The sequence below is a fragment of the Streptomyces sp. DG2A-72 genome, assembly GCF_030499575.1.
Lineage (GTDB): Bacteria > Actinomycetota > Actinomycetes > Streptomycetales > Streptomycetaceae > Streptomyces.
Window position 1 is genome coordinate 4,294,405 of record NZ_JASTLC010000001.1, and the last position, 112,022, is coordinate 4,406,426.

General features: G+C 70.0%; 103 protein-coding genes, 1 tRNA gene and 7 pseudogenes (2 of these 111 only partly in view). 59 read left to right on the top strand and 52 right to left on the bottom strand.

The features are described from left to right. Positions 1-123 carry the 5' portion of a TetR/AcrR family transcriptional regulator gene (locus QQY66_RS20185; RefSeq protein ID WP_301981741.1) on the bottom strand. It extends 525 nt beyond the left edge of the window, so the window shows 123 of its 648 coding nt (coding positions 1-123); the start codon lies at positions 121-123; its stop codon lies beyond the left edge, outside the window. A gap of 255 nt (positions 124-378) precedes the next feature. Between QQY66_RS20185 and QQY66_RS20190 the strand changes: the two genes are divergently transcribed. From QQY66_RS20190 to QQY66_RS20240, 11 genes and pseudogenes are all read left to right on the top strand, one after another. After that, positions 379-1,683, top strand: coding sequence for a M6 family metalloprotease domain-containing protein (locus tag QQY66_RS20190; protein ID WP_301981742.1), 1,305 nt, complete (start codon positions 379-381; stop codon positions 1,681-1,683). Positions 1,684-1,811: 128 nt separating this feature from the next. Beyond that, positions 1,812-3,497 (top strand): IclR family transcriptional regulator C-terminal domain-containing protein, encoded by a 1,686-nt coding sequence (locus tag QQY66_RS20195; protein WP_301981743.1) that lies wholly within the window; start codon positions 1,812-1,814, stop codon positions 3,495-3,497. A gap of 241 nt (positions 3,498-3,738) precedes the next feature. Next, positions 3,739-3,980 (top strand): annotated as a pseudogene (locus QQY66_RS20200) (sugar ABC transporter substrate-binding protein); the annotation flags it as partial. 196 nt (positions 3,981-4,176) lie between these two features. Further along, entirely contained in the window at positions 4,177-5,148 is a 972-nt protein-coding gene (locus QQY66_RS20205; RefSeq protein ID WP_301981744.1) for an ABC transporter ATP-binding protein, read from the top strand. Further along, positions 5,145-5,996 carry an ABC transporter permease gene (locus QQY66_RS20210; protein ID WP_301981745.1) on the top strand — a complete coding sequence of 284 codons (852 nt, stop codon included), beginning with the start codon at positions 5,145-5,147 and terminating at the stop codon, positions 5,994-5,996. The genes QQY66_RS20205 and QQY66_RS20210 overlap by 4 nt, the downstream gene beginning before the upstream one ends. A gap of 393 nt (positions 5,997-6,389) precedes the next feature. Beyond that, a tRNA-Arg gene (locus QQY66_RS20215) sits at positions 6,390-6,462 on the top strand. Between the two features lie 51 nt (positions 6,463-6,513). Further along, a pseudogene (locus QQY66_RS20220) lies at positions 6,514-6,654 on the top strand (esterase); the annotation flags it as partial. Positions 6,655-6,742: 88 nt separating this feature from the next. Further along, complete coding sequence (locus QQY66_RS20225) at positions 6,743-6,874, top strand: hypothetical protein (RefSeq protein ID WP_301981746.1); 132 nt, start codon at positions 6,743-6,745, stop codon at positions 6,872-6,874. A gap of 47 nt (positions 6,875-6,921) precedes the next feature. Beyond that, entirely contained in the window at positions 6,922-7,380 is a 459-nt protein-coding gene (locus QQY66_RS20230) for a hypothetical protein (RefSeq protein ID WP_301981747.1), read from the top strand. A gap of 31 nt (positions 7,381-7,411) precedes the next feature. After that, complete coding sequence (gene cseB / locus QQY66_RS20235; RefSeq protein WP_301981748.1) at positions 7,412-8,095, top strand: two-component system response regulator CseB; 684 nt, start codon at positions 7,412-7,414, stop codon at positions 8,093-8,095. Positions 8,096-8,109: 14 nt separating this feature from the next. After that, positions 8,110-9,312 (top strand): HAMP domain-containing sensor histidine kinase, encoded by a 1,203-nt coding sequence (locus QQY66_RS20240; protein ID WP_301981749.1) that lies wholly within the window; start codon positions 8,110-8,112, stop codon positions 9,310-9,312. Here the strand turns inward: QQY66_RS20240 and QQY66_RS20245 are convergent. From QQY66_RS20245 to QQY66_RS20260, 4 genes are all read right to left on the bottom strand, one after another. Next, positions 9,284-9,571, bottom strand: a complete 288-nt coding sequence (locus QQY66_RS20245; protein WP_301981750.1) for a barstar family protein — start codon at positions 9,569-9,571, stop codon at positions 9,284-9,286. The genes QQY66_RS20240 and QQY66_RS20245 overlap by 29 nt on opposite strands. A gap of 9 nt (positions 9,572-9,580) precedes the next feature. Then, positions 9,581-10,261, bottom strand: a complete 681-nt coding sequence (locus tag QQY66_RS20250; RefSeq protein ID WP_301981751.1) for a ribonuclease domain-containing protein — start codon at positions 10,259-10,261, stop codon at positions 9,581-9,583. Positions 10,262-10,467: 206 nt separating this feature from the next. Continuing rightward, positions 10,468-11,643 carry a fructose-specific PTS transporter subunit EIIC gene (locus QQY66_RS20255; protein ID WP_301981752.1) on the bottom strand — a complete coding sequence of 392 codons (1,176 nt, stop codon included), beginning with the start codon at positions 11,641-11,643 and terminating at the stop codon, positions 10,468-10,470. Between the two features lie 127 nt (positions 11,644-11,770). Next, positions 11,771-13,027, bottom strand: a complete 1,257-nt coding sequence (locus QQY66_RS20260; protein ID WP_301981753.1) for a hypothetical protein — start codon at positions 13,025-13,027, stop codon at positions 11,771-11,773. Positions 13,028-13,369: 342 nt separating this feature from the next. Here QQY66_RS20260 and QQY66_RS20265 point away from each other — a divergent pair, with 342 nt between their 5' ends. Next, the gene (locus tag QQY66_RS20265; protein WP_301987771.1) at positions 13,370-13,525 is read left to right on the top strand and encodes a hypothetical protein; all 156 of its coding nucleotides are present in this window, start codon (positions 13,370-13,372) and stop codon (positions 13,523-13,525) included. 65 nt (positions 13,526-13,590) lie between these two features. Then, positions 13,591-13,893 carry a deoxyxylulose-5-phosphate synthase gene (locus QQY66_RS20270; protein ID WP_301987428.1) on the top strand — a complete coding sequence of 101 codons (303 nt, stop codon included), beginning with the start codon at positions 13,591-13,593 and terminating at the stop codon, positions 13,891-13,893. A gap of 491 nt (positions 13,894-14,384) precedes the next feature. Here QQY66_RS20270 and QQY66_RS20275 read toward each other — a convergent pair whose 3' ends face one another. Next, positions 14,385-14,663 carry a hypothetical protein gene (locus QQY66_RS20275; RefSeq protein WP_301981754.1) on the bottom strand — a complete coding sequence of 93 codons (279 nt, stop codon included), beginning with the start codon at positions 14,661-14,663 and terminating at the stop codon, positions 14,385-14,387. Positions 14,664-14,869: 206 nt separating this feature from the next. On the opposite strand from QQY66_RS20275, the gene QQY66_RS20280 reads away from it, so the two are divergent. Further along, positions 14,870-15,301: an SRPBCC family protein gene (locus QQY66_RS20280; protein WP_301981755.1), complete on the top strand. Its 432-nt coding sequence runs from the start codon at positions 14,870-14,872 to the stop codon at positions 15,299-15,301. Positions 15,302-15,344: 43 nt separating this feature from the next. Next, entirely contained in the window at positions 15,345-16,097 is a 753-nt protein-coding gene (locus QQY66_RS20285) for a PP2C family serine/threonine-protein phosphatase (RefSeq protein ID WP_301981756.1), read from the top strand. A 195-nt stretch (positions 16,098-16,292) separates the two neighbouring features. Here QQY66_RS20285 and QQY66_RS20290 read toward each other — a convergent pair whose 3' ends face one another. Then, on the bottom strand, positions 16,293-17,933 hold the full coding sequence (locus tag QQY66_RS20290; protein WP_301981757.1) for a cellulase family glycosylhydrolase: 1,641 nt from the start codon (positions 17,931-17,933) through the stop codon (positions 16,293-16,295). A gap of 206 nt (positions 17,934-18,139) precedes the next feature. On the opposite strand from QQY66_RS20290, the gene QQY66_RS20295 reads away from it, so the two are divergent. Then, positions 18,140-18,907: an SAM-dependent methyltransferase gene (locus QQY66_RS20295; RefSeq protein ID WP_301981758.1), complete on the top strand. Its 768-nt coding sequence runs from the start codon at positions 18,140-18,142 to the stop codon at positions 18,905-18,907. Between the two features lie 1,113 nt (positions 18,908-20,020). Here QQY66_RS20295 and QQY66_RS20300 read toward each other — a convergent pair. Then, entirely contained in the window at positions 20,021-20,407 is a 387-nt protein-coding gene (locus QQY66_RS20300) for a DUF6415 family natural product biosynthesis protein (RefSeq protein WP_301981759.1), read from the bottom strand. Positions 20,408-20,611: 204 nt separating this feature from the next. On the opposite strand from QQY66_RS20300, the gene QQY66_RS20305 reads away from it, so the two are divergent. Then, complete coding sequence (locus QQY66_RS20305) at positions 20,612-21,829, top strand: transcriptional regulator (protein WP_301981760.1); 1,218 nt, start codon at positions 20,612-20,614, stop codon at positions 21,827-21,829. Next, positions 21,826-22,374: a GNAT family N-acetyltransferase gene (locus QQY66_RS20310; protein WP_301981761.1), complete on the top strand. Its 549-nt coding sequence runs from the start codon at positions 21,826-21,828 to the stop codon at positions 22,372-22,374. Before QQY66_RS20305 ends, QQY66_RS20310 begins: the two co-directional genes overlap by 4 nt. A gap of 132 nt (positions 22,375-22,506) precedes the next feature. On the opposite strand, the gene QQY66_RS20315 is transcribed toward QQY66_RS20310, so the two are convergent. Then, positions 22,507-23,217 (bottom strand): isochorismatase family cysteine hydrolase, encoded by a 711-nt coding sequence (locus QQY66_RS20315; protein ID WP_301981762.1) that lies wholly within the window; start codon positions 23,215-23,217, stop codon positions 22,507-22,509. Positions 23,218-23,222: 5 nt separating this feature from the next. After that, complete coding sequence (locus QQY66_RS20320) at positions 23,223-23,837, bottom strand: CGNR zinc finger domain-containing protein (RefSeq protein ID WP_301981763.1); 615 nt, start codon at positions 23,835-23,837, stop codon at positions 23,223-23,225. 89 nt (positions 23,838-23,926) lie between these two features. Here QQY66_RS20320 and QQY66_RS20325 point away from each other — a divergent pair, with 89 nt between their 5' ends. Beyond that, complete coding sequence (locus QQY66_RS20325) at positions 23,927-24,772, top strand: alpha/beta fold hydrolase (protein ID WP_367666985.1); 846 nt, start codon at positions 23,927-23,929, stop codon at positions 24,770-24,772. A gap of 126 nt (positions 24,773-24,898) precedes the next feature. Here QQY66_RS20325 and QQY66_RS20330 read toward each other — a convergent pair whose 3' ends face one another. The 3 genes and pseudogenes from QQY66_RS20330 to QQY66_RS20340 form a co-directional block, all read right to left on the bottom strand. After that, positions 24,899-25,129: a DUF4158 domain-containing protein gene (locus QQY66_RS20330; protein WP_301987430.1), complete on the bottom strand. Its 231-nt coding sequence runs from the start codon at positions 25,127-25,129 to the stop codon at positions 24,899-24,901. 2 nt (positions 25,130-25,131) lie between these two features. Beyond that, complete coding sequence (locus QQY66_RS20335; RefSeq protein ID WP_301981764.1) at positions 25,132-25,524, bottom strand: NUDIX domain-containing protein; 393 nt, start codon at positions 25,522-25,524, stop codon at positions 25,132-25,134. Then, positions 25,524-25,829: pseudogene (locus QQY66_RS20340) on the bottom strand (dihydropteroate synthase); the annotation flags it as partial. The gene QQY66_RS20335 and the pseudogene QQY66_RS20340, both read right to left, overlap by 1 nt. 266 nt (positions 25,830-26,095) lie before the next feature. On the opposite strand from QQY66_RS20340, the gene QQY66_RS20345 reads away from it, so the two are divergent. Beyond that, positions 26,096-26,224: a hypothetical protein gene (locus tag QQY66_RS20345; protein WP_367666986.1), complete on the top strand. Its 129-nt coding sequence runs from the start codon at positions 26,096-26,098 to the stop codon at positions 26,222-26,224. On the opposite strand, the gene QQY66_RS20350 is transcribed toward QQY66_RS20345, so the two are convergent. Then, on the bottom strand, positions 26,197-27,402 hold the full coding sequence (locus tag QQY66_RS20350; protein WP_301981765.1) for an MFS transporter: 1,206 nt from the start codon (positions 27,400-27,402) through the stop codon (positions 26,197-26,199). The genes QQY66_RS20345 and QQY66_RS20350 overlap by 28 nt on opposite strands. Before the next feature lie 71 nt (positions 27,403-27,473). Here QQY66_RS20350 and QQY66_RS20355 point away from each other — a divergent pair, with 71 nt between their 5' ends. The 3 genes and pseudogenes from QQY66_RS20355 to QQY66_RS20365 form a co-directional block, all read left to right on the top strand. Continuing rightward, positions 27,474-28,451 carry a winged helix-turn-helix domain-containing protein gene (locus tag QQY66_RS20355; protein WP_301981766.1) on the top strand — a complete coding sequence of 326 codons (978 nt, stop codon included), beginning with the start codon at positions 27,474-27,476 and terminating at the stop codon, positions 28,449-28,451. 9 nt (positions 28,452-28,460) lie between these two features. Continuing rightward, the gene (locus QQY66_RS20360) at positions 28,461-28,967 is read left to right on the top strand and encodes a glutathione peroxidase (protein WP_301981767.1); all 507 of its coding nucleotides are present in this window, start codon (positions 28,461-28,463) and stop codon (positions 28,965-28,967) included. Positions 28,968-29,138: 171 nt separating this feature from the next. Beyond that, a pseudogene (locus QQY66_RS20365) lies at positions 29,139-29,728 on the top strand (MerR family transcriptional regulator); the annotation flags it as partial. A 282-nt stretch (positions 29,729-30,010) separates the two neighbouring features. Here the strand turns inward: QQY66_RS20365 and QQY66_RS20370 are convergent. The 3 genes from QQY66_RS20370 to QQY66_RS20380 form a co-directional block, all read right to left on the bottom strand. Next, positions 30,011-30,871, bottom strand: a complete 861-nt coding sequence (locus QQY66_RS20370) for a hypothetical protein (protein ID WP_301981768.1) — start codon at positions 30,869-30,871, stop codon at positions 30,011-30,013. Positions 30,872-30,985: 114 nt separating this feature from the next. Further along, entirely contained in the window at positions 30,986-32,830 is a 1,845-nt protein-coding gene (locus QQY66_RS20375) for an MFS transporter (protein ID WP_301981769.1), read from the bottom strand. 207 nt (positions 32,831-33,037) lie between these two features. Beyond that, on the bottom strand, positions 33,038-35,965 hold the full coding sequence (locus QQY66_RS20380) for a D-alanyl-D-alanine carboxypeptidase (RefSeq protein ID WP_301987431.1): 2,928 nt from the start codon (positions 35,963-35,965) through the stop codon (positions 33,038-33,040). Positions 35,966-36,190: 225 nt separating this feature from the next. Here QQY66_RS20380 and QQY66_RS20385 point away from each other — a divergent pair, with 225 nt between their 5' ends. The 3 genes from QQY66_RS20385 to QQY66_RS20395 all read left to right on the top strand — a co-directional run bounded on the left by QQY66_RS20385 (position 36,191) and on the right by QQY66_RS20395 (position 38,660). Beyond that, on the top strand, positions 36,191-36,946 hold the full coding sequence (locus tag QQY66_RS20385; RefSeq protein ID WP_301981770.1) for a GPP34 family phosphoprotein: 756 nt from the start codon (positions 36,191-36,193) through the stop codon (positions 36,944-36,946). Positions 36,947-37,286: 340 nt separating this feature from the next. Next, on the top strand, positions 37,287-38,144 hold the full coding sequence (locus QQY66_RS20390) for a helix-turn-helix transcriptional regulator (RefSeq protein WP_301981771.1): 858 nt from the start codon (positions 37,287-37,289) through the stop codon (positions 38,142-38,144). 306 nt (positions 38,145-38,450) lie between these two features. Continuing rightward, on the top strand, positions 38,451-38,660 hold the full coding sequence (locus QQY66_RS20395) for a DUF397 domain-containing protein (protein WP_155056542.1): 210 nt from the start codon (positions 38,451-38,453) through the stop codon (positions 38,658-38,660). Positions 38,661-38,767: 107 nt separating this feature from the next. On the opposite strand, the gene QQY66_RS20400 is transcribed toward QQY66_RS20395, so the two are convergent. Beyond that, complete coding sequence (locus tag QQY66_RS20400; RefSeq protein ID WP_301981772.1) at positions 38,768-39,607, bottom strand: hypothetical protein; 840 nt, start codon at positions 39,605-39,607, stop codon at positions 38,768-38,770. Between the two features lie 75 nt (positions 39,608-39,682). Between QQY66_RS20400 and QQY66_RS20405 the strand changes: the two genes are divergently transcribed. Together QQY66_RS20405 and QQY66_RS20410 are read left to right on the top strand one after the other, a co-directional pair. Beyond that, a complete protein-coding gene (locus QQY66_RS20405; RefSeq protein WP_301981773.1) occupies positions 39,683-40,468 on the top strand; it encodes an SDR family oxidoreductase in 786 nt (261 codons plus the stop codon). 148 nt (positions 40,469-40,616) lie between these two features. Continuing rightward, the gene (locus tag QQY66_RS20410; protein ID WP_301981774.1) at positions 40,617-42,191 is read left to right on the top strand and encodes a sodium:solute symporter family protein; all 1,575 of its coding nucleotides are present in this window, start codon (positions 40,617-40,619) and stop codon (positions 42,189-42,191) included. Between the two features lie 21 nt (positions 42,192-42,212). On the opposite strand, the pseudogene QQY66_RS20415 reads toward QQY66_RS20410, so the two are convergent. From QQY66_RS20415 to QQY66_RS20435, 5 genes and pseudogenes are all read right to left on the bottom strand, one after another. Further along, a pseudogene (locus QQY66_RS20415) lies at positions 42,213-43,327 on the bottom strand (ADP-ribosylglycohydrolase family protein). 121 nt (positions 43,328-43,448) lie between these two features. Next, positions 43,449-43,811 carry a DUF6247 family protein gene (locus QQY66_RS20420; protein WP_301981775.1) on the bottom strand — a complete coding sequence of 121 codons (363 nt, stop codon included), beginning with the start codon at positions 43,809-43,811 and terminating at the stop codon, positions 43,449-43,451. After that, on the bottom strand, positions 43,808-44,464 hold the full coding sequence (locus tag QQY66_RS20425) for a bifunctional 2-polyprenyl-6-hydroxyphenol methylase/3-demethylubiquinol 3-O-methyltransferase UbiG (RefSeq protein WP_301981776.1): 657 nt from the start codon (positions 44,462-44,464) through the stop codon (positions 43,808-43,810). The genes QQY66_RS20420 and QQY66_RS20425 overlap by 4 nt, the downstream gene beginning before the upstream one ends. Before the next feature lie 76 nt (positions 44,465-44,540). Further along, positions 44,541-45,026 carry a hypothetical protein gene (locus QQY66_RS20430; RefSeq protein WP_301981777.1) on the bottom strand — a complete coding sequence of 162 codons (486 nt, stop codon included), beginning with the start codon at positions 45,024-45,026 and terminating at the stop codon, positions 44,541-44,543. Positions 45,027-45,040: 14 nt separating this feature from the next. Further along, positions 45,041-45,352: a DUF6415 family natural product biosynthesis protein gene (locus QQY66_RS20435; protein ID WP_301981778.1), complete on the bottom strand. Its 312-nt coding sequence runs from the start codon at positions 45,350-45,352 to the stop codon at positions 45,041-45,043. Between the two features lie 174 nt (positions 45,353-45,526). Here QQY66_RS20435 and QQY66_RS20440 point away from each other — a divergent pair, with 174 nt between their 5' ends. Continuing rightward, positions 45,527-46,279, top strand: coding sequence for a DUF6879 family protein (locus QQY66_RS20440; RefSeq protein ID WP_301981779.1), 753 nt, complete (start codon positions 45,527-45,529; stop codon positions 46,277-46,279). A 12-nt stretch (positions 46,280-46,291) separates the two neighbouring features. Further along, complete coding sequence (locus QQY66_RS20445; protein WP_301981780.1) at positions 46,292-47,143, top strand: helix-turn-helix transcriptional regulator; 852 nt, start codon at positions 46,292-46,294, stop codon at positions 47,141-47,143. Between the two features lie 13 nt (positions 47,144-47,156). Here the strand turns inward: QQY66_RS20445 and QQY66_RS20450 are convergent, their stop codons facing one another. Both QQY66_RS20450 and QQY66_RS20455 read right to left on the bottom strand, forming a co-directional pair. Next, on the bottom strand, positions 47,157-48,005 hold the full coding sequence (locus QQY66_RS20450) for a helix-turn-helix domain-containing protein (RefSeq protein WP_301981781.1): 849 nt from the start codon (positions 48,003-48,005) through the stop codon (positions 47,157-47,159). 242 nt (positions 48,006-48,247) lie between these two features. After that, a complete protein-coding gene (locus QQY66_RS20455) occupies positions 48,248-48,682 on the bottom strand; it encodes an ATP-binding protein (RefSeq protein WP_301981782.1) in 435 nt (144 codons plus the stop codon). 113 nt (positions 48,683-48,795) lie between these two features. Here QQY66_RS20455 and QQY66_RS20460 point away from each other — a divergent pair, with 113 nt between their 5' ends. Both QQY66_RS20460 and QQY66_RS20465 read left to right on the top strand, forming a co-directional pair. Next, positions 48,796-49,605 carry a helix-turn-helix transcriptional regulator gene (locus QQY66_RS20460; protein WP_301981783.1) on the top strand — a complete coding sequence of 270 codons (810 nt, stop codon included), beginning with the start codon at positions 48,796-48,798 and terminating at the stop codon, positions 49,603-49,605. Continuing rightward, the gene (locus tag QQY66_RS20465) at positions 49,602-49,781 is read left to right on the top strand and encodes a DUF397 domain-containing protein (protein ID WP_301981784.1); all 180 of its coding nucleotides are present in this window, start codon (positions 49,602-49,604) and stop codon (positions 49,779-49,781) included. Before QQY66_RS20460 ends, QQY66_RS20465 begins: the two co-directional genes overlap by 4 nt. A gap of 3 nt (positions 49,782-49,784) precedes the next feature. Here QQY66_RS20465 and QQY66_RS20470 read toward each other — a convergent pair whose 3' ends face one another. Then, positions 49,785-52,505: an ATP-binding protein gene (locus tag QQY66_RS20470; RefSeq protein ID WP_301981785.1), complete on the bottom strand. Its 2,721-nt coding sequence runs from the start codon at positions 52,503-52,505 to the stop codon at positions 49,785-49,787. A 108-nt stretch (positions 52,506-52,613) separates the two neighbouring features. On the opposite strand from QQY66_RS20470, the gene QQY66_RS20475 reads away from it, so the two are divergent. The 4 genes from QQY66_RS20475 to QQY66_RS20490 all read left to right on the top strand — a co-directional run bounded on the left by QQY66_RS20475 (position 52,614) and on the right by QQY66_RS20490 (position 54,288). Further along, positions 52,614-53,075, top strand: a complete 462-nt coding sequence (locus QQY66_RS20475; protein WP_301981786.1) for a prevent-host-death family protein — start codon at positions 52,614-52,616, stop codon at positions 53,073-53,075. Next, positions 53,072-53,425, top strand: coding sequence for a hypothetical protein (locus tag QQY66_RS20480; protein ID WP_301981787.1), 354 nt, complete (start codon positions 53,072-53,074; stop codon positions 53,423-53,425). The genes QQY66_RS20475 and QQY66_RS20480 overlap by 4 nt, the downstream gene beginning before the upstream one ends. A gap of 93 nt (positions 53,426-53,518) precedes the next feature. Further along, the gene (locus tag QQY66_RS20485; RefSeq protein ID WP_301981788.1) at positions 53,519-54,028 is read left to right on the top strand and encodes a DUF2165 domain-containing protein; all 510 of its coding nucleotides are present in this window, start codon (positions 53,519-53,521) and stop codon (positions 54,026-54,028) included. After that, entirely contained in the window at positions 54,025-54,288 is a 264-nt protein-coding gene (locus tag QQY66_RS20490; RefSeq protein ID WP_301981789.1) for a hypothetical protein, read from the top strand. The genes QQY66_RS20485 and QQY66_RS20490 overlap by 4 nt, the downstream gene beginning before the upstream one ends. Here QQY66_RS20490 and QQY66_RS20495 read toward each other — a convergent pair. The 3 genes from QQY66_RS20495 to QQY66_RS20505 form a co-directional block, all read right to left on the bottom strand. Next, positions 54,285-54,836: a hypothetical protein gene (locus QQY66_RS20495; RefSeq protein ID WP_301981790.1), complete on the bottom strand. Its 552-nt coding sequence runs from the start codon at positions 54,834-54,836 to the stop codon at positions 54,285-54,287. The genes QQY66_RS20490 and QQY66_RS20495 overlap by 4 nt on opposite strands. Before the next feature lie 63 nt (positions 54,837-54,899). Next, positions 54,900-57,485, bottom strand: coding sequence for a bifunctional FO biosynthesis protein CofGH (locus tag QQY66_RS20500; protein ID WP_301981791.1), 2,586 nt, complete (start codon positions 57,483-57,485; stop codon positions 54,900-54,902). Positions 57,486-57,640: 155 nt separating this feature from the next. Further along, entirely contained in the window at positions 57,641-58,486 is an 846-nt protein-coding gene (locus QQY66_RS20505) for an LLM class F420-dependent oxidoreductase (RefSeq protein WP_301981792.1), read from the bottom strand. 133 nt (positions 58,487-58,619) lie between these two features. Between QQY66_RS20505 and QQY66_RS20510 the strand changes: the two genes are divergently transcribed. From QQY66_RS20510 to QQY66_RS20520, 3 genes and pseudogenes are all read left to right on the top strand, one after another. Beyond that, positions 58,620-60,131, top strand: a complete 1,512-nt coding sequence (locus QQY66_RS20510; protein ID WP_301981793.1) for a CehA/McbA family metallohydrolase — start codon at positions 58,620-58,622, stop codon at positions 60,129-60,131. 90 nt (positions 60,132-60,221) lie between these two features. Next, positions 60,222-60,344: pseudogene (locus tag QQY66_RS20515) on the top strand (YbhB/YbcL family Raf kinase inhibitor-like protein); the annotation flags it as partial. 100 nt (positions 60,345-60,444) lie between these two features. Then, positions 60,445-61,881 (top strand): CapA family protein, encoded by a 1,437-nt coding sequence (locus QQY66_RS20520; RefSeq protein ID WP_301981794.1) that lies wholly within the window; start codon positions 60,445-60,447, stop codon positions 61,879-61,881. On the opposite strand, the gene QQY66_RS20525 is transcribed toward QQY66_RS20520, so the two are convergent. The 5 genes and pseudogenes from QQY66_RS20525 to QQY66_RS20545 form a co-directional block, all read right to left on the bottom strand. After that, entirely contained in the window at positions 61,864-62,733 is an 870-nt protein-coding gene (locus QQY66_RS20525) for an NAD(P)H-binding protein (RefSeq protein ID WP_301981795.1), read from the bottom strand. The two genes, QQY66_RS20520 and QQY66_RS20525, sit on opposite strands and share 18 nt — an antisense overlap. 109 nt (positions 62,734-62,842) lie before the next feature. After that, positions 62,843-62,929: pseudogene (locus QQY66_RS20530) on the bottom strand (transposase); the annotation flags it as partial. 48 nt (positions 62,930-62,977) lie between these two features. Continuing rightward, the gene (locus tag QQY66_RS20535; RefSeq protein WP_301981796.1) at positions 62,978-63,829 is read right to left on the bottom strand and encodes an MBL fold metallo-hydrolase; all 852 of its coding nucleotides are present in this window, start codon (positions 63,827-63,829) and stop codon (positions 62,978-62,980) included. Positions 63,830-63,911: 82 nt separating this feature from the next. After that, positions 63,912-64,784, bottom strand: a complete 873-nt coding sequence (locus QQY66_RS20540; protein WP_301981797.1) for a hypothetical protein — start codon at positions 64,782-64,784, stop codon at positions 63,912-63,914. 258 nt (positions 64,785-65,042) lie between these two features. Next, positions 65,043-65,342 (bottom strand): hypothetical protein, encoded by a 300-nt coding sequence (locus tag QQY66_RS20545; RefSeq protein WP_301981798.1) that lies wholly within the window; start codon positions 65,340-65,342, stop codon positions 65,043-65,045. Here QQY66_RS20545 and QQY66_RS20550 point away from each other — a divergent pair. Both QQY66_RS20550 and QQY66_RS20555 read left to right on the top strand, forming a co-directional pair. Beyond that, positions 65,341-65,526, top strand: coding sequence for a hypothetical protein (locus QQY66_RS20550; protein WP_301987772.1), 186 nt, complete (start codon positions 65,341-65,343; stop codon positions 65,524-65,526). The genes QQY66_RS20545 and QQY66_RS20550 overlap by 2 nt on opposite strands. A gap of 133 nt (positions 65,527-65,659) precedes the next feature. After that, positions 65,660-66,052, top strand: a complete 393-nt coding sequence (locus QQY66_RS20555; RefSeq protein WP_301981799.1) for a nitroreductase/quinone reductase family protein — start codon at positions 65,660-65,662, stop codon at positions 66,050-66,052. Here QQY66_RS20555 and QQY66_RS20560 read toward each other — a convergent pair. The 5 genes from QQY66_RS20560 to QQY66_RS20580 all read right to left on the bottom strand — a co-directional run bounded on the left by QQY66_RS20560 (position 66,024) and on the right by QQY66_RS20580 (position 71,872). Continuing rightward, complete coding sequence (locus QQY66_RS20560) at positions 66,024-66,542, bottom strand: hypothetical protein (RefSeq protein ID WP_301981800.1); 519 nt, start codon at positions 66,540-66,542, stop codon at positions 66,024-66,026. The genes QQY66_RS20555 and QQY66_RS20560 overlap by 29 nt on opposite strands. Positions 66,543-66,605: 63 nt before the next feature. Further along, positions 66,606-68,057 (bottom strand): aldehyde dehydrogenase family protein, encoded by a 1,452-nt coding sequence (locus tag QQY66_RS20565; protein ID WP_301981801.1) that lies wholly within the window; start codon positions 68,055-68,057, stop codon positions 66,606-66,608. After that, positions 68,054-69,784 carry an amidohydrolase family protein gene (locus QQY66_RS20570; RefSeq protein WP_301981802.1) on the bottom strand — a complete coding sequence of 577 codons (1,731 nt, stop codon included), beginning with the start codon at positions 69,782-69,784 and terminating at the stop codon, positions 68,054-68,056. The genes QQY66_RS20565 and QQY66_RS20570 overlap by 4 nt, the downstream gene beginning before the upstream one ends. A gap of 94 nt (positions 69,785-69,878) precedes the next feature. Beyond that, entirely contained in the window at positions 69,879-70,997 is a 1,119-nt protein-coding gene (locus tag QQY66_RS20575; RefSeq protein ID WP_367666987.1) for an LLM class flavin-dependent oxidoreductase, read from the bottom strand. 104 nt (positions 70,998-71,101) lie between these two features. Continuing rightward, positions 71,102-71,872, bottom strand: a complete 771-nt coding sequence (locus tag QQY66_RS20580) for an SDR family NAD(P)-dependent oxidoreductase (protein ID WP_301981804.1) — start codon at positions 71,870-71,872, stop codon at positions 71,102-71,104. Positions 71,873-72,042: 170 nt separating this feature from the next. Here QQY66_RS20580 and QQY66_RS20585 point away from each other — a divergent pair, with 170 nt between their 5' ends. Together QQY66_RS20585 and QQY66_RS20590 are read left to right on the top strand one after the other, a co-directional pair. Continuing rightward, positions 72,043-72,792, top strand: a complete 750-nt coding sequence (locus QQY66_RS20585) for a hypothetical protein (RefSeq protein ID WP_301981805.1) — start codon at positions 72,043-72,045, stop codon at positions 72,790-72,792. Positions 72,793-72,830: 38 nt separating this feature from the next. Then, positions 72,831-73,535, top strand: a complete 705-nt coding sequence (locus tag QQY66_RS20590; RefSeq protein ID WP_301981806.1) for a hypothetical protein — start codon at positions 72,831-72,833, stop codon at positions 73,533-73,535. 43 nt (positions 73,536-73,578) lie between these two features. Here the strand turns inward: QQY66_RS20590 and QQY66_RS20595 are convergent, their stop codons facing one another. Next, positions 73,579-74,223 (bottom strand): LuxR C-terminal-related transcriptional regulator, encoded by a 645-nt coding sequence (locus tag QQY66_RS20595; RefSeq protein WP_301981807.1) that lies wholly within the window; start codon positions 74,221-74,223, stop codon positions 73,579-73,581. Between the two features lie 111 nt (positions 74,224-74,334). Continuing rightward, positions 74,335-75,249 (bottom strand): TIGR03619 family F420-dependent LLM class oxidoreductase, encoded by a 915-nt coding sequence (locus QQY66_RS20600; RefSeq protein ID WP_301981808.1) that lies wholly within the window; start codon positions 75,247-75,249, stop codon positions 74,335-74,337. A 234-nt stretch (positions 75,250-75,483) separates the two neighbouring features. Here QQY66_RS20600 and QQY66_RS20605 point away from each other — a divergent pair, with 234 nt between their 5' ends. Beyond that, on the top strand, positions 75,484-80,553 hold the full coding sequence (locus QQY66_RS20605; protein ID WP_301981809.1) for a hypothetical protein: 5,070 nt from the start codon (positions 75,484-75,486) through the stop codon (positions 80,551-80,553). Positions 80,554-80,559: 6 nt separating this feature from the next. Here the strand turns inward: QQY66_RS20605 and QQY66_RS20610 are convergent, their stop codons facing one another. Then, complete coding sequence (locus QQY66_RS20610) at positions 80,560-81,792, bottom strand: amidohydrolase family protein (protein WP_301981811.1); 1,233 nt, start codon at positions 81,790-81,792, stop codon at positions 80,560-80,562. A 206-nt stretch (positions 81,793-81,998) separates the two neighbouring features. On the opposite strand from QQY66_RS20610, the gene QQY66_RS20615 reads away from it, so the two are divergent. The 3 genes from QQY66_RS20615 (at position 81,999) to QQY66_RS20625 (ending at position 86,461) form a co-directional block, all read left to right on the top strand. Then, positions 81,999-84,950, top strand: a complete 2,952-nt coding sequence (locus QQY66_RS20615; protein ID WP_301981812.1) for a BTAD domain-containing putative transcriptional regulator — start codon at positions 81,999-82,001, stop codon at positions 84,948-84,950. 194 nt (positions 84,951-85,144) lie between these two features. After that, positions 85,145-85,351 carry a hypothetical protein gene (locus QQY66_RS20620; RefSeq protein ID WP_301981813.1) on the top strand — a complete coding sequence of 69 codons (207 nt, stop codon included), beginning with the start codon at positions 85,145-85,147 and terminating at the stop codon, positions 85,349-85,351. 177 nt (positions 85,352-85,528) lie between these two features. Continuing rightward, positions 85,529-86,461, top strand: coding sequence for a hypothetical protein (locus tag QQY66_RS20625; protein WP_301981814.1), 933 nt, complete (start codon positions 85,529-85,531; stop codon positions 86,459-86,461). Positions 86,462-87,644: 1,183 nt separating this feature from the next. On the opposite strand, the gene QQY66_RS20630 is transcribed toward QQY66_RS20625, so the two are convergent. After that, a complete protein-coding gene (locus QQY66_RS20630; protein WP_301981815.1) occupies positions 87,645-87,983 on the bottom strand; it encodes an XRE family transcriptional regulator in 339 nt (112 codons plus the stop codon). Next, positions 87,980-88,357 carry a type II toxin-antitoxin system RelE/ParE family toxin gene (locus tag QQY66_RS20635; protein ID WP_301981816.1) on the bottom strand — a complete coding sequence of 126 codons (378 nt, stop codon included), beginning with the start codon at positions 88,355-88,357 and terminating at the stop codon, positions 87,980-87,982. Before QQY66_RS20635 ends, QQY66_RS20630 begins: the two co-directional genes overlap by 4 nt. Positions 88,358-88,549: 192 nt before the next feature. On the opposite strand from QQY66_RS20635, the gene QQY66_RS20640 reads away from it, so the two are divergent. Then, a complete protein-coding gene (locus tag QQY66_RS20640) occupies positions 88,550-89,926 on the top strand; it encodes an O-antigen ligase (protein ID WP_301981817.1) in 1,377 nt (458 codons plus the stop codon). A gap of 43 nt (positions 89,927-89,969) precedes the next feature. On the opposite strand, the gene QQY66_RS20645 is transcribed toward QQY66_RS20640, so the two are convergent. Beyond that, entirely contained in the window at positions 89,970-91,532 is a 1,563-nt protein-coding gene (locus tag QQY66_RS20645) for a FadD3 family acyl-CoA ligase (protein ID WP_301981818.1), read from the bottom strand. Between the two features lie 108 nt (positions 91,533-91,640). On the opposite strand from QQY66_RS20645, the gene QQY66_RS20650 reads away from it, so the two are divergent. The 3 genes from QQY66_RS20650 to QQY66_RS20660 are packed head-to-tail and all read left to right on the top strand — an operon-like array spanning position 91,641 to position 93,988. Next, positions 91,641-92,789, top strand: a complete 1,149-nt coding sequence (locus QQY66_RS20650) for a lipid-transfer protein (protein WP_301981820.1) — start codon at positions 91,641-91,643, stop codon at positions 92,787-92,789. Positions 92,790-92,801: 12 nt separating this feature from the next. Next, positions 92,802-93,218, top strand: coding sequence for a Zn-ribbon domain-containing OB-fold protein (locus QQY66_RS20655; protein ID WP_301981821.1), 417 nt, complete (start codon positions 92,802-92,804; stop codon positions 93,216-93,218). Further along, positions 93,215-93,988 (top strand): enoyl-CoA hydratase/isomerase family protein, encoded by a 774-nt coding sequence (locus QQY66_RS20660; protein WP_301981822.1) that lies wholly within the window; start codon positions 93,215-93,217, stop codon positions 93,986-93,988. The genes QQY66_RS20655 and QQY66_RS20660 overlap by 4 nt, the downstream gene beginning before the upstream one ends. A gap of 188 nt (positions 93,989-94,176) precedes the next feature. On the opposite strand, the gene QQY66_RS20665 is transcribed toward QQY66_RS20660, so the two are convergent. After that, entirely contained in the window at positions 94,177-96,537 is a 2,361-nt protein-coding gene (locus tag QQY66_RS20665; RefSeq protein WP_301981823.1) for a serine/threonine-protein kinase, read from the bottom strand. A 245-nt stretch (positions 96,538-96,782) separates the two neighbouring features. Then, positions 96,783-97,526: a VOC family protein gene (locus QQY66_RS20670; RefSeq protein WP_301981824.1), complete on the bottom strand. Its 744-nt coding sequence runs from the start codon at positions 97,524-97,526 to the stop codon at positions 96,783-96,785. Between the two features lie 134 nt (positions 97,527-97,660). On the opposite strand from QQY66_RS20670, the gene QQY66_RS20675 reads away from it, so the two are divergent. Beyond that, the gene (locus QQY66_RS20675; RefSeq protein ID WP_301987432.1) at positions 97,661-98,296 is read left to right on the top strand and encodes a TetR family transcriptional regulator; all 636 of its coding nucleotides are present in this window, start codon (positions 97,661-97,663) and stop codon (positions 98,294-98,296) included. Between the two features lie 194 nt (positions 98,297-98,490). Here QQY66_RS20675 and QQY66_RS20680 read toward each other — a convergent pair whose 3' ends face one another. Then, positions 98,491-98,943 carry an Lrp/AsnC family transcriptional regulator gene (locus tag QQY66_RS20680; protein ID WP_301981825.1) on the bottom strand — a complete coding sequence of 151 codons (453 nt, stop codon included), beginning with the start codon at positions 98,941-98,943 and terminating at the stop codon, positions 98,491-98,493. 82 nt (positions 98,944-99,025) lie between these two features. On the opposite strand from QQY66_RS20680, the gene QQY66_RS20685 reads away from it, so the two are divergent. Beyond that, entirely contained in the window at positions 99,026-99,646 is a 621-nt protein-coding gene (locus QQY66_RS20685; RefSeq protein ID WP_301981827.1) for a LysE family translocator, read from the top strand. A gap of 33 nt (positions 99,647-99,679) precedes the next feature. On the opposite strand, the gene QQY66_RS20690 is transcribed toward QQY66_RS20685, so the two are convergent. After that, on the bottom strand, positions 99,680-100,162 hold the full coding sequence (locus QQY66_RS20690) for a nitroreductase family deazaflavin-dependent oxidoreductase (RefSeq protein ID WP_301981828.1): 483 nt from the start codon (positions 100,160-100,162) through the stop codon (positions 99,680-99,682). After that, complete coding sequence (locus QQY66_RS20695) at positions 100,162-101,502, bottom strand: acyl-CoA dehydrogenase family protein (RefSeq protein ID WP_301981829.1); 1,341 nt, start codon at positions 101,500-101,502, stop codon at positions 100,162-100,164. The genes QQY66_RS20690 and QQY66_RS20695 overlap by 1 nt, the downstream gene beginning before the upstream one ends. 76 nt (positions 101,503-101,578) lie before the next feature. On the opposite strand from QQY66_RS20695, the gene QQY66_RS20700 reads away from it, so the two are divergent. Beyond that, complete coding sequence (locus QQY66_RS20700) at positions 101,579-102,751, top strand: acetyl-CoA acetyltransferase (protein WP_301981830.1); 1,173 nt, start codon at positions 101,579-101,581, stop codon at positions 102,749-102,751. On the opposite strand, the gene QQY66_RS20705 is transcribed toward QQY66_RS20700, so the two are convergent. Beyond that, a complete protein-coding gene (locus QQY66_RS20705; RefSeq protein WP_301981831.1) occupies positions 102,748-103,956 on the bottom strand; it encodes an esterase-like activity of phytase family protein in 1,209 nt (402 codons plus the stop codon). The genes QQY66_RS20700 and QQY66_RS20705 overlap by 4 nt on opposite strands. 162 nt (positions 103,957-104,118) lie before the next feature. Between QQY66_RS20705 and QQY66_RS20710 the strand changes: the two genes are divergently transcribed. Together QQY66_RS20710 and QQY66_RS20715 are read left to right on the top strand one after the other, a co-directional pair. Then, positions 104,119-104,544, top strand: a complete 426-nt coding sequence (locus tag QQY66_RS20710) for a pyridoxamine 5'-phosphate oxidase family protein (protein ID WP_301987433.1) — start codon at positions 104,119-104,121, stop codon at positions 104,542-104,544. Positions 104,545-104,643: 99 nt separating this feature from the next. After that, complete coding sequence (locus tag QQY66_RS20715; protein WP_301981832.1) at positions 104,644-105,309, top strand: pyridoxal 5'-phosphate synthase; 666 nt, start codon at positions 104,644-104,646, stop codon at positions 105,307-105,309. Positions 105,310-105,321: 12 nt separating this feature from the next. Here the strand turns inward: QQY66_RS20715 and QQY66_RS20720 are convergent, their stop codons facing one another. Continuing rightward, positions 105,322-105,717, bottom strand: a complete 396-nt coding sequence (locus QQY66_RS20720; RefSeq protein ID WP_301981834.1) for a Zn-ribbon domain-containing OB-fold protein — start codon at positions 105,715-105,717, stop codon at positions 105,322-105,324. A 338-nt stretch (positions 105,718-106,055) separates the two neighbouring features. On the opposite strand from QQY66_RS20720, the gene QQY66_RS20725 reads away from it, so the two are divergent. The 3 genes from QQY66_RS20725 to QQY66_RS20735 all read left to right on the top strand — a co-directional run. Next, entirely contained in the window at positions 106,056-107,291 is a 1,236-nt protein-coding gene (locus QQY66_RS20725) for an NAD(P)/FAD-dependent oxidoreductase (RefSeq protein WP_301981836.1), read from the top strand. A 239-nt stretch (positions 107,292-107,530) separates the two neighbouring features. Next, complete coding sequence (locus QQY66_RS20730) at positions 107,531-109,603, top strand: recombinase family protein (protein ID WP_301981838.1); 2,073 nt, start codon at positions 107,531-107,533, stop codon at positions 109,601-109,603. A gap of 197 nt (positions 109,604-109,800) precedes the next feature. After that, a protein-coding gene (locus QQY66_RS20735; RefSeq protein ID WP_301981839.1) for an acetate--CoA ligase family protein crosses the window boundary here: on the top strand, positions 109,801-112,022 show its 5' portion. Its footprint extends 4 nt past the window's final position; the window shows 2,222 of its 2,226 coding nt (coding positions 1-2,222); the start codon lies at positions 109,801-109,803; the stop codon falls past the right edge of the window.

Sequence of the window (112,022 nt, forward strand, 5' to 3'; positions counted from 1 at the left end):
CGGCACCTCGGCGCCGAACTCGGTGAACATCTCGCGGGCGGCGGTGACGATCCGCTCCCGGTTGCGCAGGGCGTCGGCGCGCGGCCGGGTCACCTTCTTCTGCACGGGGGTCGCGGTCTGCACGGCGTACTCCTCGACTGGCTCTGGTGCGATCCGGGGAAGCTCTCCCCGTTTCGCGCGGACACAGGTCTAAACGGGGAACCAGTCCCCGTTTGTTTCCCGTATTCGAAGAGATTTCCTGTGACCTGAGTCACACCTCTACTGGCGGGAAACGCACGTTCGGCCCCTCCAGCGCGCGCCCGCCCCACCCCCCGCCCCAGGGTGATCGAAAGGGCGCAGCCCATGACCTGCGGCTGCCCGGAGCGAAGGGGGCCGTGCATGCCGCAGCCGACCGCCACCCGTCGGATACGCCCGCGCCGCCTGGCCGCCCTCGCGTCCGTGACCGCCCTGACCTTCGCGGTCAGCAACTCGGCCGGTACGGGGCACCTGGCGGCGACCTCCACGACGGCCGGCGCCGGCTCGATCGCCCTGGCCCGCTCCGCCGCCCACGGCCCCTGCATGATCACCGGCGGCCCCCAGGTCCAGATGTCGGAGGGCGTCCCCACCCCCCGCGGCTACTCCCGCTCCACCGGCACCGTCCGCGCCCTCACCCTCATGATCGACTTCTCCGACGCCCCCGGCCAGGGCACCGCCCTCGACCGCTACGCCGAGTTCTTCCCGCAGACCCAGGAATGGTTCCGGACCAGTTCCTACGGCCGCCTGCACTACCGCCCCGAGACGCCCGTACGCCAGTGGCTGCGCATGCCGAAGCCGTTCCGGGCGTACGGCATAGAACGCGGCGCCCCCTTCGCCCCCGGCTACCGCGACCTGGTCCAGGACCTCGTCGCCGCCGCCGATCCCAAGATCGACTTCACGTCGTACGACTTCCTGAACGTGCTGATCACCCCGAACGCCGGCCCCTCCGCCCTGGACACCGTCCTGTCCGTGACCTTCGCCGGCAACACCGAGGCACCGGTCGCGGACGGCAGGCCGGTGGCCAACGCGTCCTTCGTCTACTCCCGCCAGGACGACGGCTCCGGCACCTACGGCAAGACCGGCTACCGCGTCCTGCCCCACGAGAACGGCCATGTCTTCGGCCTGCCCGACCTCTACACCCAGGAAGGCGGGGCCGCCGTCGGCCACTGGGACATCATGAGCGAGGACTGGGGCGCCAACAACGACTTCCTCGGCTGGCACAAATGGAAACTGGGCTGGCTGGACGCCACCCAGGTCAGCTGCGCGGCCGACACCGGCACCAGCGACCACGCGCTCACCCCCTTGTCCCGCGCGGGCGGCCCCAAGCTGGTCTTCGTCCCGGTCGACGCCCGCACCGGCTACGCGGTCGAGCTGCGCACCCGCGGCGGCAACGACGAGGCGGTCTGCCGCCCCGGCGTCCTGATCTACAAAGTCGACGCGACAGTGGACACCGGCCGGGGACCGGTGACGGTGTACGACTCACGCCGGGACAGCGGCGGCTGCACCCGCAGCCCGAACGTCCACGCGGAACTGTCCGACGCGCCCTTCACGCAGGGCGAGGACTTCCGGGACCCCCGGCACGGCATCCGGATCGCGGTGACGGAAGCGGATCCCGGCGGGGAGCACCGGGTGCGGGTGACACGGGGCCCGCGGCCGACGCGGAAGTGAAGGAAGCGCGCGCAGCGCTCGAGGAAAGGAAGCGCGCGCAAGGCTTGGGGAAAGGAAACGCGCGCGGGGCTGGAAGAAACGGGCGCGGATTACCGTAGGCCTGCCGCGACCGCCGTACCGGAGAACCGATGCCCGCGAACACCACGACCGCCGCCCTCGGGGCGACCGGCCAGCCCGCCGCCGTACCGGCCGAGGCGGTCACCCCGCTGATGCGCGGGATCGCCGTGCTGCGGCACCTGACCGAGGCGGGCGGCACGCTGAGCCCGAGCGGCCTGGAACGGGCCACCGGACTCGCCCGCTCCACCATCGACCGGATCACCTCGACGCTCGCGCGCATGGGGTACGTCCGCCTCGACGGCCGGGACGCGGTCCTCACCCCCCGCCTGATGGAACTGGGCAACGCCTACCTGTCCGCCCTGCGCCTGCCGGCGCTGCTGGCCGCCCGCGCCGACCAACTCGCCGACGAACTCGACGAGTCGGTGTCACTCGCGGTGGGCGACCGCGACGGCATCCGCTTCATCCACCAGGCCACCCGCCGCCGCGCGATGTCCCTCAGCTTCCGCATCGGCGACCTCCTCCCGGCCGAACGCACCGCGCCAGGACCGCTGTTCGCCGCCGAGTGGAGCGACGACGACTGGGCGCGCTGGCGCGCACGCCGGGCGGCGGACCCGCAGGACCGGGCCTTTCCCGCCGTACCGCCACGCGAACACACCCGCCCCGACGAGGAGTTCGAGCACCGGGCGGCACAGGCGGCGGCGGACGGCTGGGCGCTGGACGACCAGCTGATCGAGCCGGGCCTGGTCGCGGTGGCCGTACCCGTACGCGATCCCCGAACCGGCCAAGTCGCCTGTGTGGCAAGCGTGGTGAGCCACACCAGCCGCCACACCGCCGCCGGCCTGCGCGACACGCTTCTGCCCCGGCTACGGGCGGCGGTGACGGACATGGAACGCGAGCTGCGCGAGTCCCCGCCGCCGGAGCCGGCTCCGCCGCCGTCGGGCCTTGCGACCTGGACGGGGGCGTCGAAGCAGGAGCTGGGGAGGGAGTTCGTGGAATCCCTGGCCCGCGGCCTGACCGTCCTGACGGCCTTCGGCGAGGGCCGCGCGGAACTGACCCTGACGGAGGTCGCGAAGGCGACGGGCCTGGCCCGGGCGACGGCCCGCCGGGCGCTGATCACATACGAGCATCTGGGGCTGGTACGGCCGGGTCCGCACCGCACGTTCACACTCACCTCGAGGGTCCTCTCCCTGGGCTTCCCGCCGCTCTCCCGCACGACCCTCTCCCAGATCGCGACCCCGCACCTCGCCGACCTCTCCACCCGGGTCCACGAGTCGGCGTCACTGGCCGTCCTGTCGCCGTCGGGCGAGGAGATCCAGTACACGGCCAGGGTGGCCACGATCCGGGTGATGAGCGTCAACATCACGGTGGGGACGCGGCTGCCGGCGTACGCGACCTCGATGGGGCGGGTGATGCTCGCCGGCGTACCTGAAGCGGCGCGCGCACCGGGCGAGTTGAAGGCGCTGACCCCGCGCACGGTCACGGACCCCTCGGTGCTCTCCGCGATCCTGGAGGATGTCCGAGCGCAGGGCTACGCCCTGGTCGACGAGGAGCTGGAGGAGGGCCTCCGCTCCATCGCGGTGCCGGTTCGTGACCGCACGGGCCGGGTGGTGGCCGCGGTGAACGTCGCGATGCACGCGGCCCGGCACACGGCCGACGAATGCGTCCACGACATCCTGCCCGAGCTGAGGGCGACGGCGGCGGGCATCGAGTCGGACCTGCATGTGGCGGGGAGGTTCACGCGGGTGTCGGTGGCGTGAGAGACGCGCACGCCACTCGCTCCCCTTCCGGCCTTGCAGAGACGTCCTGACATATCCATTGACAGCCCTCGGAGGCGGCCTCGTAGTACGTGGCACTTGGGACTAGAGCGCGCCAATAAAGCGCTCTAGCACCCCGGGCCGCACTGCGAGGTTCATGGGACCTGCGCAGACACCAGGACATGCGCAGACACCGACGAGCCGCCACACTCGGGCGGCAAGAAGTCCGAGGAGGAGGGCGCGGCAGGTGGTCACCCTCGGCGCCCGATCGCCCTCACCGCCGTGCAGACCGTGTCCGACGCGGGCACCGAGGCCAAGGTCGCGGAATTCGCCGTCGACCAACAGCCCTACCTTCAGGGCCACCTCTCCGTCGACGCCCTCTGGCTCTACCGGACCAACGGCAACTTCAGCGGCGGCGGCACCGCACCCGTCCTCAACGGACCGGCCTTCATCACCAAGGACAACGTCGACGAGGTCGCCGACTTCGGGCGAAGGGGACGCGCTGTATCGGCACGTAGGTACACGTTAGGTAATGTGTTCGCCCGGGTAGGGCCCGGACAGTCGCTGCGAGGCGGCCACGACCGGCCGCAGACGATCGCGGCATGACCACCGCGGACATCGGCGCGGCCTCCGGCCCCTGATCCCAGAGGACGACCACGAGAAGACTGACGGGGGAACACCTATGACGACCGCTCACGCCCTGTCCGGGGCTGGGAGCAGTCCACCGCCGGAGAGCGACACGGTCATCGACGTACGCGATCTGCGGATGCGCTACCGCAGCCAGGACGTACTGAAGGGGGTCGGCTTCACGGCCCGTCGAGGGGAAGTCGTCGTACTGCTCGGCCCGAACGGCGCGGGCAAGACGACCACGATCGAGATCCTGGAAGGCTTCCGGATGCGCTCGGCCGGTGACGTGACCGTCCTCGGCACCGATCCGGCTCGCGGGGACGAGCGGTGGCGTGCACGCCTGGGCATCGTGTTGCAGTCCTGGCGCGACCACGGCAAGTGGCGGGTGCGGGAGCTGCTGGCACAGCTGGGTTCGTACTACGCGCCGTACTCCACCGCCCTCGTACGGCGGCCGTGGGACATCGACGACCTCATCGCCGCCGTGGGGCTCACCGAACAGGCGGACAAACGGGTCGGGACCCTGTCGGGCGGGCAACGCAGACGTTTCGACGTGGCCATCGGCATTGTGGGCCGACCGGAGCTGCTGTTCCTGGACGAGCCGACGGCCGGCCTGGACCCGGAGGCCAGGAACGAGTTCCACGGCCTGGTGCGCGGGCTCGCGGACGACAACACCACCGTTCTGCTGACCACGCACGATCTTGCCGAGGCGGAGAGGCTCGCCGACCGGATCCTCATTCTGGCCGGTGGCCGCATCGTGGCCGACGGCCCCGCCGAGGAGCTGTCCCGGCAGGCATCGGCCGAGGCCACCGTGCGCTGGACCCGGGACGGGAAGCCCTACGAGCAGGCGACAGCCGAGCCGACCCCCTTCGTCCGCCGGCTGTTCGAGGAGCACGGCGAGGCGATCGGCGGGCTGGAGGTGCGCCGGGCGAGCCTGGAGGACACCTACCTGACGATGGTGCGCGAGTCGGAGGCGGGAAGCATCTCCGGCGAGCGCGCGGCACGGGCTTTCGGGGAGGGATCGCGATGAGTCCGGTGTGGTACGCAGCGAGAGCGGGAGTGCGGCGTGGCTGCACGGAACTTCGGCAGACCTTCACCACCGGCCAGGACGTGTTCGGATACGTCCTCTGGACGGTCCTGCTCATCGTGCCGCTCTTCCTGGTCAGGGGCGATCCGCTGAAGGGTGCCGGCATCTCGGCCGGCGCGTTCATGCTGCCGAGCATGGTGGGGATGACACTCGCCTTCACCGGCATGATGACCACCGCGCAGCTACTGGCCACCGAGCGCGAGGACGGCACCCTGCTGCGGGCCAAATCCGTTCCTCACGGCATGGTCGGCCACCTTGTCGGCAAGATCATCATGGTGTCGGGTACGGCCCTCGCCTCCATGGCGCTCGCCCTCGCCGCCGGTGTGTTCCTCGTCGAAGACGTTGCCCGGCAGGGCGGCGGGGCGTGGTTGACGCTGGTGTGGGTGGTACCGCTGGGCCTCCTGGCAACCCTGCCCATCGGCGCCGTCATCGGCTCCCTCGTCGGCAGCCCCCGCACCATCGGCTTGCTGATGCTTCCGGTCATGGGCCTCATCGTGATCTCCGGCATCTACTTCCCCCTCTCAAAGCTGCCCGAGTGGCTCCAGACCGTCGGCCAGATCTTCCCCGTCTACTGGCTGGGCCTCGGCCTCCGCTCGGCACTCCTTCCGGCCGACGCGGTCGCCGCCGAGCTCGGCGAATCCTGGCGGCACCTGGAGACAGCTGGGGTACTGGGTGCCTGGGCAGTCGCCGGGCTGCTCCTCGCACCGCCCGTACTACGGAGGATGGCCCGCCGCGAGTCCGGATCCGCGATGGCGGAACGGCATCGGAAGGCCATGCAGCGGGTCGGCTAGGGCCTGTCCGGCGGATCAGGTCGGAGGAAAAGCGGCGGTGCCTGATCAGCGCAGGTGAGCGGGGCCTGGTGCGTGCAGATGCAAGGCCCCGCCTCTCCGGCAAGATCCGCCGGACAGGCCCCAGTGGCGTGCCGGGGGCGTTGTCCGGGGCCGGGTGGAGGCGCGCCGGATTCGGGGCGGTCGGCGGGTGTGGGTGTGCGGGTGCGGGTGCGGGTGCGGGTGCGGGTGCCTCAGGGTGGCGGGCGCCGGCGGTAGCGCCGGCGTGGGCATCCGGCACCGGGCCTCGGCCGGCCCAGCCCTGCACGGGGCGCCTTCTGGCCTGCGGAAACGAGAACCTGTCCACCGCCGATCCCTAATCCGCTAGGCTAGTCGCCGGATCTCGCGGAGATCCTCGCCTTCGTAGCTCAGGGGATAGAGCACGGCTCTCCTAAAGCCGGTGTCGCAGGTTCGAATCCTGCCGGGGGCACAACGCGTTACCGCTCTGGCCTGGGGTTTCTTCCTCGGGCTCGTTAGGACACCCGGGCCGGGCGGTTCCCTCGGCTTCGCCGACCCGTAGACCGGTGTCACGTTCGGCTATGTCACCAACGGCTTCCGCAAGACCGTGACGGCGGATCCGCGGGCGCAGGCGCTGGTCAGGGCGGTGCAGGTCGACCTTTAGCCGCCTCTGGCGGCTCACACGTGGATCGGGTGGGACGTCCGGCCGGACGCCGCGTCGATCTCCGTGCCATCCCACAGTGGTGTGCATCATGACGATCGCCTCCGGAACACCTGCTCAGAGTGCTCCGGCAAAGCCGCCGATGCACGATTCCGGCGCATGGTTGCATAAACCCGCTGTTATAGACATCACTGATGGATTTAACCGGTCGTTCATGAAATGACCTGCACTATTTGAGGCGAAACGACCGACAGCACGGGGGAGACGTGCATGGCTCTTCGACGATCGGCGCTGTGCGCGTCGCTCGCGGGTCTGCTGGCCTGCCTCACCGGGTGCGGCGTGCCCGGTGACGGGGCCCGGGTGGAGGGGCCGGCCCCGACCCGCGTCCCGTGGACCGGGCCGGTGTACGTCCTGGACTGGGGGTCCAAGCCCCACGAGCGGCCGGACCTGATGAACCTGACCGACTACACGACGCTGGACTGGATGCGGTGGCGCGACTGGGGTTCGCCCCGGACCACCGCGACCGGCTACGTGATGGACTTCTCCTGCGGCTCCGGCTGCCCCGACGAGGAACCGCGGAGCTACCAGGTCGAGATCGTCCTCAGCGGGCTGGTGAAGCGGCAGTACGCGGCGTACTACAGCCACGCGAGCGTCACCCCCGTCCACCGGCCGGCACCCGACTGGGCGGAGGACGTCAGCGGCGTCCCCCTGCGCGTGCCGAAGCCGTGACGCGCTTGCCCGACCCACAGTGAGAGGGAGCATGCACGACATCCTGCTCGTCGAGGACGACGAGATGATCCGCGAGGCCACCCGGCTCACGCTGGAAGGACACGGCTATCGCGTCCGTACGGCGGCCGACGGTGTGCGCGGGCTCGCCCTGTTCCGGGAGCGGCGGCCCGACGTGGCGGTGCTCGACATCATGCTGCCGGGGCTGAACGGGGTGAGCCTGGCCGGGCGTATCCGCGAGGAGTCCGGCGTGCCGGTGCTGCTGATCTCGGCGCGCAACGACCCGGTGGACGTGGTGATGGGCCTGGAGGCGGGCGCCGACGACTATGTGACCAAGCCGTTCGACGGGCCGGTACTGGTCGCCCGGATCCGCTCGCTGCTGCGGCGGGCGGCACCCGTCGCAGCGCCGTCGCGGCCGGAGGAACCGCCGGTCGAGCTCCTGCGCTTCGGCGACCTGCGCTTCTGCCCGGTCTCCCTGGCCGTGCGCAGGAACGACAAACTCCTGTCGCTGACCACGACCGAGCTGAAGCTGCTCAAGGAGTTCACGACCTCGCCCGGCACGGTGTTCACCCGGGACCTCCTCCTGGAGCGGGTCTGGGACTACGCCTGGTCCGGCGACACCCGGGTGGTGGACGTCCATGTGCAGCGGCTGCGCGCCAAGATCGGCCGGGAGCGGATCGAGACGGTGCGCGGCTTCGGCTACAAGCTGCGCGTGTGAGGCGGACCGGATCCGTGAACGTCGGTACGAAGGTCGCCCTCGCCGTGGCCGCCGCGGCCATGACGGTGGCGGCGGCGGTCGGCGTCCTGGTCCACCACCTCACCTCCGAGAGACAACTGGACACGGCACGCTCGGAGTTGGACCGGCAACTGGTGACCGCCGCATACGACTACGCGGCCGCCCGCACCTCGCCGGCCCGGATCAACCCGCCGGGTCTGCCGGAACCGGTCGGCGAGGCCGTGCGGGGCGGGGTCCGGGTGACCTACCTCCAGGACGGCGCGCGTCCGGTGCTGTGGGCGGCGACCCGGGTCTCGGACCGTGAGGTGCTCACGGTGTCGCGGTCCTACGCGCCGGAGGCCCGTGCGCTGGCCTCGCTGGACCGGACCCTGGGCGCGGTGGGCGCGATCGCCACCGTCCTGGTCTCCCTGGCGGGCCTGTTCCTCGGGGTGCGGATGGGGCGCCGGGCGACCGCCGCGGCCCGCACCGCCGAACGCGTCGCGAACGGTGATCTCGACGCCCGGGTGCACCCCGGCGGCCGGGACGAGATCGCGCGCCTGTCCGCCGCCGTCGACACCATGGCGGACGCGCTCGGCGCCCGGCTGGAGGCGGAACGCCGGGTGACCGCGGACATCGCGCACGAGCTGCGCACCCCGGTCGCGGGCATGTCGACGGCGGTCGGCCTGCTGCCGCCGGGCCCCGCCACGGACCTGATCGTGCGGTCCGTGCGGAACCTGCGCGGGCTGGTCGAGGACGTCCTCGAAGTGGCCCGCATGGACGCCCAGGTGGCGACCGTGGAGACGGAGGAGCGGCAGGTGAGCGCGATGGTCCGGCGGGCGGTGGCCGGACTGGAGCGGGTGGAGGTGCGGGTGCCGGCCGACGCGACGGTGACGACGGACCCGCGCCGCGTCGAGCGGATCCTCTCCAACCTCGCCTCCAACGCGCTGCGGCACGGCGCCCCGCCGGTCGAGATCGAGGTGGACGGCCCGGTCGTCCGCGTACGCGACCACGGTCCCGGCTTCCCGCCCGACCTCTTCGCGGTCCTGCACACCTCCGGCCCCCAGCGCTTCCGTACGAGCGCGCCGGGGGCCGGGACCGGTCTGGGCCTGACGATCGCGGTCGGCCAGGTGCGCCTCCTGGGCGCCGTCCTGACCTTCCGCAACCATCCCGAGGGCGGGGCGGAAGCCGTGCTCAGGCTGCCGGACCGGCCTTCAGGCTGAGGCGTCCCTCCTTCCCGACGGCGTCGACGATCGCCAGGAAGGTCGAGAGCTGCCGCGGATCCTCGTCCGCGAGGAGTTGGTCGGCGTCGTGGACGACGACCGTGACGGGGCCGGACTCGACCACGCTGAACAGGCACTCCTCGAAGGCGTCCCAGTTGTGGCCGAAGTAGTCCGGGAAGCCGAGCGCTTCGGACCACACGGCGAACAGGTCGATGAGGGTGCGGCAACGGCCGCCACGGACCTCGGGGCCCTCGTTCATGACGTTCTCCTACCAGCGGCCGAGGTAGTGGAAGGAGCCGTAGTGGTCGAACGTCGCGTACACATGGCCGTTGCGGGTGTTGCGGACGATGCGCTCCCGGCCCCGAATGCCGGTTTGGGCGTGGTTCCAGGCGTGGACGTCGTACTCGCGGTAGATATCCTGCGAGCCGTCCGCGTTGTTGGGCGTGACGTGGTGGCGCTCCTCCAGGCCCTGGATAACGTGGCGACCGTCCCGGAACAGGCCGCCGTAGTAGATGTAGTGGTGTTCCCGCACCCGGCTGGTGCCGGTGTCGAAGTGGTACCAGGCGCGGGCGCCCTGGGTGATGTTGCCGGGCCACCCCTGTCCGGGGTATCCGCGCTCGCCCGGCGCCACGAGGTGGAACCGGTCGCCCTGGATGTTGCTGACGCCCTCGCGGCTCCAGAATTCGGCCGCGCTGGCCGCTCCCCGCCATTGCTGGTTGGAGATGCCGGCCGGCTGATCTCCGCGCGGCGGCAGGGGAGCCGGGGCCGGCGCCGGGGCGGGGCAGGTCTGGGCCGGAGCGCTGAAGCAGCTGGGGCCCTCGGCGGCGTGCGCGGTGGCCGACACGCCGACCCCGCCGATGGTGATGCTGAGCAGCATGGCCGGGACGGCGGCCTTGCGCGCACGGTCGCGAAGGCGGGACGACAGGCTCCGCCTGGAGGATGAGGACATGGTGGTTCCCTGGTCTCTTCTCGGATGTCCGCCGGGGGCGGGGCGCCCCGGCGACCCCAAGAAGACCCTTCGGACGTCTCGGTGGTCCGGCGGCCGGATCACACATGGCCGCCGGAAAAGACGTACGGCTGTTACACGGACGCGGTACGCCGACACGAAAGGGCGGCCCCGCCGAAGCGGGGCCGCCCTTTCGTGGTCGTACGGACTCAGCCGGCGACGGACACCTTCCGGCGGATCCTGACCGCGGGGCTCGCGGCGCGTGCGGCGGGCTGCCCGCCGAGGCTCTTGAGGGCGACGGCCGTCGCGGCGGTGACGACGGCGCCCGCGGCGACGGCGAGGACGAGGAGCAGCGGCTCGCCCGTCTCGCCGAGGGCGAGGAAACCGCCGTAAGGGACGGTGGTCGTCGTACCGAAGGTCATGGTCAGGGCGCCGGTGACGGCTCCGCCGGCCATGCCCGCCGGGATCACCCGCAGCGGGTCGGCCAGCGCGAAGGGGACGGCGCCCTCGGGGATGAAGGCGGCGCCGAACAGCCAGGCGACCTTGCCGTAGGCCCGTTCGGGCCCGGTGAAGACCCTGCCGCGGACGAGGGTGGCAAGGCTCATGCCGAGCGTGGGCACCATGCCGGCCGCGACCACGGCGGCCATCATGGTCATGTCGGTCGGGTTGAACTTCGAGGGGTCGGGCCCGCTGATGCCCACGGTGCCGAAGGCGATGGCCGTCTTGCCGATCGCGCCGCCGAGGTCGCAGCAGACCATCGCGCCGAGAAGCACGCCGACCAGAACGAGGTGGTGGAACTCCAGCCACACCAGTTTCCCGTGCAGCCAGCCGCTCAGGGCGGTCAGCCGCCCCGCGACGAACGCGATGATCACCGCGGCGGTGACCAGGGAGGCCAGCAGAGGGACCAGCGCGGTCGAGGCGATGTCACGCAGCGCCGAGGGGACGGGAATCCGTTGCAACGCCAGGGTGGCCGCGCCCGCGACCAGGCCGGCCAGCAGACCGGCGAGGATGCCGCCCTGGGCGCCCATGGCGGCCATGCCGCCCAGGATGCCGGGAATGAGCGCCGGTCTGCCGGCCATGCCGTAGGCGAGGTGGCCGGCCACGGCCACGGGCAGGAAGCTCAGGCCGCTGGCGCCCAGCCTGAGCAGCAGCGCGGCCCAGGTGTGGGGCTGGGTCCAGTCGGCGGCAGCCAGGATCTGGTCAGCCGTGTCGGTGAGGTCCGGGCCCGAGATGACGAGGGCGAGGACGCTCATCGTCGCCGCGATCGCGGTGAAGGGGGCGAACCAGGGGACGCCGGCGGCCAGCCAGCGGCCGGTCCTGAAGCCGAAGGGCGGCGTCGGTACGGTGTCCTGTTTCGGACGGACGGGCTTGCGGGGGTGGGACATGGTGGCTCCAGACAGGGAGGGGGATGCGCCTCCGGGGCGCGGGGGATGCCGGGCGGATGCCGGCCGCTTCGGGAGGCGGCCGGCATCCCGGTGCCCGGGAGGCGTACTCCGGGCCGGTGCCGGACGGTCACCTGGTGACGACTTCGACTCCCAGGTCCTGCCTGATGGCCTCGATGTTCACGCCGACCATGTACTCCGTCGAGCAGTGGCAGGGACCACCGGCCAGCCACGTCACGCCTGAGTGCCCGCCGACGATCCAGGCCCCGGACTCGGTGTCGTCCGTCGTGTAGATGGGGGCACCGGAGTCACCGCCCTTCGTGACCTTCCCGTTGTCGTAGCGCGGCCAGTTCGTGCCACCTCGGTCGTAGAGGAAGCCCTTGCCGTCCCTGATGCAGTCGGAGCCTCCCGAGTAGCAGATGCTGTACCTGGTGTTGGAGATCGGGTGGCCGCAGTGGTTGAACGACACGGAACCGCTCACGCAGACCCGCCTCCCGTGTTCGGGCGCCTCGGTGCCGTGCACGAACATCGACGACCTGCTGGAGGCCGTGCCGCCGGTGAACATGAAGCCGTCGTAGGGATGGGCCGTGTTGCCGGACAGCAGCTCGGTGTCGATGTTGCGGTCGCGCCGCGTGACCTGTCCGACCCAGTTGCCGAAGCTGTCGTTCTCCCTGCGGCTGTAGACGTGCGTCAGATTGCTGAAGCAGTGCCCCGCGGTCGTCATGTAGAGGTGGCCGGTGGCCCGCTGCCTGACGGCGAACCCGGCCGTGCACTTGAAGGCCTGGGTGCCCAGGGTCCCGATCAGCGCGGCTCCGCCCCAGAACGGCTGGGCATCGGCGAACCGGCCGGTCTGGGGTTCGAGGCGGGCCTGCTGTACGTCGACGGCGCCCGGGTAGGCGCTGCGCAGCGACTTCGTGACGGAGGCCGGGGCGTCGGTCAGCACCGTCACCTTGTCGGTCTTGGCGTCGTACGAGGTGGCCACGCCGTACTTGTCGGCGTCGCTGCTCCACGCGCGGGACGTCACCGTCTTCTGGATCTTGTCCAGGGCACCCTTGCTGAACTGGCTGGTCCGGACGGTCGTCACCGTGTCCGACGGCAGCAGTGACTGGACCTTGGTCTTCTCTGCGGCCGAGGTGCCGGCGGCCAGCCTCAGTACCGTGCCGGAGTCCGCGACGCCGAGCGCGGAATGGGTGTCGGCGATCTTGTTCAGTTGCTTCCACTGGTTCTGGCTGGGCTCCACCGATGTCTCGGCGGAGGTGGCCGAGCCCGCGGACACGGCCGCCGGGCCGGTGGCCGCCGCCAGGGCGACGGCCGGCGCGCCCACCGCCAGCACACCTGTGACCGTCGCCGTGAGCGCCAGCCTGATCAGGCTGTTTCTCGTACGCACTGCTCCTCGTTTCACTCAAGGGGAGTCGGAACGTGCGTCAAGAAACCAAGGCTGTGTAACAGTGGCCGGGCCGTCGGATCACAGCGTCCGATCGGAAACGATGGCCCTATGTTCTCGACCCAGCGACGAAGACCACAGGGACGGAGACGTGTTCTCCGGCGTCCTCAAGGTAGTGGCCCCGTTCCCGGTGGAGATCGACCTCGGGCAGGTCTGACCAGGCGCCGCTCGGCAGCCAACAGCGCGTGAGCGATGCGTGAGCGGACGGTCCGACACAGGGCGGCATGAGCCGGATCAACCGCGCGGCAGCGCCGGGCACCACGGGCAGAGGTGGGGGGCTGTGCGATGCCCGCGAAGGATGAGCCGGCCCGGTGTCGGTACGAGAAGCTGGTCGACCGCTTGGAGGGCCTGAAGGACGTCCGTCGTGCTGCACGCGAGGCGGGCCGTCGTCTCGGCTGGCAACCGATGACCCACGTCGTCGACGCCAGACTCTTCGTGTAGATGCAAGTACGGTCGACCTTCGCCGCCCCACCTTTGCTGAAGAGCCTGCGCAGCATGCCGGAAATCTGTCGAGCCCGACCCTGCAGCGGCTCTACCCCGGCTACTACGACCACGACCGGGTCTGTCCACGCTGCGCCGAACCACTGATCCACGTCGGCTCCGCCTTCGCGGCACCCAAGAGGCGGGACACCGCCGCCTGGCGCACTCTCTCCGTGCTGCTGCACGCCGGTGTGCGCTTCCACAAGAGCTGTTGCGGCGGCCCCGGCTACCGCCCACGCACCCTCAGCGAGGTGCGCGAGCGGATGGCCTACGCCCGGGCCACCGGAGAACCATTCGCTCAGGCATTGGTCCGCCGCGACCTGCCCTAGCAGCCCGAGCAGGGGGCGTTCCGCCGCGCCGCCGAGCGACCCCTGCTGTCATACACAGCACGCATAAGGCGCACATCACGCTGCGCGATCCTCCAGGACGGCCACGGCCTGGGCAGCCTTGCGGGCCTTCTTCCTCCGCCTTCTCCAGCTTGGCCTTCGCCTTGGCCAGTTGCTTGGAGCGGCGCTTGTGCATCTTCTTCGAGACCTTGTGGCCCAGCATCGTCTGTACGACGTTGACGTCCGCGCCGCTGGCAATGGCGAGCGATGCCGCCGTATGGCGCAGCGTGCGCCTCAACGATGTGCGCCCGGCAGGCATCCCGGCACGGAACCGAGTGCCGTACTGCACCGGCTCCACAGCGACCTCCTGCGGTACACCGCCGCTCAGTAGCCACGGCGCCCATCAGGCGCGGCACGGATCAGGGGCCCGATCCGGGATGTGGATCAGGCCCCTGGGGTTCCGCGTGCCCCCTACTCCACTGAAGAGGCGCGACCTAGAAGGCGCTGTTGTCGCAGCCCATGGTCGAGCCCACGTGGGTGTGCTGACCGCCCGAGTTGCCCTCGCCGTTGAGCGCGTTGCCCAGCACGCCGTTGAGGATGCCGACCTGGCCGAGGACGTCGACGTTCAGGTCGTGCGACTTGCAGTGCGAGCTCTGCATGACGCTCTTACCGCCGTGCCCGTCCTTCCCGTTGGCGGTGGCGGTGCCGGCGCTCAGGATCCCGACGCTGCCGAGAGCGACGACCACGACGGCAGCCTTGTGAAGCTTGTGCATGTCATCTCCGGAAGTGAGGTGTGGTGTGTGCGATCCGCGACAGATCGACTTCGTACAGTTACGGGAGATTAGTATGAAAAATGACTATAGAAACCAGCGACGCGCCGTGAAGTGCGATCCAGCGAGGAAGCACCCGGACAGCCCCGAGCCGGGCGCACACTGGAGGCATAGGACCGTGCGTCATGAGCCGGACCCGGAGGTGGGCCATGAGCACCCTCGAAGAGCACATCGATGTCGGAGTCCCGGTGGACAGGGCCTGGGACAGGCTGCACCGGGTGGAGGACTATCCGCGCTTCGTGGCGGGAGTGCATGGTGCCCGTCCGGAGGCGGAGGGGCGCGCGCATCTGGATGTCGAAGCCGGCGGGCGGGCCCGGGAGTTCGCGGCCGAGGTCTCCGACCACGGCGACGAACGCGTGATGGAGTGGCACACCACGGGCGCCGCGGAGCTGACGGGTTCCTTCTCGCTGCAGCCGATCGACCAGGACCACACCCGGGTCCAGGCGCGGCTGGAGTACGACCCCGGCACGATCAGGGAGATCTTCGGCGGGCCGAGAGGATTCGCCCAGGCGAACGCGATCGAGCGGCTCGTCCGCAGTGATCTGGAGTCCTTCAAGGAGTACGTGGAACGGGAGCAGTGAGCGACAGGACAGCGGTGGACGCGGCGGGCGGTGACGGTGTCACATGCCGTACGTCGCCGTGAGTGCGCTGAGTCATCCGGGGCTGTTGCGGGACCGCAACGAGGACAGTCTCGTCGTCGGCCCGTGGACCCTGTGCGCCACGGTCACCGAGAACCCGCAGACCCTGGCCTTCCCGCTGGGCACACCGCTCGTCGTCGCCGTCGCCGACGGACTCGGCGGACATCCGGGCGGTGAGGTGGCCAGCGCTCTGGTCGTACGCCAACTCGCGGCAGTTGGTCCGGCACTGAGCGACGAGGACGCCGTACGCAGCGCCCTGAGCACCTGCAATCGCGCCGTGTACGAGGCGGCCGGCGGCGACGAGGGCGGCGAACTCGCCACGATGGGGACGACGGTGGCCGGCGCCGTCGTACAGCCCGATGCGCTGCTCGTGTTCAACGTGGGCGACAGTCGCGTCTTCGCCGCCTCCCCCGACGGGCTGCGTCAGGTGAGCGTCGACGACAGCGGGCCGCTCGAACCCGGGCAGCGCACCACGTCCCTCGTCACCCAGTGCCTGGGCGGCAGCCCGACCTATCGCGCCGTCCGCCCCCATGTGACGTCCGTGCCCCTGTCCCCCGGCGACCGCTACCTCATCTGCACGGACGGTCTGACCGACCCGGTACCGACGGACGTTCTCGACAAGGTGATGCGGGAACACGACGACGGACGGGCCGCGTTCGAACTGTGGAAGGCCGCGATCGAGGCCGGCGGCCCCGACAACATCACGCTGGCGGTCGTACGGATCGGGGACGACGAGTAGACACGAGCAGCACGTCCCCGCACCGCGCGTGATCCACCACCGCCCGCACGATCGCGGCCATCGCCCTGCACCACCAGGCCCTCCGCCGGCACCAGTTGCTGGACCCGCTGACCGACCCCAGCCATGACTGGCTGCAGATGGACAACCGCTCCCGCCTGGGCCGCGCCTATCTGGCGACGGGCGAAGTCCCATAGTTCAGGCGCTTGCGCAGACCGCCCCATTGAGCCTGAACGACGTCGGCGCCCTATTCGCAGCCCCCTTGCTCCCCGTGAACCCGACCGTCACCGAACCCGCCGCCGGGATGGTGGACGTGTACGACGCGGGCGAGACCGTCACCGCGCCCGCGTTCTGAGTCGCCGTTCCGCCCCACATGTTGGTGACGGTCTGCCCGTCGGCGAACGTGAAGGCCAGGCGCCACCCGCTCAGCGGCGTCGTGCCGGTGTTGCGGATCACGATCTCGCCCTGGAAGCCGCCCGGCCACTCGTTGACCGCCCGGTAGCCGACCGTGCAGCCCACTCCCGTCGCCTCGTCCGTCGTGACGCTCACCGTCGCCGAGCGTGCCGAGCGGTTGCCGGCGGCGTCGCGGGCGTGGACGGCGAAGGTGTACGCCGTGTCGGGGGTGAGACCGGTGAGGGTGACGGTGTTCGTACTCGAAGCAGCGACCGGCAGCTCGGACGTCCCCTCGACCCGGACGACGTCGTACGCGGTGACGGCAACGTTGTCCGTGGCGGCGGGCCAGGAGAGGGTGACCGACGTGGAGGTCACGGAGGATGCCGTCGGAGTGCCGGGGGCCGTCGGGGCCTGGGTGTCGGGCCCCGTGCCGCCGAAGATCGTGGCCTCCTTCGACGTCTGGACGATGCCGTTGGCGCCGTTGAAGATGCGCTGGCCCCAGGAGCTGAGCCGAGCCGGGTCGAAGTCGATCGCCAGGTCGAGGATGGGGTCGGTGTTGCCGCTCCAGGACCAGGCCAGGTAACCGAGGTCGAGTTGTTCGGCCGCCGCCATCATCGTGCCCTCGTCGGGATCGCCGTACTGGTCGGGAGGGCCGCCGAACTCCCCTATCAGGATGGGCAGTCGGGCCGTCACGAAGGCGTTCAGGTAGTCGGTGATCTCCTGTGCCGTGTCGTAGACGCTGTACATGTGGATGGAGAAGATCAGGTTGCCGGTGGGATCGGCGTCGTACACGGTCTGGGCGTTCGCACGCATCACGCCCTGCCAGTCCTGGCCCCAGTTGGGCGCGTCCACCATGATCGTGTGCTCGAATCCGGCAGACCGCAGCTTCTGTACGGCGGCGACGGTCGGGGCGGTCCAGCCTGCGGGGTTGGTGTTGCCCCAGGGCTCGTTGCCGATGTTGATGATGACGTAGTTCTCCTGGCCTGCCAGGACGCCCTTCAGGCCGATCCAGTAGTCGGCCGCCGAGTCGAGCGTGGCGGCCGCGGCCTCCTCGCCGTAGCCGGTGGTGTCGTGCACCTCCAGCACGCAGATCAGCCGGTTGGCCTTGCAGTTCGCGACGACGGCGGCCACGTCCTCGGCGCTGTTGCGCGTCCAGCGGTGGCCGTTGGAGAGGACGACCCGGACGGTGTTGGCGCCGAACGCCTTGATGTCCGCCAGGGACTGCGTCTCGCCGGGGTACCAGGTGTGGGCGTGGTTCACGCCGCGCATGACGAAGTCGTTGCCGTTGCCTTCGAGCAGACGGCCGTCGCTGATGTGGAGGCCGGTGGCCCGGGCGCCGGGCGGCTCCGCGTGGGCGGGGGCCGTGCCGAGGGCCAACAGGCCCACGAGGAGGGCCAGTAACGCGGCGACAGGACTCTTTCTCTTCGTGCTTCTCGTAGTTCTCACTGCGACTCCAGATGAATGAATGAGCGTGAGCAACGTGAGCATCGACAGAAACGTGGGAGCGCTCCCATAAACCCACTAGGACAGGAACACGTCAAGACATCGCGCAAGCGCTTTCCCGAACGCCCCCGCATGCACGCCGAGTTGACCTACGTTGGTGACCTGATCACCACACCGATCACCCGCACTCCCGAGGAGGAGGGTCTGCCGTGTCGGACTCCACGACCAAGCCGCACTCGGCCCGCTTCTGGAACTACTTCGTCGGCGGCAAGGACCACTACCCGGTCGACCGGGAGATCGGGGACCACATCAAGGAGATCTTCCCCGGCCTCGTCGACGTGGCGGTCACCAGCCGGCACTTCCTGGGGCGCGCCGTCCGCCACCTCGCCGGTGAGCAGGGCGTACGGCAGTTCCTGGACATCGGCACCGGCCTGCCGACCGCCGACAACACGCACGAGGTGGCCCAGCGCGTGGCACCGGACGCCCGGATCGTGTACGTCGACAACGACCCGATCGTGCTGACCCACGCCAACGCCCTGCTCACGAGCACACCCGAAGGCAGGACCACCTATCTGGACGCCGACCTGTACGACCCGAAGGGCATCCTGGAGGCCGCCGCGGGCACACTCGACTTCTCTCGGCCGGTCGCCCTGATGATCCTCAACACCCTCGGCCATGTCGCCGAGTACGAGCAGGCGCGCGGGCTGGTGCGTGAGCTCATGGCGGACCTTCCGCCGGGCAGCCACCTCGTGATCAGCGACAGCACCGCCACCAGCGAGGGCATGATCGCCGCGTCGGAGGCGTACAACGCGAGCGGCGCGGTGCCGTACCACGTACGCGGCGTCGAGGAGATCGCCGGGTTCTTCGACGGTCTGGAACTCGTGGAGCCGGGCATCGTCCAGGTGACCGAGTGGCGCCCGGAGTACGGTGACCCGGTCGCCGTCGACGCCTACTGCGGGGTGGGGCGCAAGTCGTAGAGCCGCGGCGCCAGCGCCCCCGTAACGCCGAGCGACGCTACCGCCATCAGCGTCATCGCGGTGGCAGGCGAAGTCAGTTGAAGACCGCCCAGATCGGCAGCCCCGGGCGTTCGTTCGGCTGCTGGCACCACGGTCCGCCGAGTGCATGAGTCGCGCAGACCCCGCCCATCCGCCACGGATGAAGCGGACGAGCGGGGCTGGTTCAGGGCCGGTCAGCCTGTCTGGTGCTGGTGGCTTCGTGGCCGTCGCGGCGGCGGGCTACCCGGTGGATCTGGGCCCGGTGTCGGCGGCGTCGCGTCTACCCTCATGGGCGTGTTCCCCTCCTCTCCTGGAGTCGGGAGCCGGGCGTCTCGACCACTTGACCTTTGCGAGAGTGAGAGTGGTCGGGGCGTCATCCCGTGTGTGACGGCCGCAGTGTCCGGCTCTCACCCTCGGGGGCACAAACGGGGCAGATATCCACACCAGCCAGAAGCGAGATCATCTGCTGGTCACGGTGCACCCGGCAGTGCCTTCGGCCCCGTACCTGGTCTATCTGCCGTTCGTCCTCGGCGAGTTGCCTCGGGGTCATAGGGCCGTATCCGTTAGCGGCCATGGACACTCCTAGTTGTTGTCGTCCGGGGGCGGGGTGGGCGGGTCATCGTCGGGCTTCGGCACGGGCGGCCAAGTCCTGACGACTCCGAGGTTGCTGCGCATGGCACCTCCCCTCTGCGCATGTGCCGACTTCGGTCAAAGCCGGTCATCGGGCTTGCAACCGCCTCAGGCTCGGCCTGTCCAAGGGTGGGACCGGAGGCGGGGTTCTTGGTGCCCTCTACCGTCGAAGCTCCGCAAGGCTCCGGCGGGGAGAGGCGTTTGGGGGTACGCCCCTGACGTTGCGGTCGCCATGGGACGCCTCACGCGGGGCGTGGCCGGTCAGTCACCGGACAGCGCGCGGACAATCAGGACACAAGCCAGGACGCGTGTTCCGACCGGGCCCGGGCCGACCAGGTCGAGGTGTGCGCGATGCGCCCAGATGCCCCACCTGGGGGCGGAGTTGCTCGGCTCGTGCCGAAGTAGACGGCGTCATCCGGGTCGGTGATCGGCTCGTCGCAGTGACGGAGAAGTGCACGCCCGCGCTCACACGCTCCCGCTCAGGGTGTCGTAGTGACCGCACAGGGCATTCAGGGACCGGGCGAGGCGCCGGGCGAGGGCGACACGGGCATCGAGTCCAGGCGTCGGGGTGACGGCCAGCTTGCGGCGAGCCTCGCCTACGCAGGCCATGGCGCAGTAGGACTGCACGCTGCTGAGCTTCGGGCCCGCTGCCTTCTCGACTTCGGGGATGATCAGCTCCAGGTGCCCGCGCAGGGTGAGGGTAAGCGTGTCGGCCTCATCGGCAGACGGCGGCAGGGCGTCCGGTGCGTCGTCCGGGCCGAGCAGTCGGCGCACGGTGGCGCGCATCGCGGCGATGTCCAGCGGGGCCTGATCCTGCTCTTCACCAGCCGCCGCTTGGGATGTAGCTCGCATGGGTCGGCGCTCCTCCACAGGGTTGGCCATTCCCCAGGGCCCTGCCAGGCCGCCGGGGTTTGTCGTCACCTGAGGAAACCGGAAGTGTCCGGTGCGGCATCAGGACAGATGGAGGGCACTTTCCGACGGAGGACCGGACAGTTTCCCCACGCGGTCAGTGACGGTACGACTACCGTCAAGGGGTACGCGCAGCAGGGAGACACGATGTCCAGGCAGCGGAACACCACGCTGGAGGCGCTCCTCACGGATTTCGGCTACACGCATCAGGCGCTCGCCGACGAGGTCAACCGCGTCGCCTCCGACGAGTACCGCGAACCCGCGAACTGCACCGACCGGCACGTGCGCCGCTGGATCTCCGGCCATGTCCGCTGGCCCTGGCCGCGCTATCTTCGGCCTCTGGAGCACATCTTCGGCCGCAGCCCGCAAGACATGGGATTCGCGCCGCGCACGGCGTCACCTGCTCCCACATCGGCGCGGCCGGCGCCCGCGAAGGAACAACACCCTGTGCAGCGCCGCACGTTCATCGCCGGGGCCCTCGCTGCCACCCTCGGCACCGACCAGACACCGCACCGCGGCCGTCTCGGCATGTCCGACGTCGACCGCGCCCAGAACACCATCCGCCGCCTTGACGCGCACTTCAACGGGCTCGGAGGGGGCGCCCTGGTCGAAGTTGCCGCCGACTACCTCACACGACTCCAGGGGGCCTTGGACCACTGCACGTACGGCGAACGCGTCGAGCGTGCCCTGACCCGGGCCGTGGCCGACGTCGCAGCCTGCGCCGGGTGGTCCGCGCACGACTGCGGTGACTATTCCCGCGCCGCCCAGTTCCGCAATGAGGCGCTCCAGGCGGCACTGCTGGCCCGGGATCCGGTCGCGGTGACCCGCGCGTGGTCTGACCTTGCCGCACAAGCCGAGCACGCCGGACGGCCCGCGGAGGCCGCACGCATCAACCGGGCCGCACTTTCGGAGCGGCACCTACGGGCCCAGCCGCTGGTCTCTTCTCTCCTGCACGCCCGGCTCGCCGACTGCCTCGCGCAGACCAACGATCCCCAGGGCATGGGCCGACAACTAGCCGCGGCCGAACGCGCCTACGACCGCGCGGACGTGGCAGGCGCCCCAAGCTGGCTTGCGTTCCTCACCCCGGCGGAACTGTCCGGGCTCGGCGCCCTCGCCCACCAGAGCGCCGGCCAGTACGCCCGCGCCGAACAGCATGCCCTGCAAACCCTCGATCTCCTTGAGGACGGATTCAACCGCAACCGCGCCTACTACGCGGTGGTACTCGCCGAACTCCAGCTGACCCAGGGCGAGTACGAGCGGGCTGCGGCCACCGCCGCGACGGTCCAGACGGACCACATCTCCAGCAGCCGCATCATGGCCCGTCTCGCGCGGGTCACCGCAGCCGGCCAAGGAGGACGTACATGACCACACACACCGAATTCGACCTACGGCACTACGGGCACGCGGACGCGTCCGCGATCCGCGGACTCCTCCTGGACGTCCACGACGAGGTGTACGAGGGCAGTGACGACCCACTCGCTGGGCGGGAAGAGTTCGCGAAGTTTGTCGACCATTGGTCGGCCCGTGAGGTCTTCGCGTGTGTGGTCGGCTACGACCGCGGCGAGCCGATCGGCTACGCGTACGGGGCGCCGCTGAGCGCGGCCACAACATGGTGGGCGAAGGTGATACCGCCTCTGCCTGGGGAGTTCACCGCGGAGTCCGGGGCGCGCACGTTCGCTCTGTCGGAGCTGATGGTCCGTACATCGTGGCGTGGCACTGGGGCGGCGAAGGCGATCCATGATGAGCTGCTGCGTGGCCGCGCCGAGGAGCGGGTGACGCTCTTGGTTCACAGGCAGCACCGCAAGGTTCGTGCGCTGTACGAGAGTTGGGGCTACCGCGAGGTGGGTGAGACGGTGCCGTTCGACGGGGCTCCGGAGTTGTGCGCGATGGTGCTGCGGCTTGGAGCCTGAAGAGTCGTCCCCAGACGGTCCGTCACGGCCGCACTGGGGGCTTCGCTTCTGGCTACTTTCGCTCGGCTTCACCGGCAAGCTGGGGCACCGACGGAAGCCTCTGACGAGCAGCGTTCTGGTCGATGACGACTGTCAATCCCCACGTTCAAGCTGATCGTTTCCCACCGTTTCCCTGAGCGGCTGAGTGCGCTCAGTCCGTGCCGGACAGCCGATCCATGATCTCCTCGGCCTTCGGCACGAGCGCGAATCCCTTGCGCAGCACGGCAAGTTCGGGCTTCTGCCGGGATTCGTCGTCGGTGGCAGTGACGTCCCGCCGAACACGACGCGATAGCCGCGCTCGTACGCCTGCTGCGTGGTGGTGCAGCAGGCGTAGTTGGTGAGCGTTCCTGTGACGATGACCGTGTCCCGGCCGAGGTTGCGCCGGATCGTGTCGAGCGGAGTGTCGTAGGACGCGCCGTAGGACGGCTTGCGGATCAGGACCTCGTCACTGCGGTAGCCCATCTCATCCCGCACCTCGGCGGGTTCCGTCCTGCGCCAGTCGGTGTCGGCATGCGGGAGGTGGCGCAGGGCATACGGACGGTCCAACCCGAGGTGGGTGTCGTCGAAGATGCTCCAGATCACCGGGACACCGAGATCCCGGCAGAGATGGACCAGACGTCGCAGCCGCGGAGCCATCCGGGTTGCAGCCGGTACCCAGTACGGACTCCAGCCGGGGCGGACGAACTCGTCCTGCATGTCGATGACCAGCAGCGCGGAACGCTCAGGACAGATCCCGAAGGATGCCTGCCCCTGTTCATAAGCCTCTCGCGCCCGAGCGGTCACCCACTCCTCGGTATAGATCACGGTCTTCACCCTCCCGCGTTTGTCTGCCGCCGTTGGTGACGTTCAGCCTTCGCGCGGTTTCCGCAGGTCGCCATGGAGCACCAGCGACGTCGCCTACTCGGTGAGGGATCGAGATACAACCACGAGCATCGACCACAGGCGCCGATCTGGAAGCGTTCATCGCTGGCCAGCAGCGCTGCGCTGGCCAGGGCCACTCGTACCGCGAGGACTCGCAACCCCAGCTCGGCTACGTCGGTTACCCACGCAGGCTGAGTGCGGTATCGGTCCGACAGGTGCGCTTCACGGTGAGCAGCCGCGATGTCGACCTCGACTCGTTCGCGGACCATTGCCGGGCAGTCGGTGTCCTCGATAGCTGCCAGCAGGAAATCATGCAACGCCTCGCGCTGGGCCCGCAGGTCTGTGAGGGCATCACTCGCTTCTTCGGGGGCGCTTTCGGCGCGAGCCAGCAGGTACTCGTGCTCGGCGTTGTCGAGTATGCCGGCTGCGCGCGCCCAGTCGGCGGCGTCGGCGAACTCGCGGAGCCATTCGACGTTGCGGTCCTTCGTGCGGCCACCGACTGTGTTGACGAAGTCGAGTGCCGGGTGGCCACCGAGGAAGGACGTGGCTGTCCAGGTCGTCAAGGTCCTTCTCCACACGCCATGCGACGAGTTGACAGGCAGACTCACTACCACAACCATACTAACCATATTTTCAGCGAAAGGGGTTAGTTGTGTCAGTGAAGCTGGTGGACGGGGCGTGGAGCCTGGACAACACGTTCGACTTTCGCGGCCAGAAGGTCCGCTTCGGCGTACTGGGGGAAGGCGCGCCGTTGGTGCTTCTTCACGGCACCCCGTTCTCCTCGGTGGTCTGGCGGCGTATCGTGCCGCACCTCACGCGACACCACCGCGTGTACTACTTCGATCTGCTCGGGTACGGCCAGTCGGACAAAAGACCCGGGCAAGACGTCTCGCTGGCAGTACAGAACCAGGTCTTCACCGCACTGCTCGACCATTGGGACCTCGATCTTCCCCACGTGGTCGGCCACGACTTCGGGGGCACCACGGCGCTGCGGACACACCTGCTCGACGGCCGCGACTACCGATCCCTGACCCTGATTGACCCGGTCGCGCTCAGTCCGCACGGATCGGCGCTCGTACAGACCGCCAGACGGCACGAAGACGCGCTGAACGAACTACCCGGATACATCCACGAAGCGATCCTGCGCGCCTACATCGCCGGGGCGGTGCACCGCCGGCTATCCGAGCAGGAGATGAACCGCTACATCGAGCCCTGGCTGGGTGATCAGGGCCAGGCCGCGTTCTATCGCCAGATCGCACAGATGGACGACCGCCACACCGACGAGATCCAAAACCGCTACAGCGACATCCGCTGCCCGGTCACCATCCTCTGGGGCGAGCAAGACAGCTGGATTCCGGTCGCGAGAGGCCAAACCCTCGCCAGCCGCATCTCCGGCGCAAACTTCCAAATAGTGTCAGAAGCCAGTCACCTCGTTCCCGAAGATGCCCCCGAAGCCATCGTCGCCACCGTGCTCGACTTCGTCGCTCGCGTTGCCTGAACTCGTTTCGCTGAAAGATCGCCTAACGGACACACCGCTACTTGGTACGAGTTGCCGGGATCAGAATGTCTCGCCTCCGCAGTGGGCGCCGCGCCGGCCCGGACGCCCGACGTTCTTACGAGCACATCACATCCGGTCGACCCCGAGCTGCTCGGCCAGCCGCGCCACGGCCACCGACGGTGCGGACGCCACGTCGTCCGGCACGAACCCCAACAACGGCAACGTGCACAGGGCCACGGCAAGCCCCAGCCGATCCGCTTGCCCCCGACCACGGCCGGGATTGACGAACGCCGCGTCCGCCGGAGTCAAGGTGGCTAGGTGTGCCGACCAGACAGGCGACCGCTCGCGGCGACGCATCGTCAAAGCTGCGGCAGCACGCGGTCGAAGAACACGCGGTCGGTCTCGAAGACGGGCTGAAGCCGGGAGAACTCCTGCGGTGTGACCCAGCGTGCGTCGCTCACCTCGCCCGGATGCATAACGACTTCCTCTTCCTCGGCCTCCGCTGTCCACCAGTGCAGACGGAACGTGCCGTCCAAGGTCTGGGACTCCCAGACCTTGGCCACGGGCGAGACCCTCAGGCCGACTTCCTCGTGCACCTCCCGGATCAGGGCTTCCTCCTGCGTCTCACCGGGTTCGAGTTTGCCGCTGAGGGGCGCCCAGTACCCCGGCAACCTGGCCAGCGGACCCCGCTGGATGACGAGCACCCGCTCTCCCCGCCGCACCACCGCGACAATCGCCTCTCGCCGGTCCATCACGCTCCTCCCTTGGCAGCTTCCAGGGCATTGAAGACGGTGAGCGCATCGTGGAGGGCGGCAACGTCATGGGTACGGATGTAATCCGCTCCGTGCCATGCCGCGTACAACTCCGCCGCCACAGTTGCCGGACCAATGCCAGGAAGGCTGGTTCCGGTGAGCGCCCGCAGGAACGACTTGCGGGAGGGAGAGACCAGCACCGGCACGTCGAACCGGGCCTTCAACTGCTCGAGATTCGCCAGGACTCTCAGCGACGGCTCGACGCCGGTCCCCAGGAAGTAGCCCAGCCCTGGGTCGATGACCAGCACTGGCCCAGGCAGCACGAACCGGATCTCGTACACAAGCAGAGTGATCAATGCGGGGAAACACGCCGCTGCCGGCGCTGCTGTTCTCCCTCTCCGGGATCATGCAGGCGCTCCATCCTTTCGGGCCCGTGCCGCCAGTGGGGAGCGCGCTGATCTGGCACCAGTTGAAGGTACGACCCGGGTAGGTGCCGGGTTGCAGCCGTGGGCCGGTGGCGGCTCCTTGAAATCGCTCATCGTGAGGGTGCCACGGCTGGCACTCGGTGGCCGTGAACGAGGTGTTGTCCCAGCTGCTGAAGCTGGTGGAGCCCGCCGTCGTCCAGGTGACCGAGTGGCGCCCGGAGTACGGTGACCCGGTCGCCGTCGACGCCTACTGCGGGGTGGGGCGCAAACCGTAGCGCTCACGCGCCTCCCGCAACCCGGGCGCCAGCGCCAGTGTCACCGCGAGCGACGTCAGCGCCATCGCCGTCATCGCCGTTGCGGGAGACGTCAGTTGGGCCACCGCGCCCGCCAGGGACGCGCTCACGCCTTGCAGGGTGAGCATCCCGGCGGAGTGCAGTCCCAGGGCGTGGCCCGCGAGTTCGTCCGGAGTGAGGGACATCAGGCGCTCCTGCTGGACCAGGCTCGCGCCGAAGCCGACGGACGCGACGGCGATCGCCGCGGCGGCGAGCGGGAGCGCCGGGTGCAGGACGAAGAACGTGTACGGGGCGGCCAGCAGGAGCAGCAGCGGCACCCCGAGCCGCCCGCGCACCGCCCCCGGCACCAGGCGCCCGATCGTCACGTCCCCGACGAACATGCCCAGCGCGGCGCAGGCGAACAGCGTGCCCGCGTGGTCGGGGGCGTAGGAGACGAAGAGCGATTCGCAGCCGACCACCAGGCCGTTGGGAATCCACAGGGCCAGAAGGACGTACCGGCGTGGGCGGGACGACCACAACAGGGCGTTGGTGCGCCAGGTCGCCGTCACCGAGGGTCGGCCGGACGAGCGTGGCGGACGAGCCGTCAGGCCGAGTCGGACGCCCAGCGCGGCCACGGCGTACAGCGCCGCCGAGAGCAGCAGCGCCACCCGTGGGGACAGCACCGTCAGCAGGACGCCGCCCGCCGCGTACCCGGCGATCTGCATGATCCCGTTCATCATGTTGAAGACCGAACGCCCCAGCAGATAGCCGCCCTTGGCCAGGATCTCGTTGAGCAGTCCCCAGCGGACTCCCCCGCCCAGCGATGCGATCAGCCCCTCCACGAGTACGACGACGAAGACCGCCCAGATCGGCAGCCCCGGCACCGCCAGCACCGCCGTACCGGCCGCGAAGGCGACCGAGATCCCCGCCAGCGTCGCCCTCGGCGGCATCCGGTCCGCGCCCGACAGCAGCAGCGTCGCGCCGAGCACCTGCGCCAGCGACGGGCCGAACATGCTCACCGCCGACAGCAGCGGCGACTCGGTGGCCCGGTACACGAGCGTGCCGAGCGCCAGCCCGCCCACGGTCTTCGCGACACCATTGGCGGCGGAGGTGAGGAACAACGGAGTGAACTCCGGTGTCCGGAACAGGGACTTGTAGCCGTTGGTCACGCTGTTGGTCATGCGCGGAGTCTCGGGCGCCCACGGACGCGGGAGTTATTGTTTCGCGCAGACGCGAAAGGTGGCGTACGCCCATGGGCTGGTGGCAGATCAACGCCGACACCCTCGCCCGCAGCCGCTTCGTCCTCTCCCCGCTCGCCGAGACCTTCGCGAGCCTGAAGCTGCTGCACGCGGGCACGGCCGCGCACCCCGGCGAGCGGGCCTGGCTGCACGTCCATCTCCCCGCCTACCGACAGCGGTTGGACCCCGTCACCGCGCTCCTCGTCCGCTCGGGACTCGGCCGTAACTGGATCGCCGACTTCCTCACGCCCACCCCACGTGACGGCGAAACCTTCGAGGAGGGCCTCGCCCGCGTCCGCGCGGCCCGCCCGCAGGACGCCCGCGCGCACCTGAAGGTCTCCCTCGCCGGTCCCCTCCCCACCGACCTCGACCGCGACGACCTCCCCGACCGCGCGGCCGACCTCCTGTCCTACGTCTGGACCGAGACCGTACGGCCGTACTGGCCCCGGCGCCGACGCGTCCTGGAGGCCGACGTGATCGCCCGGCTCGCACAGGTGAGCCGGGGCGGCTGGGCAGCCGTACTGGACGGACTGCGGCCCGGGACACGCTGGCTCGGCGACAGCCGGTTCCAGGTCAACCTGCACGAATATCCGCCTCGCGAGATCTCCGGCGCGGAGCTGGTGTTCGTGCCGGTCACTCCGAAGGCGGGCTGGGTGTCCTGGGCGGAAGCCGAGCGCCGATACGCGGTGATCTACCCGTGCACGGGCGCCCTGGCCGACGTATCGGACAGGCCCCCGCCCGCGAGCCTCGGCGCGCTGCTCGGCACCGCGCGGGCCGCGCTGCTCGTCCTGCTGGACTCCCCGCTGAGCACGACCCAGCTCGTCGCCCTGACCGGCCAGGGCCTCGGCTCGATCGGCCGCCATGTGAAGATCCTGCTGGACGCGGGGCTCGTGGAACGACGCAGGGCGGGCCGGTCGGTGCTGTACTCGCGGACGGCGGCCGGTGAGGTTCTCGTCGAGGCTCAGAACGGTGCCGACACCTACCGCAGTTAGCATCCGCTCATGACTACTGACACCACCGGCAACTCCGTACTCGACGTGGACATCGATGCGCTCCAGGGCGGTGCGGCGGACCTCGGCCAGTACAAGGGCAAGGCCGTCCTGATCGTGAACGTGGCCTCCAAGTGCGGGCTGACCCCGCAGTACGCGGGCCTGGAGCGGCTCCAGGAGCGTTACGCCGCGCAGGGCTTCACCGTGCTCGGCGTGCCCTGCAACCAGTTCATGGGCCAGGAGCCCGGCAGCTCCGAGGAGATCGCCGAGTTCTGCTCGGCGACGTACGGCGTGACCTTCCCGATGACCGAGAAGGTCGAGGTCAACGGGGACGGACGGCATGCGCTGTACGAGCGCCTGACCGGCTTCGCCGACGCCGAGGGGCACACTGGCGACATCCGCTGGAACTTCGAGAAGTTCCTGATCGGCCGGGACGGCGAGGTCGCCGCCCGCTTCTCCCCGCAGACCGAGCCGGAGTCGGCGGAGGTCGTGGCGGCGGTGGAGGCGCAACTGGCCTAAGTAGCGGTTCGGCAGCGCGCCCCGAAGGGGCGCGGGGAACTGCGCGACCAGCCACAACGGCGCCGCAGCCGAACGACAACACAGCGCGGCACTACCCGCGGAGCGCTCGGCTTCTTGACCTTGCCCCTGGGGCAAGGGTGAGCGTCCTTGTCACCGGGCGGAAGGCGCCCGGTGACGGAGGATGACGTGGTGGACGACAACCTGCTCACCATCGGGGCGTTCGCCGCGAAGGCCCGGCTCTCGGCCAAGGCCCTGCGACTGTACGACCGGCTCGGACTGCTGGCCCCGGCCCACGTGGACGAGGCCAGCGGCTACCGCTACTACCGCGCCGACCAGGCCGAACGCGCCCGGCTGGTGGCCCTGCTGCGGCAGCTGGACATGCCGCGCGACTGCTCGCCGCGTACTGGGCGGACGTTGAAGCGCGAATCGCGGGGCAGCGGACGCTCGCCGTGTACCTCCGTGCACGACTGTCGGGGAGGAGCTCCGAGATGTACGGGAAGTTCGAGGTCGAGACGGCCGACGTGCCGGCGCAGGTGGTGATCACCGAGACCAGGCACACGCTGGCGGACGAGCTGCCGGCGTGGATCGGGGCCTCGCTGGGGCGCCTGGAGGCGGCCTCACGGGAGTGCGGGGGCATCACGGCGCCGCCGTTCGTCGTGTACCACTCCGAGGTGTCGATGGAGAGCGACGGGCCCGCCGAGGCCTGTGTCCCCGTCGCCGACGAGGCCGCGGCCCGGGCGTGGGCCGGGGCACAGGGGCGGACCCGCGGAACAGTGGATCACCGTAGATGTCGAGTTTGGCGACTGCCTACAGATCGCCAGGCGCAGAGCAGGGCAGGTTTCAACCGTCTGGGTGACTCGCCCCGCGCATCCGTGCACCACACCTGGTCATCCTGACCGCTCCTGAGCTGCGGAAACACCAGTCGCACGCTCCCGGTGCCCCGGAGAAACGTCGCCGACTGGGATGCGGCGCGGCGGGGGCGGAGGATCCGGTGTGCGACGTGGCGTTTCCGGTCAAGGTGGACGCGAAGGATCGCTGAGGGCTCAGTCCCTCGCGGGGCCGAGCGGTCGGCCGGTGAACGCGTCCAGCAGAACCCGGTCCCCCACCGGCCGGTCCAGCTCCACCGTCCTCTCCTGGGCGTGCAGGCTGTCCTGGCACAGACCGTCGTCCGTCCCGACCACGTACCCCGACAGCACCACACTGCCGTCCGTCTCAAGTACGTCCACGGCGGGCCCGTCGTCGCAGGCTCCATGGTGGGCCACGACAGTCACCGACCGACCGTCCCCGGCCACCTCGACCACCCCGCCGAGATCCCACAGATCACCGGAGAGCCCTTCCGCGGCCGGACCGATGGGCGGCTGGGGGATCTTCGACGGGCCGATGGCGACCCGCTTGAGCGGGGTGTCGTAGCCCTCCAGCGTGAACAGCCACGCCGGGACGGTCGCCGGACCGCGGCTGGTGGCCATCGTCGTCTCGCCCAGCTCCGCCCTGGTCACGGTGAGGCGTGGTCCGTCGCCGCTGTTACGGGCCAGGGTCTCGTACGCCTCCAGCGCGCCCGTCAGGTCCAGCGTGAGCGTCTCTCCGCTCTGCCACTTCACCTTGCCGCTCTTGCCGCCCTTGTGCGTCTTGGGCAGTTCGGCGCTCAGGGCGAAGTTCTGGGTCGCGTAGGCCTCCTTGTCGTCCGCGTCGTGCCAGCCGCCCTCGGGCGGCTGGACCGGGCCTTGCATCGGGTAGTAGCCCCTGCCGTACGCCTCGGCGGCCGCAGACCCGTCCCAGGCCTCGGCGACCCGTCCGGCGCGCTCCTTCGTCTCCGGCGCCGGGCTGTGGCCGCCGGCCGCCTCACTGCCGCAACCGACGACGGCGAACAGGACGAGCGCGATGGTCCGTGTCAGGTGTGTCCGCATGGGTCCCCCAGGGCATGACGAGCGATACACACCTGTGACGCCCGGCCCCCGGCCCGCGTTCGCCTCGTGGTCCTCCCGTTACACGCGTCCGTCGCGCGAGTCCGTTTCGCGTGACTACCTCAGCTCCTCCGGGCACGGCGTCCCCCGCGGCACCCCGTACGGCGCTCCCAGCCGGTAGGTTCCCGCCTTCGGTGCCAGCAGGACCGTCCACTTGTCGCCGTCCGCGTCCTCCTCGGCCTCCATCAGGCAGCCGTTGACGTTGTCGTACGACTTCGGGCTGCCGTCGGGGCGGTCCTTGGAGGCCTCCGTCTCCTGCGGGGGCTTCAGCTTCTTGCCCTCGGCGTCGACGATGCTCAGCCACGGCGAGTACGGGATGCGGACGAGGATGCGGCCGGGCGCGGTGACCTTCATGGTCAGCTCGGTCTGCTCGGTGCGCTCGACGACGGCGTTGGGCTCGGCGAGCGGCGTCGGATCGGTGACGCGGAACAGCTGCCAGTTGGCATCGCCCCAGATCTGCTTCAGATACGGCATGCCGCGCTGGACCAGCTCCCGCTCGCGCTCACCGCCGTCGCCGTCCGCCTTGCCCTTGGGCAGCACGACGAAGTGGACGGCCCAGCGCCTGAGCCACTCGTAGTAGTTCGCGGAGTTGAGCGTGTCGTCGTAGAAGAGGGGGTTGCGTCCCATGTCGGCCTGGCGGTTCCAGCCGCGGGCCAGGTTGACGTACGGGGCAAGCGCGGAGGCCTCGCGGTGGGAGCTGGCCGGGACCACCTCGACGCGCCCCTTCTCGGCGCCGACCTCCTGGAGTTCGTTGACGAGCGGCGCCAGCTCGCGGGCCCAGGAGGCGGTCGGGGTCGTGTTCACGACGTCGTCCACGGACTTGAAGCCGATCCACGCGTTGAAGCCGACGATGACCACGACGAGCGCGTACCACTTGCGGGAGCGCGGCACCGTGAACGGCAGCGCGGCGACCAGCGCCACTCCCGCGAACAGCATCGGCAGCCGGGTGATGTTGGAGCCGATCTGCGAGCTGATCAGCCACACCAGCAGGACCGAGAGCCCGTACACGGCGGCCGTGATCCGTACGGTCTTCCACTCGCGCGGCACGGCGGCGAAGACGAACACCGAGTACAGCAGCGGCAGCGACGCCGAGCCGACGGACATCGGCTGGGTGCCGGAGAAGGGGAACAGCCAGGCGGACACGGCGACCACGGCCGCGGGCGCGAGCCCCAGCGCCCAGGCGCCCGGCCGGCGCTTCTGCAGGAACAGCGCCACCGCCACCAGGCCCACGAACAGTCCCGCGACCGGCGACGCCATCGTGGCGAGCGCCGCCAGCGGGGCCGCGCACAGCGCCTTCACCCAGCGTTTGTAGCGCCAGCGGTACGGCCAGCAGAACACCACCGCGACCGCACCCAGCGCGAACACCGTGCCCAGCCCGAAGGTCACCCGCCCCGACGCGGCATTGCACAGAAGCGCGAACACACCCGCGAGCGCGGCCCACAGCGGGTTCTTCACCGACCGGCTGCGCAGCAGGATCAGCGTCAGCAGCCCGGCCGAGATCGTTCCCGCGATCATCATCGACGTACGGACGCCGAAGACGGACATCAGATACGGCGACACCACGCTGTACGACACCGGGTGCATACCGCCGTACCAGGCGAGGTTGTACGCCGAGTCCGGATGCCGGCCGACGAACTCGGCCCAGGCGTCCTGTGCCGCGAGGTCGCCACCGCTGTTCGCGAACGTGAAGAACCAGACGATGTGCAGGGCGCCGGAGAGGGCGGCGACGAACAGGACGGGGTGGCGCAGGAACCGTTCACGGAGGGTCAGGACGGCACGCTTGAGCGCCGCCGTCGCACCGCCGTGCTCAGTGTCGGCCTGCGGTGCGGGCACGCGTATTCGCGGGCCTGATCCCGGGTCCGGACCGGCGTCGTCTGCGTGTTTCGGCTCCGCAGTGGCCACCTGAAGGCACTCCCCGTGTCCCGTCTTCTGTTCTCTTCAGGACGCGTCCCGTTCCCCGTCCGTTGCCTGCCGCGTCCCTGCGGCTTTTCCGGCCGCGTCCCGTGAGCGGTGACCTGCCCCGATTCGCGACGCTAACACGTGGCCCCCCGCTCGGCTCCCGGGTGGGGGCCGAGCGGGGGGCCACGGCTGGGAACGTCGCGCCCGGGATCAGGCGAGGCGCGTCAGCTTGTCCGTGAAGCCCGGCTCGGCGAGGTCGGTCTGAAGCGCCACGGGCACCTCCACCGCGCCGCCCGAACCGTCACCGACGGTGAGCGTGCCCACCCTGGTGCCGGCCTTCGCGGTGTGCGGTACCTCGTCGGAGGCGAAGGACACCTTCACCTTCAGCCCGGCCCAGCCGACCGCGGAGACGTCCTTGGTGACGACGATCGGCGTCTGCCCGCCGAGCTGGTCGTCCACGTACCCGACGACGTCGCCCTTCTTCAGGATCTTCTCCGACGTGATCGCGTCCTGGGCGGCGAGCATCGCGGTCTTGCTGACCGCGTTGACCGTGTCGATGATCGGGGCCGTGTGCTGCCCGAGGATGGCGCCGACGACGGTGACCGTCTCACCGTCGACCTCCTTGGTGGCGGCGTAGAGCAGGTTGCCGCCGGCCTTGGTGGTGGTGCCGGTCTTGATGCCGATGGCGTCGTTGTAAGGGACGAGCTTGTTGTAGTTGTTCCACCGCTGGCCCGACGGGTCGTCCCAGTAGGGCAGCTTGGTGATGTCGACGAGCGCCTGCATCTCGACCAGTTCGTTGCCGAGCTTCACCTGGTCCTCGGCGGTGGAGACGGTGGACTCCTTCAGCCCGGAGGCGTCGGTGTACGTCGTGTTCTTCATCCCGAGTTCCTTGGCGGCGTCGTTCATCTTCTCGATGAACGCCTTCTCGGAGCCCGCGTCCCAACGCGCCAGCAGCCGGGCGATGTTGTTCGCCGACGGGATCATGATGGCCGACAGCGCCTGCTTCAGGGTGAGCGTGTCGCCCTCCTTGACGGTGTTGAGCGTCGACTCGCCGTCCTGGTTGTAGCCGCCCTCCTTCTCGGCGAGGGCGTCGACTTTGATCTTCGGCCCTTCGTCGCCGGACTTCAGCGGGTGGTCCTTGAGGACGATGTACGCGGTCATGGCCTTGGCGACCGACCCGATGGCGACCGGCTTCTGCTCGCCGAAGCTCCCCATCGTCCCTATGCCGTTGACGTCCGTCCAGCCCTGGCCCTCGCCCGGCCACGGCAGGTCGACCTTGCTGCCCTCGAAGGTGTACGAGTCCTCGGCGGTGAGCGTGAGCTCCGGCGTCGGCAGCGGACGTACAGCCTGTACGACCGCAAACACGATCGCCAGCAGCAGGACCAGCGGCGTCCAGATCTTGACCCGCCGCGCGGCCGTCCGCAGCGGCGTCTGCGGGGGCGGCGGCGTGTTCGTCAGCTCCGCCAGCAGATCCAGCGGCGGCTTCGGCGGCAACGGCTGCTGCGTCGTCCGCTCCGGCCCGACCTGCGGCACGGCACTGGTGACGTCCGGCGCGGCGGGACGCGGCTCGTCGAGCGGCTTGAGCGCGACGAACCTACTGGTGCGCTCGACGTCGGCCACGGGCTTGCGGGACTGGCCTTCATCGGGCTGGTCGGGCTTGTCGGCGTCCTTGGGCTCCGGCTTGGCCACCCCGCCCAGCTTCAGCATGGTGGTCGGCTGATCGACGGCGGGCGCGGAGGGCCGTACGGCCTTGAAGGCAGCGGTGGGCTGGTCTACGGGGGGCTTGTCGGCCTTGGGAGAGTCGTCGGCGTCGGTGTCGTCATCGACGTCGGATCCGGCGTCCGGCTCAGCGTGGGCCTCCGGCTCGGATTTGGCCTCGGCGTCAGCCACGGCCTCACCGTCGTCGGCATCGCCCTCAGGCTCAACGTCAGCCTCGGAATCAGCCTTGGCCTCACGGCCGGCCCCGGCCTCCGCGTCAGCGTCCGCATCCGCATCCGCATCGCCCTCGGAGTCGGCACCCGCCTCGGCATCGACGTCGCCCTCCGGCTCGGCACCGGCCTCGGAATCAGCCTTGGCCCCCGGCTCGGCGTCAGCCTCCGGCTCGGCGCCGGCCTCGGAATCAGCCTTGGCCTCCGGCTCGACATCAGCCTCCGGCTCGGACTCGGACTCGGACTTGGACTTGGAGCCAGCCACGGAATCGGCTCCGGCATCACTGTCGGCCTCGGCCTCAGCGTCGCTGCCGGCGTCCGCGTCGCCCTCAAGCTCTGAGTCAGCCCCGGAATCGGCCCCTGCCTCACTGTCGGCCTCGGTCCCGGCGTCAGCCGCCTCAGCATCACCGTCGGCGTCCGCGTCGCCCTGGGAGGCGACGCCAGTCTCGGCGTCGGCACCCGCCTCGGCATCGACGTCGCCCTCCGGCTCCGCGTCGGCCTCAGCAGCCGCCTCAGCCTCACCAGCAGCCTCGTCGCCGCCTTCGGCGCCCCCATCGACATCCCCGGAAGTCACCGCGCCCTCGGCCTCGGCCTCCGCGTCCCCCTCCGACGGCTCCTCGTCCGCGACGTCAACCCAAGCAGCCACCGCCGCCCGCAGCCGGTCGTCACCCGCGGCCTTCGCCTCGCCACCGGCGGCGTTCGCGTCGTCGTCCCCCGCGGCATTCGCCTCGCCCCCGCCGGAAATGTCCTCAGGCCCGGCAGCGCCCTCCGGGCCACCACCGCCGTCACCCCCGCCCCCGGCGACGTCCGCCTCGCCCCCGCCGGAAGAGCCCTCCGGCCCAGCAGCGCCCTTCGCACCGCCGCCGTCACCCCCACCCCCGGCGACGTCCGCCTCGCCCCCGCCGGAAGAGCCCTCCGGCCCGGCGGAGTCCGCAGCACCGTCACCCTCGCCCCCGCCGGAGGCGCCGTCGGCCTCCCGCACATCCTTCGGGAGGTCTCGTACGGAGAAGACCTTCGTCGCCGTATCCACGCCACCACGCGCCTCGGACGACGAGGACGACCCCGCGTCCCGCGCCACCGCGAGGCGCGGATCCGCGGCCTCGCTCCTGGCTTCGGGAACCGGACCCGCGCTCCCCGACGTCGGTTCTGCCGACGACTCGCGCTGCTTCGACCTGTCGGGGGACTCGCCCGCCACCGATGCCTCCTCCATGCGCCGCACGGAGCCTTCCGTGCGCGTACCGAACCGTGAATCGCCGCCCGGACACAGCATCCCTGCCCCTGTCCGAACCATGTACCAGTGTCCTGTGTGCGGGCTTAACCCCTGCGGTAGACGAGAACGACATACCTGCCGGTTCCACTACATTCCGGTCACGCGCTCTCGACAGACCAATGTGAGAGGGGTCACCCTGTCATTCATCCACGCGGGGAGGCATGGATGGGCAGGAGCCGCAGAACACTTCCGGAGGAGCTTCTGCTGCTGGCACTGGACCCGACCACGGGTACCACTGCACAGCCGCAGTCGCTCGACCTTGGTCTGGCCGGAGCACAGCTAGTGGAGCTGGCGCTGGCCGGACGGATAGCCCCTGACGGGGATCGTATCGCCGTGGTGTCCCCACGGCCGACTGGAGATCCGACTCTGGACTGCGCGTTGGAGTTGCTGCGAAGGCGCGGCGCCCCGGTGCGGGCAGTCCACTGGATTGGCGGGCCACGACTTGGGCTGCGCCAGACCTACCTCTCGCATCTGGAGCGATGCGGCATGGTGCATGCCGTGGCGGGCCAGATGTGCGGGGTATTGCCGACGACTCGCTACCAGGCGAGTCAGACCGAGATCAGCCGGGAGATCAGGGCCCGGCTGGACTCCGCGATCCGCACCGGCGTCCCGCCGGACCCGCGGACCGCGGCACTCGCCGCACTGGCGCACGCGGTCGGCCTCGGCAAGCACCTGTATCCGGGTAATGAGGGACGCTCGTCCCGCTCCCGGCTACGGGATCTGATCAGGCACGACCCCATGGGCGGCCTCGTGGCGCACGCCGTGATGGACGTCCAGAACGGCGTGGCGGCCCAGCCGCGCCGCAGCCCGGCATCGGCCGGCCGCCAGGCCGCCCCCGGTGGCAGGGCCGCACCGGAACCCGCCCGCGGTGTTCCGATGCAACCGCGTCGCGGTTCCATGACGCGTGTCGTGGCCCACTGAGCCGCAGTCCCACGACACGAGCAGCACCACCCGAACCGCCACACAACCGCACCACGCACATCAGCGCCGCACCGCATCCCCCCGGACCCGGTACGGGAGCCGCTGGACCGCGCGGGGCAATGAGGCCGTACGTCCGGACGACGACGCGGCCTCACCGCCCCGCGCGGCCGTGCGTAGCGGCGCCCGCTTGCCGCGCCACCCGGCGCCACCGCGTCCGAACTGGCGCGTACCCGCCGTATATCCACCGTTTCCCAGCGGTAAGAAGCGCCTTGGTGGCAGTCTGCTCAGCAGCAGATACGCAAAGTGGCAATCAAGGCACGCAGCCGGAGGTGCACGTCCCGTGGCGTCCAATGTCAATCCCACCGTCAGGCGGCGCCGGCTGGGCCAGGAGCTGCGCAGGCTCCGCGAGCTCAAGGGCATGACGGCCGAGGAAGTGGCGGAACGACTGCTGGTGTCGCAGTCGAAGATCAGTCGGCTGGAGAACGGCCGGCGCAGCATCAGCCAGCGTGACGTCCGCGATCTGTGCGGGGTCTACGAGGTGGAGGACCACCGGATCGTCGACTCGCTGATGCAAATGGCCAAGGACTCGCGCCAGCAGGGCTGGTGGCATTCGTTCGGCGACATCCCGTACAGCGTCTACATCGGCCTGGAGACGGACGCGGCGAGCCTTCGGGTGTACGACCCGCAGGTCGTCCCCGGTCTGCTGCAGACCCGGACGTACGCGGAGGCGCTCATCGCGGGCGCGCTGCCGGAGACCGCTTCCGCCGAGGTCGAGAAGCGTGTCCAGGTGCGGCTGCGCCGGCAGGAACGAATCACCGCCCCGGACAACCCGCTGCGCCTGTGGTCCGTCCTGGACGAGGCGGCATTGCGCCGGGTGGTCGGCAACCGCACCCTGATGCGCGAGCAGTTGGAGTACCTGGTCGAGCAGTCACAGCTCCCGCACGTCACCGTGCAGGTCATCCCCTTCGACATGGGCGCCCACCCCGGCCTGAACGGGCAGTACGCGATCCTGGAGTTCCCGGACGCGGCTGATTCCAGCGTGGTCTACATCGAGGGCGTCACCAGCGATCTGTACCTGGAGAAGGCGAACGACGTCCAGAAGTACGCGGTGATGTACGAGCATTTGCGGGCGCAGGCGCTGAACGTGGATCAGTCCCGGCAGTTCATCGCGGACATCGCTAAGGACTACGCGCGCTGAGCGCTCCGCTGGAAACGCGGTCAAAACGCGCGGGCCGGTGGGGGCTGGTCGCGCAGTTCCCCGCGCCCCTTACGCGGCGCTGCCGAACCGCAGCCGATTCCCCCAGGGCCGCTCAGACTCGCCCCTGGGCAGAAAGAGGCGCACAGTACACCTTCGCCCGGCCGGGATGGAAGCTCCATTGGAATATGCCATCCGGTCGAGTGAATGGTCGCTTCATCAGCCGATGTTGGCGAGTAGCGTCGATCACGCCATCGGGCACACCGTTGGCGCAATCTCAGCAACATCAACTGGCAATGCGGAGCAAACATGGCAATTCGTCAGGGCGCCACGGACACGTGGACCAAGTCCTCGTACTCCACGGGAAACGGCGCGTGCGTAGAGATCAAGTCACCGGTTCTCGCGGCCATGGCCGTCCGGGACTCCAAGGTCCCCGAGGGTCCCACGCTGGCCTTCCCGGCCGACGCGTGGAACGCCTTCGTGGCTCAGGCCGGCCGGGGAGCATTCGACCTCGGCTGATGCGGCACCGTCTCCCACAACTCCATAAGCACCACAGGAAGAGCCCTCTCGACTAGCCCGCCGTCCTTGCCGAGGGGGCTCGGCTTATCTCCCGCGCCCCCTCCCCGCTACCTCAGCCGGTCCACGTACATGTCCGTCCCCGGCACGGTCGGCACGAACGGCGCCACCAGCTCCACCCTCCCCAGTCCCGTCTCCCCGACCGCCGTGTCCAGCCCGGTGAAGTACTCCTCCCAGCACTCCCGCGGGTCCGCCTGAAGGAACCACAGCAGGGTCAGCCGCGTATCGACGCCCTCGACCTGCTTCACGTACGACATGCGATCCCCCGGCAGCGGGGTCGGCCGGAAGACGGTGACCATCGCTGCCGGGGAGCCCGCGAGCCGCTTCGGCAGATGGCGTGAACGCAGCCATGCCAGCAACTCGGCCCGCTGCCCGGCCGATTCGGCGTCGACGACCTCCACGACCAGTCCGGCGTAGGGGTGGTCGAGGGCGTGGTGGTCCCGAGGCCCGGCCGCGCCGTCCCGGTAGACCGTCGCCTCGTGGTCCTGGAACGCCGTGAAGACATGCGTACGGTCCTGGTAGACGCGGCCGTCGCGGTTGAGGCGCTTGTTGATGCCGACGGTCCACTTCATGTGGTCGTCGTAGCGGCCGTCGGTGATCCAGTACGTCGAGATGTAGCAACCGGCGGTGACCGGCTGGGCGATCGCCGACTTCTCGGGGTAGCGGAGGAGCTGGAGGTCACGGGTGGCCACCCAGCGGCGCCCTGCGTACATCCAGGGCATGGCCATCGCGCCGGCGTAGTAGTGGTCGTCCTCGTACCAGCGGTTGTAGGCGTACTCGTGGCCCGGATGCGGTTCGACCATGGTGATCAGGGCGTGGCCCGGGTGGACACCGTACGGGCCTACGGCGGCCAGCTCGGCGTACGTGTCGCTGCGGGTGTCGTCGCTCATGCGGTTCCCCTTTCCTGCGGTCGCCCATACTCTGACGCTCCGTCAGATAGAGCGGAAGAGGCGGGAGGGAACGGGATGTCACTGCTCGCGGGCAAGACGGTCGTCGTGTCGGGAGTCGGGGCAGGGCTCGGGCATCAGGTCGCGGCGGCCGTCGTACGGGACGGGGGCAATGCCGTGCTGGGGGCGCGGACGGAGGCGAATCTCGCCAAGAGCGCCACCGAGATCGATCCGGACGGGGCGCACACGGCGTACCGGGCGACGGACATCACCGACGAGACGCAGTGCGAGGCCCTCTCCGGGTTGGCGCGGGAGCGGTTCGGGCGGATCGACGCGGTCGTCCATGTGGCCGCATGGGACAGCTGCTTCGGCGGTCTGGAGGATGCCGACTTCGTGACGTGGCAGTCGGTGATCGACGTGAATCTGCTGGGGTCGCTGCGGATGACCCGGGCCTGCCTTCCGGCGCTGAAGTCGGGCGGGGGCTCGGTGGTGTTCATCGGGACGCAGTCGGCGGTGGCGGCGCCCTCGGAGGTGCGGCAGGCGGCGTACGCGGCCTCGAAGGGGGCGCTGACCAGCGCGATGTACTCGCTGGCGCGGGAGTTGGGTCCGCATCGGATCCGGGTGAACACCGTGCTGCCGGGGTGGATGTGGGGGCCGCCGGTGCGGGCGTTCGTGCAATTCGCCGCGCAGACCGAGGCGGTGCCGCAGGCGGACGTACTGAAGCGGCTGACGGATCGGATGGCACTGCCGGAACTGGCCACGGACGGGGACGTGGCGGACGCGGCGGTTTTCCTGGCGTCGGACCGGGCGCGGGCGATCACGGGACAGTCGTTGCTGGTCAATGCGGGGGAGCTGATGCGCTGAGCCGTTTTTCGGGGTTCATGTCTGTGAACGTAGGTCATCAAGGAGAACATTTTTACTCTCCCTTGACCTGACGCTTGCTTGTCGTGCTCGCGTAAACGCACTCACGATGAGCGGGCCGTTCACATGGCGGACCCTGGAAGGGGGGCACATGAACAGTCTCGACTGGGCCGTGCTCATCGGCTATTTCGGTGTGATGGTCGCCATCGGCGTCTGGTCGCACAAGCGCGTGGACAACGTCAGCGACTTCTTCACGGCCGGCGGCAAGATGCCCTGGTGGCTCTCCGGCATCTCGCACCACATGTCGGGCTACAGCGCGGTGATGTTCACCGGCTACGCGGGTATCGCCTACACCTACGGCGTCACATCCTTCGTGACCTGGTCCTTCCCGATCGCCCTCGGTATCGCCATCGGGTCGAAGCTGTTCGCGCCGCGCATCAACCGGCTGCGCTCCCGGCTGCACGTCGCCTCCCCGCTCGAGTACTTGAAGAACCGCTACGACCTCAAGACCCAGCAGGCGCTGGCCTGGTCCGGGATGCTGCTGAAGATCGTGGACGTGGGCGCTAAGTGGGCCGCGATCGCGACACTGCTGTCGGTGTTCACGGGTGTGTCGCTGAACCAGGGCATCCTCATCACCGGTTCCATCACCGCGATCTACTGCACCATCGGCGGCCTGTGGGCGGACGCGCTGACCGAACTCGGCCAGTTCGTCATCCAACTCCTCGCCGGTATCGCGATGTTCGTCGCGGTGATCGTCGAACTCGACAACAAGGGCATCGGGTTCTTCGGCGCCTGGGACGAGCCGGCGCTCCAGGGCCACGACAAGCCGCTGGTCGGACCGTACGGAACCGTCTTCCTGCTCGCCTTCCTCTTCATCAAGCTCTTCGAGTACAACGGCGGCATGCTCAACCAGGCCCAGCGCTACATGGCCACGCGTAACGCACACGAGGCCGAGCGCTCGGCACGCCTGTCGGCGATCCTCTGGCTGGTGTGGCCGCTCGTCCTGTTCTTCCCCATGTGGATGTCGCCGCTGCTGGTCGAGTCGCAGAAGCCGGACGGTTCCGACTCCTACGGCCTGATGACCGAACAACTCCTCCCGCACGGCCTGTTGGGCCTGGTCATCGTCGGCTTCTTCTCACACACCATGGCCATGTGCTCCTCCGACGCCAACGCGATCGCGGCCGTCTTCACCCGTGACTGCGCGCCGGTGATCTGGCGCAGGGCACGGAGCTGGAGCCAGGGTCAGGGCCTGCGCGTGGCCCGCGTGGCCACGGTCGTCTTCCTGGGCCTGTCCATGGCGGCGGCCACCCAGGTCAACTCCCCGACCTTCAAGGACATCATCACGGTCGTGATCAAGTGGGTGGCCGGACTGATGGGCCCGATGGCGATCCCGATGATGCTGGGCCTGCTGCGCCCGTTCCGCCGCTCCGGCCCGACCGCCGCGCTCACCAGCTGGGCCATGGGCCTGTTCGCCTTCTGGCTGGTCAACTACCCGATCAACTGGAACGTCGAGGGCGGCGTCCCGCTCCAGTACCAGGTGTCGATCCCGCTGGCGGTGTCGCTGGTCCTGTACATCCTCATCGGCTTCGTGAAGCCGGAGGACACCCCGGAGCGGCTCGCGATCATCGAGAAGATCAACACGGACGGGGACGGGGCGGCGGCCGCCACGGTACCGGCTCCGGCGGGAGCGGGGGACGACGTGGTGCGTACGACGGTGAAGGACTGACTCCGACGCGGCCGGCGCAGGTCAGGCGCGCGGGTACCGGGCGATCCAGCCCGGGGCCGAGCCGGCAGGCCCATGAAGAGCAGGCCCCTGCGTCATCTCCATGGCGAAGTCGTCGGCGAGTTCCAGGATCGTGGGACGGCCCTCCAGCTCGGCCAGCCAGGCCGGGGGAGGGCCGTTTCGCCGTGCAGGGCGCCCAGCAGCCCGCCGGTCAGCGCACCGGCCGCACCCGAGGGGCCGGCCTGGTTCACGGCGAGGCAGAGCCCGTGCCGTACGTCCTCCCCCACCAGCGCGCAGTACACGGACGCGGCCAGCAGCCCGTCCGCCGTCCCGTCCCCCGCCAGCTCCTCCACCCGCGAGGGCGAGGGCATGCCCTGCCGTACGGCGCCCAGGGCGTGCTGGAGCGAGTCGGAGACGGGCTCGTGCCCGGGCCGGGCGGCGAGCAGCGCGAGGGCCCGCTGCACGGCGCCGTCGAGGGTCTCGCCGCGGGCCAGGGAGTGCACGATCACGGCGTACGCGCCCGCGGACAGATAGGCGGCCGGATGACCGTGCGTCTGCGCCGCGCACTCCACGGCGAGCTGCACGACCAGCTGCGGCTCCCACCCCACGAGCAGCCCGAACGGCGCGGAACGGGCGGCGGCCTCGGGCCCGGTCTCGCCGGGATTCTTGGGAGAGTCGAGCGTCCCCATGGCCTCATCCCCGAACCCGAGGAGCAGCGAGCGCGCCGGATCACGCCGGGCGTACAGCCACTCCTCCCGCGCCAGCCACCCATCATCCTTCCGCCGCTCGTCGGGCCCCCAGTCCCGCTGGGTCGCCGCCCATCGCAGATACGCCCGGTGCAGATCGGTCGGCGGATGCCAGGCGCCGGTGTCGCGGCGCACCTGGGCGCGTATCAGCCCGTCGACGGAGAAGAGGCTGAGCTGGGTGAGATGCGTGACGGCGCCCCGCCGCCCGAACCCGACGGCAAGATCGACGATCCCCTCGGCGCCGTACGCCTCCCGGATCTCCTCACTCCCGAGCCCGTCGACGGGCGCACCCAGCGCATCCCCCAGCGCCGCCCCGAGCAGCGTCCCACGCACCCGGCTACGGAAGTCCTGCTGCTCGGCACGTCCCCAGACGGCCCCGGCTGTCGCACCCACCAAGACCTCCGTTGGTATCGCCCGCACGTACGACAGCTCAGCACTGTAATCGAACGGGGACGGTGGGTTCAGGGGGCGGATCGGTATGCGGGGTGTGACCTGGGTCGTCCGGGGTGGTCAGTCATGGGCGGGGGTCGCGCAGCCCCGCCTCCGCCTCGGCGGCCTCTCGGATGGCCCGGATCTCGTCGATGGCCTGCGCCGGATCCTGCTTCCCTTCCTCCACGATCCGCTCCAGCTCACGCAGCCGGGCGGCTCGCTCCGGATACCGTTCGATAGCCACGAACACGGCCCAGGAGTGCACGAAGGCTCGTAGCGGGGCGAGGGTCTGCGTCTGCTGCGCGTTCGTGGTGGCCTCGAAGAGGTGTTGCGTCAGGGCAGGGATCTGGCTCGGCGCGATGCGCGCGACCGCAGCCCGCAACCTGTCCGGGGTCAGCTCGGGCATGGGGATCAGCGGTCCGTACGGGCCGTCGGTCAGGCTGCTCATGCCTCGGCACGCACCAAAAGCGTGCCAACGTGGCCCGGTGTGGGAGCGTCGATGACCTGAGCCACGACATCGCGGAAGCCCGCACCCGACAGCAGGCTCTTCCACCGCCGCGGCGTGTAGCTGTACCGGTACGTGTACATCGGCTTGCCGGCGAAGCCGCCCTTGTACATGCCCTGCGGGCCGTACGCGCCGGGAATGGCAGGCGGCTGCGAGAAGGCGAACACGCCCCGCGGCCTGAGCCGTTGGTGGACGAGGGGCAGCAGGTGGAGCGGGTCGGCGAACCAGGCGGCGCCGAAGATCGAATAGATCGCGTCGTAGGTCTGGTCGGTGCGGCGCAGATATTCGATCGCCTCGCCTTGGTGGAAGACGGCACCGGTCGAGGCCCACTTCTCGCTGGTCTTCTTCACCATGAGTGGCGAGAGGTCGACACCATGGGCCGTGATGCCACGCTCGGCGAGGTAGGCGACCGCGCGGCCGGTTCCGCAGCCGATCTCCAGCACCTTGGCGGGGGCTTCGCCGAGCAGCTCGGCACCGGGGCCGTGTCCGGCGTACTGCGTCCAGCAGAACGTGGGCTCGGCATCCTCCTTGAAGGCGGACTTGGCGTAGGCGTTCCAGACGTCGGTCTCGATGACGAGGTCATGACGTACGGACAAAACGGTGTTCCTCTGCGTAAGCGACCCAGCCCCGTCCCTCGGGGCGGCGAAAGGACGGGGCGACTGTAGCGGTCGGTCAGTGGCTGTCGGGGACCTTCTCGTCGCACGGGCCGCAGTCCGAGGCGTCGACCTCCCACAGCTCCATGTCGATTTCGAAGCCGTTGTTCCGGATGATCTCGGCGGTCCGCATGACGATGCCGTCGCGACGGCGCCTCACCAGTGGGGCGTGGTGCTTGTACCGGCCACCGTTGTACATCTCGCACAGGGCGAAGTAGACGGGCGTGTCGAGGATGACCTGATGCACGCCGATGTCGACGGTGCAGCCGGGGCCCATGTCGACGCCAGGATTCTCCATCGCGGTAATCAGGTACGCGATGCCCTGATCGAGGATCCGCTCGGCAAGGCTGCGGACGGCGACGCTGTCGCGCAGCAGCAGTCGCACTTCACGCTCCCACAGGTCCATGTCCTCGTCGGGGACCAGGAGCGGCTCACATTCCTGAACCGCGTTGAGGATGGCTCGTGTGTCGCGGGTCTTGGACCGGGTCTCTACTGCTGTGGCCATCTTGACCTGCCCTTCTATGAGTTGAACGTCTCGTAGTGGTCGAGCAGAGCATTCAGAGACCGCCCGAGTCGTCGGGCGTACGCGATACCACCGCTCAGACCAGGGCGGGCCTCGATGCCGAGCTTCCTCCGCGCCTCACCGATGCACGCGAGTGCGCAGTGCCGCGGGATGTCGTCCCGGTCGCGCCGTACAGCCGCTGCCTCGACTTCAGGGATGGCCAGTTGGAGGTGAACGCGAAGCGTACTGATGTAAGTGCGCATCGTCCGGAGGTCGAGTACAGGTGGATCCTTCACGTCGGTGCCGTGCGAGTCGCTGGTTTTGACCATGAACAGGACGTTAGAAAGCCGAGGTTGACGTCGGCCACGCGATGTTCTCGAATGTTCTCGCAGTCTGGCTGAATGTTCTCGGTTCGTCTCTCGCAAGGGAAGGCACGCTGTAGCGAAGGGACTTGAGGCTTGGTGATGCTGTGGGTGATGAGTCCGACACCGAGGGAGACGACCATGCCGCGACGGCTGCGCTTCAACGGCACCGACAGCAAGAACGGCGGATGCCCTGCCGTTCACGAAGACCTCGACACCGGCGAGATCGTCGTCCAGGGGGCACCGCTCTCCGAACCGGAGGACATCGCCCAGCTGCAGCACTTCGGCGTGGGCGACACTGCGGTGGTCGTACCACGCGAACTACTCGTCCATCACGGCCCCAAGGAGGTCACCCGAGTGCCCGAACTGATCGGCTTGGAGGAGTTCGGCCGGCTCTTCGAGAACTTCGAGCACACTGCCTGGCACCTTGAGACACGGGGCGGTTACGCATCGGACCGGGAGGACGCCTCGTACGCGGCGTTCGTCGAGACCGGCACGGCCACGTGGGACCTCGACAGCGACTGGTGCGCGAACATCCGCCGACAGACGTCACAGGGCAAATACGTGGGGCGTGTGCGCGTCGTCGACAACCCGCCGACCGAAGGACAGCTCTTCCTGCTGGACTACGCGAAGTGCAACGCCGCCACAGGCGAGGACGTGCGCAACCTGTGGCGCGCGGACGCAGAGCGCTTGCGCTTGCCCTCGGAGGACTTCTGGATCTTCGACAGCAGGTTGGTCGCTCTGCTCCGCTTCGACGATGTCGACACCTTGCTCGACGTCGAGGTGGTCACAGAGCCCGCACGGGTCCTGCGCTACTGCCAGGTACGCGACACCACGATGCATCACGCGGTCCCCTACGACCGGTTCGCAGCACAGTTGGCCGTAAACGACTAGCGAGAGGTACTGGTGAGCACGGACTTTCAGCAGGCTCGGGAGGCTCTCGGAGCACGCCTTCGGGAACTACGGCTCTCGGCTCCTGAAGGCCGACTCACCGGTCCGCAACTCGCCCTCCGGCTCGACTGGCCGCACTCCAAGATCTACAAGCTGGAGAACGGCCGTCAGACCGCAACCACCGAAGATCTGCGTGCCTGGGCCGAAGGCGTCGACCAGCCGCAGGCCTTCGACGAACTGGACGCCCGCCTCAAGGGCTTCGAGTCCCACATACGCTCATGGCGCCGCCAACTGGCGGCAGGCCACCGGCCGGTACAGGACAGCTGGAATGCGGAGATCGCCCGGTCCAGCCTCATCCACGCCTGGGAAGAAGCCGTCGTCCCCGGCATGTTGCAAACGGCCGACTACGCGCGGCACATCTTCCTGCGGTACGCCGACCTCCAGAACTCCGTTCGCGACACCGACGCGGCGGTCCGCGCACGAATGAAGCGGCAGGAGTGGCTGTACCAAGGGGGCAAGAAGTTCCACGCCCTTGTATGGGAGGCCGCGTTGCACGCCCGGATCTGTCCACCGTCGACACTCGCCGGCCAGCTCGACCGACTCGCGGGTGTCATCGGTATGGACACCGTGGAACTCGGGATCATCCCTCTCGGCGCACCGCTCAAGATCCCGGCGGCCAACGGCTTCTGGGTCCTCGACGACAGACTCGTGATCGCCGAGGACTGGCACGCGGAACTGTGGCTCGACGACGCGGACAGCATCACGACGTACCTCCGGGTCTGGGACACGCTGCGCGAGTCCGCGGTGTACGGGGCCGATGCCCACAACGTGATCAACCACGCCCGGCAGGCGCTGAACCCGCGCTGACATTCCAGGCTTCCTACGCCGCCGAACGGGACGTACGGCAGTCGCGGCAGCGGCCTGGCTGGTGCGCGCGGAAAGCGCGGTCGCAGCCGTCGCAGTTCTGGAAAGGGTCGGGGCGAGCGGCCTCCAGCGCGGGCTCGGAGGGCGGCGGCAGGAGCGGAGGCAGAAGGGCGGTGAGGCGGTGGGCCAGGAAGCCCGCCGGATGACGTACGCCTTCCGGCGGCAACCCTGCGGACAGCGTTCTCTGTACGTCGTCGGGGGCGACGCCTCGCTCCAGCCAGGCGACCACGGCGGGGGTGAGGCGGCGTACGTCGAACTCGGCGAGGTGAAAACGGGGATCGCGGGTGCGGAGGCCTACCAGGACGTTGCGGGCGGTGCGATGGCCGTGCAGAACAGGTGCGGTCGGGATGGGCAGGGGTGCGGCGGTCGGGGCCGGATGTTCCGGCTCCTTGAGGTCCGGGGCCGGTTCGTGGCGGCGGCTCGGTGCGGGGTTGGCCGCGCGGGCGGGGTGCAGGTGCGGCTTGTTGTACGAGGTCGTGCGGGTCACGATCCGTCCCGACGGCAGCCGTTCCTTGGTGCGGGACAGATAGCCGTGCTCCTCCAGCTCCCGCAGGGCCGAGGCGATCCGCGTCTCGCCCTCGGGGAACTTGACGGCGAGGACCTTGATGCCGACGAGGGCTCCGGTCGGGAGCGACTGGATGTGGGTGGCCAGACCGATCGCCGTCAGTGACAGATCGGGGTGCTGGGCCAGGTGGTTTCCGACGACGGTGAACTCCTCGTCGTGGCGTTTGTCCACGTGGGTAACTCCGAGGTGGGAACGGGCGGACCGGGAGCGCGGGTGCGCGCTAAAGTGCTGCTCAGTCATTGGGAAGGTCTCTGCTTCCTGAGTGATCAGGCCCTCGTCCGGGATGCCAGTCCCGGCGGGGGCCGATTTCGTGCGTACGGATGTCTACGGGACTGACGTTGCACGAACAACTCACCGACACGCCAGCCGAATTGATCGCGATCACCCGTGCGGGTGACCCGGGTGCGGTGCGTGACGGGCTGGGTGGGGTGGGTTTGGTTCTTTCCCCAGTTCTTTGGTCTTTGGCGTCGAGCCCGTCCGGGTCACTGGTGCACGCGATCCGGTGTCAGTTCGGCCCACACCGTCTTGCAGTTCGCCGGTGCCTCTTCGATGCCCCAACGGTCCGCGTACGCCGCCACGATCCGCAGGCCCCGGCCCGACTCCGCGTCACTGTCCACCGCGTCCGGGATCCGCGGGAGCCGGTCGCCGCGGGCGTCGGTGACCTCGATACGGAGGGTGCCGTCGGCGAGCAGCCAGAGCGCCAGTCGGAAGTCCCTGCCCTTGACGTGCCCGTGGAGCACAGCGTTCGACACCAGCTCGGCCACGACATGCACCGCGTCCTCGAAGGGCACTCCCCAGTCGTCGAGTTGGCGCTCGGTCAGCAGCCGCGCGAGTCGAGCACCTCTTCGAGTAGCGGACAGCTGAACCGTGAAGTGCTGCCTGGGGACGGTGACTTGGGGGAGGGATTTCTGGCTCATGTCACCCAGCGTGGCCACTCGTTCCTACGCTGAACAGCAACGACTCCGGTACCGCGCGTGACTGTCCGGATGCCCGTCGGGGTCGTACGGCTCGTACGTCGGGAGGGGATGACGTGGAGGACGAGGAAGCCGCGGCCGTACTCAAGACCGTAGGCCGCCAGATCAAGATGTGGCGAGAGGCCGCCGGGATGAGGCAGACGGAACTCGGGACGGCGATCGGGTACGGCGAGGAGATGGTCTCGTCGGTGGAGCGGGGGCGGAGGGTTCCGAGGCCGGATTTCCTGGACAAGGCCGATGAGGTGCTCGGCGCGGGCGGCAAGATCTCCGCGATGAAGAAGGACGTGGAGGAGGCTCGGTATCCGAAGAAGGTGCGGGATCTGGCGAAGTTGGAGGATGAGGCGGTTGAACTGGGGGCATACGCGAACCATTACGTGCACGGGCTGTTGCAGACGCCGGACTACACGCAGGCGCTCTACACCATGCGGCGCCCCTCGTACACGGAAGACGAGGTCGACCGGCATGTCAGCGCACGTATTGCGCGCCAGAGCGTCTTCGAGCGTGTGCCACGGCCGACGCTCACCTTCGTCCAGGAAGAGGTGACACTGCTCCGGCCGATCGGCGGCAAGATGGTGCTGCGCGAACAACTCGAACGTCTGTTGGAGATCGGTCGGTTGCGGCACGTCGAGATCCAGGTGATGCCCACGGACCGTGACGACCACGCAGGTATGGGCGGGCCCATCCGGTTGCTGAAGCTCCGGGACGGCAACACGGTGGCTCACGAGGAGGGACAGACCTACAACCGCCTGATCAGCGATCCCAGAGAGGTGCAACTCCTTGAGTTGCGCTATGGGATCATCCGAGCCCAGGCTCTTACTCCTCGAGAGTCATTGGCCCTTATCGAGAAGGCACTTGGAGAGACATGAACCTGAACTGGTTCAAGAGCAGCTACAGCAGCAACGAGGGCCCCGACTGCATCGAGGTCGCCATATCCCCCACCGACGCCACCGTCCACGTACGCGACTCCAAGGACAAGAACGGCGCGCGGCTCGCGTTCACGGACGCCTCGTGGGCGAAGTTCGTGTCGTTCGCGGGGCGCTGAGCATCAGTCGAGCGCATCGCGGATATCGTCACGCCCAGCGAGGATCTCGCCCAAGCGCGCGGCGAAGTCGGCCCGTTCGGCGACTGGGAGTTCGCGGAACCTTTGGAGCGTCTCGGCCATGTCGTCCGGGAAACCCCAGGCCGTCGGCTCCCGATCCAGGTCGTGCGGTTCCGACAGCGTGGTCTCCAACCAGTCCCGGAGCCTGGAGAGGTGACTCCACGCCTCTTCGTTCAGCAGGCGTCGCGCCTCAACGCGGAAACGAATGGATTGCGCCACCCAGTGATCAGGGTCGAGCTCCAGAGCCCGCTGGACATCCGCGGACGCATTCTCACGTGAACCGAGTGTGCGGTGCACGCTCGCTCTCTGCCAGAGCGCCCAGACGTACTCCGGGTCGAGTTCGAGTGCACGGTCCAAGTCTGGGAGTGCCTCCGCCGGATTTCCCATCCTGGCTCGGCAGACACCGCGACTCGCATATGCCGAGGCGTACTCGGCATCGAGAGCGATAGCCCGGTCGTAGTCAGTGAGGGCCTGCTCGTGACGGCCGGCGCCAGTGAGTGCGTCACCTCGCTCGCAAAGCACCCAGGCCGCATCGGGGCCCAGGGCGACGGCGCGGTCCAGATCGGCAAGGCGCCGCTCCGAGTCACCGTGCCACCGCCACACCCGCGCCCGGCGTACTAAGGCCCATACATAGCCCGGATCCAGTTCCAGGGCTCGGTCCAGATCCGAGACTGCCCCGTCCTGGTCACCGAGCAGCAGCCTGGCAACTCCGCGGGAGGCCCACGCAACCTTTCTCGCCGGATCGAGTCCGATCGCTCTGCCCAGATCCCTCACGGCGGCTTCATAGTCGCCCGTCAGACGGTGGTAGTCACCGCGCAGGCTCAAGGTCCTGGGTTTGTCCGGGGCCAACTCGTCGGCTCGGTCCAGGTCTGCAACGGCACCGGGATAGTCACCCTGGTGTGCTCGCGCGATGGCCCTGCCTTCATACGCCGACGGTGATGCTGGATCGAGTTCGAGGGCCCGATCAAACTCGATCGCCGCTGCGGCGTGATCCCCTGCGGTGCCGAGCTCGACGCCCCGCAACGTGTACGCCTTCGCCCGTCCCCGTGCGTCCAGGCGGCCCTTCGCCAGCAGCAGTCCCAGTGCTTCGAGAGCGCCACCCCTTTCCAACGCCCCCAGCAGGTCGTTCCCCCAGGCCCCGACCTCCCCCGCGTCCGCGTCCTCCCCCACCTGCACCAGCGCCTGCGACCATCGCCGCGCCACCACATCGCCCTCGCCGCACGCATCCACGAGATCCCGAAGCACTCGCGAGAGAGCAGCCCGGGGCTTCGCGCACAGCAGGTGATACACCTCGGCGAGTCGGAGCTCACCCCACGCCTCGTCTCTCCACAACTCCTCCGAACCCAGGTCGGCTTCGGCTTCCGCACGCCATCGGCCGAACACGTCGGCAAGCCGCGTGTGCCTGTCTGACCATCCGCGAGGCGAGCGCAGCCGCTGCATGCGGAGCATCGGCGCTCGAACAACGTCGTGATACTGCAGCCGCTTCCCGCCCCCGCCGAGGAACGGCATGCCCCTCAGCCATGCCAAGAGCGCGTCGGCATCCTTCTCGGGACAGTCCACGATTGCCCGGAACACGTCCGCGTCCAGCCACCGCGGCAGCGCACAAGCGAGGGCGACACCCCGGCGCACCGGATCCGGCTCCCATCTCAGGAACCGCTCCACCGCGTCCACGCTCGGATCCCCAACCCCGTCCGGGTCGGCCGGACCGGTCTCGGCGAGGGTCGACACCAGCACCGGCAGCCCGCCCGTGAGACGCAGCACCTCCGCGACGACCGACTCCTCCCGCACCCCCTTGTCCGCCAGCAGCCCGCGCGCCTCGGCCTCTGTGAAGGGGCCCAGCGGGATGTCCTCCATGAAGTCGGCGAATCCGCCCCAGCGGGCGGTGTCGAACGGCTGCTGACCGGCGGTCACCACCACCACGTTGGCGGCGAGGACGCCGTACCGATCGGTCGTCATCACCTCGTGCAGCCAACGGTCAAGGAACAGCCCGGTCCGCTCGTAGGTGTCGAAGAACAACACGATCCACGGTGCTGTGGAAGCGGCGTCCGACAACTCGGCCAGCAGCGCCGGGGTGAGGACGCTCTCGGGGGACAGCACGATCTGCACGTCCCGCTGGCTGCGGAAGCGCGCGCTGAGACCGGCACGTAGCCGGTCGGCGCCCTGGGCGAGACGGTCAGCGTCCATAGCTCCGGCGAAGGGGCCGGCGCCGGGTACCAGTCCGAGCCCAGCGAGGCCGAGCCGGACCGTCGTCGCTGTCACCGCCGAGGGTCCCTCAGGCTCGAGGTCCAGCGTGGCCACCGTCGCCTCAGCTTCGTGCCGCCGCTCCCGGTGTGCGTCCAGCAGCCGGTCGAGTTCCTTGAACCTGTGTCCCTGGACGGCGAGTTGGCGGCTGATCGCCGCCATCGCCTCCGGCACGCTCCCGGCGTTCTCGTCGATGTACGCCGTGAGGGCGCCACGTTCACGGGCGATGTGCTCCAACTCTCGTACCAGGAAGGTTTTCCCGACTCCCGCATTGCCGTGCGCGTGGAACAGGAACCGATGCCGCTCGTCCTCCGGCCCGAGGTCGAGGTTCCGTCGGAACGTGGCCCGCTCATCGCTCCGCCCTACGAACCCGGCCCGACTGCGCTGCCGGATCAGCTCCTGCATCGACGGCCGAGTCGGCCTCATCCGCTCCACCCCCGTAGCCCGTCTGCCTGAATTCTGGCAGAGGCCCGAGCCCTCCGGGACAGCCACTCATCGATTGACTTCGGAACACATTCCGAAGTACCGTGGACCATGTCCACTCCCACGGTCGCCTTCTCCGAGCTCTCGAAGAACTCGAAGCGTGTCGCCGAAACGCTCGACCGGGCTCAGCGCGTCCACATCACGCGTCGTGACGGCGAGGACCTCTACCTGACGACCGCACGCCACGATCAGCAGCGCGAGGAAACGGCGGACATCACGGCCCGTCTGCTCGCCGCCCTCGTCCGCAGCGATGCCGGTGAGCGGGCCATACTGCGCGCGCTGCCTTCGGTCTTCCCATGGGTCCGTCATCTGTCGGCGGACGAGTTGAAGCAGTTCGTCGCCGAGCTGATCGACGCCACGTACGACGCGGCCCAGTTGGACGTCCACGCCAATCTCCACCGAGTCGTCGTCGAATGGCGCGCGACGGCCCGCATCCTCGCCGACCCCGAGCTCACCGCGCAGCTCACCCGCCGGCTGCCGGACGAGGACCACGGCGAGGTGACGGCCCCGTGAGCCCTAAGCGTGGCGACGACGTCGCCCCACCGCCCGTGGGCGGGGAATGGCGCCTGCGATTCGCGACGAACGAGGCGGCGAAGGGTTGGGGCGAGCTGGGCGCGGAGGCGCCAGGGAACACCCGGCGCTGCTTCGAGACACTGCGCAGCGACCCCATGTCCCGGACGGACCCCGACCGTCAGCACCGGCTGCGGGGGCGTTTGGCCACAGGCCACCTCGGCGGTCAGGAGTATCCCCAGTGGGAGTACGAGGTGACGGCAGGTGGTCGCGTGCGCTACCTCGTCGACGAGGAGCGCCGCACCGTCCATCTCGTGTACGCATCCACCCGCCACCCCAAGGACACCGACTAGTTCGTCCGGGTTGCCCCAACTCCGCTTCCGGGGAAATCGTTTCGGGCTCGATTGAGCTGGAACACAGTGGCCCGCCCCGGAAGGATGACCTTCATGACGACAACACCCCCACGGACCTCACGCAGCGCCCTCCACCTCACCGCCACCCTCCTCACCGCGAGCGTCGCGCTCTACATAGCGCTCGTCGCCTTCGGGAACATCACCGACTTCGGGACGAACCAGCAGTTCGTGCGGCACGTCCTGGCGATGGACACGACGTTCAAGGACGACGACCTGATGTGGAGAGCGATCACCAGTAAGGGACTTCAGGACACGGCGTATGTGGTGATCATCGTCTGGGAGACGGTCGCCGCGCTGGTGCTGCTGTACGGCACGTGGCTCTGGTTCCGCCGCGACGACGCCCGCGCCCGCCGCTTCTCGACGTACGGCCTGCTGATGGTGCTGCTGCTCTTCGGCGCCGGGTTCATCGCGATCGGCGGTGAGTGGTTCTCGATGTGGCAGTCGGCGGACTGGAACGGGCTCGATGCGGCGACGCGAGCCTTCGTGTTCAGCGGGATCGTGCTGCTCGTCGTGCAGCTGACCGGCGCACGGAGTGAGTCATGACGGACGGGACCGGGACGACACCACGCGTGGTGGCCGTCAACCGCCGCACCGAGCAGGCCCCCGACAGCCCGCCGGCCGGGCCGGGGCCTCGGCACCGGGCGCTCGACGCCTGGGTGGGCCGGTGGATCAACCAAGGCGACAGCGTTCGTTCCACCGTGGTGTTCAGCGACGATCACGGCGTCCAGACGGTCCTGCACGAGCGCACCGACGACGGGACCACCTACCGGCCCTCCATCCGATCGGCTAGGACCGTGCCCTAGTCAACGACGACCACCGTCGTCCCCGTCGACCCGAACGTCCACACCGCCGACCCGTCGGCCTCGCGCATCCGGATGCCGCCGGTCTGGGTGCCGGAGGCCGGCGGGGGTGAGGAGCCGTCGACTGCGTTGGAGAAGGCGATGTTGAGGCCGGACTTGGTGGCGAAGTAGACGATGTTCTCGATCGCCACCCCGTCCGAGCCGGTCGTCGCGTCGCGGCGGGAGACGACGGAGTAGCTGCCGGGGTCGGGGGCGACCGTCCCCGGCCATACGGCGAACGTGCGGCGGGCGGCATCGCTCGCGTCGACCAGCCACACCCGCCGCTGCCCGAGGGAGTAGACGATGCGCCGGCCGGTGCCGGAGGCGTCCGGTACCGCGGCCGGCGCGGAGGCGGTGGGGCTGGGCTGGGTGCCCCCCGAAGCCGACGCCGACGGGCTCGGACGGGCCGTCGCCGTGGGACGCGGGCCCTTGTCGGCCTGGACGGCCAGGGCGGCGACCACAGCTATCGCTCCCACCGTCAGACCGGTCACCCAGACCTTCGGGGCTGGCACGGGTACGCATCTCCTCAGCTCACCGACAGGGTCGGATCATCGTACTGCGAGAGCTCTGCCCCCTCAGTCCAGCACCGGCAACAGCTCCGGCAGATGACCGTCCGACGCCTGAGCCGCCCGCTGCCGCTCCTGAGGCACCTCCCCGTAGAGCGTCGTACGCGGCTTCGCCGGGCGGCCCGCCGCCTCCGCCACGGCCACCAGGTCACGTACCGACTTGTACGAGCCGTACGACGACCCCGCCATCCGCGAGATCGTCTCCTCCATCAGCGTGCCGCCGAGGTCGTTCGCGCCCGAGCGGAGCATTTCCGCCGCGCCCTCCGTGCCCAACTTCACCCAGCTCGTCTGGATGTTGGGGATGTGAGGGTGGAGCAGGAGGCGGGCCATCGCCGTCACCGCTCGGTTGTCCCGCATGGTCGGGCCCGGGCGGGCGATGCCCGCCAAGTACACCGGCGCATTGGTGTGGATGAACGGCAAGGTCACGAACTCCGTGAAGCCGCCCGTCCGTTGCTGGATCCCGGCCAGGGTGCGCAGGTGGCCCAGCCAGTGGCGCGGCTGGTCCACATGGCCGTACATCATCGTCGACGAGGACCGGATGCCGACCTCGTGCGCCGTCGTGATCACCTCGATCCAGGTCGCCGTCGGCAGCTTGCCCTTCGTCAGGATCCAGCGGACCTCGTCGTCGAGGATCTCCGCCGCCGTGCCCGGGACGGAGTCGAGGCCCGCTTCCTTCGCCGCCGTCAGCCACTCGCGGATCGAAAGCCCGGTCCGGGTCGCGCCGTTGACCACCTCCATCGGCGAGAAGGCGTGCACATGCATGCCGGGGACGCGGTCCTTCACCGCCTTCGCGATGTCGAAGTACGCCGTGCCGGGCAGGTCCGGGTGGATGCCGCCCTGCATGCACACCTCCACCGCCCCCACGTCCCACGCCTGCTGCGCCCGGTCCGCGACCTGCTCCAGCGACAGCGTGTACGCGTCCGCGTCCGAGCGGCGCTGCGCGAAGGCGCAGAAACGGCAGCCCGTGTAGCAGACGTTGGTGAAGTTGATGTTCCGGGTGACGATGTACGTGACGTCGTCGCCGACCACCGACTTGCGTACGTCGTCGGCGACCTGGCACAGCGCGTCCAGCGCCGGACCGTCCGCGTGCAGCAGCGCCAGCGCCTCCTCGTCGGTCAGCTTCGTCGGATCGTCCGCCGCCGTCGCCAGAGCGGCGCGTACGTCCGTGTCGATCCGGGACGGCACCATGCCCGGCGCCGCCGCCTCGCGCAGGGCGCCCCAGTCGCCGTACACCTCGTCGAAGTCGTCGCGGCGGTCGGACGTACGGCCCTCGGTGTCGATGGACGTGTGCAGATCCGTACGGCCGGAGGGGACGAACACCTCCTCGGGCTCCTGCCAGGGGTGCCCCTCGACCACGGCGTCCCGGCGCGCCAGCCCCGTCTCCGGGTCGGCCAGCGCGCGGACGTGCGGGCGCAGCCGCGGGTCCAGCCAGGGCTCGCCGCGCTGCACGAACTCCGGGTAGACGCAGAGGCGTTCGCGCAGTTCGAAGCCGGCAGCACGCGAGCGCTCGGTAAGTTCCTCGATCTGCGGCCAGGGACGTTCCGGGTTGACGTGGTCGATGGTCAGGGGCGACACCCCGCCCCAGTCGTCGATTCCGGCGCCGATCAGCCGCTCGTACTCGGAGTCGACCAGGTTCGGCGGCGCCTGCAGACAGGCCGCCGGGCCCATGATGTGCCGGGCCACCGCCACCGTCGCGACCAGTTCGTCCAGCTCCGCGTCCGGCATGCCCCGCATCGCGGTGTCCGGCTTGGCGCGGAAGTTCTGGATGATCAGTTCCTGGATGCCGTGGTACGACCGCGATACGCGGCGCAGCGCGAACAGCGACTCGGCGCGCTCCTCGTATGTCTCGCCGATGCCGATGAGGAGTCCCGACGTGAAGGGGACCGACGACCGCCCCGCGTCCTCCAGCACCCGCAGCCGTACGGCGGGTTCCTTGTCCGGGGAGCCGTAGTGCGGCCCGCCCGGCTCGGACCACAGCCGCGTGGCCGTCGTCTCCAGCATCATGCCCATGGACGGGGCGACCGGCTTCAGCCGCTGGAAGTCGGTCCATGACATGACCCCGGGGTTGAGGTGGGGCAGCAGCCCCGTCTCCTCCAGGATGCGGATCGATATGGCCCGGACGTACGCGATCGTGTCGTCGTAGCCGTGCGCGTCGAGCCATTCCCGCGCCTCCGGCCACCGCTCCTCGGGCTTGTCGCCGAGGGTGATGAGGGCTTCCTTGCAGCCGAGGGCGGCACCTCGGCGGGCGATGTCGAGGACCTCGTCCGGGGACATGAACATCCCGTGTCCGGCCCGGCGCAGCTTGCCCGGGACGGTCACGAACGTGCAGTAGTGGCATTTGTCCCGGCACAGCCGGGTGAGGGGGATGAAGACGCTCTTCGAGTAGGTGATGACCCCGGGGCGGCCGGCCGCCTCGAGGCCCGCGTCCCGCACCCGGGCGGCGGACGCGGTGAGGTCGTCGAGGGCCGCACCGCGAGCCTGGAGCAACACCGCCGCCTCGTCGACGTCAAGGGCGACGCCGTCCCGGGCGCGTTTGAGGGCGCGACGCATGGAGTTCTCGGTGGGGCCGGTTCCGGAGCTCACGGAGGTCGTCATCCTTCGAGCATACGGAGGGGCTCCGCCGGTTCAGCGGGGACGGGGGGCAACGGTTCGTGGACCACTGCGGGCTCGTCGTGGCTGGTCGCGCCCACGCGGCGGAGCCGCATATCCAATACAGCCCCGCGCCCCTGGGTTGGCAGCCATCCCCTCGGCTACAGGTACTCGGCATACCCGTCCAGCACCCGCAGAACCTCCGCCTCCCCCGCCGGAGGCAGTTGCACCACGACCTCCTCGATACCCAGGTCGGCATAGTGCGCCAGCTTGCCCGAGGTCGGATAGACCGCGTACGGCACGACCTGGAGCCCCGCCGGGTCGCGGCCCGCGTCCGCCCAGGCGGCCCGCAGCCGCGGCATCGACTCCGACAGGCCCCGCCCCCCGATCGGCATCCACCCGTCGGCGTACTCGCAGATGTGCGTGAAGAGCTTCGGCCCCGCGGCGCCCCCGACGAGCGTGCGCGGACCGACCACCGGGCCGCGCGGCTTCTGTACGGGCTTGGGGTAGGCGTGACTCGCCCGCACACCCCCGAACTCACCCTCGTACGCGGTCGGTTCCTCCGCCCACAGCGCCCGCATCAACGCCATACGGTCCCGGACGAGTTCCCGGCGGGTCCGCCACTCCACCCCGTGGTCGGCGGCCTCCTCCACGTTCCAGCCGAAGCCGAGCCCGAGCGTGAATCGGCCGCTCGACAGATGGTCGACCGTCGCGATCTGCTTGGCCAGGTCGATCGGGTCGTGCTGGGCCACGAGCGTGATGCCGGTGCCGAGGCCCAGGCGGTCCGTCACGGCCGCGGCCTGGCCCAGCGCGACGAAGGGGTCGAGCGTACGGCCGTACTCGGGCGGCAGCTCCCCGCCCGCCGGGTACGGGGTGACCCGCTCGACGGGGATGTGCGTGTGCTCGGGCAGATACAGCCCGGCATAGCCCCGCTGCTCCAGCTCGCGGGCGAGCCGGGTCGGGGTGATCGTCTCGTCGGTGAGGAAGATCGTGACGGAGAGGCGCATGGCCCATCTGTACCGCGACGGACCCCGAATGTCCATACCGACCAGTCGGCATCCACACGGCTCTCACTGTCGGATGTCTGCGGATTCCCCTTCCTTGTACGGCAGTTCACGTCCGAAGGCCAGAGTTCCGCGCATGTGCGAAGACGACCACGGCATCGGCAGACGCGCGCTGTTCGTGACGGGAGCCGCCGCCGCGCTTACGTTGGGAAGCGTGAGCTTCGCCTCGGCCGCGGACGGCCGGACCCAGGAGACGCAGACGGTACGCGGCACCCTGCCCACCGGATCGCCCGACTTCGTCTACCTGCCGCTCGAAGTCCCGTCCGGCGTACGGGAGATCAAGGTCGCGTACACCTACGACAGACCCTCCGTCCCGGCCGGCACCCCCGGCAACGCCCTCGACATCGGCATCTTCGACGAACGCGGCACCGAGCTGGGCGGCCGTGGCTTCCGGGGCTGGTCGGGCGGGGCGCGCACGGAGTTCTTCCTCCGCGCGGACGACGCCACGCCCGGCTACATCCCGGGCCCGATCCGCCCCGGCACGTGGCACATCGCGCTCGGCCCGTACACGGTGGCGCCGCAGGGTCTGCCGTACGAGATCACGATCACGCTGTCCTACGGCGAACCGGGCGCCGTCGTCGAGCCGGCGTACCCGCCCTCGCGGGCGAAGGGGCGGGGCCGGGCCTGGTACCGCGGGGACTGCCATCTGCACTCCTGGTACTCCGACGGCCGCCGCACCCCGGCTCAGATCGCGGCGCTCGCGCGGGCGGCGGGGCTGGACTTCATCAACACGTCGGAGCACAACACGCACTCGGCGCACGCGCATTGGGCCGAGGAGGCGGGCGACGACCTGCTGATCATGCTGGGCGAGGAGGTGACTACGCGGAACGGGCATCTCGTCGCCCTGGGGACGGACCCCGGCACCTTCGTCGACTGGCGCTACCGCGCCCGCGACAACCGGTTCGGCCGGTTCGCCCGGCAGATCCGCCGGGCGGGCGGTCTGGTGGTGCCCGCCCATCCGCATGCCACCTGCATCGGCTGCAACTGGAAGTTCGGGTTCGGTGAGGTGGACGCGGTGGAGGTGTGGAACGGGCCGTGGACGCCGGACGACGAGGTGGCGCTGGCGGACTGGGACGGGATGCTGGTGGCGTCCGTGCGGTCCGAGGGCCGGGGGTGGGTCCCGGCGATGGGGAACAGTGACGCGCACCGGGATCCGGACGTGGTCGGGCACCCGCAGACCGTTGTCCTCGCCGACGAACTGAGCCGGGGGGCGATCCAGGAGGGCATCCGGGCGGGGCGGTCGTACGTCGCCGAGTCCCGGCATGTCTCGGTGGCCTTCAGCGCGTCGGGCGGGCGCGGTGAGCACGCGGGGATCGGCGAGCGGCTGGAGGTCGGCCGTGACACGCCGGTGACTGTCCGCGTGGACGTCACCGGCGCGCCACGCTGCACGGTCCGGCTCGTCACCGACCAGGGGGTGCTGTTCACGAGCGCGCCGTTGCCGGTGTCGGGGGCGGGGAGTGTGGAGTGGCGGACCACGCCGTCGTATGCGGCCTATGTGCGGGTGGAGCTGCGGCACGAGACGGTGATCGGGCCGCTGCCGGGGGCGTTGGCGGCGTTCACGAACCCGGTCTTCCTGGGGCGGGGCTGAGCGGGCCGGGCGAAGCCGGCTGCGGTTCGGCAGCGCCCCAAAGGGGCGCGGGGCTGTATCAATGTGCGGCTCCGCCGCGTGGGCGCGACCAGCCACGACGGCGAGTCCATCGGCGTCGCGGCCGACGCCACCCCGGCCGTCCTCGGCTTCACCATGGCGAGCCACATCCTCGGCCGCGCGGTCCTGACCGCCACCGCCGAGACGCCCGCCTGACGCCCGGCATGTCCCGGCTCATCGAGCCCGTCGCGGAGGTCGGCCGTCCGAAGTGAGCCGCCCCCTTCACGGGCCGCCGCGGGTACCGAAGAATCGCCGTATGTCCTCCCGAGACCCGGTCCGGGGCCGGTCCCGGCGGGAGGCCCTGGCGCTGACGGCCGCGGGGACGGTGCTGGCCGCCGGGTGCACCTCCGGTCGGTCACCGAGCCCCGGTCCCCGTCCCAGCGTCAGCCGCAGCAAGACGGCGGCCCGGCTCCCCCTGGTCCTGGCCGTCCATCCCACCCGGGCACCTGGACTCGCCGCCGACGCAGGGCTGGTGACGGACCTGCGGGACGGCGGGAGCGTGACCTGGGAGCAGCTCGGTGGGCAGGGCGGGCGGGCCCGGGTCGTCCGCGGGGCGCCCGGGTCCGACCGGGAGGCGGTGACGGCCGTACGAGACGACCCGGACGCCATCGCCGTCGTACGGGCCGACGCGCTGGACCCGAGCGTGGCCGCGTTGCCGGTCGGCGGCCGGGACCCGGTGACGGAGCCGGGCCGCTATCCGGTGACCGTGGCCTCGGAGAAAGGGCCGGACACGGTCGTCGCCACGCTCTGGACCGGCGACATCATGCTCGGCAGGCGGGTCGGTGAGGGGATCGCGCGGGCCGGGGATCCCGGAATGCCGTTCGCGCGGACGCGGCGACGGCTGGCGGCGGCAGATCTGACCGTCGGGAATCTGGAGTGCACCCTGTCCCGCGCCGGGGAGCCGACCCAGGGCGGCGACTCCTTCGCCGCCGACCCCGCCGTGCTCGCGGGCCTGCGCAGGGCGGGCTTCGACGTTCTCACCCTCGCCAACAACCACCTCGGCGACTTCGGCCCGGAGGCACTGCGGCGGACGGTGCGGGCGGTGCGCGAGGGGGGCTTCGCGGCGACCGGGGCGGGCGAGAACCTGGCCGCCGCCCGGGAACCGGCGATCGTACGGGCGCGGGGCGTGCGCTTCGGGATCCTCGCCTTCAACGCGATCGGCGAGACACCGGCGGCGGGCCAGGCGACGCCGGGTGCGGTGCGGGTTCGGATGGACCCACGGACGGGCCCGCTGAACACGTCCGACCTGGCGGCGTTGGAGGCCTCGGTGCGTGACCTGCGCGGGCAGGTGGACGTCGTGGTCGTCTGCCCGCACTGGGGGCAGCAGTACACGCACCGCCCCGGCGAGGACCAGCACACCGTCGCCCGGCGGCTCGTCGACGCGGGCGCGGACGCGGTGGTCGGCTCGCATCCCCACTGGGTGCAGGGCATGGAGCTGTATCGGGACCGGCTCGTCGCGCACTCGCTCGGCAACTTCGTCTTCGACATGGACTTCTCCCGCCAGGTCCGGCAGGGCGTGGTGCTGGAGCTGGTGTTCTGGGGAGCGCGGGCGATGGCGGCGAGGCTGCTGCCGGTGCGGATCGGGGAGGGGCATGTGCCGTATTTCCTGGGGGCCGGGAGCGGGGAGGCGCGCGAGATCCTGGCGGATGTGTGGCGGACGAGCGCAGAGCCGTACTCAGCGGGCGTTGTGTGAGTGCGGGGCCGTGAAGGCGTCGGCGTGCTCCGTGGCCCACTGGCCGAAGGTGCGGGCCGGGCGGCCGGTGACCTTCTCGACGGTGTCGACGACCGTGCGGCCCACCTCCGGGGTGTTCCCGTACGCCTCGAGCAGGAAGCCGATGACGTCCTCCGGGTGGCCCGCCGCCCGCCACTGGGCGACTGCCTCCTCCTCGGTCAGCTCGACCAGGGCGATCTCCCGGCCACAGGCCGCAGCAAGCTTCGCCACCTTGTCGCCGACGGTCAGCAGTTCGGGGCCGGTGATCACGTACTCCTGGCCCCCGTGCCCCTCCTCGGTGAGCGCGACCGCGGCGACGGCGCCGATGTCGCCCTCGTGCACCATGGCGCTCAGCCGGGAGACGAACGGCTCGCGTACCACGCCCGAGGCCATGATCCCGTCCGCCCACTCCAGGGCGTTGGCCATGAACTCGACCGGCATCAGCACGGTCCAGTCCACACCGTCGTCGGCGCGCACGGCGTCCTCCAGCAGCGACGGCCCGCCGCCGTGCAGCACCGTGACCCGGCGTACTCCGGCCGCGCGGGCCAGCTCCAGGATCCGCGGGCCGGTCTCCAACGGAGCGAAGTAGGGCCCGCCGAAGGTGATCAGGTGCAGGCCGGTGACGCCCGACAGAGCCGGGATCAGGCTGTCGGGTTCGGTCAGGTCGCCCTGAACGACCTCGACACCGGCCGGGAAGGCGGCCCTGGCCGGGTCCCGGGTGAGGGCGCGGACCGCGTGGCCGCGGGCGAGCAGTTCGGCGACGACCTGGCGGCCGACGGTTCCCGTGGCGCCGGTGACAAGGATCTTCTGCGTCTGTGTGCTGTTCTGCGTCATGGAACGACCGTAGGAAGCCTTGCGGTCAACTTGCGTCCGCAAGGCTTCCCTGCCAGAGGTGACCAGAGATCGCTACAGGGCGCGGGCTGTCTCCCCGCTGCAAGAGCCCGTAGACCGTCTGCCACGGACCGTACTCCGCAGGCAGATCCCGCCACGGAGCACCGCTTCTCGCACGCCGGCGGATCCCGTCGGTCACCGCCTCCGACATACCGACGGCCTGCCCAACGCCGCGAGGCAGCGCCGCTCACGTCCCCGACGGCCGTGGCTGCTCCGGCGGAACCGAGCTCTCGGCAACCGCCATCCACTGGTCCAGGTCGGTCTGGGTGAACTCTGCCCACGGTGGGATTCCGGGGAGCTGGCGGAGGAGGTCGTAGGCCTCGGGGATCTGGGCTCCGCGGAGGACCGGGCAGTGGCAGCCGGCGATGACCTCGGCGTCCAGGTGCTGGAAGTCGGTGACGACCGTCCCGAACTTCTGGGTGTCCAGCAGGGCGACCCAGGGGGAGACCAGCCTTCCGCCGAAGAACTGGCCGTCGCGGAATTCGTCTGGCGACAGCGCCGCCGTTTCGGGCACAGGGGTCGGCACGTTCATGGCGAAGGTGTCCACGGCCCACAGGACGTTGGCCTTCGGGTCGAAGAGGGCGCGGGTTGTGGGGTTGTCGTACAGGGGCGGTCGCTTGGCGACCAGGGTGCGATCGCCCACGTCGATCGTGTCGCCGTCGGTCATGAAGCGGCACCGGTTGATGGGAGTCTCCCACTCCTCGGCCATGCGGCCGATGGAGAACCATGTCGTCAGCAGGGTCGCGTTCGGGCATTCCGCGAGGACCGCCAGGAGGTTGCCGGCGTGGTCGCGGTCGTCGTGGGTGAGGAAGATCCACCGTACGTCCAGGGGATCCACGACGGACCAGGCTGCCTCCAGCCACTGGGAGCGCACCGCGGGCGCCCCGGTGTCCACGAGGACCGGTTCGGTTCCCCGGATCACCATCGAGTTCATCGGGAAGTGGCCGACCGGCGGGGCCTCGAGGGCCCACGGGATGACGAACGTCTCCTCGGCGATCTTGTACGGCTGCAGAAGGCTGAAACTCTCGATGGTTGTCATCGCTGCTCTCCTTAGGACGGAGTCGCCGCAGCGTCCATGAATCCAGTGCAGCCCCGTGCCGGGCTGTCGTCAAACGCAGAACTCAGCTGTCGCTGTCGAAGGCGATGTGCAGATGATCCCGGTGCACCCGGTCGGAGAAGAACCCTCCGCCCCCGAGCAGCCGCGGCCCGCCGATGTTGTACGCCCCGGCCCGCGCCGCCGCCCGCATGAACCCGTCGATGAGCGAGTCGGGAGTCTCCGGGTCGATCACCGTCTTCCCGTCGACCGCCCACACGTCGAACGCACGCATCCGCGTGTGATCGCTGAGCCGGTTCGTCCCGAAGACGTTCCGCGGGTGCCCGGTGTGCACGACGCTCACATCGATCTCGTACGTCTCCGCGAGCGCGAGCAGCGCGCGCAGCGCCCTGGGCCGCAGCTGACCGGCCCGTACGTCGGCGTCGGCCGCGGGCGGGAGGTGGATGCGGTCATGGCCGACGACCTGCTCGATCAGCGCGCCGGGCCGGGCGAGGGGCGGCGCGGGACGGGACGGATACAAGGCGCCGACCTGCCACCCTCCGGGCGACCGCCCCAGCCGTACGTCGACGGTGGCGCCCCCGGCCCGGACCGTGCCGTCGTCCGCACGCCCCCACTGACGCATCGCGACGAGAACACTGGCCCGGGTGGCGAGCAGCCCGCCGTACTGCGCGGCGATGACACGGGCGGTGGCCTCGGAACCGGCGTCGAGGAGGGGCCCGGCCTGTTCCACGAGCCCAGGAGCGGAAGCGGAGGGCACACCCTGCGCCTTCGCCCTCCGCCTCGCGGACCCGGTTCCGTCCTGCCCACGGGGCCAGGTACCGAGGGCTTCGAGAAGCCGTACGGCGTTCCGCTTGGCCTGGGGTTCGACCTCGGTGCGGACGAGGGGCCAGGGGGAGGCGGAGGGGAGCGGGGTTTCGGTCGGCGTCGGCGTCGGAGGCACCGAGGCCGGCGTCCGGGAAGGCGTGCCCGAGGGGCCGGGCTTCTCGCCGGCCTCCTCCTCAGAGGTACATCCGACGAGCCCCAGCCCGGCAGCGGCGGCGGCCAGGAGGAGGGTCCGCCTCGCGGGTTCGGTCACTTCATCAGGGTGCCGGTGAGGGCAGAGGGGGTGTCAAGACGGGACGACTCAGTCCAGCACCTGGGGATCGCGGAAGTAGTAGACGACGGTCACACCCATACCGGGTGTGTGCGTGTACACGATTCAAGTACCGGTTCCTCCGGTCCGCGCGTCTTCGAGAGCCGCCATGATCTCGGGCGAGTTCCTGATCAGCACCCTGTGGCGGTAGGCCCGGACCACGGCCGCGGCGCCTGCGAAGTCATTCGTCGGAGAGGCTCCTATGGCGGCGGCCAACTCCTCCTCGAACCGCTCCCGGTCTCCAGGAAAGCCATAACGGCTGAGCGCACTGCGCAGGTCGTCCACCGTCCGGATGTCCGGGAGGGGCATCTCTCCCCAGCCGTGCTCGGGCTGTGCGCTCATGATCTGCTCCTGATGAACGGGCATGGCTCCACCTCCCAGCATGGTCCTGCTCACCACGCCCCCGTCCCGACTCCGTACTCGGCCCACAGCAGCTTGCCGCCTCTTCGGCGTCGGCGCGTTCCCCGGATCGGGCCAGTCCGTCAACTACCTGCACAGCCCGGTACCGCAGCTCGACACCGCACCACTCGACCAGTTCCACCACCACTGAGGTTGATGTAGTCGATGCGCGCACTGGGGCATGGACCGGCGGCAGCGTAAGGCTTCCCCTGCACCCTGCCGCCCGTCTCCTGAGGGCAATGATGGAGTCCCTTCGCCGACCCGACACAGGAGACCCGGAAACAATGCCCCGTCACTCCGAACGCAAATACCGGGCCGTCACCGCGGTCCAGCGTCACCTCAACCGCGTCATGCGCCGCCTGCCCACCCACACGCTCCTGGAGACAACCGGCCGCACCTCCGGCCTCCCCCGCCGCACCCCCATCGGCGGCCGCCGCGTCGGCGACTCCTTCTGGCTGGTCTCGGAGTTCGGGGAGCGGTCGCAGTACGTCCGCAACATCAAGGCGAACCCGAGGGTGCGGGTCCGGATCCGGGGCCGCTGGCACGACGGCACCGCGCATCTCCTGCCGGACGACGACGCGGTGGCCCGGCTGCGGAGCCTGCCCCGGATGAACAGTGCGGCGGTACGGGTGGTGGGGGCGGAGTTGCTTACGGTGCGGGTGGATCTGGAGGAGTGAGGGGCCTCGCCGGACGCCGGCCCTCCGCCGTCGGACGGACGCCCATGTCCGCCCGCATCGCCTCGCGGGCACGGACCAGCGCGTTCTTCGCCGGGTTGGTGTACACCTGGCAGCTTTCCTCCGTGGTGCAGCTACCGTCGCCGACCTTGGTCCGGAACGTGCGCACGAGACGGAAGTACTCAAGCGCCGGCTCCAGTACCTCTTTGGGGGCGAAGAGCTCCAGCTGATACCGGAGTCGGTAGCAGTGCATGAACACCCGCCGACTCTCCTGAAAGCGCCTCGTGCCGACGGTCGAGGTGTCCACGGAAAGGATCACCAACTCGTTGCGGGCCTGGGTCAGCTCAGCAAGGTAGGCCGCATAGAGGTCGCGTCGCGTGTTGCGCCACTCGGCCGCGACGTCACGGTGGTCCTTGCGCGCCTCCACCCACAGCGCAGTCATCAACGCGATGGCTGCTCCGACGAGCGTCGCCACAAGTGTCGTCCACTCCATCGCCCCACGATAGGAGGAAACGACATGGCATGCACACGGCACGAAAATGTCTACGCCCGATCCTCACCCCGGCCACACGATCGCCTGCACCTCGCTGTACGCATGCAGGGCATACGACCCCACATCCCGCCCCACCCCGCTCTTCTTGAACCCCCCGAACGGCGCCTCCATGTTCCGCCCGACGGTGTTCACGCCCACCCCGCCGGCCCGCAGTTGCCGGGCCACGCGGAATGCCCGGGCCACGTCGGACGACCAGACGTAGTCGATCAGGCCGTAGTCGCTGTCGTTGGCGAGGGTGATCCCCTCTTCCTCCTCGTCGAAGGGGATGACACACACGACCGGGCCGAAGATCTCCTCCCGGGTCACGCGCATCGGAGAGGTGCAGTCCGCGAGGAGGGTCGGGGGGACGTAGAAGCCGCGGTCGTACGGGGGGCGTTCGCCGCCCGTCACCACCGTGGCCCCCTCCTTGCGGCCCAGCTCGACGTACGACTCCACCCGTTCCCGGTGCTCAGCCGAGATCACCGGCCCGACGACCGTCCCGGGCTCCCTCGGGTCACCGACCGTCAACCGGCCCGCATAGCCCGCCAGTTGCTCGACCAACCGGTCGTACACGCCGCGCTGCGCCAGCACTCGCGTCGGTGCCGTGCAGATCTGGCCGCTGTAGAAGGAGAAGGTGGTCCCGATGCCGGCCACCGCCGAGCCGAGGTCCGCGTCGTCGAAGACGAGCGCCGCGCCCTTCCCGCCCAGCTCCATCAACTGGCGTTTCATGTCGCGCCCGCACACTTCGGCGATGCGCTGTCCTACGGCGGTGGAGCCGGTGAAGCTGACCATGTCGACGTCCGGGGAGGACACGGCCGCCTCGCCCACCTCCACCGAACGGCCGCAGACCACGTTCACCACGCCCGCCGGAACGCCCGCCGCCGCCAGCGCCTCGGCCATCCGGAACACCGACAGGGGGTCCTGCGGGGCGGGTTTGACGACGACCGTGTTGCCCATGGCCAGCGCGGGGGCGATCTTGCCCGCCGGGTTGGCCCAGGGGTTGTTGTAGGAGGTGACGCAGGTGACGACGCCGACGGGTTGGCGTACGGCAAGGGCGCCCATCACCGCCGCCCTGCCCATCGGACCCGCCTCGTTGATCTGCGGCGGGATCGCCCACTCCGCCGGCTCGACCTTCGCGTACCGCCGGAAACGCGCCGCGCCGACGCCGACCTGCATGCCGTACGCCGTCCCGGTCGTCGCCCCCGTCTCCGCCTGCGCCAGCCGGGCATACGGCTCCAGGTGCCCGCGGATGATGTCCGCCGCCCGGCCCAGCACGACCGCCCGCTCCTCCGGCGTCGTACGCGACCACGGACCGAAGGCCTCGCGGGCCGCGGCGGCAGCCGCGTGCACCTGATCCCGCGAGGCCTCCGGCGCCCACCCGACGGTCTCCTCCGACGCCGGGTCGATCACCTCGTAGTGGCCGCCGTCCGGCTCGACCCACCGGCCACCGATGAACAGCCTCTGGCCATCGGTCACTTGGTGCCCACCGTGCTCGTGTCCCGCCCGGACCGCAGCACCTTCCCCGGCACCGCCCCCGTCACCACGTCGTCCCGGATCGCCTCGACTCCGTTGACCCACACGGCCCGCACCCCGAGCGCCTTGGAGTCCAGCCGCGGACTGTCACCCGGCAGGTCGTGCACCAGAGTGGCTTTGCCGGCGTCGATCCGTTCCGGGTCGAAGAGGACGAGGTCCGCATGAAAGCCCTCCGCCACCCGGCCCCGCTCCCGCAGCCCGAACAACCGCGCCGGATCATCGGTCAGCATCTTCACCGCCTGCTCAAGGCCGGCCAGCTTCCGGCCGCGCAGACAGTCCCCGAGGAACCGGGTCGTGTACGGCGCCCCGCACATCCGGTCCAGATGCGCCCCCGCGTCCGACCCCCCGAGCATCACGTCCTCGTGCTGCCAGGCCTCGGCCCGCATCGCCCAGGACGCCGGGTCGTTGTCGGTCGGCATCGGCCAGAGCACCGTACGCAGCTCGTCCGCCGCACAGATCTCCACCAGGCACTGGAAGGCGTCCTGCCCGCGTTCCGCCGCGATGTCCTCCACGACCCGCCCGCTCAGCCCACGGTTCGCCTCGCTGTACGTGTCGCCGATGACGTACCGCCCGAAGTTCGTCAGCCGCCGGAAGACACCTGCCTCCTTGCTGCCCGCCCGCTCCAGCATCTCCGCCCGCACATCGGCATCCCTGAGCCGCGCGATCCGCTCCGGCACCGGCAGCCCCAGAATCGGCCCCCACCCGGGGATGAGGTTCAGCGCGCAGAAGGTTCCGAGGGACATGTTCATCGGCGTGAGGATGGGCATCGTCAACGCCACCACCCGCCCGCCCGCCTTCCGCGCCCGTTCACTCGCGACCAACTGCCTCGGCACGCGCTCAGGGACGGAGGAGTCGATCGTCAGCACATTCCAGTTCAACGGCCGCCCCGCCGCCGCGCTCATCTCCACGAACAGATCGATCTCGGCATCACTGAACTGATCCAGGCACCCGGCCACGATCGCCTCGATCTGCGTACCCTCGTGCTCCCCGACCGCCTGGGAGAGCGCCAGCAACTCGGCAGGCTTCGCATGCCGGGAGGCGACGGGCTGCCCGTCCCCGTCGGAATGGGTGGAGGACTGCGTGGTCGAGAATCCCCACGCACCCGCGTCCATCGCCTCGTGGAACAGGCGGAGCATGGCGGCGAGTTGGTCTTCGGACGGCTGACCGCCGACAGCATCCGGCCCCATCACATACCGCCGCAGCGCACAATGCCCCACCATGAAGCCCGCGTTGACGGCGATACGACCTTCGAGCGCATCGAGGTAGTCCCCAAAAGAACTCCAACTCCACGGCGCCCCCTCCTCCAGCGCCACCAGCGACATGCCCTCGACCTTGGACATCATCCGGCGCGTGTAGTCGGCATCGTCCGGCCGGTCGGGGTTGAGGGGCGCGAGCGTGAATCCGCAGTTGCCGGCAGCGACCGTGGTCACCCCGTGGTTCAGGGACGGGGTGGCGTACGGATCCCAGAACAACTGGGCGTCGTAGTGCGTGTGGGGATCGACGAACCCGGGCGCGAGAACGAGCCCGGCGGCATCCTCACTGGTCCGAGCCTCCTCGGTGACGGTACCGATGACGGCGATACGACCGTCTCGTATGCCGACATCGGCAGTGAAAGCAGCCGCACCGGTCCCATCGACGACGGCCGCACCTTTGATGACGTGATCAAGCATGGGCTCACCTCCTGGAGCTACGGTGACCTGACCTACCTAGGGGCGCGGGGAACTGCGCGACCGGCCACAACGGACCCGCAGACGCCAACGAACCTCAGGCCGCCCTCCGGAACCGCGTAGTCCGATGCACCGGATCCGTATCGATCTTCGGAATCACGTGCTCCCCAATAAGCCGAATCGTCCGCAACGTCTCCTCCTTCGGCACCCCCACCGGCAACCCGAAGCTCAACTGATCCGCCCCCGCCTGCTCCCACCGCTTGCACTGCGTGAGCACCTCGTCCGGATCCCCGCAGATCAGCAGCTCCTCCTCGATGAGGACCTCGACGAACTCCGCGGTGTACTCCGGCAACGTCTCCGGCCACACGGGAAACCCTTCCGGCCGCGGAAACGTGTCGTGGTACCGGAACACCAGCGAGGGCAGATAGTGCAGCCCCCCGTTGACCGCAATCTCGATCGCCTCGGCATGCGTAGGCGCACAGATAGCGGTGGTCGTCACCATCACGTTGTCGTTGACGAAGTCCCCGACCGGCTCCGCATCCACCACCGCCGTCTTGTACTGCTCCAGCACCCACTCCATGTCGGAGACCTTCTGCACGCTGAACCCGAGCACACCGAGCCCCTTGCGGGCAGCCATCGCATACGACGGAGGAGAGCCCGCCGCGTACCACATCGCGGGGTGGGACTTGCCGTACGGCTTCGGCAGGACCTTCCGCGGCGGCAGCGACCAGTGCTTGCCCTGGAAGCCCACATACTCGTCCTGGAGCCACATCTTCGGGAACTCGGCGATGGTCTCTTCCCAGATCTCCTTGGTGTAGTTCATATCGGTCACGCCCGGTATGAACCCCAGGATCTCGTGCGACCCCGCCCCCCGCCCGCTGCCGAACTCGAAGCGGTTCTGGGAGAGATGGTCGAGCATGGCCACCTTCTCGGCGACCTTGACCGGGTGGTTGACCTGGGCGAGGGGATTGAAGATCCCGGAGCCGAGATGGATGCGCTCGGTCGCGTGGGCGAGGTACCCCAAGAACACGTCGTTGGCGGAGAGGTGCGAGTACTCCTCCAGGAAGTGGTGCTCGGACGCCCACGCGTACTTGAAGCCGGACCGGTCCGCCTGGATGACGTACTCGGTCTCCTCCATCAGCGCCTTGTGCTCGGCCAGCGGGTCGGTCTCGGCGCGCTTGCCCACGTATCCCTGTACAAAGAGCCCGAATTCCAAGGAGGTTCACCGTCCCCGGTCTGGAATGCTGTGGATTATCTGATGGGCCGTCAGATCGCTGACTGTGGCACCGTACGCATGAGCCGTCAATAGCTGACGGCAAGTCAGATAACGGATACGCCCGCCAGCCACCCGCCGTCGATCACGAACGGCTGCCCGGTGATGTACGACGAGTCCGCACAGGTCAGGAACAGCGCCAGCCGTGCCACCTCCTCCGGCTTCCCGATCCGGCCGAGCGGCACGAGCTTGCGGTAGAGCCCGTCGAGCGCCCTCGACGTCTCCTCGGCGTCCGCTCCGGGATCCAGCAGCCCCGGGTTGGACATCGCGGTGTCGATGGCGCCGGGACACATGGCGTTGACCCGGATGCCGCGGGGCGCCAGCTCCAGGGCGGCGACCCGGGTGAGGCCGAGGATGGCGTGCTTGGTGGCGGAGTACGTCCCGACGGCCGCCATGCCGGTCACCGCGGTGTACGAGGCCGTGTTGACGATCGTGCCGCCGTCGGCCATCTCGGGCGCGACGGTCTTGATACCGAGGAAGCAGCCGACCTGGTTCACCCGCACGACCTGCATGAACTCGTCGAGGGGCGTGTCGACGAGGGAGTTGAAGCGCAGGATGCCGGCGTTGTTGACCAGCCCGTCGAGGTGGCCGTAGGCCCTCCGCGCGGCGGCGACGGCGGCCTGCCAGTCGGCTTCTTGGCCCACGTCGAGGTGGACGTACAGCGCGCCCATCTCCTCGGCGAGGGCCTCGCCCTGGTCGTCGAGCACATCGGCGAGGACGACTCTCGCGCCCTCCTCGACGAACAGGCGAGCCTCCTGCTCCCCCTGTCCGCGCGCCGCCCCGGTGACGATGACGACCCGTCCCTCGAGCTTGCCCATTGCGACCCCCTGCACATGATGGTGGACACGGTGGACTCAGCATCGTAGCCACATATCTGACGATGCGTCAGATGCAAGTCGTCGACGTTGCTGAGGCGAATCTCACGTGACTCGCCAGTAGGGATGTTTGACTCTGTCGGCGTCCGTCAAGGGCATCCAAAATTTTCGCCATGCCCAAGCGGAAACTGCAGAACAAGAAGATCAGGATCGTGGCGGCCGTATCCGCCTTGATGACCAGCGGGGCCGTCGTCGTCGCGCTGCCTCCGTCGGCGAACGCCGCCGCCGAGAAGACGCCCGAAGAGATCATGAGGATGTGCCAACGAGCGAAGGTGCTCAACGACAAAGAGCAGTCCCTCGAGGATTTCGGTGGTGGCGGGATAGCAGGCCCGAATTTCGAGGCCAGCAGTTGCGAGTTCGTCACGACGAAAATGGAGCCCTTCAACGGGCCCAAGCAGAAGGTCAGCATCGACTACGCGAACTGCGAGCCGAACTCCACCGAACCGACGCAGGTCCAGCTCCAGGCGTCGGCCGAGGTCGCTCAGGGCCAGGGCAAGTACACCGTGACACAACAGGGCTTCGCGGCGGGGATCTTCGGCGCCCTCAACGCCTCCTGGGTGGACCACGAGGCGACGCTGGACCTGACCGTGAAGGCGGTCGGCACCAACCTGACGGACAAGGCCAAGGTCCCGGTCGGCAAGGTGCTGTACATGACTTTCGTGCCGAAGATGCAGCGCATGACCGGCGTCTGGCGGGTGAAGATCGACGCCCATCCGGGTGGGGGGACGGCCTACACCAAGCCCCGCCCGGAGCAGATCTTCGAGGTGCCCGAAGTCATCGAGGGACCCGTCGTCCGGGACGGTGCCGCAGGTGCGCCCGGGGAAGCGGCCGGCATCCGTGACACCGAAACGGTCGACTGCTGAACCTCCTCCACCCGCTTTCACAAGGAGAAAGAGCCACCATGGCACGCACGCCCCGCAAGGGAACCCACCGCAGCAAGAAGAAGCGCATCACGCTCGCCCTCGCTCCCGTCGCCGCGCTCGCGGTGGCCGTCCCGCTGATGAACAGCGCGGGCGCCGCCACCCCCGACGAGGTGGCCGCCGACTGCCGCGCCGACTCGGACGAACTGGAGAACTGCGAGTTCGTCCCCGTCGGTGTCAGAGAGAACAGCCTCGGCCCCAACAAGGTGGTCTCCGACGTGACGGACAACTGCGGAGAAGACGAGCCGAAGGAGACGGGCTTCTCCGTGACCGGGTCGGTGTCCAGGATCGTTCAGACCGACTCGGGCTTCTCGGCCGGCGGCGACTCGAAAATCGGCAACTCGTTCTTCGAGGTCGGCATCAAGTTCTCCACGACCGAATACAACGTCAAGCGTGACGAGACCAAGACCGGCTTCTCCTACAGCATCGATGAGGTGGTGAAGCCCGACCACGTCGGCGTCTTCATGTGGTCCGAGAAGCGCACCGACGTGAGCGGATACCTCAAGGCCACGTACAAGGACGAGCAGGACGGCCAGAAGGTGTTCTTCTCACCCCGCGAGGGAGCCACCGACATCCACGTCTTCTATCCGCAGCTCCTGAAGAACGGAACTCCGGACGGCCGCCTCTGGATGCGCAACGTGAAGTGCGGCACTCCGGAGGCCGACAGGCTCCTCAACAAGGCCTAGAAGAACGGCCCCGGCAGTCGCAGCCGGTGGGCGTATCCCCTTCTCATGCGCGAAGCACGGGCGCGGCTCCCAGCCACCTCAGGACCGCGTCCGTGCTTCCGCGTGCGTCCAGCTTGGCGTAGATGTTGCTGAGATTGTTGCGCACGGTCTTCTCGCTGAGCTGCAGCCGCAGCCCGATCTCCTGGGCGCCGAGGCCGGTCGACAGCAGCTCCATGATCTGGCGTTCGCGCGGGGACAGCTGGGACCGTAAGCGCTCCAGCGCGCTCTGGGCCCGGGACATCCGCTGGGCGCCCTCCCTGAGGGCCTCGCAGGCCAGTGGGGAGAGGTAGGTGCGGCCGACGGTGGCGGCCAGGACGGCGGAGGACAGCATGCAGGTGCAGTAGTCGCCCTCGACCAGGTAGCCCGCCCCGCCCCGGAACACCTCGACGATCGTGTCGGTGTCCTGGCGCGGGCTGATCACGATCACCGGGATGCCCGACTCCCCCAGGACGTCCAGCAGTTCGGGGAAGTCCGCCGCCGGGTCCAGGGAGCGCAGCAGCACCACGTCCACGTCCGCGGGCACCCGCAGGGGCCGGGACAGGCGCACGGCCCGTCGCACGTACCCGTTGTCCGGGGCCGGCCAGTCGGCATGCGGCCACTCGCCGTCCGGGCAGGCGAGGGCGACGGAGAGTCGCTGGGAAGATCGCACGCCGTTGTGTCCTTCCACCGAAGCTCGCGTCCGTGGGTCCTTACATACGCGGCTCGGCGTGGACATGTTCAAACGTTCAAGGAATACCCGGCGCCCAGGCAAGTCCGCCGGTCACAGCAGCGGCGCCACCTCCGCCCCGAACGCGGCGATCTGGTCGGCGAGTTCGTCCCGGCCCCGGTTGCGGAACCGCACCTGGATCTGGTCCACGCCCATCGCGCGGTAGGCCCGGAGGGACTCGGCGAGGGCGTCGGGGGGTCCGGTGAGGGTGCGCCGCCCTACGGCCCAGGCGGGCTGTCCGACGTACAAGGGCTCGGTGATGGCGCCGATGACGAACGGTTCCTCGTTGCCGACTTCTTCGCGGAGTCGCCTGATCCGGGCGATCTGCTCCGGCAGCCGGTCCCGTGGATCGCCCTGCGGCAGCCAGCCGTCCCCCTTCAGCGCGGCCCGGCGTACGGCGGCGGGTGAGGAGCCGCCGACCCAGAGGGGGATGTGGGACTGGGTGGGCCGGGGGCGTTGGCCGAGGCCCTCGAAGTCGTACAACTTGCCGTGATGCTCGGGGAATTCGTCCGGGCCGAGGGCGGCGCGGAGGGCGTCAATGGTCTCGTCGAGCACCGCGCCCCGGTGCTGGAAGTCCACCCCCAGCGCCGAGAACTCCTCCTCCACATGCCCCGCCCCGACCCCGAGGATCAGCCGGCCGCCGGAGAGGTGGTCGAGGGTCGCGTACTGCTTGGCGGTGAGCAGGGGGTGGCGGAGGCCCACGACGGCGACATGGCTGAGGAGCCGTATGTGCTCGGTGGCCGCCGCGAGAAAGGCGAGGGTGGCGACGGGGTCGTACCAGACCGTGCTCATCGCGGGCGCGAGACGGCGCGGGACGGCCACGTGGTCGCAGCAGGCGACGTAGGAGAAGCCCGCACGGTCGGCGACCCGGGCGATGGCCACCAGGTCGTCGGGGCCGGCGGCTGCTTCCCAGGGCTCGGTGTAGAGGGTGCTCTGGGACTGGACCGGGAGCTGGATGCCGTAGGACACACTGGCCCTCCATTATCTGACGGGTCGTCACATGCATGATCGGAGCTGATGGCACGTCAGGCAAGGGGTCGGCGGAATGTCCCCGGCGGCTCGGGGAGTACGGGTGGTCGACGGCGAGTCCGAAATGGCCTCTGGATGTACTGGAGCTGGCGCACCGGTGCAGCACGAGCGGCAACTGTGCCAGGAGTCGGCGGAGTGATCTCGAACCGTCCCCGCGCTGGCTACGTTGAGGCTGTGCGGACTCAGCAGCAGCCGGGGAGCGGCAGAACCGGCGACTCCCAGCAGTCGTCCCAGGCGCCCCGCAACGCCAGGCCACCCGTCTCCGGCGCCGCTCCCCCCGCCCTGCTCGGACTCCAGCGGTCCGCGGGCAACGCGGCCACCTCGCGGGCGGTGCAACGCGCGCGCAACGGGAGTGCCCGGCCGGCATTGCCGGTTGTCCCGGAAGAAGAGTTCGAGCTGCCGTCGTACCTGATGAACCTCCAGGCGGGCGGTCTCTCCTCGACGTACGGACTGACGGGGCACGAGTTCGTGCGGCACGCGGTGTCCGCGGTCGTCGGGCACGCGGACGGGACGGTCGCCGACATCGCGGGCGAACTGACCGGACGGCCGGAGAGCTTCTTCGGGCAGGGCCGTGCCTTCGCCGTCGAGGGCCGTACGGGCAAGGAGTGGTGGAACATCACCGTCGCCATCTCCCGGGCCCCCGACGACAGGCCGCCCGTCTTCCTGCAGAACGACCTGGCCGACGCCGCGCCGGAGACCGACGGTGTGCCGAGGGCGCGGCTGGCGGACCCGGTGGGCAAGGACACCAAGCTCGACGTCCACCACAACACGGCCGCCACCGTCAGCTCCCAGGGCGGCGGGAACTCCAGCCACGGCGCCGGAGGCCTCGCCTTCGGGCTCGCGCCCGTCGTGCCCGGTCTGTGGCTGGGCGGTGCCGGCATGGTCAACGCGCAGCCCTGGCAGTCCTCCCGGGAGTCCCGCCACCAGCGGAACGTGGCCGAGCCGCGCGTGCTGCGGAGCAAGGACGGCACGGTCGAGGTGCGGCGCAGGGTGCGTTTCGAGGTACGGGCCAAGCTGCACGGCAGCACCGAGGACGCACAGACGTACCAGGACTCCGGCGCGCTCAGCCAGCGCGTGCCGACCGAGCATCTGGTCCCCGTCGGCATCGCGGCACCCGCCCCGCCGCGGCCCGTGAGCGCGGACGCCGCCCGGAACGTCTCGCTCGCCGACTCGCTGGCCCCGGTCGCGGTGGCCGACACCGCCGCCCCGCACGAGGGTGGCGGCGGGCTCTTCGACGCCGTCGCCTCCGTACTGCACCCCTCGCTCACCGCACCCGGTGCGCCGGGCCGGAGCCGGCTGTACCAGGCGACCTCCACGGCGACCGTCCTGGAGGACATGCCGCGGCTGCTGCGGGACGGCGTGGTCGGCGAGGATCTGCACTCCAAGGACGACAAGACGGCGGGCAGTTACCACCTGCGTGCCGCGATCACCGGCCTCTCCCCGGCCTGGGGCACCGGCGAGACCCAGCTGCGCACCCACCAGCAGAGCCAGACGTCGGTCACGGAGAGCGCGGGCAAGGGGCGGTCCGTCGCGGGCGGTGTGGGCCCGGCGATCGGCGTCGGTGCGGTCGCGGGCGCGGCGATCGTACGAGGCACCGCGATGCCGGTCGCCGCCGCCCGCAAGGCGCGCTTCACCACGACCGAGCAGAGCGTCGCCAGCCGGCAGGGCGCGGAGATCCGGGGCGAGAAGGCGCTCTACGTCGGGACGGTGGTCTTCACCGTGGAGGGGACGGGCCCGCGGTCGGCCGAGGCGATCCTGCACCCCGAGACCCGGGTCGCCCGGCACTCGATGAACGTGTGGATCAGTCTGCGGGCCGACGAGGCGGCGTCCTTCGGGCTGCCGCTGCCGCCCGGCATGACCGCCGAGGACTTCGTCAAGAAGCCGAAGCGGGTCGACGAGAACGGCGAGGAGCAGGAGGTCGAGCGCCATCTTCCCTACGACGGGAAGGGAGCCGGCGTCGCGCTGAGCCGGGTCGACACCGGGCCCATGGTGCGGGCGGTGCGCGAGATGTTCGCCACCGATCCCCGGCTGGCCGGTTACCTCCCCGCCTTCGGCACCGCCGCGCCGGCCGGCCACGTCAGCAACGAGGAGGACGAGGGCCGGCGGCACTACTACCGCGAGCTGATGACCGCGCTGTCGGAGACCAACCTCCGGGTGAACAAGGACCAGTTGCTGTCCACCGGCATCCGGGTGCGGCTGCGCCGCAAGACGACCATGCACTCCCACGACGTGCAGCTCCTCGTCATGGGCAGGCTGAGCGACACCGCCTACGAGGGCGACATCAAGGACTGGTCGGTGCGCAGCCACGCGGGCGTCACCGGCAACGCCCAGAGCGGGCGCAGCAGCCAGCGGTCGATCGGCGGTCTGGTGCTCGGCCAGGCCCGGATCGTCCCCGGCGTCCTGACCGGCTCGGCCCGCTACGAGCGGCACAGCACCGGCGCCCACCGCAACCAGGCCGGCACGACCGGCCGTACGGACGTCGTGGCCAACGGTTCCGACACGGCCGGCGTCTTCCGGGCCGCCCTGCAGCTCGACGTGGAGGCCACGATGACCTCCCGGCCCCGCAAGCTCGCCCGCGGCCTCACCCCCGGCAGGCCGGGCCGGGACGTGCCGGAGGCCGAGACGGTGACGTACATGAACATGGGCAGCCAGAACGTACGGCTGACCACGCCGACGGAGTTCACGGTGGACCAGGAGGGGAAGGACCGGCTGGACGCGGTGGTCGGGGGCCGCGGGGAACCGGCGCCCGCCACCGCCGACGTCGCCGCCGAGGGCATCGGCGACCTGGCCACGCTCGTGCCGCAGCCGGCCACCGGGTCCCTGGTGCGGGACTGGCAACTGGTGGAGACCGTCGAGGCGGCCCCCGTCCGGGAGCTCGCCTTCGCGCTGCTGTCCAAGGCCGCCGCCCGCAACAAGACCATGCGCGAGGACCCGGCGCTGGCGACGGAGGGACTTGCGCCACGGCAGGCGATCGAGGAGCGGTTCGGTGAACGGGCGGTCCAGGCGGCGCTGCGGCAGGCCGCGTCCTCCGGCTGGGTCGTGAAGAACCTCCGCTATCCGCGCCGCCTCGCTGCCCTCAAGGGCGCGGTCGGCACCCGGCTCGCGCTGGCCAACCCGAGGTTCGTGCACAAGGGCGCGGGCCCTGGCACCGAGACCTTCGTGCTCGGCGGCCACCAGTCCGCGGGGCAGGTCGGCGAGGGCACCACCAGCACCTGGCAGTTCGGCGTCATGGGCTCGGAGCAGGGCAGCTTCTGGCGGGCCGGTCAGGGCCTGACGGGGACCCGTACGTCGAGCGAGGGCGACGCCCGGTCCCAGGCCGTGTCCGGCACGGTCGAGCGCAACGCCCACACCCCGAAGAAGGCCCCGCTCTACCTGGTCCAGTGCGATGTGCTGGTCGACATGATCGCGGAGGTCAAGGTCACCGGCGGCGGCCCCTACGTGGCGAAGGGCGCCCAGACGCTGCCCGCCGCGGCGGGCGTGTGGCTGACGGAGGCGCAGCTGCCGGCGGAGATCCGGCGGGAGCTGGGGCTGGACGCCCCCGCCCCGGCCCCGGCGTCCCCCGCCGCGCGGGAAGAGAGCCGGGCGGAGAGTTCCCTGATGGGCGCCGACCGGGTCGCGGCGGGCACAACAGCAGGTGCCTCCTCGTCCGCGCCGCCCGCCGGCACCGGCCCCTCGTTGCGCCGCGAACTGCCGCTGGGGTTCGGCATGATCGAGGATCTTCCGGACTTCGTACCGCTGCTGGGCCGGCTGCGGGCGCGTCTCGTCGCGAACCGGCGGCAGGATCTCGCCGACGACCTGCTGCCGCGCCGGCAGCTTGACGACCGCAACGACAACGTGCAGCGGCTGCTGCGCGTCCTGGACCGCGACGGCTCCGCGGGGCTGCTGTCCAGTGCGATGGACGGCGGGGTCACCGTCGAGCTGTTCGACGGCCGCAAGACGCCGTACTGGGCCGTGTTCAAGGTCGACCGGGTCGGCGACGGCACGTTCCTGGGCGAGGCGGGCGACAAGCGGGACATGGAGTACATCACCTCGGCCGTCGCCCAGCAGGCCGACTCCCGCGACGAGGGCGTGGTGACCGGCGTCGAGGGCATCGTCGCGGGAGCGGGCAAACCGGAGGCCGGGGCCGGGCAGTTGAAGAGCACCGGCGGTGCGGGGGGCCTCGGTCTCGCGTCCGGCACCTCGCGGCGCAGCGGTGCCGTGAGCCGGGGCCAGCTCGGCATGAAGACGGTCGCGGAGGCGGGTGCGGCGCCGTCGTCGAAGATGCGGGTGCCGGTCCGGGCGAGCCTGGAACTGTACCGGGGCAACTCCCGGGTGGGGCTGGCCCTGCTGGACAATCTGGCGCTGACCCATCGCGTCCTGAACGCGGACCTCGAAGCCCTCTCCCATGTGGAGCTTCCGGCTCAGGACGTGGCGCTCGTCGCCCGGGGCAGCTCGCGCGACGACGGCTCGGTCGGCCTGGACGTCTGGCGTGCGGGCGGTGTGCGGTTGCCGCTGGAGGCGCAGGTCAACGGCTTCCAAGGGGCCCCGCAGGTCCGGCAGTTGGTGACGGCGGCGGTCCGGCAGGCGGGCGGCGGCGACCGGTTCCGCGACAAGGGGCAGGCCGCCGCGTACGCCCTGAACGAGGCGGTCTCCACGGAGTGGATGATCTCCGCGCTGCCGCTGCTCACCTCCGCCGGCGTCGACCTGCCGCCGGTGCACGCCTCCGGCGCCGAGGGCCAGAATCTGAACGCCTCGCTGCACGCACGGCTGCGCAACGGCCTGGTGCTCGGCGTCGGCGACAAGATGTCCTTCGAGACGATCGGCCAGAGCGATCTGGACGCGCCCCGCCCCACCCAGGCGGACGGCCAGAGCTCCACCGACCACAGCAGGGCGGCCCGCCCGATGTTCGGCGCGGGCGTGCTCAACGCCGACCAGTTCCGCCTCAACCAGCTGATGGGCAACACGGGCGGCTCCGGCGGCGCGACCGACGCCACGGCGAACTCCTCCGGCTCGATGCCGGTGCACAAGCCGAAGACGAAGTCCGTCCTGGTCCAGTTCACGCTGGACGTCAGGGTGGTGGCTCAGGTGACCAACCGGGTCCGCAACGGCCGCACGAGTACGGCCGTACGGGAGACCACCCTGGCCCGTCCGGTGGTGGTCCGCATGCCGGAACCCGTGGTCCGCCGGATGCTGGCCACCCAGGGCAACCAGCTCTCCGTACGTCGCACGCCCAGGGTGTCGCCGCCGGCGCCGACCCGCCCGTGAACCGGCTCAGGGGCCGGCCCACAGCCCGTCGTCCGTGAGCCCCAGCAGCTCGATCGCATTACGCCGTACGATCCGCTCGACGACGTCCGCCTCCAGGTGCCCCATCTGCGTCTCGCCGACCTTGCGCGACTCGGGCCAGGTGGAGTCGGAGTGGGGGTAGTCGGTCTCGTAGAGCACATTGCCGACCCCGATGGCGTCGAGGTTGCGCAGCCCGAAGGCGTCGTCGAAGAAGCAGCCGTAGACATGCTCGGCGAACAGCTCGGACGGCGGCCGGTGCACCTTGTCCGCGACCCCGCCCCACCCCCGGTTCTCCTCCCAGACGATGTCGGCGCGTTCGAGGATGTACGGGATCCAGCCGATCTGCCCTTCCGCGTACATGACCTTCAGCCCCGGGAAACGCTCGAACTTGCCGCTCATCAGCCAGTCCACCATCGAGAAGCAGCAGTTGGCGAAGGTGATGGTGGAGCCGACGGCGGGCGGGGCGTCGGCGGAGGTGGAGGGCATACGGCTGCTGGAGCCGATGTGCATGGCGACGACGGTGCCGGTCTCGGCGCAGGCGGCGAGGAAGGGGTCCCAGTCGTCGGTGTGGACGGAGGGCAGGCCGAGGTGCGGGGGTATCTCGGAGAAGGCGACGGCACGGACGCCACGCGCGGCGTTGCGCCGTACTTCCGCCGCCGCCAGCTCGGCGTCCCAGAGGGGAATGAGGATGAGCGGTATGAGCCGGCCCTGGGCCTCGGGCCCGCACCACTCCTCCACCATCCAGTCGTTGTAGGCCTGGATGCAGAGGAGGCCGAGTTCGTGGTCGCTCGCCTCCGTGAAGGTCTGCCCGCAGAAGCGGGGGAAGGTGGGGAAGCAGAGGGCGGACTGGACGTGGTTGACGTCCATGTCGGCGAGGCGGGCGGGGACGTCGTACGAGCCGACGCGCATCTGCTCGTACGTGATGACTTCGAGCTTGATCTCGTCCCTGCTGTAGCCGACCGCCGTGTCCAGGCGGGTGAGAGGCCGATGCAGATCCTCGTAGATCCACCAGTCGCCGATCGGTCCGTCGTCGCTGCCGGGGGTGCCCATGACGGGCTTGAAGCGGCCGCCGAGGAAGGACATCTCCTTCAGTGGTGCGCGGACTATGCGCGGTCCGATGTCCAGGTACTTCTTCGGAAGCCGGTTCCGCCACACGTCCGCGGGCTCCACGGTGTGGTCGTCGACGGAGATGATCTTCGGAAATGCCGGTGTGGTCTCCATGACGCTCACGGTAGCGCCGATCTGACGACCCGTCAGCTATGCGGTGGCGGGTCGATGGCGGTCGGGTCTGTGCGGAAGTGTGCGGAGAGGGTGTGTGGGCTTTGTAGTATCCCGCGCGCCCATCTGTGATCGTGGCCCCCACAGCTGACGCGCCCGGCATGAACAAGGCAAACTGACCTAGTTGTCGCATTGTCTAGGGGGACTGCATGGACGGAGTACCGCGGGTGCCTCAGCAGCGGAGTCCAGGCTCCTCCGAGGAGCAGGCGGCGCTGCGCTTCAGCGTGCTCGGACCGGTGCGCGCCTGGCGCGGCGAGGAGCCGCTGACCACCGGTTCCCCCCAGCAACGCGCCCTGCTCGCCGCCCTCCTGCTCCGCGAGGGCCGCACCGCAACCGCCGCGGAACTGATCGACGCCCTCTGGGGCGAGGAACCCCCGTCCCAGGCCCTGGCGGCGCTGCGCACCTACGCCTCCCGCCTGCGCAAGGTGCTGACCCCCGGCGTCCTGGTCAGCGAGTCCGGCGGCTACGCGATCCGGGGCCTGCCCGACGGCTCCCTGGACCTCACGACGGCCCAGGACCTGGCGACCGAGGCGGAGAAGGCACGCAACGCCGGGGACCTGTGCCATGCGCGGGAGGTGCTGGGCCGGGCGCTGTCGCTGTGGGACGGAGAGGTGCTGGCGGGCGTGCCGGGCCCGTACGCGGAGGCGCAGCGGGTGAGGTTGGAGGAATGGCGCCTTCAACTCCTGGAATCCCGCCTGGACATGGACCTGGAACAGGGCTGCCACGCGGAGACCGTTTCGGAACTGACCGCCCTGACGGCGGCGCATCCCCTGCGGGAGCGTCTGCGTGAGCTGCTGATGCTGGCCCTGTACCGCTCGGGCCGCCAGGCGGAGGCCCTCGCCGTGTACGCCGACACGCGCCGCCTGCTCGCCGACGAACTGGGCGTGGACCCGCGCCCGGGCCTGCGCGAACTCCAGCAGCGCATCCTTCAGGCGGACCCCGGCCTGGCGGAACCGTCGGCACCGGTGGCCGAACCCCCGGCCGTGCCGGTGCGTCCGGCCCAACTCCCCGCAACCGTCCCCGACTTCACCGGAAGGGCCTCCTTCGTCTCCGAGCTGAGCGAGGTCCTGGCCTCGGCGGAGGGCCGCGTGATGGCGGTCTCGGCCCTGTCCGGAATCGGCGGCGTCGGCAAGACGACCCTCGCGGTGCACGTGGCCCACCAGGCACGGGCGGCCTTCCCGGACGGCCAGCTGTACGTGGACCTCCAGGGCGCTGGCACCCGGGCGGCGGAGCCGGAGACGGTACTGGGCTCATTCCTCCGCGCGTTGGGCTCCGCGGACTCGGCGATCCCGGACTCCCTGGAGGAACGCTCGGCGCTGTACCGGTCCGTCCTGGACGGCCGGCGCGTGCTGGTCCTGCTGGACAACGCACGGGACGCGGCACAGGTACGTCCCCTGCTGCCCGGGACGGAGGGCTGCGCGGCCCTCGTGACATCCCGGGTACGGATGGTGGACCTGGCGGGCGCCCACCTGGTCGACCTGGACGTGATGTCCCCCGACGAGGCGTTGCTGCTCTTCACGAAGATCGTGGGCGAGGAACGCGTCGCGTCCGAGCGGGAGGCCGCGCTGGACGTGGTGGCGGCATGCGGCTTCCTGCCACTGGCGATCAGAATCGCGGCGTCGCGACTGGCGGCCCGGCGCACCTGGACGGTCTCGGTACTGGCGGCGAAGCTCGGGGACGAACGCCGCCGCCTCGACGAGCTCCAGGCCGGCGACCTGGCGGTGAAGGCGACCTTCGAGCTGGGCTACGGGGCACTGGAACCGCCCCAGGCACGGGCGTTCCGGCTCCTGGGCCTGGCCGACGGCCCCGACATCTCGCTGGCGGCGGCTGCGGCGGTACTGGACCTCCCCGTGGAAGACACCGAGGACCTCCTGGAGGCCCTTGTCGACACCTCGCTGCTGGAATCGGCGGCGCCCGGCCGGTACCGGTACCACGACCTCGTACGACTCTACGCGCGTGCTTGCGCGGAACGGGACGAGTGGCCACCGAGCGAGCGGGACGCGGCGATGTCCCGGTTGCTGGACTTCTACCTGGCCACCGCGGCGGGGGTTTATGCGATGGAGCGGCCTGGGGATCGGCTGGTGGATCACCTTGAGGCCACGAACTACCCGGGACTGCGCTTCGAGGGCCGGCACGAGGCGCAGGACTGGTTGTACTCCGAAGCGCATGCCTTGCTCGCGTTCACCCAGCAGTGCACCGGGACGGCCGTGCTTCGGCGGGCGGTGGATCTGTTGTGGGCGGCGAAGGATCTCGCCGAGTCGGGCGCCAACTCCAAGCAGTACGAGACTGTCGCCGTCACGCTGCGAGGTGCCGCCGATCGGGCCGGCGATCCACAGGCTCTGAGCCGGGCGCTCACGACGCTCACCAATGTCCATCTCGTGGCCGGACGCTTCAGTGAGGCGGACGAAGAGGCACGACGTGCCATGGAGCTGGCCCACATCGTGGACGACCTGGCACCCAGGTGCTGGGCAGCCAACGACCGCGGCATCATCGCGCTCTATCAGAACCGTTACGCCGATGGCGAGGCGTATCTCCGGCAGGCCATCGACAGCTTCCGCCAGGACGAGAACCTCGCCGGAGAGGCCAGCGCACTCTGCAACCTCTCGCGTATCCACCTTGCCCTGGGCCGGGTCGGCAGCGCGGTGGAACTCGCGCAGCAAGGCATCGCCATATACGACCGCCTGGGCCACACGCTGCGCGGCGCCAACGGCCGCTACGCCTTGGGGATGGCCCTGACCGGCCAGGGCGGACTGAGCGCGGCGGTCGATCGGCTCACCGAGGCCTTGGAGGTGTTTCGCGACAGCAGGCAGCGGCTCTGGGAGGGGATGACGCTCTTCCGAATGGCGGAAGCGCATCTCGCGGCGCGCAAGCCCGCCGAGGCCGCGGCTCGTGCGGAGCAGGCACAAGCCGTCCTGCGCGGCATCGGTGGTGAATGGCGACGGGGCAACATACTGACCGTTCTTGGCCGCGCGCTGAGCGACCTGAACCAGACCGGCCGGGCGCGGGCCTGCTGGCAAGAGGCCCTCTCCATCTTCGACTCGCTGGACTCGCCGGAGGCCGCCGAGGTGCGGCTCCTGCTCACCCCGGCGGCGGCCGCCTGAGCTCCGGCAGAGCGTTCATCGTTCGTTTATCGCGCCACGGCAGTCTGTGCGTTGTCGATCCGTCGCGTCGGGGGGCAGACGGGTCAGCGGTGATCACCACCGCTAGGGTGTACGACCCTGACATGCCCGTCCGGCGGCCCGCGGGGGAGTTGCCGGACGGGCATCGCCCATCAAAGAACGGGAGTTGCCAGTCCATGAGCGATGCCAAGAAGGACACCGTGGTCAAGCCGCTCGACAACCACGCCACGGATGTCACGACGCAGGACAACCACGCGACCGACGAAGAGATCACCACGCTCGACAACCACGCCACGGGCGGCACCGTGAGGCCGCTCGACAACCACGCGACGGGCGGCACCGTGAGGCCGCTCGACAACCACGCCACGGGCGAAAAGGCCTGAACAGACCCAACTCCACACGGGGATCGGCCGCGGCGGCGCGGAGGGGAGCCGCCGCGGCCGATGTGCGCACGGGACATGATTCCGATCAGTCCATGGCGGTGCGGGCGGACGCACGCGGTCATCCAGCGGTTATCCACAGGGCCCCCGAAATGCCGGGCACCCTGCGATCTTGGGGGTGTGAAACGGAGGGAACTGCGGGAGCTGGCCGAGGGCGGTGTGCTGCTCACCTCCCGTGCGCTTGAGGCCGGTTGGCCTCGGCGGAGTCTCACGCGGCATCTCCGGGGCGAAGGGTGGGTCCGGTTGCAGACCGGCGCCTGGGCGGAGCCGGGCGCGGCCCGGAACCTCGTCACACAGCTCCGGGCGGTGCAGCTCCTCAGGCCGCAGCTCGTCGTCAGTCACTGCTCCGCGGCCGTCCTCTGGCGGATCGAGACGCTCACCCATCCCTCTCCGGCTCCCTTGGAGTTCACCGACACCGAACTCATTCATCGCCGGAGAGACAAGGGCGTACGCGTTCACCGCATCCCCCTCACGGGCGATGAGGTGGCGGAGCGGAACGGCCTGCGCTTCACGACCGTCAACCGCACCCTCGCCGACCTGCTGCGCTCGGGGCCGCGGGACGAGGCCCTCGTCGCCGTGGAGTCGGCGCTTTCCCGGCGTAGGGTCGGCCGGGTACGGAGGGCTCCCCTCACCTCGCTCACGACGCTCACCGCCACGCTGGACACGCCGCTCCAGGGCGCAGCCAGGGCTCGCGGCTGGCTCGATCTGGCCGACCCGCGTTCCGGATCACCCGCGGAGACCATCACCCGCCTGCGCATGTACGACGCCGGCCTGTACCCCGAGAGCCAGGCCGAACTCCTGACCCCGGACGGGCGCCAGGTCTTCCTCGACTTCTTCTTCCGCCGCGAAGGACTGGCCGTCGAGATCGAGGGCTACGCCTACCACGGCACCCGCGACTCCCACCGCCGCGACATGGCCCGCTTCAACCGCATCCTCCAGTGCCCGGAGGTACGCAGCTTGCTGCGCTACAGCGCCGAGGACGTCTTTCACCGCCCCGCACAGATAGTGCAGGAGATCGGGGGCGCCCTGCGGAGGCCTGTCGGGGCTGCCTGACCTCCCGGTCCGTTTCAAGTGGCCGTAGGGGCCGCCCGCTTCTTGGCCAGTGTCGTGCTTCCGCGACCCGAGTAAAGGGCGCTCCGCTGCGCTACGCGTCGGCTACGCCGATTCCGCTTCGCTCCACCCTTGACTCGGCTCACTCCAGCACGGGTGAGAAGCGAGCAAGCGGCCCGGAGGGATGGGTGGCCGACGCCTGTTTGCGGCGAGATGGGCTGGGATGCGGACCGGGGTGAGCGGGCGCAATCGCGCCTCGCCAGCACGCCGAGTGGGTTTGGCGGCTTGCGGTGCGTGGGGGGGTGGGGTGCGCGTCGGCGGGGTGGGGGCACGCCGGGCGGGCTAAGCGGCTTGCGGCGGGTGGGCGGGGCGCGTCAGCCGGGTGGCGGCACGCCGGATGGGGTTCAGCGACTTGCGGCCGGTGGGCGGGGCGCGGTTGGGTCTCGTTCGCACGCCGGGTCGGTTGGCGACTTGCGGTGAGTGGGCGGCCGGGGGGAGGCCGGTGGTCCGGGCGGAGGGCGGAGGGCGGCAGGTTGAGGGGGCTGGGGGTTGCCCGGAGCCGGGGAGTGGGTCCGGGAGCTGCAATTGGAGAATTTGGGCCATCCGGGAACGGGATTGCCCTGTACCGGTCGGCTTGGGTGGGCTCGGTTGTGGCCCACTTCTTCCAATTGCCTGCTGGGGCCTGACTGGTGAGGTGGCTGTGACATGTGAGGTGCCGCCAACCAAGCGACTCGCTGCACCCACCCCACGGTCAGTCGCTGAGCCCACCCGGCGTGCCACCACTCGGCTGAGGCGCCCCGCGCCACCCACTCACCGTCAGCCGCCAAGCCGGCCCGGCGTGCCGCCACCCCGCCGACGCGCCCCACCCACCGGCCGCACGCCGCTGAGCCCACCCGGCGTGCAGGCGAGACGCGACCGCGCCCGCCAACCCCGGCCAGCCACTCCACCCACGCAAGCCGCCCCCACCTGGGCCACCCGTCCTTCCGGGCCGCTCGCTCGCTTCTCACCCGTGCTGGAGCGAGCCGAGTCAAGGGTGGCCCAGAGGGCCATCGGCGCAGCCGACGCGACCGAAGGGAGCGCCCTTTACTCGGCTCGCGGAAGCACGACACTGGCCAAGAAGCGGGCGGCCCCGACGGTCACTCCACCGCGCCGGTTGACTCAACGCCGCCGCGACCGGCACCGCCGCTCAGGCGACCGTGTACTGCGTGTCCCCGAAGTCCGCGACCACCCGGAGTTCTCCGCCCAGTGCCCGTACGTAGGAGCGCAAGGTGGCTACCTCGGTGCGGTCGATCTCGCCATGCTCGATCGCTGAGATCCGGGGAGTGGAGACGCCCATCGAGTCCGCGATCTCACGCTGGGTGAGGTCCTGCTCGCGACGGAGTTCCGCCAGTTTGTAGGCGCGGATCTCGGCGAACAGGCGGTCCATGTCGGCCCGCTTCTCCTCAGCGGTCCGCACCGGCAGCCCGGCTGCCCTCCGCTGCTCATCGGCCCGACGCTTGACTTCCTCCCAGCTGACGGTGCTCATTCGTACTCCCTCGTGTCCAACTCGGCGATGTGGTCGCGGTAGCGCTTGTCTGCGATCGGGATGCTGGTGTCGTACCAGCCGCTCCAGTTCCCGGCCTTGTCACCCGCGACCAGTAGAACGGCCCGTCGTACCGGGTCGAAGGCGAACAGGATCCGGATCTCACTCTTTCCGGACGAGCCGGGCCTCAGTTCCTTCAGATGATGCTGCTCTGCGCCATGGATCCGGTCGACAAGCGGTCGTCCGAGCGCGGGGCCGAAGACGGCCAGCGCGTCAACGGCATCCTCTACCTGATCTGCGCTGTCGGTTTCGGTTGCCACCAACTTCTCGAACCACGCCGCTACCTCCGCGACCAGAATCACTTCCCATTGAGCCATACAGGCGAAATTAATGCAAGCATTAACCTGCGGAGCGGAATCACCGACTGGTCACCCTCAAGGGTGACACTCCATGCCAAAAGCGCGGCCCAGGGAAGAAGCGAGCACTCCAACCACCATCCCCACACCCGCTCCACCCCGTTCGCCCCATCGACACCCCCCGTACTCCCCCCACCGCCACGCTCGGGTGTCATGGCATACGACCGGACGACGGCAACGCCAGGCCAGGGGCTGCCGGGGGCCTTTCAGAAGTTCGTGCAGTTCGTGCCGCTCGGTGTGGTGGCCACCATCCTGGTCGACGCGGCGACGGACTTCTTCCCCGACGATCCGCTCGTCGGGATCGTGACACCGCTGCGACTGCTTGTCGTCGTCGGGTTCGTCGCCCTGCTGCTGCCCGGTCCGGCGCGGGCCCGAATACGGGACTTCCGTACCCGGCTCGACATCCCGATCGGCGTGCTGGTGCTGGCCGCGACCGCGTCCACCTTCCACGGCGGGCACCCCACCGCCCCGCTCCGCGGCCTGATCACGGTGCTCGCCTGCTACTACCTCGTCGTCGGAGTGCGCCGCACACAGCCGGAGTCGTGGCGGGCGATCGGGCTGCTGGCGCTGGTCGGCGTGGGGGCCGCCGCGACCGCCGCCTTCTCGCAGTTCACGAATGACACACCGACCGGCTTCTGCCGTACCGGGCTGCTCACGGACATCTCGTGCGACGACACCAGCGGCGACGTCCTGATCCGGGCGATCGGCACCTTCGCCAACCCCAACCTGCTCTCCGCCTTCCTCGTCCTGCTCGTGCCGTTCGTGCTGCTCGCCGCCGTCTGTGTCGACGAGCGCACCGCCCGTACCGCCGTGGTCCTCGTCGGTGTGGTCGGATACGCGGCGCTGCTGACCACCTTCTCCCGCGCGGGCTACGTCGCCGGCACCGCCGGCCTGCTCGTCCTCGCCGGTGCCTACTGGCTCGCCCCCCGGCTCGCCGACCGCGCGCAGCGCCGGATCGTCGCCACGCTCGGGGCACTGGGGCTCGCCGCCGCCGCTGCCGCGATCTGGGCCGTGTCACAGGCCGGGAACTCCCTCGGCGTCCGCGGCCAGGCCTGGGATGCCGCGCTCACGCTCGCCAAGGAGAACCCCCTCGGCGTCGGCCTCGGCCGCTCCGGCGCCGTCATCTCCGCGACCGCCCCCGGCGACCGTGTCTTCGTGCACGCGCACAACATGTGGCTGAACTGGCTCGTCGAGACGGGCGCCCTCGGTCTGCTGGCGATGCTCGCCGTGACCGTCGTCGCCTGGCTGCACGCGGCCCGTATCGCCCGTGCGAAGTCGGTCCTCGGCACCGTCGGGCTGGCCTCGCTGACCGGGTTCTTCCTGATCAGCATGATGGATCACCCGGCCAACCTGGACCGGATCGACATCCTGTTCTGGGTCGTCCTCGCCGTCGTCATGGCCGAGACGCCGGACCGGGCGAGCAGCACCACGGCCGGCACCTCCGCCAACCGGCGCCGTCACGGTGCGCAGCCGCAGTCCTCACTGCCACGACAGCCCCAGCAGCATCAAGAACCGCTCCCCTCACCCTGAAAACCCTGATCACCCTGAAAACCTGATCACTCTGATCGCCCTGTCACCCCGACCGCAGCTCCCCCTTCACCACCTTCCCGCTCGCATTCCTCGGCAGCTCCCCCACGAACTCCACCACCCGCGGCACCTTGTAGTTCGCCATCTCCCGTCGCGCCCACGCGATCAGGTCGTCGCCGGTGACCACCGCCCCCGGCCGCCGCACCACGTACGCCTTTCCGACCTCTCCGAGTCGCGCGTCCGGTACGCCGATCACCGCGACGTCCGCCACATCGGGATGCAGGCCGAGGAGTTGCTCTATCTCCGCCGGGTACGCGTTGAAGCCGCCGACGATGAACATGTCCTTGATGCGGTCCGTGATGCGCAGGTTGCCCTCGTCGTCCAGCACGCCCACATCGCCCGTCCGCAGCCACCCGTCCGACCCCAGCACCTCCGCCGTGGCCGCCTCGTCCTCGTAGTAGCCGCGCATCACGTTGAAGCCGCGGACCAGGACCTCGCCGGGCTCGCCGACCGGTGCCTCGACGCGCACCTCCGTGCCCGGGATCGCCCGGCCCGAGGTCGACGCGATCACCGGCAGCGGGTCTCCCCGCCGGCACATCGTCACGATGCCGCTCGCCTCCGACAGGCCGTACGCCGTGAGCACCGTCTCCACGCCCAACTCGCCCCGCAGCCGCTCCACCAGGCGCAACGGCACCACCGCGGCGCCCGTCACGACCAGACGCAGCGCGGACAGGTCGTGCGCGTCCCTCGCGGGGTGGTCCAGCAGCGACTGGTGCAGGGTTGGTGGCCCCGGCAGTACGGACACTCGTTCCGCCGCTATGTTCGCCAGGGCCGTGTCGACGTTGAACACCGGCTGCGGGATCATCGTCGCGCCGCGCATCAGGCACGCGATCACGCCCGCCTTGTAACCGAAGGTGTGGAAGAAGGGGTTCACGATGAGGTAGCGGTCGCCGCGCCTCAACCCCGCGAGATCGCTCCAGACTTCGTACGCCCGCAGCGTCTGCGCATGCGTGATCACCGCGCCCTTGGGCCGGCCCGTCGTACCGGACGTGAAGACGATGTCCGACGGCCAGGAACCGTCCACCGCCGCCGACCGTGCTCGCACTTCGGACGGCTCCGCTCCCTCGCCGCCGGCCAGGAAGTCCTTCCAGGTGCGGAAGTCGGCGGGGGCGTCGTCCGACAGCACGACCACCTGCTCCAGCTCCGGCAGCCCCGGCCCCTCCGCGACCGCCCGCCGCAGTGACGCCACATACGACGTCCCCAGGAACGTCCCCGTCACGAACAGCAGCCGCGCCCCGCTCCTGCGCAGCACATCCGCCGCCTCCACGCCCTTGAAGCGGGTGTTGACGGGGACCAGCACCGCCCCGGCCGACACCGCGCCGAGCGCCGCCACGATCCAGTCGAGGGAGTTCGGGGCCCAGATCGCGACCCGGTCGCCGGGCTCGATCCCGTTCGCCATGCAGGCCGCCGCCGACCGTTCGACGCGGGCGCCCAGTTCGGCGTACGAGATCCGGGTGCGGCCCTCCAGCACCGCCTCGTCGTCCGCGTACCGCTCGGCGGCGGACCGGACGAGTCCCGGAATGCTGCCCCACTCCAAGTCACCGCGCACAACAGCCTCCCGAACCGAACCGAAGCAAAACCAATAGCTGACTGTCCGTCAGATTAGCTGTAGCCTGACGCCCTGTCAGCAGCCCTTCAGCAGCGTGGAGGTGTGCACATGGCCGGACTCAAGGACGCCACCGCCATCGTCGGCATCGGACAGACCCCCTTCGCCAAGCACCTCCCCGACGACGAGCGGACCCTCGCCTGCCGTGCCGTTCTCGCCGCTCTCGACGACGCCGGTGTCGCGCCCGGCGAGGTCGACGCCCTCGCCTCGTACACGATGGAGGAGACGGACGAGGTGGAGCTGGCGAAGGCCGTCGGGCTCGGCGACCTCACCTACTTCAGCAAGGTCGGATACGGCGGCGGCGGTTCCTGTGCCACCGTCGCCCATCTCGCCGCCGCCATCGCGACCGGGCAGGCGACCGTGGGCGTGGCCTGGCGGTCACGCAAGCGCGGGTCCGGCACCCGCCCCTGGACCAACACCGCCGTACAACTGCCGACCCCCGCCCAGTGGACCCGCCCCTTCGGCCTGCTGCGGCCCGCCGACGAGATAGCCATGCTCACCCGCCGCTACATGCACGAGTACGGCGCGACCCGCGACCACCTCTTCAACGTCGCCCTCGCCTGCCGCAACCGGGCCAACCAGAACCCCGCCGCGATCATGTACGACCGCCCCCTCACCCGCGAGATGTACATGACGTCCCGCTGGATCAGCGAGCCCCTCTGCCTCTTCGACAACTGCCTTGAAACGGATGGGGCGTTGGCGTGCGTGATCGTCAGCAGGGAGCGCGCCCGCGACTGCCGGCACACCCCCGCCTACGTCCACTCCGCCGCGCAGGGCCTGCCCGCCCAGCACCACGGCATGGTCAACTACTGGAACGACGACCCGCTCACCGGCCCTGCCTGGACCGCCGCCCGGCACCTGTGGAAACACGCCGACTTCACGCCCCAGGACGTCGACGTCGCCCAGATCTACGACGCGTTCACGCCCCTCATCCCGCTCTCCCTGGAGGGGTACGGCTTCTGCGGGCGCGGCGAGGGCGGGGCGTTCACCGAGGGCGGTGCGCTGGAGATCGGCGGGCGGCTGCCGCTGAACACCGGGGGCGGCGGGCTCTCCGAGGCGTACGTGCACGGCTTCAACCTCATCAACGAGGGCGTGAAGCAGTTGCGCGGGACGAGTACCGCCCAGGTGCCGGGGGCCGCCACCTGCCTGGTCACGGCGGGCGAAGGGGTTCCGACGTCCGCATTGCTCCTACGGACATGAGGAGTTGAGCCGATGCTCACCCCGGTCACCGACACCGACGGCGCCCCCTTCTGGCGCTACGCCGCACAGGGGGAACTGCGCATCCAGGCCTGCGCCGACTGCGGCGAACTCCGCTTCCCGCCCCGCCCCTGCTGCCCCTGCTGCCAGTCCTTCGCGAGCGAATGGCGGCAGGTCGGCGGAGACGGGCGCATCTGGTCGTACGTCGTCCCCCACCCGCCCCTGCTGCCCGACTACGCGGCGCAGGCGCCGTACAACGTCATCGTCGTCGAACTCGCCGACGCACCCCGGATACGCCTCGTGGGGAACCTGGTCACTGAGGCCGGGGCGCCGCTCGACTCCCTCTCCCCCGCCCGGATCCGCATCGGCGCCAGGGTGCAGGTCGTGTTCACCGACACCGGCCTTCCGCAGTGGATCCTGGAGCGCCCATGAGCCTCGACCTCACGACCGACAAGGACACCGGCGTCGCGGTCGTCACCCTCAACCGCCCGGACCGTCTCAACGCGATCGACCTGACTATGACGGCCCAACTGCACGATGTCTGGCGGGAGTTGCGGTTCGACGACTCCGTACGGGCCGTCGTCCTCACCGGGGCCGGGGAGCGGGCGTTCTGTACGGGGATCGACCGGGACTCCGTCGTGCCGCAGCCGAAGTCGCCGTACATGACGGACGATCCGCTCCGGCGCGTCGGGCCGAAGGCGAACGACCTGTGGAAACCGGTGATCGCCGCTGTGCGGGGCATGGCCTGCGGCGGCGCCTTCTACCTCCTCGGCGAGTCCGACTTCCTGATCGCCGACCCGACCGCCACCTTCTTCGACCCGCACACCACCTACGGGATGGTCAGCGCGTACGAGTCGGTGCTGATGGCCCAGCGGATGCCGTACGGCGAGGCCGCGCGGATGGCGTTGATGGGGACGGCGGAACGGATCTCGGCCCAGCGTGCCTACGACATCGGGCTCGTCTCCGAACTCACAGAGCCCGGCGGGGCGTTGGCGGCGGCGACCGAGTGCGCGACGGTGATCGCCGGGTATCCGACGGAGGCGGTTCAGGGGACGGTACGGGCGCTGTGGTCGGCGCGGGAAGGAGAGGTCGGGCGAGGCTTCGCACAGGCCCCGCACCTGGTGGCCCTCGGCAACCTGCCGGGTGAGCGGCAGGCGGAGCTGTTCGCCGGGCGGCGGGGCGGGACGTTCCGGCTGCGCTGAGCCGACGCCGCATGGCGGTGCCCGCCCACCGGGCGTAGCGTCTGCCATGACGGCCGCCGTCCGGAACGACCCTTCCGTGCGCCCGTACGACGGCCGTCGCCCCGACAGGGGCGCGGGGCTGTATCAATGTGCGGCTCCGCCGCGTGGGCGCGACCAGCCACAGCGAACCCGCGGCCGGCAACGAACCGCTACGCAGTACGAGCCGTCCCCGTCCCCTTCTCCGCGTCCAGCGCGTACACGCACCGATCCTTACTGCACGCGTACACAACGCCGTCCCGCACCACCGGCGACCCAGTGATCTCCCCACCCGTCGCCAGCTTCCACCTCAACCGCCCGTCATCGGCCTTGAGCGTGTACAGCAGGTGGTCCGTGGACCCGAAATGGATCCGGCCCTCCGCCACGGACGGGGAACCGACGATGTCTCCGCCCGCCTGGAACCGCCACTTCGGCGTACCAGTGACCGCGTCAAGGGTGTAGAGCCCCTTGCCGCTGCCCACATGGACATGCCCCGCGGCCACCAGCACCGGCTCGACGGACGCGCGGGACTCCGTCGCGATGCGCCAGCGGTCGCGGCCGTCCGTGGCGTCGAGGGCGTACACCGTGCCGAGGTAGTCGGCGAGGTAGACCCCGCCGCCGGTGACGGCCGGGCCGGGGACGAAGGTCGGCGGGCAGAGGAAGGCCGCCGGGGCCTCGAAGTGCCAGCGGACATGGCCGGAGGTCACGTCGACGGCGAGGACGCGCGTCCCGGCGGAGACGTACACGAATCCGTCGTGGGCCTGCGCCACCCGTACCGGAACGCCGCCGCAGGAGGCCGCGTCGCCGATCGGGTACGACCAGCGCTCGTCGCCGGTGCGGGCGTCCAGGGCACGCAGCCGGGCGTCCTGCCAGACGAACACCGTGCCGTCGTACAGCGCGGGCCCGGCCTCAGGCGACTCGAAGTCGGTCTGGGCGCCGGTGATCTCCCACAGTTTCTGCCCGTTCGAGGCCTCCCATGCCTGGACGCCGCCGCCGCGCGTCCCGGTGATGACGGTTCCGCGGTCGGCCTTGAGCGCGTACACCCAGGCGTCGGTGGACAGGCGCCACAGGTCCGCGCCCTCCCGGGCGTCGAGGGCATACAGGGTGGGCCCGTCGGAGGCGTGGATACGGCCGTCCGCGACCGCCATCGACCACGCGACGTCTCTCGTCTTGAAGCGGCGGCGGCCGGTGGCCACGTCGAGGGCGTGTACCTCGAAGGAGGTGACGTAGACGAGGTCGTCGGAGACGGAGGGGGTGCCCCAGACGTCGTTCGACATACGGAAGCGCCAGGGGCGCCAGCCGGCCGCGGTCTCGGGGGGTGCGGGCGGCGGTGCGGGTACGGCAGGGCCTACGGCAGGCTCTGTGCCGTTGACGCCGGGGCGGGGACGGGACCAGGAGGCGACCAGGCCGGCCTCTGGAGGAGGTGCCTTCACGGCGGCGGCGCGGGCGTCGGCGACGCGCGGGCCGGGTCCGATCGGCACCGCGCCGCCGGCCAGCCGTACGGGGCCGGTGTCGGGGGCGCCGACGGGGGCGGGCACAGGCGCCGGGACGACCGGGTCGTGCGAGGGCGGGGGCGGATGCGGCACGGCGGCACGACCGCCGCTGCGGCCGGAACCCGGCGTGGACTTGCTCGGCGGGCGTCCGTTGCGGCGCGCCTCGATCAGGCTCACCGCCCGCTCGGGCAGCCAGGCCGACGCCGTACCGCTGTCGTCGGAGCCGGAGCCGAAGAGGTGGGGGGCCAGCTGGGCCTGGAGGTCGGCCGGGTTGGGGCGGGCGGTGGCCTCCATCTGCATACAGGACTCGATGAGGGGGCGCAGTTCCTCCGGGAGGCCCTCCAGGTCCGGGCCCTCGCGCAGCAGCATGAAGACGGTCTCGACCGGGTTGGCGCCATGGAAGGGGGCGTGGCCGGTGGCGGCGAAGACGAGCATCGAGCCCAGCGAGAACACGTCGCTCGCGCCGGTCACGCTCCGCGAGTCCTTGGCCTGCTCCGGCGACATGTAGGCGGGCGTCCCCACGGCGACGTTGGTCATCGTCAGACGTGTGTTGGAGACGCCGGAGGCGATGCCGAAGTCGATGACGCGAGGGCCGTCCTCGACCACGAGGACGTTCGACGGCTTGAGGTCACGGTGGACCAGACCGGCGCCGTGGATGGACTGCAGCGCCTCCGCCACACCTGCCGCGAGCCAGCGGACCGCCTGGGCCGGGAGGGGCCCGCACTCGTTCACTATTTCCTCGAGCGAGGGCGCGGGCACATACGCGGTGGCCAGCCAGGGCACGGCCGCCCGCGGATCGGCGTCGACCACGGCCGCCGTATAGAAACCGGAGACCGCCCGTGCCGCCTCGACCTCACGCGTGAAGCGGACCCGGAAGAGCTGGTCCTCTGCCAGCTCCGTCCGGACCGTCTTGATCGCCACGCGCCGGCCCGAAGCCGAGCGCGCGAGATAGACCAGCCCCATGCCGCCGGCACCCAGCCGTCCCAGCACCTCGAACGGCCCGATCCGCCGCGGATCGTGCTGCGTCAGCTGATCCACCACTTGCCTGCCACCTCCCCGTACGAGCCGCGTCATTCCACATATGTACGCGACCCCGTGCAGCGTCTCACCACCGCACCGCCTTGGCGGCACGCACCCTGATTCTTCCTGTCCCGGGCACTGGTTGCGAACCCGGGGGCGGATCGGGGTGTCTTGGGACAAAAACACAGTGCCCTGGGACAGAAACACAGGTCCCGCTCCGCGCAAAGGCCCCTTTCGCATGCTGGACGCTGCATCTCAGCGAGGGATCAGCGTTGCAGCAGCGCGAAGGAAGCCCCTTGATTGTCCGTGACAACGGCCACCCTGCCGTATGACGCGTCGAATGGGGGTGCCTGTACGCGTCCGCCGAGCCGCCGCACCGTTTCGAGTACGGCGTCGCAGTCGTCGGCACCGAAATGGACGAGGAGGTGGGGCGGCATCTCGGGCGGGAAGACGTCGGAGACGGGCGCGCGGCCGAAGTCGGGCTCGGCGTCCGGCCCGAACAGGGCGTCGGTGAACAGACCGCCGTAGAAGTTGTCCGCTCCCTCCGTGTCCCGCGTGTACAGCTCGGTCCAGGCGAAGGTGCCGGGCTCGTGCCGCCTGCCGAAACCCCGGTGCGAGCCCGCCTGCCAGAGGCCGAAGACGGCGCCCTCCGGGTCGGCGACCAGCGCGGCCCTGCCCAGGTCGCCGACCGGCAGGGGCGCGGTGACGATCTGGCCGCCGGCCATCTGGACCCGCACGGCCAGCGCCTCCGCGTCCGGCGTCGCGAAGTACACCGTCCACACGGTGGGCATACGGCCGTCCGCCTTGCGCGCGAGCGCGGCGACGGGGGCGCCGTCGCGAAGGGCCCAGACGGAGCCGCCGTACGCCGCCGGCTGGTCTTCGAAGGTCCACCCGAAAAGTTCGCCGTAGAACCGCTTGCCCGCTGCCACGTCCGGCAGCTGGGCCTCCACCCAGCACGCGACGCCCTCGCCGTATGCCTCTTCGCCCGCGGATGCCCTGTTTTCGGCCATGCCGTCAACGTAACGGGCCCGGCCGCACCGCGCAGACCAGGCACACCACCCGCTCCACCCCCGTGCACCCCATTTGCAGTCGGCCGAATCGCGCTCCGATCACCCCTCGGTAAGCTGACGGCATGACAGGACAAGTGCGTACCGTCGACGGCCGCGTGGCCGGCCGGCGTGGGCAGGCGACCCGGCAGAAGCTGCTCGACTGCCTCAGCGAGATGCTCAGCTCCTCCCCGTACCGGGACGTCAAAGTCATCGATGTCGCCCGGAAAGCGGGCACTTCGCCCGCGACCTTCTATCAGTACTTCCCGGACGTCGAAGGCGCCGTCCTGGAGATCGCCGAGCAAATGGCCACCGAGGGCGGCCAGTTGACCGAGCTGCTCGAAGGCCGGTCATGGGTCGGCAAGGCCGGCTGGCAGACCGCGCAGGAACTCGTGGACGGTTTCCTGGAGTTCTGGCGCAAGAACGACGCGATCCTGCGCGTCGTCGACCTCGGTGCCGCCGAGGGAGACAAACGGTTCTACAAGATCCGCATGAAGATCCTCAACTCGGTGAACAACTCCCTGGTGGACGCGGTCGCCGAACTCCAGTCCAAGGGCAGGGTCGACAAGGACGTGAACCCGGCCGCGGTCGCCGGTTCACTGGTCGCGATGCTCGCGGCCGTCGCCTCGCACCAGAAGGGCTTCCAGACGTGGGGCGTCAAACAGGCTGAACTCAAGCCGAACCTGGCGCTGTTGGTCCACCTGGGCGTGACGGGGAAGAAGCCGACGAAGTAACGCTCGCTTCCTTTCTTCTCAGGTCCCAAGTCCTGTCTGACAGGCGGCGGCTCACTCGGTGGGCCGCCGCCTGTCGCGTCCGGCAGCAACGCGCCCCAAAAGGGGCGCGGGGCTGTGTCGATATGCGGCTCCGCCGCGTGGGCGCGACAAGCCCCCACCGGCCCGCAGACAAAAACCGCCCTTCAGCGGAGCGCTTACGCAGGGAGTGGCCGGCCCTTGACGACATGCTTCATCACCAGCGTGGACGTCAGCCGCTGCACCCCCGGCAGCGTCGCCAGCCGCTCGTCGTACAGCCGCTGGAAGGCCGCAAGGTCGGCGGTGGCGACGCGCAGCAGATAGTCGGGCTCACCGAACAGCCGCTGCGCCTCCAGTACGTGCTCCACCTCGCTCAGCGCCCGCTCGAACTCGGCGACCGTGTCCCGGTCCTCCTGCCGCATCGACACAAAGACCAGCGCCTCGAAGGTCAGCCCCACCGCCGCCGGATCGACGACGGCCCGGTACCCCTGGATCGCCCCGGCCCGCTCCAGCTCCCGCAGCCGCCGGTGGCACGGCGAGACACTCAGCCGCACCCGCCCGGCCAGCTCGGTCACGGTCAGCCGCCCGTCCTGCTGCAGCTCGGCAAGAATCTTCCGGTCGACGTCATCCATGAGGCAGATCTTCCCTCACATTCCGCGATCATGGGCAAACTTAGGGAACACTTTCGGGCCATTCCCGCCTAATGTCCCCACCATGGACTCCGGAACGCTGATTTCTTTCCTCGCCGTCGACCTGCTGCTGGTGTGCGTACCGGGCGCCGACTGGGCGTATGTGATCTCGGCGGGCCTGCGCGGCCGTACCCCCCTGCCGGCGGTGGCGGGCCTCGTCGCCGGCTACGCCCTGCACACCGCCCTGGCGACAGCCGGTCTTGCGGTGCTGGTGGCCGGGTCGCCGGGCCTGCTGGCCGCACTGACGGTGGCGGGAGCGGCGTACCTGGTGTGGCTGGGGTGGGGAGTGCTGCGGAATCCGGGGGTGCCGGGGTCGGATCAGGCGGTGGAGACGAGTCGCGGCCGCGTCTTTCTGCGCGGCGCCACGATCAGCGGGCTGAACCCCAAGGGGCTGCTGCTGTATCTGTCGGTGCTGCCGCAGTTCCTGGTGACGGGGGCCGGGCATCTGCCCGTGCCGGTGCAGACGGCCACGCTCGGCGTCCTGCACATGGCCTGCTGTGCGGCCGTCTATCTGACGGTGGGCCTCCTGGCGCGCGCGGTCCTCGGCGCCCGCCCGGCCGCCGCCCGCGCGGTCACCCGCACGTCGGGTGCGGCGATGCTGGGAATCGGCGCGTTCCTGCTGGTGCAGCGGCTGGGGACGCTCTAGGGATCATCGACGTACGAACCATCGCCGTACGAATCATCGCCGTACGATCCTGAACACCCGGATCTCCCGCTCCACCCGCGCCTGATACGCCGCATACGGCGGCCAGAACTCCAGCGCCGCCTTCCAGGCCGCCGCCCGCTCCTCCCCCTCCAGCAGCCGGGCCCGGACCGGAATGTCCCGTCCTTTCCAGCTGACCTCGGCGTCGGGACGGGCGAGGAGGTTGTGGGTCCAGGCGGGATGGCCGCGGCGCCCGAAGTTGGAGCCGACGAGGATCCAGCTGCGCCCGTCGTCCTCCGGCATACAGGCGAGCGGCGTACGGCGGGCGAGCCCGCTCTTCGCCCCCGTCGAGGTCAGGATCACCCCCGGCAGCATCTGGGCGCTCAGCAGCACCTTGCCTCGGGTGAGCCGGTGGACGGCGCGGTCCAGCGCGGGGACGACACGCGGGGCGGCCTTGGCGAAGCCCGGCGTGGACGACACCTTCTGCACGAACCGCACCCCGACATCCTTGACGCCCATCAGACCGTCACCTCCCCGCCCGCGAAGAGCCGCGCCACGTCGGCGGCATGCGCCCGCAGCCGGTGCACGGGCCCGAAGAGCAGTTCGTCGCCCGCAGCGCGCTTGAAGTACAGGTGAGCCTCGTGCTCCCAGGTGAAACCGATGCCGCCGTGCAGCTGGATCCCCTCGGCCGCCGCACCCCGCAAGGCCTCCAGCGCCTGCGCGAGAGCGAGCCCGCCCACCCTGAGCGGGCTCAGTGAAGTCCCGTGCGGTACCGCGCCCCGCAAGGGGCGCGGGGCTGTGTACATATGCGGCTCCGCCGCGGGGCGCGACCAGCCCCCACCGGCCCGCGCCCGCGGCGGAGCCGCATGTCGATACAGCATCACCGCGCTTCCAGCGGAGCGCCACGCGGCGTAGTACGCGGCCGAGCGGGCGGCCTGGAGCTGGACGTACACATCGGCCAGCCGGTGCTTCACCGCCTGGAACGACCCGATCGGCCGCCCGAACTGCTCCCGCTGCCCCACGTACTCCACGGTCCGCTCCAGCACCCGGTCGGCGGCCCCGACGGCCTCGCAGGCGAGCACGGCGGCGGTGTGGTCGCCGACGCGGGTGAGGGCCCCCAGGACATCGCCGCCCTCGTTCCCCAGCAACTCGGCGTCGACGTCCCGCAGTTGGAGGCGGGCCTGCGGACGGGTCGCGTCGAGTGCGGTCAGCCGGGTGCGGACGAGCCGTGCCGCATCCCCGGCTACGAGGAAGAGCAGCGTGCGCGAGCGGGCGAAGCCTCCGGCGTGGGCGGCGACGATCAGCAGCTGCGCGCTGTGCCCGTCGAGGACCTGGTCGACCTGCCCGTACAGCCGCCAGCCCCCGTCTTCCGTGCGCCGCGCCTGGACGCCGCCCGCGCGTCCCCCTCCGGCCCAGTCGCCGCCGTTGCCGCCGCCGCTTTCGCCGGTCAGCCCGAGCGCGGTGGCGAGCGCGGCGCCGGGCACGCCGAGGGCCGTGGTGAGCGAGCCGGCGGCGAGGCGGGGCAGCAGTTCGGCGCGCTGGGCGTCGGTGCCGAGGGCGAGCAGCAGGGGCGCACCGAGGACGGTGGTCGCGAGCAGCGGTGAGGGGGCGAGGGCCCGGCCCGTCTCCTCTGCCGCGAGGGCGAGTTCGGTGACCGAGCAGCCGACACCGCCGTAGGTCTCGGGAAGGGCGAGCCCGGGCAGGCCGAGTTGCTCGGCGAGGGCTGTCCAGAGTGCGGGATCGTGGCCGGCCGGCTGATCGACGGCGGCGCGCAGCTCCTCCGGTCCGCACCGCTTGTGGAGCAGTTCGCGCAGGGTGCGGCGGATCTCGTCCTGCTCGGTGGTGAAGCTGGCGTCCATGGCTCTTCCCTCCCGATCTGACGGGCCGTCATATTAGGAGCCCACGAACGATATGCACAGGGGCAGGAGGCCTCTCATGATTCCCGGGAGCCGGAAAGTCGCCGTGGTCGGCGTCGCCCTCTCCGACTGCGGCCGCGTGGACGACACGACCCCGTACGCCCTGCACGCCCAGGCCGCGCGCCGCGCCCTGGCCGACGCGGGCCTCGACAGATCCGTGATCGACGGCTTCGCGTCGGCGGGCCTCGGCACCCTGGCCCCGGCGGAGGTGGCCGAATACCTGGGCCTGCGTCCCACCTGGGTCGACTCGACCTCGGTGGGCGGCTCCACCTGGGAGGTGATGGCCGCCCACGCGACCGACGCGATAGCGGCCGGGCACGCGAACGCCGTCCTGCTCGTCTACGGCTCCACCGCCCGCGCCGACATCAAGGCGGGCCGCCGGACCGGCAACCTGTCCTTCGGCGCGCGCGGCCCGCTCCAGTTCGAGGTCCCGTACGGCCATACCCTCATCGCCAAATACGCCATGGCCGCCCGCCGCCATATGCACGAACACGGCACGACCATCGAGCAGTTGGCCGAGGTGGCGGTGCAGGCACGGGCGAACGCCGCCCTGAACCCGGAGGCGATGTTCCGGGAGCCGATCACCGTCGACGACGTTCTCGACGGCCCGATGATCGCGGACCCCTTCACCAAGCTGCACTGCTGCATACGGTCCGACGGCGGGGCGGCGGTGCTGCTGGTGGCGGAGGAGTACGTACGGGACTGCCGTACGGCGCCGGTGTGGGTGCTCGGCACCGGGGAGCATGTCTCGCACACGACGATGTCCGAGTGGCCGGACTTCACCGTCTCCCCGGCGGCGGTGAGCGGACGGCTCGCCTTCGAGCGGGCGGGCGTACGGCCGGAGGAGATCGACTTCGCGGAGATCTACGACGCGTTCACGTACATGACGTTGGTGACGCTGGAGGATCTGGGGTTCTGCGGGAAGGGCGAGGGCGGGGCGTTCGTCGAGAAGGGCCGGCTGAAAGTCGTAGGCGGGGAATTGCCCGTGAACACGGACGGGGGTGGGCTGTCGGCTCAGCATCCGGGCATGCGGGGGCTGTTCCTGCTGGTGGAGGCGGCGCGGCAGTTGCGGGGGGAGGTGGGCGGGGCGCGGCAAGTGCGTAAGCCCGATGGGCAGTTGCCGCGCCTCGCGGTGGCGTCCGGGACGGGCGGGTGGTTCTGCTCGTCGGGGACGGTCGTACTAGGGCGTTAGAGGAACGCGCGCCAGTCGGCGTGCAGCCGGTCGCCGAGCCGGATGGTGATGTACTCGTTGTTGTCCGCCTTGCCCGCCGTGCGGCCGGTGGAGAAGGGGAAGTTGTTGTCGTTCAGGACGGCGAGGGTGCGGTCGTCGAGCAGGACGACGTCCTCGATCGTCTGGAACGGGAAGGTGAACGTCTCGCCGAAGCCGCCGAGCTTCTTCGGGTTGGCGATGTTCATCAGGTCGGCGACGAGGGTCTTGTCCATCACGCCGTCGCCGTTGCGGTCCCGCGTGTCGGCGAGGTAGATCCGCTTGAACTTGGCGGTGTCGCCCTGTCCGCCGTCCCGCTCGATGACCAGGAAGCGGTGCTTGTCGACGGCGATGGCGTCGCCGATGGCGTTGGAAGCGGACTCCAGGCGGTAGGTGAAGTGCTTGCCGGTGTACTTGCCCGCCTTCAGGTCGAAGTCGTTGAAGCGCAGGTCGCCGGGGGTGTCACCGGTCACCGTGCCTTCGAGCAGCGGGTAGAGGTGCCGTCCGTCGACGGAACGGGCCATGCCCTCGAAGCCCTTGCTGCTGCCGAGGTTGGGCGTGCCGCCGTTCAGGTACGGGTTCTCCGGCGCCTTCACGCCATCGAGGGAGATCGGCGCCTCCAGCAGCTTGCCGGTGCGCGAGAAGTGCAGCAGGAAGGGGCCGAACTCGTCGCCCATCCAGTACGTCCCGTCGTACGCCCGCACGATCGACTCGACGTCGAAGTCGGCGCCGGTGAGGGTGCGGTCGGCGCGGGTGAGCGCGAACGGCACCTTGTGGTACGGGTCGGTCAGGTTGAACCCGCCGAGCACCTTGACCTTCCCGGTGCGTGTGTCCGGCTTGACGCGGTGGACGCGGAGCAGGAAGTCGGCGCTGTTGGCCTTGGTGCCGTAGCCGTTGTCCGACAGCACGTCGTAGGTGCCGTCGTGCCGGTTCACGATGCCGCTGAAGCCCTGCACCGGCTGCCCCGCGAACGGCGCCGCGATCCCGTTGAACGGGCCCGCCCCTATCGCGGCCCCGGACGGCTCGCTGCCCGGCACGAACGTCTCCGCGGGCAGCGACGCCCATCCGGTGAGCGTGGCCTGGCCGAAGTCGTCGGTCTTCGCACCGGTCTTCTCACCGGCCAGGGCGGCGGGCGCCGTGAGGCCGACGGTCAGCGCGACGGCGCTGAGCATGATCGAGATTCTTCTCATGGCGGGCACAGTAGGGACACGTGGTGACGAACGGCCCAACGGCAGGCGACGGCCGGCCGGTGGGGGAACAGGTACCCGTCGGCGGACGTTGTGAACAAAGGAGCGTCGCAGAAGGACCACAGGAAGACCGCCGTACGACTCGAGTCGCTGGAGGATCCCGACATGGCCCTGACCCGCGAGGAGCGCGAGCAGTTCCTGGCCGAGCCGCACATCGCCGCGCTGGCGGTGGACGCCGAGGAGGGGCGCGCACCGCTCAGCGTCCCGATCTGGTACCAGGTCGAGCCCGACGGCACGGTCTGGATCCTGACCACGCAGGACTCCCGCAAACACCAGCTGATCAGCAAGGCCGGCAGGTTCTCCCTGATGGTGGACCGGCTGGAACCCACGATCCGCTATGTGTCGGTGGAGGGCCCGGTCCTCGACACCACACCCGCCACCATCGAGAAACTGCGCGAGCTCTCGGCCCGCTACCTCCCGGCCGAGAAGGTCGACGGCTATGTCGACTTCTCCTGGAACAACCACGGCGAGATGGTGATCATCCGGATGCGCCCGGAACGCTGGGTGTCGTCGGACCTCGGCACGGTCTAGCGACCACCGGGGGAGCGGGGACGGGGCGGCCATCGGGACGGCGGCCACGGGGGTGCGGCCACCAGGCATGACAAGGCCATCGGGCGGGACAATCGGAGCATGGACTCCGAGTTTGTACGTCTGCTGCGGTCGTCCCGCGTCTGGGAGGCGGGAGTCACCGAACTCCGCCCCTTCGACCCGGCCACCGCACCCTCCTCCCCTCTCCCCCTCTTCACCACCTGGTTCGCTGAGGCGGTGACAGCAGGCCAGCCGGAGCCGCACACCATGTCGCTGGCGACATCGGACGAGGAGGGCCTGCCGGACGTACGGACGGTCATGCTGCACGGCGCCGACGAGGACGGCTGGTCCTTCGCCACGCACGACCACAGCAGAAAGGGCCGCCACCTCGCGGCCCGCCCGTACGCGGCCCTCGGCTTCTACTGGCAGACCCTCGGCCGCCAGATCCGCATCCGCGGCCCCGTCACCACCGCCCCCTCCCAGGAAGCCCGGTCAGACCTCCACGCCCGCTCCACCGGCGCCCTCGCCGCCGCCCTCACCGGCCACCAGAGCGAAGTCCTGGGCTCCTTGGAGGAGTTGGCGACGGAATCGGCGGCGGCCTGGGAACGCGCCCAGCGCGAGCCGGACACACCGGTCCCGTCCTGGTCGCTGTACCACCTCCAGCCGGAGACGGTGGAGTTCTTCCAGGGGGACGCGGAGCGACGGCATGTGCGGCTGAACTATCGGCGGGCGGAGGGGGGTTGGGACAAGGAGTTGCTGTGGCCTTGAACGGACAAACGGTCAGTGCGACCACGTGAACTCGTCCGCCGCGGCACGGAACACCGGCACCCCCTCCCGAAACCCCACTTCCAGTTCCATCCCCACCCGCAGTTCCCCGCCCCCCACGACCTCCGTCATCATCCGGGGCCCCTCAGCCAGGTCGACGACCGCGGCGACGTACGGCGTGCGCTCGCCGAAGGGCGGCAGGTCGTTGCGGTGGACGACGGACCAGGTGTAGAGGGTGGCGCGGCCGGTCGCGGGCTCCCAGGTGACGTCCTCGCTCCAGCAGTGCGGGCAGAACTCGCGGGGGTAGTGATGCGCCCGGCCGCACTCCCCGCAGCGTCGGATCAGCAGACGGCCCTCCGCGGCTGCGTCCCAGTACGTCCTCGTGAACGCGTCGATCTCCGGGACGTCCATGCACACTCCCCGTGATGGGTACAGGATCTGACGGTACGTCAGTTCAGCAGCGTCGGCGCAGTCAGGTCAACCATCTGTACAACTGGGACGAGGGACACGGCGCCAACCACGCGGCGTCGTTTCCCTTCACAAGAGCGCGCGCCGCGCGTCGCGACGTCGAGCCCCTCCGCGCACCCCGGGCCGACGTCGCGGCGTATTTACAGGCCCGTGAAAGCCACCACAATCAGTCGCCCTACGCCACCAGTCCCACTCACTCCTCCTACATGCGTGATCAATCCGCAACCAATTCCGGTCTTGACCGAGACCCATCAAACGGGCACGTGATTACGCTCGCGCTCATGGCCGACTCCACAGCGTCCGCATCTCCCGCGAACCAAGCGGCGCAGAGCCCCGCGACCCCCGCGACGCACAGCCCCGCAGACCGCCCGGTGTACATCATCGGCGGCGGTCCCGGCGGACTCGCCGCCGCGTACGCCCTGCGCGCCCGTGGCATACGCGCCGTCGTCCTGGAGAAGTCCGACCGGGTGGGCGCGTCCTGGCGGCGCCACTACGACCGGCTGCACCTGCACACCACCCGCCGCCTCTCGGGCCTGCCCGGTCTGCCCATGCCGCGCCGCTTCGGGCGCTGGGTGTCCCGCGACAACGTGGTCCGCTACCTGGAGAAGTACGCCGAGCACCACGAGCTGGAGATCGTCACCGGCGTCGAGGTCTCCCGCGTCGACCGCGCTCCCGACGGCTCCGGCTGGCTGCTGCACGCCACCGGCGGCCGCGAACTGACCGGCGCCGCGGTCATCGTCGCCACCGGCTACAACCACACACCCCACCTCCCCGACTGGCCCGGCCGCGACTCCTACACCGGCGACCTCCTCCACGCCGCCGACTACCGCAGTGCCGAGCCCTACGCCGGCCGTGACGTCCTCGTCGTCGGCGTCGGCAACACCGGCGCCGAGATCGCCGTCGACCTCGTGGAGGGCGGCGCCTCCCGCGTACGGCTGTCCGTCCGCACCGCCCCGCACATCGTGCGCCGGTCGACCGCGGGCTGGGCCGCCCAGTACACCGGCGTACTGTGCCGACGGCTCCCGGTCGGCCTCGTCGACCGGCTCGCCCGTCCGCTGGCCAAGGTCAGCGTGCCGGACCTCTCCGAACACGGCCTGCCCCGCCCCGACACCGGCCTCTACAGCCGGGTCAACGAGGGGTCGATCCCGGTGCAGGACGTCGGCCTCATCGACGCCGTACGCAAGGGCCGGGTCGAGGTCGTGGCCGCCGTGGACGCCTTCGAGGACAGCAAGGTCGTCCTCGCCGATGGCGATCCTGTGGGCCCGGACGTCGTGATCGCCGCCACCGGCTACATCCGCGCCCTGGAGGGCCTGGTCGGCCATCTCCACGTCCTGGACACGCGCGGCAGACCGGTCGTGCACGGCGCGCGCACCCCGGACAATGCCCCAGGCCTCTATTTCACTGGCTACGTCAACCCCATTAGCGGCATGCTCCGGGAACTGGCCATCGACGCGGAGAAGATCGCGAAAGTCATCGCCAAGGACGGCGGACGACAGGCCACCCGACTCCCTGCCTGACAACGGTCTCCGGACCCTCGTCTGACCTAGAGCCCTCACTGGGCCGTTACGGAAACCTCGCCGTGTGGCCGATGACCTGGAACGGGAGGACGAACCCGACGATGGCGCGGGGCAGCGGCTGCTGAAGATCCTGTTCGACCCACGTACTGACAGTGACAACCCATAAGATTTGCGTCACATGGGTGACCCCGGCGGTACGCCACATACCCCGGGGCCTGGCCAGTCACGGAGGGACTGACATGACCAACCTTATGCGCCGCCCCAACCCCGCCACGGCAGGGACGGAGATCATCGCGCTGGCCTACAAGCGGGCCTCAACAGAGGAGCAGCTCAAGGGATACGGGCTCGATGTCCAGGACGATGAACTGCGTGCCTGGGAGGCCGAAGATGCCAGGCGCACCATCCTGGAGACCTTCTCCGACGAGGGTGTCAGCGGCGCTCAGGACCGCCGCCCTGACATGCTCCGCCTTGAGGAGCGGGCCCGGGAGGGCAAGGCGAACCGCATCGTGGTCCCGAAGGTGGACCGCGTAGGGCGTACGGCCCGCGCTGCCTTCAACTGGGCCTGGCGCATGCAGGACATCGGCGTCCACTTCATCTCCATTCAGGAGCGCATCGACACCAGCACCGAGCTGGGCTGGACTGTGTTCCAGCAGTACGTGTTCTTCTCCGAGATGGAATGGAACAGCATCCGCCAGCGGACGCGGGACGGCCGGAACAAGAAGATCGAGTACGGCGGATGGCCCGCTGGCCCGGCGCCGTACGGCTACCGGATCGAAGGCAAGGGTCAGAAGGGTTCCTTCCTCGTCGTCTGCGAGGGCGAGGCCCGCGTCATCCTCAAGTCCGTGGCCCTGCTGGTCGACGGCAAGGCGAGCTTCGAGGAGGCTGCAGACGAGCTGAACCGGTTGGAGCTGTACACCCGCAGCGGCAAGCCGTGGACGACCACCAACCTCTACCAGCGCATGCACTCGGAGACCTTCGACGGCTACACCACATACCGCAAGGCCAACCGCGGCGACCGCAAGAGGGCCACCAGGCTCAATGAGGACGGCACGCCGGTCTACGGCGAGCCCGTACGCATCGCCGTACCACAGATCCTCACCCCCGACCGGACCGACGAGCTGAAGACTGCACTCAAGAAGCGATCCATCAACAAGCCCCGGAAGCCCGCCCGGATCTACTCCCTCAGCGGCCACATCGCCAGCGACTGCGGACAGGTCTACGTCGGAGGAGGGCGGACGGGGCAGCGTGCCTACCGCTGTCAGGGCAACAGCTCCGACAAGTCGGCCTGTGGTTGCACGAACCTCGATGCGACCGAGATCGAGAACGCTGTCTGGTCCAAAGTGACCAGGCTTCTCGCGGACGAGGCCCGCCTGAGGGTTCTTGCAGACCGCAGAGTCGTCTCCCTCCCGGGCGACCGGGACAAGTACCTGGAGCGCCAGGAGAGCCTGGCCACGAGCATCGAGAAGCACGAGAAGCTGATCGAGGACGCCGTGCCCGAGTACATCAAGGCGGGTCTTGAGCCGGCCGTGGCCGCGGCCGCAGTCAAGAAGCTGCTGGAGGAAGTCGAGGGCTTGCGAAAGCAGCTCGAAGAGGTGCAGTACTGGCTGTCCGAGTATGAGCAGACACAAGCCAGGGCGGACGCCATCGTCTCGCTCGCCCGCTCCTCCCCGGAGCGGCTGGCGAGCCTGGATGCGGCCGAGAAGGCCGAGATCTTCGACATGTTCCGCATCGTCGTTCTCCCCCAGAAGGGCCGCTTCGTCAAGCGGTCCGGAGCCCCCTGCAAGGTCACTACATGGCACTACGAAACCGGCACGCTCGTGCCCCCGGACGTCAGTGAGACACGGTGGGAGGCAGCACGGGAAGTCATCGCCCAATACCACGGACCCCGGCACTTCTCCATGACCAGCCTGGACCTGCGGCAAGCCCTGAACGGGATGCTACACCGCCTCCGCCATGGGGCGGAGTGGTCCGAGATCGAATCGTGGGGTCACGCAGAGGCGATCCGCCAGCGGCAGGGAGTCTGGTTCCGCAGTGGTGCATGGCAGGCCCTCATGGAGCATCTGACCACCGACGGACGAGGGACGGTGGCGTACCGCCACCCGACGATTCCGCTCCTGCATGTGGTGGGTGAGATCCGTTCGGGTGTCCTGGCCCTGATGAGAGCCACGGAGGACGACCTCACGGAACTCACGGAGGGTGAATCGGGCAACCCCATCAGCGGCATGCTCCGCGAACTGGCCATCGACGCCGAGAAAATCGCAAAGGCCATCGCGAAGAACGGGGCGGGTTCGGTGTCACGGCTGCCGGTCTGACGCCGAGGGACCCTCCTGTTCGGGTGGTTCGGGTGCTTCGGGTGCTTCGGGTGGTTCGGGTGGTTCGGGTGCCGGAGGGTGTGGCGAAGTGGGTGCCGACGCGGGACCGCCCGGTCCGACGGCTTCCTGACGCAGCGTCAGTTCAGTAATCTGACACTGCGTCAGTTAGTTGCTGTCACACAGGAGCGGGGCGACCGATGCTTGGATCAACCCACGGCACCCTTACCACCGACTCCCGCCGGGGCCGGGTCGTCGCCTGCGGCGAGCAGCCCGCCCCCGCCGTCCACGGCCGCCCGGCCGACGTGGACGACTACGACGTCAGCGGGCGTCCGCTGTATGCGGGCGTCCCCGATCTGGACCGGTTCTTCCGGCCCGAGTCCGTCGCCGTGATCGGCGCCTCGGACGGGGAGGGCCGGCCCAACACCGGTGTCACCCGGCAGCTGTTGTCCTGGGCCGAGCGGGTCGGCGCTCGGCTGTATCCGGTGCATCCCACGCGGGACTCCGTCTTCGGCATCTCCTGTTTTCCTTCCGTCAGCGACCTGCCCGAGCAGGTCGATCTCGCCGTACTGCTGGTCGCCGACCCCCTTCCCGTGATCGAGGAACTGGGCGAGGCCAAGGTGAAGTTCGCCGTCGTCTTCGCCTCCGGGTTCGCGGAGACGGGGGACGAGGGCGCCGTCGTGCAGGGGCAGCTGACGGCTGCCGTGGAGCGGGCCGGTGTGCGGCTGCTCGGGCCGAACACCAACCTGAACGCCTTCGAGCGGTTCCGGGACGACCTGGACGGTCCCTCCATCGCCCTCATCACCCAGTCCGGGCATCAGGGCCGCCCCGTCTTCGCCCTCCAGGAACTCGGCATCCGGCTATCGCACTGGGCGCCCACCGGCAACGAGGCCGATCTGGAGACCGCCGACTTCATCTCCTACTTCGCCGAGCAGCCCGACGTCGGTGCCATCGCCTGCTATATCGAGGGGCTGAAGGACGGCCGCTCCTTTCTGCTCGCCGCCGACCGGGCCGCACGGCGCCGGGTGCCGGTCGTCGCGGTCAAGGTGGGCCGCACCGAGACCGGCGCCCGCACGGCCGCCTCACACACCGGCAAGCTGACCGGCGCGGACGAGGTGGTGGACGCCGCGATGCGGCAGTTCGGGGTGATCCGGGTCGACGGGCTCGACGAACTCCAGGACACCGCCGCCCTGTTGGCCCGCGCCCGTCCGCCCCGCGCCGATGGAGTCGTCGTCTATTCGATCTCGGGCGGCACGGGCGCGCACGTGGCCGACCTGGCGAGCGAGGCGGGCCTGCGGCTGCCGGAGCTGTCGGAGGCCCGGCAGGCCGAGCTGCACCAGTGGATACCGGAGTACCTCAGCGTGGCCAACCCGGTCGACAACGGCGGGCATCCGGTCGGGGACTGGCGCGGACGGAAGATCATCGACTCGATCCTGGACGACCCGGAGGTCGGCGTGCTGATCTGCCCGGTCACCGGACCCTTCCCGCCGCTCAGCGACCGGCTCGTGCAGGATCTGGTGGACGCGGCCGAGCGGACCGACAAGCTGGTGTGCGTGGTGTGGGGGTCGCCGGTCGGCACCGAGCCGGCGTACCGCGACGTACTGCTCGGCTCTTCGCGCGTGGCCACCTTCCGCACGGTCACCAACTGTCTCACCGCAGTCCGCGCCCACCTCGACCACCACCGGTTCGTCACCGGCTACCGCTCCCCCTTCGACGAGGCACCGCGCACGCCTTCGCCCTCCTTCCGCAAGGCGCAGGCACTGATGCGTCCAGGACAGCAGCTGAGCGAACACGCGGCGAAACAGCTGCTTCGCGCCTACGGAATCCGGGTGCCGCGCGAGCAGTTGGTGACCAGCGCGGCGGCGGCCGTGCGCGCGGCGGGCCTCGTCGGCTACCCGGTCGTGATGAAGGCGTCCGGCGCCCAGATCGCCCACAAGTCCGAGCTGGGTCTCGTCAAGATCGGACTGACCTCGGCCAGCCAAGTCCGGGACGCCTACCGGGAGCTGACCGACATCGCCCGCTACGAGGACGTCTCGCTGGACGGAGTCCTCGTGTGCCAGATGGTCGAGCGGGGCGTCGAGATGGTCGTCGGCGTCACCCACGACGAACTCTTCGGACCGACCGTGACCGTCGGGCTCGGCGGTGTCCTCGTCGAGGTGCTGCGGGACGCCGCCGTACGCGTGCCGCCCTTCGGTGAGGAGCAGGCGCGGGACATGCTCGGTGAACTGCGCGGGCGGGCCCTGCTGGACGGGGTCAGGGGGCGCCCCCCGTCCGACCTCGACGCGCTCGTCGAAGTCGTCCTGCGAGTGCAGCGCATGGCACTGGAACTCGGGGACGACCTCGCGGAACTGGACATCAATCCGCTGATGGTGCTGCCCAGCGGACAAGGCGCGGTGGCACTGGACGCGTTGGCGGTGTGTCG

What these genes read in the sequence shown, in the direction of transcription:
- QQY66_RS20190 (WP_301981742.1), top strand. Translation starts at nt 379, where the DNA reads ATGCCGCAGCCGACCGCCACCCGTCGGATACGCCCGCGCCGCCTGGCC.
- QQY66_RS20195 (WP_301981743.1), top strand. Translation starts at nt 1,812, where the DNA reads ATGCCCGCGAACACCACGACCGCCGCCCTCGGGGCGACCGGCCAGCCC.
- QQY66_RS20205 (WP_301981744.1), top strand. Translation starts at nt 4,177, where the DNA reads ATGACGACCGCTCACGCCCTGTCCGGGGCTGGGAGCAGTCCACCGCCG.
- QQY66_RS20210 (WP_301981745.1), top strand. Translation starts at nt 5,145, where the DNA reads ATGAGTCCGGTGTGGTACGCAGCGAGAGCGGGAGTGCGGCGTGGCTGC.
- QQY66_RS20225 (WP_301981746.1), top strand. Translation starts at nt 6,743, where the DNA reads ATGACGATCGCCTCCGGAACACCTGCTCAGAGTGCTCCGGCAAAGCCG.
- QQY66_RS20230 (WP_301981747.1), top strand. Translation starts at nt 6,922, where the DNA reads ATGGCTCTTCGACGATCGGCGCTGTGCGCGTCGCTCGCGGGTCTGCTG.
- cseB (WP_301981748.1), top strand. Translation starts at nt 7,412, where the DNA reads ATGCACGACATCCTGCTCGTCGAGGACGACGAGATGATCCGCGAGGCC.
- QQY66_RS20245 (WP_301981750.1), bottom strand. Translation starts at nt 9,571, where the DNA reads ATGAACGAGGGCCCCGAGGTCCGTGGCGGCCGTTGCCGCACCCTCATC.
- QQY66_RS20250 (WP_301981751.1), bottom strand. Translation starts at nt 10,261, where the DNA reads ATGTCCTCATCCTCCAGGCGGAGCCTGTCGTCCCGCCTTCGCGACCGT.
- QQY66_RS20255 (WP_301981752.1), bottom strand. Translation starts at nt 11,643, where the DNA reads ATGTCCCACCCCCGCAAGCCCGTCCGTCCGAAACAGGACACCGTACCG.
- QQY66_RS20265 (WP_301987771.1), top strand. Translation starts at nt 13,370, where the DNA reads ATGCCCGCGAAGGATGAGCCGGCCCGGTGTCGGTACGAGAAGCTGGTC.
- QQY66_RS20275 (WP_301981754.1), bottom strand. Translation starts at nt 14,663, where the DNA reads ATGCACAAGCTTCACAAGGCTGCCGTCGTGGTCGTCGCTCTCGGCAGC.
- QQY66_RS20280 (WP_301981755.1), top strand. Translation starts at nt 14,870, where the DNA reads ATGAGCACCCTCGAAGAGCACATCGATGTCGGAGTCCCGGTGGACAGG.
- QQY66_RS20285 (WP_301981756.1), top strand. Translation starts at nt 15,345, where the DNA reads ATGCCGTACGTCGCCGTGAGTGCGCTGAGTCATCCGGGGCTGTTGCGG.
- QQY66_RS20300 (WP_301981759.1), bottom strand. Translation starts at nt 20,407, where the DNA reads ATGCGAGCTACATCCCAAGCGGCGGCTGGTGAAGAGCAGGATCAGGCC.
- QQY66_RS20305 (WP_301981760.1), top strand. Translation starts at nt 20,612, where the DNA reads ATGTCCAGGCAGCGGAACACCACGCTGGAGGCGCTCCTCACGGATTTC.
- QQY66_RS20310 (WP_301981761.1), top strand. Translation starts at nt 21,826, where the DNA reads ATGACCACACACACCGAATTCGACCTACGGCACTACGGGCACGCGGAC.
- QQY66_RS20330 (WP_301987430.1), bottom strand. Translation starts at nt 25,129, where the DNA reads ATGCGTCGCCGCGAGCGGTCGCCTGTCTGGTCGGCACACCTAGCCACC.
- QQY66_RS20335 (WP_301981764.1), bottom strand. Translation starts at nt 25,524, where the DNA reads ATGGACCGGCGAGAGGCGATTGTCGCGGTGGTGCGGCGGGGAGAGCGG.
- QQY66_RS20350 (WP_301981765.1), bottom strand. Translation starts at nt 27,402, where the DNA reads ATGACCAACAGCGTGACCAACGGCTACAAGTCCCTGTTCCGGACACCG.
- QQY66_RS20355 (WP_301981766.1), top strand. Translation starts at nt 27,474, where the DNA reads ATGGGCTGGTGGCAGATCAACGCCGACACCCTCGCCCGCAGCCGCTTC.
- QQY66_RS20360 (WP_301981767.1), top strand. Translation starts at nt 28,461, where the DNA reads ATGACTACTGACACCACCGGCAACTCCGTACTCGACGTGGACATCGAT.
- QQY66_RS20370 (WP_301981768.1), bottom strand. Translation starts at nt 30,871, where the DNA reads ATGCGGACACACCTGACACGGACCATCGCGCTCGTCCTGTTCGCCGTC.
- QQY66_RS20380 (WP_301987431.1), bottom strand. Translation starts at nt 35,965, where the DNA reads ATGGAGGAGGCATCGGTGGCGGGCGAGTCCCCCGACAGGTCGAAGCAG.
- QQY66_RS20385 (WP_301981770.1), top strand. Translation starts at nt 36,191, where the DNA reads ATGGGCAGGAGCCGCAGAACACTTCCGGAGGAGCTTCTGCTGCTGGCA.
- QQY66_RS20395 (WP_155056542.1), top strand. Translation starts at nt 38,451, where the DNA reads ATGGCAATTCGTCAGGGCGCCACGGACACGTGGACCAAGTCCTCGTAC.
- QQY66_RS20400 (WP_301981772.1), bottom strand. Translation starts at nt 39,607, where the DNA reads ATGAGCGACGACACCCGCAGCGACACGTACGCCGAGCTGGCCGCCGTA.
- QQY66_RS20405 (WP_301981773.1), top strand. Translation starts at nt 39,683, where the DNA reads ATGTCACTGCTCGCGGGCAAGACGGTCGTCGTGTCGGGAGTCGGGGCA.
- QQY66_RS20410 (WP_301981774.1), top strand. Translation starts at nt 40,617, where the DNA reads ATGAACAGTCTCGACTGGGCCGTGCTCATCGGCTATTTCGGTGTGATG.
- QQY66_RS20420 (WP_301981775.1), bottom strand. Translation starts at nt 43,811, where the DNA reads ATGAGCAGCCTGACCGACGGCCCGTACGGACCGCTGATCCCCATGCCC.
- QQY66_RS20430 (WP_301981777.1), bottom strand. Translation starts at nt 45,026, where the DNA reads ATGGCCACAGCAGTAGAGACCCGGTCCAAGACCCGCGACACACGAGCC.
- QQY66_RS20435 (WP_301981778.1), bottom strand. Translation starts at nt 45,352, where the DNA reads ATGGTCAAAACCAGCGACTCGCACGGCACCGACGTGAAGGATCCACCT.
- QQY66_RS20440 (WP_301981779.1), top strand. Translation starts at nt 45,527, where the DNA reads ATGCCGCGACGGCTGCGCTTCAACGGCACCGACAGCAAGAACGGCGGA.
- QQY66_RS20450 (WP_301981781.1), bottom strand. Translation starts at nt 48,005, where the DNA reads ATGACTGAGCAGCACTTTAGCGCGCACCCGCGCTCCCGGTCCGCCCGT.
- QQY66_RS20455 (WP_301981782.1), bottom strand. Translation starts at nt 48,682, where the DNA reads ATGAGCCAGAAATCCCTCCCCCAAGTCACCGTCCCCAGGCAGCACTTC.
- QQY66_RS20465 (WP_301981784.1), top strand. Translation starts at nt 49,602, where the DNA reads ATGAACCTGAACTGGTTCAAGAGCAGCTACAGCAGCAACGAGGGCCCC.
- QQY66_RS20470 (WP_301981785.1), bottom strand. Translation starts at nt 52,505, where the DNA reads ATGAGGCCGACTCGGCCGTCGATGCAGGAGCTGATCCGGCAGCGCAGT.
- QQY66_RS20475 (WP_301981786.1), top strand. Translation starts at nt 52,614, where the DNA reads ATGTCCACTCCCACGGTCGCCTTCTCCGAGCTCTCGAAGAACTCGAAG.
- QQY66_RS20485 (WP_301981788.1), top strand. Translation starts at nt 53,519, where the DNA reads ATGACGACAACACCCCCACGGACCTCACGCAGCGCCCTCCACCTCACC.
- QQY66_RS20490 (WP_301981789.1), top strand. Translation starts at nt 54,025, where the DNA reads ATGACGGACGGGACCGGGACGACACCACGCGTGGTGGCCGTCAACCGC.
- QQY66_RS20500 (WP_301981791.1), bottom strand. Translation starts at nt 57,485, where the DNA reads ATGACGACCTCCGTGAGCTCCGGAACCGGCCCCACCGAGAACTCCATG.
- QQY66_RS20505 (WP_301981792.1), bottom strand. Translation starts at nt 58,486, where the DNA reads ATGCGCCTCTCCGTCACGATCTTCCTCACCGACGAGACGATCACCCCG.
- QQY66_RS20510 (WP_301981793.1), top strand. Translation starts at nt 58,620, where the DNA reads ATGTGCGAAGACGACCACGGCATCGGCAGACGCGCGCTGTTCGTGACG.
- QQY66_RS20520 (WP_301981794.1), top strand. Translation starts at nt 60,445, where the DNA reads ATGTCCTCCCGAGACCCGGTCCGGGGCCGGTCCCGGCGGGAGGCCCTG.
- QQY66_RS20525 (WP_301981795.1), bottom strand. Translation starts at nt 62,733, where the DNA reads ATGACGCAGAACAGCACACAGACGCAGAAGATCCTTGTCACCGGCGCC.
- QQY66_RS20535 (WP_301981796.1), bottom strand. Translation starts at nt 63,829, where the DNA reads ATGACAACCATCGAGAGTTTCAGCCTTCTGCAGCCGTACAAGATCGCC.
- QQY66_RS20550 (WP_301987772.1), top strand. Translation starts at nt 65,341, where the DNA reads ATGGCTCCACCTCCCAGCATGGTCCTGCTCACCACGCCCCCGTCCCGA.
- QQY66_RS20545 (WP_301981798.1), bottom strand. Translation starts at nt 65,342, where the DNA reads ATGCCCGTTCATCAGGAGCAGATCATGAGCGCACAGCCCGAGCACGGC.
- QQY66_RS20555 (WP_301981799.1), top strand. Translation starts at nt 65,660, where the DNA reads ATGCCCCGTCACTCCGAACGCAAATACCGGGCCGTCACCGCGGTCCAG.
- QQY66_RS20560 (WP_301981800.1), bottom strand. Translation starts at nt 66,542, where the DNA reads ATGGAGTGGACGACACTTGTGGCGACGCTCGTCGGAGCAGCCATCGCG.
- QQY66_RS20570 (WP_301981802.1), bottom strand. Translation starts at nt 69,784, where the DNA reads ATGCTTGATCACGTCATCAAAGGTGCGGCCGTCGTCGATGGGACCGGT.
- QQY66_RS20580 (WP_301981804.1), bottom strand. Translation starts at nt 71,872, where the DNA reads ATGGGCAAGCTCGAGGGACGGGTCGTCATCGTCACCGGGGCGGCGCGC.
- QQY66_RS20585 (WP_301981805.1), top strand. Translation starts at nt 72,043, where the DNA reads ATGCCCAAGCGGAAACTGCAGAACAAGAAGATCAGGATCGTGGCGGCC.
- QQY66_RS20590 (WP_301981806.1), top strand. Translation starts at nt 72,831, where the DNA reads ATGGCACGCACGCCCCGCAAGGGAACCCACCGCAGCAAGAAGAAGCGC.
- QQY66_RS20610 (WP_301981811.1), bottom strand. Translation starts at nt 81,792, where the DNA reads ATGGAGACCACACCGGCATTTCCGAAGATCATCTCCGTCGACGACCAC.
- QQY66_RS20615 (WP_301981812.1), top strand. Translation starts at nt 81,999, where the DNA reads ATGGACGGAGTACCGCGGGTGCCTCAGCAGCGGAGTCCAGGCTCCTCC.
- QQY66_RS20620 (WP_301981813.1), top strand. Translation starts at nt 85,145, where the DNA reads ATGAGCGATGCCAAGAAGGACACCGTGGTCAAGCCGCTCGACAACCAC.
- QQY66_RS20630 (WP_301981815.1), bottom strand. Translation starts at nt 87,983, where the DNA reads ATGAGCACCGTCAGCTGGGAGGAAGTCAAGCGTCGGGCCGATGAGCAG.
- QQY66_RS20635 (WP_301981816.1), bottom strand. Translation starts at nt 88,357, where the DNA reads ATGGCTCAATGGGAAGTGATTCTGGTCGCGGAGGTAGCGGCGTGGTTC.
- QQY66_RS20640 (WP_301981817.1), top strand. Translation starts at nt 88,550, where the DNA reads ATGGCATACGACCGGACGACGGCAACGCCAGGCCAGGGGCTGCCGGGG.
- QQY66_RS20650 (WP_301981820.1), top strand. Translation starts at nt 91,641, where the DNA reads ATGGCCGGACTCAAGGACGCCACCGCCATCGTCGGCATCGGACAGACC.
- QQY66_RS20655 (WP_301981821.1), top strand. Translation starts at nt 92,802, where the DNA reads ATGCTCACCCCGGTCACCGACACCGACGGCGCCCCCTTCTGGCGCTAC.
- QQY66_RS20660 (WP_301981822.1), top strand. Translation starts at nt 93,215, where the DNA reads ATGAGCCTCGACCTCACGACCGACAAGGACACCGGCGTCGCGGTCGTC.
- QQY66_RS20670 (WP_301981824.1), bottom strand. Translation starts at nt 97,526, where the DNA reads ATGGCCGAAAACAGGGCATCCGCGGGCGAAGAGGCATACGGCGAGGGC.
- QQY66_RS20680 (WP_301981825.1), bottom strand. Translation starts at nt 98,943, where the DNA reads ATGGATGACGTCGACCGGAAGATTCTTGCCGAGCTGCAGCAGGACGGG.
- QQY66_RS20685 (WP_301981827.1), top strand. Translation starts at nt 99,026, where the DNA reads ATGGACTCCGGAACGCTGATTTCTTTCCTCGCCGTCGACCTGCTGCTG.
- QQY66_RS20690 (WP_301981828.1), bottom strand. Translation starts at nt 100,162, where the DNA reads ATGGGCGTCAAGGATGTCGGGGTGCGGTTCGTGCAGAAGGTGTCGTCC.
- QQY66_RS20695 (WP_301981829.1), bottom strand. Translation starts at nt 101,502, where the DNA reads ATGGACGCCAGCTTCACCACCGAGCAGGACGAGATCCGCCGCACCCTG.
- QQY66_RS20700 (WP_301981830.1), top strand. Translation starts at nt 101,579, where the DNA reads ATGATTCCCGGGAGCCGGAAAGTCGCCGTGGTCGGCGTCGCCCTCTCC.
- QQY66_RS20705 (WP_301981831.1), bottom strand. Translation starts at nt 103,956, where the DNA reads ATGAGAAGAATCTCGATCATGCTCAGCGCCGTCGCGCTGACCGTCGGC.
- QQY66_RS20710 (WP_301987433.1), top strand. Translation starts at nt 104,119, where the DNA reads ATGGCCCTGACCCGCGAGGAGCGCGAGCAGTTCCTGGCCGAGCCGCAC.
- QQY66_RS20715 (WP_301981832.1), top strand. Translation starts at nt 104,644, where the DNA reads ATGGACTCCGAGTTTGTACGTCTGCTGCGGTCGTCCCGCGTCTGGGAG.
- QQY66_RS20720 (WP_301981834.1), bottom strand. Translation starts at nt 105,717, where the DNA reads ATGGACGTCCCGGAGATCGACGCGTTCACGAGGACGTACTGGGACGCA.
- QQY66_RS20725 (WP_301981836.1), top strand. Translation starts at nt 106,056, where the DNA reads ATGGCCGACTCCACAGCGTCCGCATCTCCCGCGAACCAAGCGGCGCAG.
- QQY66_RS20730 (WP_301981838.1), top strand. Translation starts at nt 107,531, where the DNA reads ATGACCAACCTTATGCGCCGCCCCAACCCCGCCACGGCAGGGACGGAG.